Origin of the sequence: Granulicella sp. L56 (assembly GCF_009765835.1) — a bacterium.
In the GTDB taxonomy this organism is placed as follows: domain Bacteria; phylum Acidobacteriota; class Terriglobia; order Terriglobales; family Acidobacteriaceae; genus Edaphobacter.
Genome location: NZ_LMUS01000001.1, coordinates 1,317,358 through 1,432,700, shown reverse-complemented (window position 1 = coordinate 1,432,700; position 115,343 = coordinate 1,317,358). Strand labels below are relative to the sequence as shown.

General features: G+C 56.0%; 90 protein-coding genes, 2 tRNA genes and 1 pseudogene (2 of these 93 only partly in view). 64 read left to right on the top strand and 29 right to left on the bottom strand.

Annotation, left to right across the window (positions count from 1 at the left end; translation table 11 throughout):
- The 5 genes from GSQ81_RS05970 to GSQ81_RS05950 all read left to right on the top strand — a co-directional run.
- A protein-coding gene (locus GSQ81_RS05970) for a YraN family protein (protein ID WP_158909731.1) crosses the window boundary here: on the top strand, positions 1-106 show its end. It extends 362 nt beyond the left edge of the window; 106 of the gene's 468 nt are visible here — the last part of the coding sequence; its start codon lies off the left edge, out of view; its stop codon occupies positions 104-106.
- Positions 97-588: a DinB family protein gene (locus GSQ81_RS05965; RefSeq protein ID WP_158909730.1), complete on the top strand. Its 492-nt coding sequence runs from the start codon at positions 97-99 to the stop codon at positions 586-588. The genes GSQ81_RS05970 and GSQ81_RS05965 overlap by 10 nt, the downstream gene beginning before the upstream one ends.
- 69 nt (positions 589-657) lie before the next feature.
- The gene (locus GSQ81_RS05960) at positions 658-1,128 is read left to right on the top strand and encodes a hypothetical protein (RefSeq protein WP_158909729.1); all 471 of its coding nucleotides are present in this window, start codon (positions 658-660) and stop codon (positions 1,126-1,128) included.
- 152 nt (positions 1,129-1,280) lie between these two features.
- Positions 1,281-3,935, top strand: a complete 2,655-nt coding sequence (locus GSQ81_RS05955) for a sugar-binding domain-containing protein (RefSeq protein WP_254060023.1) — start codon at positions 1,281-1,283, stop codon at positions 3,933-3,935.
- 21 nt (positions 3,936-3,956) lie between these two features.
- Positions 3,957-5,249, top strand: a complete 1,293-nt coding sequence (locus tag GSQ81_RS05950) for an MFS transporter (RefSeq protein WP_254060022.1) — start codon at positions 3,957-3,959, stop codon at positions 5,247-5,249.
- A 339-nt stretch (positions 5,250-5,588) separates the two neighbouring features.
- On the opposite strand, the gene GSQ81_RS05945 is transcribed toward GSQ81_RS05950, so the two are convergent.
- Together GSQ81_RS05945 and GSQ81_RS05940 are read right to left on the bottom strand one after the other, a co-directional pair.
- Positions 5,589-6,548: an IS1595 family transposase gene (locus tag GSQ81_RS05945; protein WP_158909727.1), complete on the bottom strand. Its 960-nt coding sequence runs from the start codon at positions 6,546-6,548 to the stop codon at positions 5,589-5,591.
- Between the two features lie 58 nt (positions 6,549-6,606).
- Positions 6,607-6,798 (bottom strand): hypothetical protein, encoded by a 192-nt coding sequence (locus GSQ81_RS05940; RefSeq protein ID WP_158909726.1) that lies wholly within the window; start codon positions 6,796-6,798, stop codon positions 6,607-6,609.
- Positions 6,799-6,815: 17 nt separating this feature from the next.
- On the opposite strand from GSQ81_RS05940, the gene GSQ81_RS05935 reads away from it, so the two are divergent.
- From GSQ81_RS05935 to GSQ81_RS05855, 17 genes are all read left to right on the top strand, one after another.
- Entirely contained in the window at positions 6,816-7,271 is a 456-nt protein-coding gene (locus GSQ81_RS05935) for a hypothetical protein (RefSeq protein ID WP_158909725.1), read from the top strand.
- Positions 7,272-7,305: 34 nt separating this feature from the next.
- Positions 7,306-7,393 (top strand) — tRNA-Ala (locus GSQ81_RS05930).
- A 526-nt stretch (positions 7,394-7,919) separates the two neighbouring features.
- Positions 7,920-8,396, top strand: coding sequence for a MarR family winged helix-turn-helix transcriptional regulator (locus tag GSQ81_RS05925; RefSeq protein ID WP_158909724.1), 477 nt, complete (start codon positions 7,920-7,922; stop codon positions 8,394-8,396).
- 78 nt (positions 8,397-8,474) lie between these two features.
- Positions 8,475-10,286 carry a chloride channel protein gene (locus GSQ81_RS05920; RefSeq protein WP_158909723.1) on the top strand — a complete coding sequence of 604 codons (1,812 nt, stop codon included), beginning with the start codon at positions 8,475-8,477 and terminating at the stop codon, positions 10,284-10,286.
- A gap of 137 nt (positions 10,287-10,423) precedes the next feature.
- The gene (locus GSQ81_RS05915; RefSeq protein ID WP_158909722.1) at positions 10,424-12,238 is read left to right on the top strand and encodes a chloride channel protein; all 1,815 of its coding nucleotides are present in this window, start codon (positions 10,424-10,426) and stop codon (positions 12,236-12,238) included.
- 88 nt (positions 12,239-12,326) lie between these two features.
- Positions 12,327-13,292, top strand: a complete 966-nt coding sequence (locus GSQ81_RS05910) for an aldose epimerase (RefSeq protein WP_158909721.1) — start codon at positions 12,327-12,329, stop codon at positions 13,290-13,292.
- 395 nt (positions 13,293-13,687) lie between these two features.
- Positions 13,688-14,323: a response regulator transcription factor gene (locus GSQ81_RS05905; RefSeq protein WP_158909720.1), complete on the top strand. Its 636-nt coding sequence runs from the start codon at positions 13,688-13,690 to the stop codon at positions 14,321-14,323.
- Between the two features lie 83 nt (positions 14,324-14,406).
- A complete protein-coding gene (locus GSQ81_RS05900) occupies positions 14,407-15,366 on the top strand; it encodes a substrate-binding domain-containing protein (RefSeq protein WP_158909719.1) in 960 nt (319 codons plus the stop codon).
- Between the two features lie 77 nt (positions 15,367-15,443).
- Positions 15,444-16,100: a family 16 glycoside hydrolase gene (locus tag GSQ81_RS05895; RefSeq protein ID WP_158909718.1), complete on the top strand. Its 657-nt coding sequence runs from the start codon at positions 15,444-15,446 to the stop codon at positions 16,098-16,100.
- A gap of 25 nt (positions 16,101-16,125) precedes the next feature.
- On the top strand, positions 16,126-17,574 hold the full coding sequence (locus tag GSQ81_RS05890; RefSeq protein WP_158909717.1) for a sensor histidine kinase: 1,449 nt from the start codon (positions 16,126-16,128) through the stop codon (positions 17,572-17,574).
- A 327-nt stretch (positions 17,575-17,901) separates the two neighbouring features.
- Entirely contained in the window at positions 17,902-21,264 is a 3,363-nt protein-coding gene (locus tag GSQ81_RS05885; RefSeq protein WP_158909716.1) for a carboxypeptidase-like regulatory domain-containing protein, read from the top strand.
- Between the two features lie 188 nt (positions 21,265-21,452).
- Positions 21,453-22,430, top strand: a complete 978-nt coding sequence (locus GSQ81_RS05880; RefSeq protein WP_254060021.1) for a hypothetical protein — start codon at positions 21,453-21,455, stop codon at positions 22,428-22,430.
- A complete protein-coding gene (locus tag GSQ81_RS05875; RefSeq protein ID WP_158909714.1) occupies positions 22,430-24,031 on the top strand; it encodes a glycosyl hydrolase family 65 protein in 1,602 nt (533 codons plus the stop codon). Before GSQ81_RS05880 ends, GSQ81_RS05875 begins: the two co-directional genes overlap by 1 nt.
- Before the next feature lie 259 nt (positions 24,032-24,290).
- Positions 24,291-24,551, top strand: coding sequence for a TonB-dependent receptor (locus GSQ81_RS05870; RefSeq protein WP_158909713.1), 261 nt, complete (start codon positions 24,291-24,293; stop codon positions 24,549-24,551).
- A gap of 85 nt (positions 24,552-24,636) precedes the next feature.
- On the top strand, positions 24,637-25,182 hold the full coding sequence (locus GSQ81_RS05865) for a PepSY-associated TM helix domain-containing protein (RefSeq protein WP_158909712.1): 546 nt from the start codon (positions 24,637-24,639) through the stop codon (positions 25,180-25,182).
- 135 nt (positions 25,183-25,317) lie between these two features.
- Entirely contained in the window at positions 25,318-26,238 is a 921-nt protein-coding gene (locus GSQ81_RS05860; protein WP_254060052.1) for a substrate-binding domain-containing protein, read from the top strand.
- Positions 26,220-28,409 carry an ATP-binding protein gene (locus GSQ81_RS05855; RefSeq protein ID WP_158909710.1) on the top strand — a complete coding sequence of 730 codons (2,190 nt, stop codon included), beginning with the start codon at positions 26,220-26,222 and terminating at the stop codon, positions 28,407-28,409. The genes GSQ81_RS05860 and GSQ81_RS05855 overlap by 19 nt, the downstream gene beginning before the upstream one ends.
- 20 nt (positions 28,410-28,429) lie before the next feature.
- Here the strand turns inward: GSQ81_RS05855 and GSQ81_RS05850 are convergent, their stop codons facing one another.
- Entirely contained in the window at positions 28,430-29,068 is a 639-nt protein-coding gene (locus GSQ81_RS05850; protein ID WP_254060020.1) for a response regulator transcription factor, read from the bottom strand.
- 296 nt (positions 29,069-29,364) lie between these two features.
- Between GSQ81_RS05850 and GSQ81_RS05845 the strand changes: the two genes are divergently transcribed.
- Both GSQ81_RS05845 and GSQ81_RS05840 read left to right on the top strand, forming a co-directional pair.
- Positions 29,365-33,015, top strand: coding sequence for a carboxypeptidase regulatory-like domain-containing protein (locus GSQ81_RS05845; RefSeq protein WP_158909709.1), 3,651 nt, complete (start codon positions 29,365-29,367; stop codon positions 33,013-33,015).
- 185 nt (positions 33,016-33,200) lie between these two features.
- A complete protein-coding gene (locus tag GSQ81_RS05840; RefSeq protein ID WP_158909708.1) occupies positions 33,201-35,324 on the top strand; it encodes an alpha-N-arabinofuranosidase in 2,124 nt (707 codons plus the stop codon).
- Between the two features lie 275 nt (positions 35,325-35,599).
- Here the strand turns inward: GSQ81_RS05840 and GSQ81_RS05835 are convergent, their stop codons facing one another.
- On the bottom strand, positions 35,600-38,530 hold the full coding sequence (locus GSQ81_RS05835; protein WP_158909707.1) for a glycoside hydrolase family 2 protein: 2,931 nt from the start codon (positions 38,528-38,530) through the stop codon (positions 35,600-35,602).
- A gap of 514 nt (positions 38,531-39,044) precedes the next feature.
- On the opposite strand from GSQ81_RS05835, the pseudogene GSQ81_RS20335 reads away from it, so the two are divergent.
- Positions 39,045-39,410 (top strand): annotated as a pseudogene (locus GSQ81_RS20335) (carboxypeptidase-like regulatory domain-containing protein); the annotation flags it as partial.
- Positions 39,411-43,409: 3,999 nt separating this feature from the next.
- Positions 43,410-44,081 (top strand): hypothetical protein, encoded by a 672-nt coding sequence (locus tag GSQ81_RS05825; protein ID WP_158909705.1) that lies wholly within the window; start codon positions 43,410-43,412, stop codon positions 44,079-44,081.
- 407 nt (positions 44,082-44,488) lie between these two features.
- Here the strand turns inward: GSQ81_RS05825 and GSQ81_RS05820 are convergent.
- Positions 44,489-44,565 (bottom strand) — tRNA-Pro (locus tag GSQ81_RS05820).
- Positions 44,566-44,876: 311 nt separating this feature from the next.
- Between GSQ81_RS05820 and cysD the strand changes: the two genes are divergently transcribed.
- Genes cysD through GSQ81_RS05805 form a run of 3 tightly spaced genes read left to right on the top strand, consistent with a single transcriptional unit; the run spans position 44,877 to position 48,148 of the window.
- Positions 44,877-45,809 (top strand): sulfate adenylyltransferase subunit CysD, encoded by a 933-nt coding sequence (gene cysD / locus GSQ81_RS05815; RefSeq protein ID WP_158909704.1) that lies wholly within the window; start codon positions 44,877-44,879, stop codon positions 45,807-45,809.
- A complete protein-coding gene (gene cysN, locus GSQ81_RS05810; protein ID WP_158909703.1) occupies positions 45,810-47,456 on the top strand; it encodes a sulfate adenylyltransferase subunit CysN in 1,647 nt (548 codons plus the stop codon).
- Positions 47,453-48,148 carry a phosphoadenylyl-sulfate reductase gene (locus GSQ81_RS05805; protein ID WP_158909702.1) on the top strand — a complete coding sequence of 232 codons (696 nt, stop codon included), beginning with the start codon at positions 47,453-47,455 and terminating at the stop codon, positions 48,146-48,148. Before cysN ends, GSQ81_RS05805 begins: the two co-directional genes overlap by 4 nt.
- Positions 48,149-48,378: 230 nt before the next feature.
- Here GSQ81_RS05805 and GSQ81_RS05800 read toward each other — a convergent pair whose 3' ends face one another.
- Both GSQ81_RS05800 and GSQ81_RS05795 read right to left on the bottom strand, forming a co-directional pair.
- Positions 48,379-49,299, bottom strand: a complete 921-nt coding sequence (locus tag GSQ81_RS05800) for an OmpA family protein (RefSeq protein ID WP_254060018.1) — start codon at positions 49,297-49,299, stop codon at positions 48,379-48,381.
- A gap of 247 nt (positions 49,300-49,546) precedes the next feature.
- Positions 49,547-50,119: a DUF2393 family protein gene (locus GSQ81_RS05795; RefSeq protein ID WP_158909701.1), complete on the bottom strand. Its 573-nt coding sequence runs from the start codon at positions 50,117-50,119 to the stop codon at positions 49,547-49,549.
- Positions 50,120-50,278: 159 nt separating this feature from the next.
- Between GSQ81_RS05795 and GSQ81_RS05790 the strand changes: the two genes are divergently transcribed.
- Complete coding sequence (locus tag GSQ81_RS05790) at positions 50,279-50,449, top strand: hypothetical protein (RefSeq protein ID WP_158909700.1); 171 nt, start codon at positions 50,279-50,281, stop codon at positions 50,447-50,449.
- A gap of 94 nt (positions 50,450-50,543) precedes the next feature.
- Here GSQ81_RS05790 and pelA read toward each other — a convergent pair whose 3' ends face one another.
- Both pelA and GSQ81_RS05780 read right to left on the bottom strand, forming a co-directional pair.
- Positions 50,544-51,854: a pectate lyase gene (gene pelA, locus GSQ81_RS05785; RefSeq protein WP_158909699.1), complete on the bottom strand. Its 1,311-nt coding sequence runs from the start codon at positions 51,852-51,854 to the stop codon at positions 50,544-50,546.
- A 59-nt stretch (positions 51,855-51,913) separates the two neighbouring features.
- Entirely contained in the window at positions 51,914-53,299 is a 1,386-nt protein-coding gene (locus tag GSQ81_RS05780) for a CCA tRNA nucleotidyltransferase (RefSeq protein WP_158909698.1), read from the bottom strand.
- Between GSQ81_RS05780 and tsaD the strand changes: the two genes are divergently transcribed.
- Together tsaD and cysS are read left to right on the top strand one after the other, a co-directional pair.
- Complete coding sequence (tsaD, locus tag GSQ81_RS05775; protein WP_254060017.1) at positions 53,298-54,515, top strand: tRNA (adenosine(37)-N6)-threonylcarbamoyltransferase complex transferase subunit TsaD; 1,218 nt, start codon at positions 53,298-53,300, stop codon at positions 54,513-54,515. The genes GSQ81_RS05780 and tsaD overlap by 2 nt on opposite strands.
- A gap of 111 nt (positions 54,516-54,626) precedes the next feature.
- On the top strand, positions 54,627-56,108 hold the full coding sequence (gene cysS / locus GSQ81_RS05770; protein ID WP_158909697.1) for a cysteine--tRNA ligase: 1,482 nt from the start codon (positions 54,627-54,629) through the stop codon (positions 56,106-56,108).
- Positions 56,109-56,120: 12 nt separating this feature from the next.
- Here the strand turns inward: cysS and GSQ81_RS05765 are convergent, their stop codons facing one another.
- The 4 genes from GSQ81_RS05765 to GSQ81_RS05750 all read right to left on the bottom strand — a co-directional run bounded on the left by GSQ81_RS05765 (position 56,121) and on the right by GSQ81_RS05750 (position 60,551).
- Positions 56,121-56,804 (bottom strand): MarC family protein, encoded by a 684-nt coding sequence (locus GSQ81_RS05765; RefSeq protein WP_158909696.1) that lies wholly within the window; start codon positions 56,802-56,804, stop codon positions 56,121-56,123.
- An 80-nt stretch (positions 56,805-56,884) separates the two neighbouring features.
- Positions 56,885-57,406 (bottom strand): MerC domain-containing protein, encoded by a 522-nt coding sequence (locus GSQ81_RS05760; RefSeq protein ID WP_158909695.1) that lies wholly within the window; start codon positions 57,404-57,406, stop codon positions 56,885-56,887.
- A gap of 67 nt (positions 57,407-57,473) precedes the next feature.
- Positions 57,474-60,068 carry a TonB-dependent receptor gene (locus tag GSQ81_RS05755; protein WP_158909694.1) on the bottom strand — a complete coding sequence of 865 codons (2,595 nt, stop codon included), beginning with the start codon at positions 60,066-60,068 and terminating at the stop codon, positions 57,474-57,476.
- A 117-nt stretch (positions 60,069-60,185) separates the two neighbouring features.
- On the bottom strand, positions 60,186-60,551 hold the full coding sequence (locus tag GSQ81_RS05750; protein ID WP_158909693.1) for a DUF2946 family protein: 366 nt from the start codon (positions 60,549-60,551) through the stop codon (positions 60,186-60,188).
- 133 nt (positions 60,552-60,684) lie between these two features.
- On the opposite strand from GSQ81_RS05750, the gene GSQ81_RS05745 reads away from it, so the two are divergent.
- Together GSQ81_RS05745 and GSQ81_RS05740 are read left to right on the top strand one after the other, a co-directional pair.
- Positions 60,685-61,770 carry a hypothetical protein gene (locus GSQ81_RS05745; RefSeq protein ID WP_158909692.1) on the top strand — a complete coding sequence of 362 codons (1,086 nt, stop codon included), beginning with the start codon at positions 60,685-60,687 and terminating at the stop codon, positions 61,768-61,770.
- 135 nt (positions 61,771-61,905) lie between these two features.
- Positions 61,906-62,853: an IS1595 family transposase gene (locus GSQ81_RS05740; RefSeq protein WP_158909691.1), complete on the top strand. Its 948-nt coding sequence runs from the start codon at positions 61,906-61,908 to the stop codon at positions 62,851-62,853.
- On the opposite strand, the gene GSQ81_RS05735 is transcribed toward GSQ81_RS05740, so the two are convergent.
- Positions 62,850-63,038, bottom strand: coding sequence for a hypothetical protein (locus GSQ81_RS05735; RefSeq protein ID WP_158909690.1), 189 nt, complete (start codon positions 63,036-63,038; stop codon positions 62,850-62,852). The two genes, GSQ81_RS05740 and GSQ81_RS05735, sit on opposite strands and share 4 nt — an antisense overlap.
- Positions 63,039-63,075: 37 nt before the next feature.
- On the opposite strand from GSQ81_RS05735, the gene GSQ81_RS05730 reads away from it, so the two are divergent.
- Positions 63,076-63,951 carry a DUF3800 domain-containing protein gene (locus GSQ81_RS05730; RefSeq protein WP_158909689.1) on the top strand — a complete coding sequence of 292 codons (876 nt, stop codon included), beginning with the start codon at positions 63,076-63,078 and terminating at the stop codon, positions 63,949-63,951.
- An 88-nt stretch (positions 63,952-64,039) separates the two neighbouring features.
- On the opposite strand, the gene GSQ81_RS05725 is transcribed toward GSQ81_RS05730, so the two are convergent.
- Entirely contained in the window at positions 64,040-64,387 is a 348-nt protein-coding gene (locus GSQ81_RS05725) for a hypothetical protein (protein WP_158909688.1), read from the bottom strand.
- An 83-nt stretch (positions 64,388-64,470) separates the two neighbouring features.
- On the opposite strand from GSQ81_RS05725, the gene GSQ81_RS05720 reads away from it, so the two are divergent.
- Positions 64,471-64,761: a hypothetical protein gene (locus GSQ81_RS05720; protein WP_158909687.1), complete on the top strand. Its 291-nt coding sequence runs from the start codon at positions 64,471-64,473 to the stop codon at positions 64,759-64,761.
- Positions 64,762-65,223: 462 nt separating this feature from the next.
- Here the strand turns inward: GSQ81_RS05720 and GSQ81_RS05715 are convergent, their stop codons facing one another.
- From GSQ81_RS05715 to GSQ81_RS05685, 7 genes are all read right to left on the bottom strand, one after another.
- Positions 65,224-66,303 carry a sensor domain-containing diguanylate cyclase gene (locus GSQ81_RS05715; protein WP_158909686.1) on the bottom strand — a complete coding sequence of 360 codons (1,080 nt, stop codon included), beginning with the start codon at positions 66,301-66,303 and terminating at the stop codon, positions 65,224-65,226.
- 97 nt (positions 66,304-66,400) lie between these two features.
- Positions 66,401-67,423, bottom strand: coding sequence for a GTP 3',8-cyclase MoaA (gene moaA / locus GSQ81_RS05710; RefSeq protein WP_371715225.1), 1,023 nt, complete (start codon positions 67,421-67,423; stop codon positions 66,401-66,403).
- A 194-nt stretch (positions 67,424-67,617) separates the two neighbouring features.
- Positions 67,618-68,589, bottom strand: a complete 972-nt coding sequence (locus tag GSQ81_RS05705) for an electron transfer flavoprotein subunit alpha/FixB family protein (RefSeq protein WP_158909684.1) — start codon at positions 68,587-68,589, stop codon at positions 67,618-67,620.
- On the bottom strand, positions 68,586-69,350 hold the full coding sequence (locus GSQ81_RS05700; protein ID WP_158909683.1) for an electron transfer flavoprotein subunit beta/FixA family protein: 765 nt from the start codon (positions 69,348-69,350) through the stop codon (positions 68,586-68,588). The genes GSQ81_RS05705 and GSQ81_RS05700 overlap by 4 nt, the downstream gene beginning before the upstream one ends.
- 12 nt (positions 69,351-69,362) lie before the next feature.
- On the bottom strand, positions 69,363-71,345 hold the full coding sequence (locus GSQ81_RS05695; protein ID WP_254060015.1) for a (Fe-S)-binding protein: 1,983 nt from the start codon (positions 71,343-71,345) through the stop codon (positions 69,363-69,365).
- Positions 71,346-71,460: 115 nt separating this feature from the next.
- The gene (locus tag GSQ81_RS05690) at positions 71,461-71,811 is read right to left on the bottom strand and encodes a hypothetical protein (protein WP_254060014.1); all 351 of its coding nucleotides are present in this window, start codon (positions 71,809-71,811) and stop codon (positions 71,461-71,463) included.
- A 107-nt stretch (positions 71,812-71,918) separates the two neighbouring features.
- Positions 71,919-72,191, bottom strand: a complete 273-nt coding sequence (locus GSQ81_RS05685) for a hypothetical protein (RefSeq protein ID WP_158909682.1) — start codon at positions 72,189-72,191, stop codon at positions 71,919-71,921.
- A 135-nt stretch (positions 72,192-72,326) separates the two neighbouring features.
- Between GSQ81_RS05685 and GSQ81_RS05680 the strand changes: the two genes are divergently transcribed.
- The 8 genes from GSQ81_RS05680 (at position 72,327) to GSQ81_RS05645 (ending at position 77,637) form a co-directional block, all read left to right on the top strand.
- Positions 72,327-72,509, top strand: a complete 183-nt coding sequence (locus GSQ81_RS05680) for a hypothetical protein (RefSeq protein WP_158909681.1) — start codon at positions 72,327-72,329, stop codon at positions 72,507-72,509.
- Entirely contained in the window at positions 72,506-73,231 is a 726-nt protein-coding gene (locus tag GSQ81_RS05675) for an SIMPL domain-containing protein (protein WP_158909680.1), read from the top strand. The genes GSQ81_RS05680 and GSQ81_RS05675 overlap by 4 nt, the downstream gene beginning before the upstream one ends.
- A gap of 21 nt (positions 73,232-73,252) precedes the next feature.
- Positions 73,253-74,050: an acyltransferase gene (locus tag GSQ81_RS05670; protein WP_158909679.1), complete on the top strand. Its 798-nt coding sequence runs from the start codon at positions 73,253-73,255 to the stop codon at positions 74,048-74,050.
- Between the two features lie 39 nt (positions 74,051-74,089).
- On the top strand, positions 74,090-74,389 hold the full coding sequence (locus GSQ81_RS05665) for a BrnT family toxin (protein ID WP_158909678.1): 300 nt from the start codon (positions 74,090-74,092) through the stop codon (positions 74,387-74,389).
- Positions 74,373-74,669, top strand: a complete 297-nt coding sequence (locus tag GSQ81_RS05660) for a hypothetical protein (RefSeq protein ID WP_158909677.1) — start codon at positions 74,373-74,375, stop codon at positions 74,667-74,669. The genes GSQ81_RS05665 and GSQ81_RS05660 overlap by 17 nt, the downstream gene beginning before the upstream one ends.
- Before the next feature lie 37 nt (positions 74,670-74,706).
- Complete coding sequence (locus GSQ81_RS05655) at positions 74,707-75,408, top strand: site-2 protease family protein (RefSeq protein ID WP_158909676.1); 702 nt, start codon at positions 74,707-74,709, stop codon at positions 75,406-75,408.
- Between the two features lie 70 nt (positions 75,409-75,478).
- Positions 75,479-76,648: a tryptophan--tRNA ligase gene (gene trpS / locus GSQ81_RS05650; RefSeq protein WP_158909675.1), complete on the top strand. Its 1,170-nt coding sequence runs from the start codon at positions 75,479-75,481 to the stop codon at positions 76,646-76,648.
- Positions 76,649-76,650: 2 nt separating this feature from the next.
- The gene (locus GSQ81_RS05645) at positions 76,651-77,637 is read left to right on the top strand and encodes a ScpA family protein (protein ID WP_158909674.1); all 987 of its coding nucleotides are present in this window, start codon (positions 76,651-76,653) and stop codon (positions 77,635-77,637) included.
- A gap of 167 nt (positions 77,638-77,804) precedes the next feature.
- On the opposite strand, the gene GSQ81_RS05640 is transcribed toward GSQ81_RS05645, so the two are convergent.
- Entirely contained in the window at positions 77,805-78,719 is a 915-nt protein-coding gene (locus GSQ81_RS05640) for a DMT family transporter (RefSeq protein ID WP_158909673.1), read from the bottom strand.
- Positions 78,720-78,910: 191 nt separating this feature from the next.
- Here GSQ81_RS05640 and GSQ81_RS05635 point away from each other — a divergent pair, with 191 nt between their 5' ends.
- The 11 genes from GSQ81_RS05635 to GSQ81_RS05585 all read left to right on the top strand — a co-directional run bounded on the left by GSQ81_RS05635 (position 78,911) and on the right by GSQ81_RS05585 (position 95,703).
- On the top strand, positions 78,911-81,187 hold the full coding sequence (locus GSQ81_RS05635) for a TonB-dependent receptor (protein ID WP_254060051.1): 2,277 nt from the start codon (positions 78,911-78,913) through the stop codon (positions 81,185-81,187).
- A gap of 262 nt (positions 81,188-81,449) precedes the next feature.
- Positions 81,450-82,856 carry a multicopper oxidase family protein gene (locus tag GSQ81_RS05630; protein WP_158909671.1) on the top strand — a complete coding sequence of 469 codons (1,407 nt, stop codon included), beginning with the start codon at positions 81,450-81,452 and terminating at the stop codon, positions 82,854-82,856.
- A gap of 59 nt (positions 82,857-82,915) precedes the next feature.
- Entirely contained in the window at positions 82,916-84,001 is a 1,086-nt protein-coding gene (locus GSQ81_RS05625; RefSeq protein ID WP_158909670.1) for a cytochrome c, read from the top strand.
- Positions 84,002-84,050: 49 nt separating this feature from the next.
- Positions 84,051-85,610, top strand: a complete 1,560-nt coding sequence (locus GSQ81_RS05620) for an acido-empty-quinoprotein group A (RefSeq protein ID WP_158909669.1) — start codon at positions 84,051-84,053, stop codon at positions 85,608-85,610.
- A gap of 173 nt (positions 85,611-85,783) precedes the next feature.
- Positions 85,784-87,043 carry an efflux RND transporter periplasmic adaptor subunit gene (locus tag GSQ81_RS05615; RefSeq protein WP_158909668.1) on the top strand — a complete coding sequence of 420 codons (1,260 nt, stop codon included), beginning with the start codon at positions 85,784-85,786 and terminating at the stop codon, positions 87,041-87,043.
- A gap of 46 nt (positions 87,044-87,089) precedes the next feature.
- Positions 87,090-87,806, top strand: a complete 717-nt coding sequence (locus GSQ81_RS05610) for an ABC transporter ATP-binding protein (RefSeq protein WP_158909667.1) — start codon at positions 87,090-87,092, stop codon at positions 87,804-87,806.
- Between the two features lie 15 nt (positions 87,807-87,821).
- Positions 87,822-90,308, top strand: a complete 2,487-nt coding sequence (locus GSQ81_RS05605; RefSeq protein WP_158909666.1) for an ADOP family duplicated permease — start codon at positions 87,822-87,824, stop codon at positions 90,306-90,308.
- 7 nt (positions 90,309-90,315) lie between these two features.
- Positions 90,316-91,020, top strand: a complete 705-nt coding sequence (locus GSQ81_RS05600) for an ABC transporter ATP-binding protein (RefSeq protein WP_158909665.1) — start codon at positions 90,316-90,318, stop codon at positions 91,018-91,020.
- Complete coding sequence (locus GSQ81_RS05595) at positions 91,017-92,897, top strand: TolC family protein (protein WP_254060013.1); 1,881 nt, start codon at positions 91,017-91,019, stop codon at positions 92,895-92,897. The genes GSQ81_RS05600 and GSQ81_RS05595 overlap by 4 nt, the downstream gene beginning before the upstream one ends.
- A 15-nt stretch (positions 92,898-92,912) precedes the next feature.
- Positions 92,913-94,310: a sigma-54 dependent transcriptional regulator gene (locus GSQ81_RS05590; RefSeq protein ID WP_158909663.1), complete on the top strand. Its 1,398-nt coding sequence runs from the start codon at positions 92,913-92,915 to the stop codon at positions 94,308-94,310.
- Complete coding sequence (locus GSQ81_RS05585) at positions 94,234-95,703, top strand: PAS domain-containing sensor histidine kinase (protein WP_254060012.1); 1,470 nt, start codon at positions 94,234-94,236, stop codon at positions 95,701-95,703. The genes GSQ81_RS05590 and GSQ81_RS05585 overlap by 77 nt, the downstream gene beginning before the upstream one ends.
- A gap of 18 nt (positions 95,704-95,721) precedes the next feature.
- Here the strand turns inward: GSQ81_RS05585 and GSQ81_RS05580 are convergent, their stop codons facing one another.
- Complete coding sequence (locus GSQ81_RS05580; protein ID WP_158909662.1) at positions 95,722-96,657, bottom strand: hypothetical protein; 936 nt, start codon at positions 96,655-96,657, stop codon at positions 95,722-95,724.
- 194 nt (positions 96,658-96,851) lie between these two features.
- Here GSQ81_RS05580 and GSQ81_RS05575 point away from each other — a divergent pair, with 194 nt between their 5' ends.
- A complete protein-coding gene (locus tag GSQ81_RS05575) occupies positions 96,852-98,915 on the top strand; it encodes a C1 family peptidase (RefSeq protein WP_158909661.1) in 2,064 nt (687 codons plus the stop codon).
- Positions 98,916-98,982: 67 nt separating this feature from the next.
- Positions 98,983-99,297, top strand: coding sequence for a protease inhibitor I42 family protein (locus tag GSQ81_RS05570; protein WP_158909660.1), 315 nt, complete (start codon positions 98,983-98,985; stop codon positions 99,295-99,297).
- 128 nt (positions 99,298-99,425) lie between these two features.
- Here GSQ81_RS05570 and GSQ81_RS05565 read toward each other — a convergent pair whose 3' ends face one another.
- Positions 99,426-101,864, bottom strand: coding sequence for a GH92 family glycosyl hydrolase (locus GSQ81_RS05565; RefSeq protein WP_254060011.1), 2,439 nt, complete (start codon positions 101,862-101,864; stop codon positions 99,426-99,428).
- Between the two features lie 177 nt (positions 101,865-102,041).
- Between GSQ81_RS05565 and GSQ81_RS05560 the strand changes: the two genes are divergently transcribed.
- Positions 102,042-102,497 (top strand): hypothetical protein, encoded by a 456-nt coding sequence (locus GSQ81_RS05560; RefSeq protein WP_158909659.1) that lies wholly within the window; start codon positions 102,042-102,044, stop codon positions 102,495-102,497.
- Between the two features lie 70 nt (positions 102,498-102,567).
- The gene (locus GSQ81_RS05555; protein ID WP_158909658.1) at positions 102,568-103,110 is read left to right on the top strand and encodes a PEP-CTERM sorting domain-containing protein; all 543 of its coding nucleotides are present in this window, start codon (positions 102,568-102,570) and stop codon (positions 103,108-103,110) included.
- Positions 103,111-103,134: 24 nt separating this feature from the next.
- Here GSQ81_RS05555 and GSQ81_RS05550 read toward each other — a convergent pair whose 3' ends face one another.
- Positions 103,135-104,316: a glycoside hydrolase family 27 protein gene (locus GSQ81_RS05550; protein ID WP_158909657.1), complete on the bottom strand. Its 1,182-nt coding sequence runs from the start codon at positions 104,314-104,316 to the stop codon at positions 103,135-103,137.
- A 153-nt stretch (positions 104,317-104,469) separates the two neighbouring features.
- Here GSQ81_RS05550 and GSQ81_RS05545 point away from each other — a divergent pair, with 153 nt between their 5' ends.
- Positions 104,470-106,449 carry a glycoside hydrolase family 97 protein gene (locus GSQ81_RS05545; RefSeq protein WP_158909656.1) on the top strand — a complete coding sequence of 660 codons (1,980 nt, stop codon included), beginning with the start codon at positions 104,470-104,472 and terminating at the stop codon, positions 106,447-106,449.
- 96 nt (positions 106,450-106,545) lie between these two features.
- Here GSQ81_RS05545 and GSQ81_RS05540 read toward each other — a convergent pair whose 3' ends face one another.
- Positions 106,546-107,226: an adenine nucleotide alpha hydrolase gene (locus GSQ81_RS05540; protein WP_254060010.1), complete on the bottom strand. Its 681-nt coding sequence runs from the start codon at positions 107,224-107,226 to the stop codon at positions 106,546-106,548.
- A gap of 169 nt (positions 107,227-107,395) precedes the next feature.
- On the opposite strand from GSQ81_RS05540, the gene GSQ81_RS05535 reads away from it, so the two are divergent.
- The 4 genes from GSQ81_RS05535 to GSQ81_RS05520 all read left to right on the top strand — a co-directional run bounded on the left by GSQ81_RS05535 (position 107,396) and on the right by GSQ81_RS05520 (position 113,321).
- On the top strand, positions 107,396-107,599 hold the full coding sequence (locus tag GSQ81_RS05535) for a cold-shock protein (protein WP_020712649.1): 204 nt from the start codon (positions 107,396-107,398) through the stop codon (positions 107,597-107,599).
- Positions 107,600-108,015: 416 nt separating this feature from the next.
- Entirely contained in the window at positions 108,016-108,597 is a 582-nt protein-coding gene (locus GSQ81_RS05530) for an HAD family hydrolase (protein WP_158909655.1), read from the top strand.
- A 72-nt stretch (positions 108,598-108,669) separates the two neighbouring features.
- Positions 108,670-113,148, top strand: a complete 4,479-nt coding sequence (locus GSQ81_RS05525; protein WP_158909654.1) for a DEAD/DEAH box helicase — start codon at positions 108,670-108,672, stop codon at positions 113,146-113,148.
- A 2-nt stretch (positions 113,149-113,150) separates the two neighbouring features.
- The gene (locus GSQ81_RS05520) at positions 113,151-113,321 is read left to right on the top strand and encodes a DUF5522 domain-containing protein (RefSeq protein WP_158909653.1); all 171 of its coding nucleotides are present in this window, start codon (positions 113,151-113,153) and stop codon (positions 113,319-113,321) included.
- Here GSQ81_RS05520 and GSQ81_RS05515 read toward each other — a convergent pair.
- Both GSQ81_RS05515 and GSQ81_RS05510 read right to left on the bottom strand, forming a co-directional pair.
- Complete coding sequence (locus tag GSQ81_RS05515; RefSeq protein ID WP_158909652.1) at positions 113,318-114,232, bottom strand: tetratricopeptide repeat protein; 915 nt, start codon at positions 114,230-114,232, stop codon at positions 113,318-113,320. The two genes, GSQ81_RS05520 and GSQ81_RS05515, sit on opposite strands and share 4 nt — an antisense overlap.
- A gap of 64 nt (positions 114,233-114,296) precedes the next feature.
- Positions 114,297-115,343, bottom strand: partial view of a VWA domain-containing protein gene (locus GSQ81_RS05510; RefSeq protein ID WP_158909651.1) — the final stretch only. It continues 1,134 nt past the right edge of the window; the window shows 1,047 of its 2,181 coding nt (coding positions 1,135-2,181); its start codon lies beyond the right edge, outside the window; its stop codon occupies positions 114,297-114,299.

Below are 115,343 nucleotides of genomic sequence, written 5' to 3'. Positions count from 1 at the left end.
GAAGCTGCGACGTGAGGTTCCGGTGCGCTTCGATATCGTGTCGGTGTACTTGCAGCCAGCTACGGTCGAGTTCGACGTGTACAAAGGAGCATTCGGATGGGAGTGACTTACACGCACGGAACAAAGGTAGAGCTGCTCGATCCAGTTGAGCTAAGCAAGCAGTTGACAGCGGTAGTGCGGCAGGCGCTGCCTTGGCTGCAGGCTCTCACAGAGGCTTCGGCCAGCCGCCCGGAGAAGACCGGCAAGTGGTGTGCGAAAGAGGTGATGGGGCACCTGACCGATTCGGCGATTAACAATCATGCAAGAGTGATGCGATTGCAGCTTGAAGCCGGCCCGAACCTTTCCGGCTACGAGCAGATGGCGTGGGTGAGCCTGCAGCACTACGCGGATAGGGAATGGGGACGAGTGCTCGAGGTCTGGGCCACGCTCAACGAGTATTTTGCCTGGGCAGTCAGCCACATCGACAAGGCTCATCTGGCAAACATGGGAACCGTGGAGGGAGACGAGTTGACCCTCGGTTTTTTGATCGAAGACTACATTGCGCATATGGAGCACCATCTGCGGGCATTGAAAGCGTGGGCTATATAGCGAGGTAGCCCAACATCCATTTTCCCGGCGGCGGTGTCTAATATAGGTGGGTACCGAGGTGAAGAGACGATGACGCTCCTGAATGCTCCGCAATACAACGCCCCCCGCGAGTCGCGAAACCGCAATCTGCTGATAGGTGGCGGAGTTCTGATCGTGGTATTGGTACTGCTCTACCTGGGCGGCTATATGTTGGGGCACGGATGGTTCTTCTCGAACCTTCCGGTTGAGCACAAGATCAACAACTTTATGACCGACCTCCAAAACAAGGACTACAAAACGGCATATGGCATCTGGATGAACGATCCCAAATGGGAACAGCATCCGCAGAACTACGATTACAAGTTGCAGCGCTTCACTGAGGACTGGACGACCGCCAGCGACTGGGGCCCCATCGCATCGCATCACGTAGACATCTCCAAACGCGATGGGTCAGGCATCATCATCGCGGTGACCGTGAATAACAGCCCCAAGAAGTTGTTTCTCTGGTACGAGAGATCGAACGGGACACTGACGTATTCGCCGCGTGAACTGCAGTATTAGTGCGCCTCTGCCGCTCCTGTGTGCCATACGAAGCTGAGACCATGTAAAGTTCTCCTATCGCGCCTTTTTAAAGAAAAGTCGGGGAGATGAGTCAATTGCGTATACGATTTCAGCGGTCAGTCCTGTCTTGCATGGTTGCCGGAGTTTTAGCTTTGCTCAGCACTCTTCCCGCCTCGGCAAGTTCTACGCCACCTGCGCCCGTCGTGGTCTCGTCCGGCTGGCAGTTGCAGGATGCCGCTAAAGTCTCCCAATCCGGAGACGCCGTCTCTCTCCCCACTTTCACTCCGCAAAACTGGTACGCCGCCACCGTCCCCGGTACCGTACTCACCAGCCTCGTCAATGATGGTGTCTACCCAGAGCCGCTCTACGGCGAAAACAATCGCCCCGACAAGATTCCCGAAAGCCTGGCTCGCACGCCCTATTGGTATCGCACTGTTTTCACGGTTCCCAGGTCATACGTCCATCATCAGGCGTGGCTTAATTTCGACGGCATCAACTACGCTGCGGAGATCTGGCTGAACGGCAAACAGATCGGCACCACCAAAGGCGCTTTTATCCGCGGAACCTTTGACATCACCTCGGTCGTGAAGCCCGGCAAGCAAGCTGTACTCGCTGTACTCGTCTCGCCGCAGCCGAATCCCGGCGTACCGCACGAGCACACGATCCGCAATGGCATGGGCCTGAACGGAGGCATCACTGCCATCGATGGCCCGACGTTCCTCTCCACCATCGGCTGGGACTGGATCCCCGCCATCCGTGATCGCGACACCGGCATCTGGCGCAAGGTTTATCTCTCGGCCAGTGGTCCCGTCGTCATCAAAAATCCCCGCGTGGAGACAGACCTGCCGCTGCCCAAACTGGACTCGGCAGATGTCTCGATTCAGACCACTGTCGAGAACACAACCGACCAGCCCCAAAAAGGCTTTCTGAAAGGTAGCTTCAGCGGCGTCACCTTTCAGAAAGAGGTAGAGCTTGCGCCACACGCTTCAACGCTGGTCGCGCTCGATCCAAAGACCACCCCCACGCTGCATGTCGGCAATCCAAAGCTGTGGTGGCCGAACGGCTATGGGCCGCAAAACCTCTATGACCTTCATCTCAGTTTCGTGATTAAAAAGAAGGTCTCCGACACGAACGATGTTAGCTTCGGCATCCGCAAGATCACTTACACAGTGCCCGATTCTGAAAACCTCACCATCTCCGTCAACGGTGTCCGCATCTTCATTCGTGGCGGCGACTGGGGCCTCGACGAGGCGATGAAGCGCATCCCCCGCGAGCGCCTCGAAGCCGAGATTCGCATGCACAAGATGGCGAACGTCAACCTCATTCGCAACTGGGTCGGCCAAAGCACCAACGAAGACTTCTACGAGCTATGCGACAAGTACGGCATCCTCCTCTGGGACGAGTTTTTCCAGCCCAACCCAAGCGATGGCCCCAATCCCACTGATCTGCCGACGTACATGGCCAACGTCCGCGACAAGATTCTCCGATTCCGCAACCATCCCTCCATCGCCATCTGGTGCGCGCGCAACGAGGGCTATCCGCCCAAGGAGATCGACGACCTGCTGCGTCCCATGATGGTCGAGCTTGATCCCAACCGGCTCTATCAACCCAGCTCCACCGCAGGCCATGGCGTCTTTTCGAGTGGCCCCTACCACTGGCGCACGCCCCGCGAGTTCTACGATTTCAAGCACGCCTTCAAGACCGAAATTGGCAGCGTCTCCGTCCCCACCCTCGAGTCTATCCACGGCATGATGCCGCAGAAAGACTGGGAGATCATCAACGACGACTGGGCGGAGCATGACTTCGCTCGCGGCGCATCCGGCGGCGACACCTACCGCAATGTCATCGAGGCCCGTTACGGCAAGCTGGCCAACCTCGCCGACTTCGTTCGCAAGGCCCAGCTCGCCAACTACGAGGCCTTCCGCGCCATGTACGAGGGCCGCAGCGCCAAGCTCTTCAATCCCAGCACCGCCATCATTACCTGGATGAGCAATCCCGCACAGCCCAGCTTCGTCTGGCAGCTCTATCACCACGACCTCGAGCCCAACTCATCTCTCTTCGCCGTCGAGAAGGCAGGCGAACTGCAACACATCCAACTGAACGAGAGCAACGGCGATGTCCAGATCATCAACAATCTCCCCACTGCGTTGACCGGCGCTACCGCGCACATCGCCATCTATAACCTCGACGGCTCCATCGCCTACCAACACGACTTCAACGTCACCGCTCCGCCCAGTGTCGCCACCAGTCTGGGTGTAGTGCCGTGGCCCGCGAATCTGTCCGCCGTTCACTTCGTCAAGCTCGACCTGCACGACGCCTCCGGCAAGCTCCTCTCCAGCAACTTCTACTGGCGCGCCCTGCCCGAGCATCAGGACGACCTCACCGCTCTTAACCAGCTACCCACGGTCACGCTCGATGCCAAGGTCGAGCGCCACGACGCCGACGGGAAATGCCTGCTCACGGTCACGCTGCACAACCCCGGCTCCCAGGTAGCCCTGATGGCGCATCTGCAACTGCGCCGCCAGCACTCGGGCGAGCGCGTGTTGCCCGTCTTCTACAGCGACAACTACGTCTCGCTTGTTCCTAATGAGACACGAACCATCTCGATTGAAGCCAGCGCAGCCGATCTGAAAGGCGAGACGCCGTTGGTTGTCGTCGATGGCTGGAACGTCGCAGTGACCCCATCGTCATCGCCCACCGCCGCCATCGCACTCAACGTCGACGCCCAGGTCGATCACTGGCCCATCACCGGCATTCCCATGTACGTCCCGCCGCCGGTTGCCGCGACATCGGACAAGACAAACTAAAGTGGAGTGATGGTGCAGGCAGTGGAACCAGTCAACGGCAGGGAAGTCTACGCGAAGATCACGCTGCGGCTCATCCCGTATCTCTTCCTGCTCTATATTGTGGCGTACCTCGACCGCGTCAACGTCGGCTTCGCCGCCATGGACATGCAGCGCGAGCTGCACTACAGCAACACCGTCTACGGAACCGGTGCGGGCATCTTCTTCCTCGGGTCGGCGCTCTTCGATCTGCCCAGCAACCTGATGCTGGCCCGCGTCGGCGCAAAGATTTGGATCGCCCGCATCATGATCTCGTGGGGCATCATCTCCACCTGCATGATGTTTGTGCGCTCGCCCGAGTCCTTCTACATCCTTCGCTTCCTGCTGGGCGCGTGCGAGGCCGGGTTCTTCCCCGGCATGATCTTCTATCTCACCTACTGGTACCCCTCGCATGAGCGCGCCCGCGCCGTGGCCAAGTTCATGACCGCGACCTCGCTCGCGGGCGTAGTGGGCGGCCCGCTCTCCGGCGCCTTGTTGCGCCTCGACGGCTTCAAAGGCTTGGCAGGCTGGCAATGGCTCTTCCTCTCCGAAGGAATACCAACCATCCTGCTCGGCATCTCCGTGCTCTTCCTGCTAAAAAACAAACCCGAAGAAGTCCACTGGCTCAAGCCCGAGGAGAAGGCATGGCTCGCCGACGAGTTGCAGCGCGACCGCGTCCGATACGGCGCGGCAGAGCATCATGCGCTCCGCGATGCCATTCGCCTGCCCATGCTGTGGCTGCTGGCGGGAGCTTATTTCGTCAGCCAGGTCGGCGTCTACATCGTTAACCTCTGGATGCCGCTCATCCTCAACAGCTTCTCCGGCGGCGCGCATACCACCAGTGTCATCGCGCGCTATGCCACTCTGCCCTACCTTGCCGCAGCGATCTTTACCGTGATCGTCGGCTGGAACTCCGACCGCACCAACGAGCGCCGCTGGCACATCGCCGGTTGCCTGCTGCTGGCCGCAACCGGCTTCGCGTGGACGGCGGTGGCGCACAACATTGTGGTGGCCATCGTCGCCATGACTTTCGCCGCAATGGGCCTTTGGAGCATGATGGGCCCCTTCTGGACGCTGACCACTAGCGTCCTTGGAGACGCGGCAGCGGCGGCAGCCGTCGCCATCCTCACCACGATCGGCGGAGTAGGCGCCTTCCTTGGCCCCTACTCCATCGGCAGAATCCGCGACATCACTCACAGCTTTCAGGGCGGACTCTACGCCATGAGTGCGTTGGCAGTCTGCGCTGCGCTGCTAGCTCTGGCAGCAAGAGCAGGGAAGCAGTCCACGAACGCAAACTGATTCCTGCCCCTCAGCCACAGCAAGTCATTTCAACCGAATTGCGCGTCAACCACAAAGCACGTCATCTCGACCGAAGCGAAGCGGAGTGGAGAGACCCCTGTATTCCTGTCGTTGTTCCTGTCGTTGCCCGTTCCTGATCGAGCGAGCTATCAGCTTTTTGCAGGGTCTAAGGGAACCCTCTAAAACCCTCGTCCGCAGCGGAGATTATCGTCACCACATTTATTTTTTGCGTTTTCAGCCCAGAAATTCGATGTCAAGCCCCAAAATAGCTTAACTAGCTGAAACCAAAAGTGATAATCATTGCAAAAGAGTTCGGGACTAGGTATTTGTTGCAATCCGTTACCATATCGCCGCCTCATAGGGCGGAGCGTCTACGGACTCCCGATAGGTGAGCCGCTTTCCGTCCATCTTTTTGATCGCCGCCTGTACCCGCTCATCGTCGTTCACATAACGAGTGTTCCAACGGAATTGAAATTCGTTCAAGTAGTTCGGCAGATGTTTGCGCGTGACAGAGTGGAAGGTGCCCATCAGGCCGCGTTGGATAAGCGAGAACACGCCCTCAATTGTGTTGCTGTGAATGTCCGTGCCCGGCTTCACATACTCTTTCGCGCTGTGTTTGACATAGCCGTGGCCGCCCTCGAACTGACGCCCGATGGGGCGGTAGATATTCATTTCATCTGTGATGATCCGGCAGGAACGGTCTGCATTCTCTTGGATCACTCGATTCACGTTCCCCGCGGTGATTCGATTCATTGCACGGAACCGAACATCGCCGCCACGTTGCACCATCCCGAGAACTGGCATCTTGTCCGCTCCATGCCCACGCTTTGAAACCCCGCGATAGCGAGGGCGACCGCCAATGTATACCTCATCGATTTCAACGGTGCCCGTGAGCTTCGGCGGATTCACTTCGCCTAGTCCATGACGGATGCGGCGCAACACGAAGAGCGCGGACTTGTGCGTAATCTCCATCTCGCGTGATAGCTGCAACGCGCTGTAGCCCTTCTTTCCGCTTGCTGCTTTCCAGATCGCAAACACCCAAACCTTGAGCGGCAACCGCGTCTCCTCAAGCGGCGTACCGGTGCGGACGGTATACATCGCTTTGCAGCCACGGCACCGCCAGCGATAGTCCTTATTGCGCTCTTCGCCGGTCATCATCTGATATACGTTCATGTCTCCGCACCGTGGGCAGCATGGGGTATCCCCCCACCGCTCTTTTTCGAGGAATGCGACCGCCAAAGGTTCGCTGACCGCCGCCTGCCGTAACGCTTCGAGGACAACTGACTTGCTCTTTCGCATGTCAAGAGAATAGCAAGTGTTTCAATAAATATCAAGATAAATCGGTAGACATTTATCTTTAATCATTGATTTCAGGCCATGTTACCCCTAATTTCTTATTCTCTGTAAAGGTACGGATAGCGGATCTCAGGCGGATCACCTTCACCTCAGCATCGTGCAACTCCACTCTGGCGTCTTTTATGGCCTTATCCCATTGATTGACATGGCTTTCTGAGGCGATTTCTGAACGTGTTGACTTAATTATAGACATAGCATAATCTCCATTCCATGGAAGAATCTGAACTCAAGACTTATAAATTGGCTCTCAAGGACGCGAGGACGGCATTTGACCGCGCTACGGAGCGGTTGAATGAGATTCAACTTGAGCAGTACAAGCTGACGGATCAGATCAGTCGCCTCCGCAAGACGATCACAGCGCTTGCCGCGCTGTGCAGTGAAAAACCATTCACCGATACCCTTGGAATTACGGAGGCGTGCTTGGAGGTGATGACAGTGGAGAAGGGCAGCGTATCCACCCAAGCCGTGCTGCACAAACTGGAAAGCATCGGCTTTGATCTGCCCGGCCAAAAGAACGCAGCCGCGTCGGCACACTCGGTTCTTTCGCGGCTGGCCGAGAAGAAAAAGATCGACAAGATTGTTGATGGGGCTGGAAATGTAAGTTGGCGAGGGCCAAGCTACGATCCCAAGTCCGACGAGATCACGGATGACGATATTCCGTTTTAAAGAGTTAAGGGCACCCGCAAAGGTGCCCTTTTGTCCCCCAGTGCTGGAAATGGCAGACAGGCTCGGTTTGCAACCGAGTGCCCATTCCGGGCGTCCGGGTCCGATCCCCGGCTGGGGGACCACCTTCTCCCCAACCAAGTACCAAGTAGATGATAATACCCTATGCCCAAGACGAAGAAATCCCCCAAAGGTAAGCGCGGACCGAAGGAAGAACGCCTCGTCATTACTGACCCGCAGGTAGCTATCGACGCGCTCCTGAAGAAACCTGCTAAGAAGTAGGCCGCGTTTAGAAGTCGCTGGAATCATGCGACCTCCATTCCGCTGCCCCTTGCAACAAATACCTAGTCCCGAAAGAGTTTCACGCGATTGGCTAAACTATAGGTAGTAGATCAAAAAAGAAGAGCTTCAGCTCAACCGATGGGGCTTTCCCTTTTGAAATCAATATTTTAGCTGTAACTCTCATGGTTGCAATATTTTAGCGAATTAAATCTCGCTAACTCATTGCAACCATTTGACTTCTAGGCTAGATACCCGGGGGGTGTCCCCCTGCAAAAGAAACGAAGTGTCAGTTCCATTATGGGCGGCTGCTTCACCTTTAATACATCATGATGGGATGTATATTGAATCCCGTTGCGATATACTATCCCTATGACGCCGCAATCTTCCTACGAGGCGCTTCCAGCCGAAACGGCTCAGACTCAAGCCGATGATGCGATTCGGAATCTGGCATGGTTTCGCTATAACCTCCGCAAATTCCTGCGATTCAGCGAAAAGGCTGCGCGGCAGTGCGGTGTCACACCGCAACAGCATCAACTAATGCTCGGCGTGGCCGGATATACCGGGCGAGGAACAGCGACCGTTTCGGAGCTGGCCGAATTTCTGCAGGAGCGTCACAACTCCGTCGTAGGTCTGGTGGAGCGCGCCGCACAACGTGGTCTGGTCCGCAAGGAGCACGACACGCAAGATCGCAGATTTGTTCTGGTTTCGCTAACTCCACAGGGAGAGCAGATTCTTGCTCGGCTGACGGAGCTGCACAAAGAAGAGGTTAAGGCTGCCAGAGAAGCCCTGATGAAGGTGCCAAAGGTGCCTGCACAGGTGCTTGAAGTGAAGAAAAAAGCAGTGTGACGCGAAAGCCGCTCACGAGTTTTAGATTTCGAGAATATTCAACGCCGTTGGAACGGCAAAGGCAACGACAGTAGATCAATGGACCAGACGCAAACCATCAAGACGAGAAGAGATAACTGGGTGCTGAGGCATCCCCTGTTACGCAAGTACATGCCGTTGGTGCATGAAGACCTTACCGCGACATACTCGCGCGACCTGCATAAATGGCTGATCATCGCTCCCATCATCGGCGTGACCACGGGACTGGCCATTACTGCTATCGCCATCATTGTGCTGGGTAAGGTTTGGCCGGTGGTGCTGGCCTACTATCTGGGACATCATTGGGCAATCGTGCCGGGGCTGGTGGCCGCGTTCGCGGTTACGGGCCTGATCATGCAGTTTCTGACGCCGGACCCGGATGAGCATTCGACCGAAGAAGTCATTCGCTCGTACCACGAGCATCAGGGCGACATTAACATGCGGGCGTTTTTGCCCAAGCTGCTGGCGGCGATTACGACCGTAGCCTTTGGAGGCAGCACGGCGCTCGAAGGCCCGAGTATCTATGGTGGCGCGGCCATCGGCTCGTGGCTATGGGCAAAGCTGCGCTGGCTGCGTCTGGATACGCGGGACCGTCGCATCATGCTGATCTGCGGCGCGGCGGCGGGTATGTCGGCGGTCTTCCGCGCTCCTTTGACCGGTATCGTCTTCGCGTTGGAGATGCCTTATAAAGATGATCTGGCGCATGAAGCACTGGTGCCGTCGCTGATTGCTTCGGTGGTGTCATACATCACGCTGAGCTCGTTTCTCGGCGGAGCACCGCTGTTCGACTTTGCCAGCTCCACGTCGTTTACGGGGCGAGATCTTGTATGGAGCGCGCTGCTCGGATTGTTGATCGGCCTCATCGCGATGGCATTTGTGATCACGTTCCGCCGGCTGCGCGTGTTCTTCGTCAAGTCTTCTCTCCCGCATTGGGTGAAGATGGCGATCGGCGGATTTTTGACCGGAATATGCGGCCTGATCTTCCTGTACTTCTTTCACGGCACGCTGGTCCCGATCGGCCCCAACTATGAGGCTGTCGGGATGATCCTCGGCATGCACCACAGCACGCTGGAGTTGGTAATGTTTGGCGTGCTCAAACTCGCGGCCAGCGCATTTACCCTGGGCGTGGGTGGCGTGAGCGCATTGTTCGTCCCGTTATTTCTAACCGGCGGCAGCTTTGGCGTCGCCTTTGCGCAGGCCGTTGTTCACAGCTCTTCGGTCGAACTATATGCAGCCGTAGGTATGGCCGCATTTATCGCCGCAGGGTATAAGACACCGTTAGCGGCGGTCGTGTTCGTCGCTGAAGCTACGGGCGGACACGCGTTCATTATTCCGGCGCTGATCGGCTCGGCCGTAGCGTATGCGGTGTCGGGAGATGCGTCGGCTTCGGGCGATCAACGGCTGCACGAAGGCGTCAGGGTGCAGGAGCTGCGGCATGTGATTGTAGGCAGCGTGATGCAGCAGAAGGTGATATCGGTGCAGGCTGCGCTGACACTGCGCGAGTTTACGGAGTTGCTCTCTCCGCACTATCACCACTCCACGTTTCCGGTCTTCGAAGAGGACGAGTTGCTTGGGGTCGTCGATGTGTGGTCTGTTGCGAAGGTGCCTACCCAGAGGTGGGAGACAACGAGGGTTCGAGAGCTTACCAATCGACATGTTGCGAGAGTGTCTTCTGACTGCGATGTGATGGAAGCGCTGCGACTGCTGCTCAGTGAGCATCGACAGCACATGTTGCTGGTGACCTCCGCTGCAGGAAAGCTGGAAGGCATTGTGACGAAGACGGATATTTTGCAGGCGTTGAAGACGCGCAGGGACGCGCCGACACAGGCAAGTCTTGAAGCGGTATCGAAGGAGCACAGCCTGGTGTCATGAGCTGACATCGCGGCAGGATTCTGCAATCCTGCTGTCGAGAATTTGATTGGCCATCCGGGCTGGCTCTCTGCATTGCGTTTTGCCGGATCGATCTTTGATCGGTTCGGGATGCTGATAACGAAGAGCGGAGGTTTCCGATGGCCGATTATCCCTTCACTGCAGTGACGCCGCCAAACCCTGAAAGTAAACCCCAGAAGAAGAGTCAGTTTGGTGTGGCACTTGAGCCGGAGGTCATCAAGATCTGCGGTTACGCATTGCTTGTCGGACTCATCGGCGGTCTGGTGGCCGAAGGCCTGCTGGAGCTGATCTACCTTTTTACGAACCTGTTTTTCTATGGCAAGGTGTCGTTCGCGATTACGAACCCTGCCTATAACCATCTGGGTTTGTGGGTGATTCTGATTCCGCCGATTGGAGGACTGCTGGTCGGCATCATGGTGCACTACTGGGAGCCGACGCTGAAGGGACATGGGATTCCTGAGGCGATGGAGGCAGTCCTGTTTGGGCACAGCCGGATGCGGATTAGGGTGGCGTTGCTGAAGCCGCTGGCTACCGCGCTTGCAATCGGGACGGGCGGACCGTTCGGGGCGGAAGGGCCCATCATTCAGACGGGCGCGGCCTTCGGATCGCTCTTCGGACAGGCCGTAGGGCTGACGCCGTACTATCGACGTGTGCTGCTTGCATCGGGCGCGGCCGCTGGCATGGCTGCTACTTTTACCGCGCCGCTAGCGGGAATTCTGGTGGCCATTGAGTTGTTGCTGTTCGAACTGCGAGCGCGGTCGTTCATTCCTGTGGCGCTTGCGGCCGCGGTGGCTACTGGAGTGCGCATTCATTTCGTTGGATGGACTCCGCTATTTCCTACACCGGCTTTCAAGCTGACCAGCATGAATGAGCTTTGGCTGTTTGGACTCATGGGCATTCTGATGGGAATCGTCGGCCTGGCGATGATTCGCGCGCTGGCGTGGACAGAAGATTTCTTCGATGAGCTTCCGCTCAAACATGCCTTGATCTGGTCGCCTGCGATTGGCGCGCTAATTCTAGGAGTCATTGGATATTTTTATCCGCAGGTCTTTGGCACCGGATACGACACGATCCGCGATATGTTGAATGACCGGCTGACAATGAGCAAGCTGCTGGGGATCTCGGTAGCGAAGTTTTGGGCGCTGGTGATTTCCCTGGGATCGGGAACGACAGGCGGTGTATTTGCTCCGTCGCTGATTGTGGGCGGCGGTATAGGAGCGACGTTCGCGATTGGCTTTCAGCATATCTTTCCGCATCTGGTCAGCAACCCGGCGTTCTATGCGCTGGTGGCGATGGCGGCAGTGTTTGGGGGAATTGCACGCGCTCCATTTACGAGCATCGTATTTCTGTTTGAGCTAAGCCATAATCCGAATGCGCTGCTTCCGCTGATTGTCTGCGTGATGGTTTCAGATGGGTTCGTGCGGCTGTTCAGTCGCGATTCGATCATGACGGGGAAGCTGGTCAAGCGAGGGCTGATCATTTTGCAGGACTACTCAGTGCCGGTGCTAATGCGAGCGCGGATTGATCAGATCATGCAGAAGCAGTTCAACGTGATCGATGCGGACGAGGAGTTGCGGACCGTACTGACGGCGCTTGTTCCTGGGAACGGCATAGGACTCATGCCGGTAGTGGAAAAGGATGGGTCTCTGGTTGGGATCGTAGAGGCGCATGATCTATTGAAGATCGAGCCACCGGACCATCACTTCAAGATGCGCGAGCTGGCGCGGCAAGACTACGTGCTGGCCTATCCGGAGGAGGCCGTCGACCAGGTGAACCGCGATATGCTGCTAAAGAACATTGAGAATGTCGTTGTGGTGCAGTCGCATGGCTCACGCAAACCGATTGGAATTGCGCGAGCGAATGACATTCTGCAGCTTCGTCGCTGGCTGATGGAAGAAGAGACCCGAGAAGTGGTGGCCAAGAGTAAGGCTTGAGAGTGTCGGTAGTGTGTGACTTTTTGGAGGACTATTGCCATTTTCTGATATACCTTTCGCAACCCGGACGATAGGGAAGTCAATTCGAATGCAGAGCAAGGATCTTTGCGTGGACGTACTACCGGATAACGGCGGGCGGCTCGCATCCATTCGTTGCGTGCGAACTGGAACGGAGTTTCTGGTCGGTGGAAGCGACTATGGCGCGAAGGCACAGTTTGCGAGCGATGCGACGTTTGAAGAGTCGGACTGCGCAGGCATGGATGAATGTTTGCCTACCGTTTTGATGTCCGGCCCTGAGGTGGCGAGCGACAGCGCGCCGGATCACGGAGACCTGTGGAGACATCCGTGGCGCGTTGCACAGCAGGGCGCGAACGATGTGCTTCTGGCAACAGAATGCTTCAGCCGCCCACTCTCGTTTACCAGAAGGCTTCGCGTGCAGGCCGCAGAGGTCAAGTTGGACTACCGGATTGAGAACCTCGCGGAGATGCCGATTTCTTTTCTTTATGCGTGTCATCCGCTGTTCGCAGTGGAGGCCGGAGATCGGCTGATTCTGCCGCGAGAGATTGACAGGGTGCGGTTGCACTACTCTCGTGGAGATCGCGTAGACCATACTGAGGACTCGATAAGCTGGCCACTGGTTGCCAATGGCGACAGAAAAATTGCTCTGGATCGAGTTGGGGAGGCGTCCGACGGAACCGCCGAGATGTTGTATACAGACAGGCTTACGCGCGGCATCTGCGCTCTGTATCGCGCACGTCGACAGCAGGCGCTGGTGATGCATTTCGATACGAGCGTGTTGCCCTATCTCGGTCTATGGCTTTGCAACGGGGGATGGCCGGATAGGCCCATGAAACAGAAACAATATGCCGTTGCCATGGAGCCGACGGTCGCGCCATGCGGCTCCCTTGCCGTAGCCATAGCGGCGGGAACGGCGCCGGAACTGTCACCGCGCGGCGTCTTTGCATTTTCTCTACGCATGGAAGTTCTCGGTTGCGATAAATCGTGGTCTTACGATGAGGTAAAAACCTACATCGATGAAGCACCTGCGATGTAACCTCAGTTGGGGCACACGTGCCTCATGAATATGGGCCGCCAGCAGGGTTACGCGTTCGATAGATGGCATACGAAGAGCCGTTCGATTTCGCAGGCATAGAAAAATCTTTCAGGCTCCAGATTATCGTTGGATACCGGTCAATCGCGAGTGGGATGATGGTCTTATGTGGTCTAGGCAGGCAGCAGAAGACATTATCAAGGTGACTTCATCACCGAAGAAATGTTTGGAGACGAAATCAGGCCCTCCTTAAAGGAGGCCCCTAAGGATGGTGGTGCATATGCACCGTGCGGATCACCCTTTAAAGGCATTACAATGAGCAGGCTGCACAGAGCTTCATCGCCATTTTGGGATGACGAAGCTCCCATAGTTGACCAACCAGACCACAAGGAACCTTCATGGCGGAAGACAATACGATTCGGGTGCTCGTGGTGGACGACCATCTAGTGGTCCGTCTTGGACTGCGCAGCATGCTCGACGGCGAGGCGGGGATCAGCATCGTTGCGATGGCCTCCTCCGGCACAGAGGCCATCCGGCTGGTCGCCGAAGTGAACCCGGACGTGGTGCTGCTGGATTTGAGAATGCCTGGCCTGAGCGGAGTAGAGGTGATTGTCGCGCTCCGCCACGCGCATCCGGACATCCGGACCTTGGTTCTCACCAACTATCAGCTCGATGAGGATATCTTCAACGCCCTCGAAGCCGGCGCGTACGGGTACTTGTTGAAGAATACTTCGCAGGAAGAGGTGATCGACGCGATCCGCACCGTGAACCGGGGGAAGCGGCATATCCCCGCCGCCCTGGCCATACGTTTAGCGGAGCGTCTGGGCCGGTCGGCGCTTACCCGGAGGGAACAGGAAGTGCTGGAGCTGGTTGTTGAAGGATTGACCAATAAAGGCATTGCGGAAAAGCTGTACATCAGCGACATCACCGCAAGAAACCATGTGATCAGCCTGCTTGCAAAGCTTGGGGCAAAAGACCGGACCGAGGCGGCGACCATCTCGATTCGACGCAGACTGGTCAAGCTCAAAGACTGAATTGACTTTGCTTTTCGACCCTCGGATGATTGGTTCACTCGTGGCGTATAGAAACCGTCGCACCTTCCCTCAAAGAGATGACATTGCGTGTAAGAAACACAATCCGCGCAATTGCCATCGGCCTGCTGGGCGGTCTCTGCGGTTTTTCCGTGGCATTACTTCCTATGGTTCGAGTTGCACCCAACTCTCCCACCATTGCCTTTATCCCGCGCACCAGTGGAACGAACTTTACGGAGGCAATGCATCGGGGCGCGCAACAGGCGGCACGGGATGCCGGGTACCATCTCTATTGGAATGCTTCAACGCGGGAAGACGATGTCGATCGCCAAATCCTCCTCGCATCCACCGCCGTGGAGAAAGGAGCAAAGGCGATCATTCTTGGGCCGACGAATGACCTGGCTTTGATCACCACCATTAATCAGTTCGTCTCCCGCAAGATTCCGACTGTGATAGTCCAGGCTGACCTTCCCATGCCGAGCGGCCCATACTTAACATCGGTATCCCCGGATCAAATCGAATTCGGCAGGCTTGCGGCAAACCGAATCGCTGACAAAATCGGAGGGACCGGAGAAGTTGCGATTATTGGATTGGACCGTGGAGCTCCGGAGACTACCTCTCGTTCGCGCAGCTTTATCGAAGTAATGGCTGGCCATCCGAATGTGAAAGTAGTCATTCGCCAACGTGGATCTTCGCAAATCCAGGAAGCCGAACAGAACGCCAGGGAGATCCTCGACGCCTTTCCTCGGATCAAGGCCATCTTTGCCGTAAGCGCGAGCGCAACGGAAGGGACAATCCTTGCACTTCAACAACTCGGCGGCACGCGCGCGATAACGCTTGTCGGCTGCGACCGCGATCTATTTCTCGCGGACGATCTAAGTTTGGGAAGCATCGATTCTCTCGTTGTATCGGATGGCTATCAGATTGGATATCTCGCGGCGAAAGCGGCCATCGCGGGCGTAAAGGGAGAGCCGTTACCGCGGCCTCAACATGTCAAAGCAATGCTCCTCACCCGCAACAATATGCAGAACTATAATTTCCGTTGAAACTACGCATCACAGGATGCGGCCAGGGCAGACGCTTTGAGAAGGATCATCTTGATTTTAAATAGAAGGCTTTTCTTATGCGGCCAATAACACGCGATACCCTGCTCTTCGTTGCCGCAGCTATACTCTGCTACTCCTTGACTGTGCCAATTGGTCACTATCTCCGTTCCCCGGCGAGAGGATTGCCCTATCGCGATAGCTTCGCGGCCAGCGACAACTCTGAATGGTCCGCCTATGGAGGTAACTGGAAAGTTCAAGCCGGCGTCATGGTGAACGAGTCGAACGAGCGAGGGGCAAAGCTTGTTACCGGTTCGCAATATTGGAGAGACTACATTCTGGAGGCCGACATAGCGCTCAATAGCAGCGGTGACGCCGGCCTCATTTCTAGAGTGTCTGACCCGGAGCAGGGAGTAGATGCATACAGCGGCTTGTATGGTGGTCTGCGAGTGCGCGATCAGTCACTCGTCTTCGGCGTTGCCGATCATGGTTGGAATGAGATTGTCACCAAGGTCCTGCCGTATCCCATTATCCCGAACACCTGGTACCACCTGCGGATGGAGCTTAAAGGCTGTCATGTGAGCATATTCGCAAACCAGGATGGAAAGACTAACCTGGTTCGGCTCGATGAGTTTCTCGATCGGTGCCCTGAACAGGGGAAGATTGGATTGCGTTCCTATGATTCAGGGGGACAGTGGAAAAATATCAGGGCAACTAACCTGCAATCGTTACGTTGAGAATCGGGAAACGGCGGTGTAACAGATGAATGGCGCAGTTTTGCTCCTTGCCTTCGCTACCATTTTGAATAGCAAGGGCCCCGACAATTCTCAAACCGACAAGTCGTATACATCGATCGCGGCTCTGCACTCTCATATGCAAACCGAGGACTCCTCTGTAACGGTTCGAACCACTCTTACGCTTACTGGAAATCCCGCCTACATCCAGGATTCGACTGGAGGGGCAGAGATCGAAGGAGTTTCGTTACAGAACCTGAAGATAGGAGATCAACTTCTGGTAACTGGAAACGTGTACGACACTGAGAATGGAATCATCTTCCGAAATAGCCGGCTTCACATTCTTTGGTCCGGAACGCCGGTACCACCCCTGGCAGTGGCGGCCGATCAGGCAGCGTCCGGGAAATTCGCCGATCTATTGATTGAAGTACAGGGCAGGCTGCTTGACGATCAAAGAAAAGATAAGGAGACCTGGCTCAAACTTGAAAGCGGCCACCAGGTCTTTCTTGCACGCTTCAGCTCGGAAGGAAGCAGCTTCTTGTTGCCCCGGCTGGAACGTGGATCGCTGTTGCGTCTTCGTGGAATTTGCTCTTTGCAACCTTTGGATACGCGCTATAAAGGCGGCTTCGCCCTTTTACTGCGCTCCGCCGAAGATATAGACATCATTTCGGGCCCGCCATGGTGGAGTCCGAGACACCTTTTCGAACTGGGTCTGCTCATAGCAGGTCTGATTATCGCCGGTCAGCTAGCTTTGGTTCAGATGCTGAAGGCTCGATATCGAGCGATTATGGCTGAAAGAGCCAGGGTTGGACACGAGTTGCACGATACCCTGGCACAGGGCTTTGCAGGTCTGTCGTTTCAAATTCAGGCGGCCAGAAAAAAAGTTCCAGCAAATAGCGGTATTCTCGGCCGCCACCTAGACCTGGCCTTAGACATGGTGAGACACAGTCATTCAGAAGCTCACCGGAGCATCATGATGTTGCGCCCGCAGCCCTTGGCGGAGAGCACTACCATCCAAGCTGCAATCGAGGCATCGATTGAACAGATGACTATGGGGTGCGACCTCGATGTCCAATTCACAACAAGAGGATCGGTGGCCAGGCTTCCTCTAGTTGTCGAAGATGTTATTTACCGTGTTGCTCAAGAGGCGGTTGCCAACGCTCTGCGTCACGCTAATCCGACGAAGCTTGCAGTAACTCTCGACTACATGGTAACCAAGGTATGTTTGACGGTCGAAGATGATGGCATAGGATTTGATCCGTCGACACCGGGCAATCATGGATTTGGATTGCTCGGGATGAGAGAGCGGGTCCGCGCCTTACACGGTACTTTGAATGTAGTCAGCAGTAGAGAGACGGGAACTCAGGTCAGGACGGAGATACTTCTGCGGCGTAATCCGGCGGCCCGCCTCCTTGCGCTGGTGGATAGGTGTCGCAGCTATTACAAGGATCGGATGAATGCAGGCGTGCCTCGATAGAAGAGGCGCCTTTCTTCCATTTCCGCCATACGCCGTCGCTGTTGCCGGGCGAAGGTGTTGCATCAAGAATGCATAGCATAGTGCGAATGAACCATTGCATATTGATGCAATGGCATCATGACGGACCTCGTTGCAGACGAATAGAGTTATCACGTTTTCCATAACCAAACGAACATGCTTTGATGCCATGACGTCATCCTGGAATGGGTGAGGAGCTTTGGCAAATATGGGAAATCCTGGTTTCTAGATCTATTCTTTGGAGGCACGATGCTTTGCTTAGGACTATGCGGTAAGAAAAATAATTCAGGAAGTCGCACAACCGGAGTCATGATTGCTCCTCTGCTGGCCTTGGCATGTATAGCCTTCTTTATCTCCTCTTCCACCTCATTGTTTGCTCAGGTGGACATCTCGGCCTTGCTGGTTGGTTCAGTGACAGATCAGACTGGCGCCGTGATTCCAAATGCGATAGTGGTTGCACGCAACGTGGAGACAGGCGTGGAGGCGAAAGCCACAAGCAACGGCAGTGGCTATTACAGGTTCGTTTCGCTTCCGGTTGGAACATATACGGTGAACTGCTCTTTAGACGGATTCAAGATGTTCAGGGCATCAGACGTTATACTCCATGCGCGTGACACAGTTAATCTACCGGTTACTCTACAGATTGGGTCCGCAAACCAGATAGTGAATGTATCGGGTTCTTCGGCTCTGGTTGATACAGAGACCGCAAAAATTCAAACTACCTTTGACTCCAACCTTATTAAGGGAGTTCCTGTGGAGGGGCGTGATCCGCGTGAGTCTCTTGAACTGTTGATGCCTGGAGCCACTGCTGCGGGGACAGGCGCAAGCTATAACGTTCCGGTGACTAGTTTCAACGGAGTCTCCGGCCTAAGTAACAACTACAGCATTAATGGGAGCAGCGTTGTCGATTACGTTCATGGCTCCGCGACACCGTTTCCGCAGTCGGAGAATATAGCGGAATTCAGCGTTTCCACAAGTCTGCCGGATGCCTCGGTCGCGCGAGGCGCAGGCGGTCAAGTCGAAGCCGTCATGAAGAGCGGAACCAATGATCTTCACGGCCAGGGCTGGGCTTATTTTCAGAATAGCGCCTGGAATGCAAACTCATGGCAAAATAACTGGCAGGGTGTAGCCCGGCAGCCATTCTCTCAGCGATGGTATGGAGGCAATGTTGGCGGCCCTGTTCTACTTCCGAAGCTCTACAACGGAAAGAACAAGACCTTCTTCTTTACATCGTACGAACGCACCGGCACTTCAAAGCGATCCACTACTACGGGACAGACAATTACCGATGAAGAGCGTAATGGAAATTTTACAAACTCTCCGGATGGCATTCCTGTAATCAATGGTGTTCCAACGCCGATTATTCCAGTGTCGGATTTCTCGACACTGGGTCAACTCATACACTCCGGTACGAGTGTCCTGCCTGCCCCCACCAGCGGCCTCGATACGTTCACATGGAACCCAAATTATTCGGATATTACGCAGACTTTTACAGGAAGAATTGACGAGAACTTTAGTGACAAGCACCGCTTGTTAGGAAGCTTGTGGTGGTATAACGATAACCCGACCTTCGACGATATGTATGACGAGTTCAGTGAGGCTTCATGGGCCACGCATTATCCGAATCCGGATGCGACGTGGGGCGAGCCAAAGAAGATGCAAGCCTGGACTCTGAATGACACCTACGCGATCTCTCCAAAGATGTTGAACAACTTTATCGTGGGAGTGACGCGAATCAATATTTCGGTGACCAATACATGGACGCCGGGAAAGGAGTTGTTTGGAGCCGGAAATACCGGTATCGGCGCGGTCGGGGACGTCGAGGCTCCCGATGTTCAGCAGATCACCTTTCCACGGGCGATGGGCATGGGCCTGTATAACGGCTATGTCAATCCGCTAGCTCAAAATGTCGTTGATTTATCTGATAACTTCACCTTGACCGCAGGGCGGCACACACTAAAGGCCGGTGTCGAGATTCGTCAGTTCCACGAGGTCTTCGACCAGACGTGGGGTGCAGGCGGTGGCGTTTCCTTCAGTGATTCCAATATCAACGTCGGCGGGACCGGCAACGGCATCGCGGACATGTTACTTAAAGGAGGAGTAGGAAGCTTTGCGCAAAATAATACCCAGGCATTGGATATTCTCTATCCCGCCAGGGAAGCCTACGTCCAGGACACTATTAAATTAACTCCTCGGCTGACGGCCATGATCGGAGCGCGCTGGGAACCGCACTTTGGTATTCAACCCGTTCACGACAACTTCGTTACCTTTCACCCAGGCCAGGCTTCTACAGTTTTCCCAACCGCGCCCGTTGGCCTGGTGACGATCGGCGACCGAGGCGTGCCCAAGAATCTTTACGGCGTTCGATGGGGCGACGTAGGACCGCGCGTGTCTTTTGCCTGGGACATCCTGGGAAATGGTAAAGCTGCATTGAAGGGCGGCTATGGAATGTACTCGAATTACCAGGTTCTGCTTGGCTTCAATGGGTACACCAACACAGCCCCCTATGGAGTCAATTATTCGCCGAACATCCAGAAGTTGGACTTGGCAAACCCATATGTGCAATATGGCAGTGTTCCGTTTCCGTTCAAAGCCCCGGCAGCGGGCGCTCCGGGTAATAATACTCTCGTCTTCCCAAATCCGGTGAATACTCTGGCCATGGCTCAGAACTATAACTCCGGAAGAATTCATGAGTTCAATGTAACCTTTGAAATTGAGCCCGTAAATTCATATCTAGTTTCTGTCGCCTGGGTGGGAACAAGAGGTACGCACCTCGACGAAACCTATAACTATAACTGGCCCCGTTTCATTCCCGGGGAGAGCACGAATGAGGTGACGAATATCTATTCCCGTCAGCCGTATTTCGCTGATGGATTTAACTCTATCAATATGGATGCTTCCGACTACAACTCCATGTACAACGCTCTTCAGGTACGAGTGAACAAGCGGTATTCGTATGGCTTGACCTTTATGGGTAATTACACCTACAGCACCAATGCGACGCAAAATGGTTGTCGCTATCAAGCAGACTGCGGCCTGGACTACTATAGCCCTGGCGCAGCGCAAGCTATGGCGGTGGCATTCCGATATGCTCTACCTGGCCCCCACAACCAGTCATGGTGGATAAAGAGGATTCTAGGAGGCTGGTACGTCGGCGGGACGATCAATGGCAATACAGGCGCGTACGGCAGTATTGGCGATTACAACTGTAGCGAGTTCAACTTTGGATCGGCTGGCTGCAACGCCACTTACACTGGCGGTGGCGCGCTACTCAAGAGCCGCGGACAAGTCGCGCGCGATCCGTCGGGCACTATGATCGGCCTGACGTGGATCGATCCGAATAAATTTGTCCGCGCCGATCAGGTATCGATAAATGGGGTACCGACAACGCTGCCTAGTGTCGGACAGCGCCTGTTCCTTGGAAATGCAACAACCGGTATTTATAAAGGCCCGGCGGGGATCATGTTTAATTCAAGTCTGGATAAAGATTTCGATATTGTGAAGGAGTGCAAGCTGAATTTTCACATTGAAGCATTCAATACACTCAACCATACCGTACTAAATGCTCCTAACTACAACAACACTGTAGGTCCAAATATGCTTGGCTTCGGTGTTATCAACTCAGCACAGAGTCCGCGAAATATTCAATTGTCGGCGCACATTCTCTTCTGATCTCGGATGAGCACACATCTGCGAGGCCGTTCGCACATCGCGGCCTCGCAGCTTAACGCATCAAGGTATAAGCCTCCTGATAATTCCCACTCTGTACTCTAACTAATAAAAATTTGCTGTTGATACAAGGGCTAAGCTGGCCCCGTCAAGTATCTTCAGGAGCAATTCAACATGAAGGGCGGATGCGGATGATGACAAGAAGAGAGTTGTTGGTACTGATGGCTATGACGGGATTTGAATCATCGATCTCTCATGGCGAGGGATTACTTAAATCTGAGGCCCATAGCGGTTGGGATAAATATGCTGGTGATCCAGTGCTGGGAGGCAACTACGGGACTTGTTTCGACATTTGCGTGCTGTACGAAGAGGGCGTCTATAAGATGTGGATCTCGTGGCGTCCGAAAAAAAGTATTGCGCTGACCGAGAGCAAGGACGGTATTCACTGGAGCCCACCTCAGGTAGTTCTGGGTCCCAACCCGGATACGAGATGGGAAGACGACATCAATCGCCCCGTAGTCGTTCACCGGAAGGACGGCTACCACATGTGGTACACGGGCCAGGCAAATGGGAAATCCATGATCGGCTATGCAAAGAGCGCAGACGGGCGTACATGGTTGAGGCAGTCCTCGCGTCCTGTTCTGGAAGCTGTTCTTCCTTGGGAAGGTGTTGCGGTGATGTGCCCTCATGTCATGTGGGACAAGCAAAAGCTCCTGTGGAAATTATGGTATTCGGCAGGTCAACAATATGAACCCAATGCTATTGGGTATGCGACCAGCCTGGATGGGCTGCGTTGGGAGAAGTTTTCGGCTAATCCAGTCATTACTCCAGAACCTGGCATCGACTGGGAGAAGGAGAGAGTGACTGCCGCTCAAATCATTTACTGGAAGGGATGGTATTACAGCTTCTATGTAGGCTTCCGGGATATCGATCATGCCCAGATCGGCATGGCAAGGTCTAAAGATGGAATTGCGAATTGGGTCAGGCACTCGGGAAACCCAATCGTTCGACCGACACCCGGAGGATGGGACGCAGATGCCTGCTATAAGCCCTATGCGGTCTATGCTCGAGGCCGCTGGATGCTTTGGTACAACGGCAGGCACAAGTCGCTCGAACAGATCGGCTTGGTGGTGCATGCAGGCGAAGATCTTGGATTTGTGGCGGATTAATGCAAACTCGATTAGGTGTTTTTCACCGCATTATTCAATTTATTGCAATCCTCGGCGTGTTGTCGGCGGCGCATGGTATCGGTCTTTCTGAAGTAAAAAGACCGGCATCGAAGGCGGTCCTCGATCCAGCTAGTTTTCGGCATTATTTTGAGGGATTTTCCAAAGAGGAACAAGCTTTGCTTGGGACGGCCCCACCGCTTCCATGGGAGTGGTTCGAAAAAAATATTCCGTGGCTTGATGTCCCAGACAAGGAATTGGAGGAGGTTTATTACTTCCGTTGGTATTCTTTTCAGAAACACATCAAGCGGACATCGGGCGGATTTGTAATTGATGAATTCTTCCCCTATGTAGCTTGGGCGGGCAAGTTTAATACGATCGATGCCGCGGCGGAACACCACATAAAAGAGGCGCGATGGCTGCGTAACCCGGAATACGCCGAAGACTACACCAGGTTCTGGTTTGGTCCCGATGGAGATCCTCTCCGATATAGCTTTGCTGCCGCAGATTCTGTCTACCAGCTCTATCTATCGACCGGAGACAAACAATTTGCGATTCAACTCCTCCCCGATCTCGAAAAGAACTATGAGGCATGGGAGAAGACGCATCAGGATGCTAATGGTCTTTTCTGGCAGATCGACGATCGGGATGGGATGGAGCACAGCATCAGCGGGAATGGCTATCGCCCCACCATTAACAGCTATATGTACGGAGACGCGCTTGCCATCTCGCGCATTGCCGAATTGGCGGGTAAGACAACGTTGGCCGAGAAATATAATAAAAAGGCGAGCGATCTTCAAAACCTGATTGAAAATCGTCTTTGGAACCCGCATGATGAGTTTTTTGAAACTGTCGTGCGAACCGCGTCCTCCGGCTGGACAGGCGATCGAGAGCTGATCGGCTTTATTCCCTGGTACTTTGACATTCCCTCCTCGAAGTATGATGTCGCCTGGAAAGCGCTGTTTGCGAAGGATGGTTTTGCGGGACGTTATGGACCTACTACGGCGGAGCGTCGAAACCCGAGATACGATTTCAAGAACTCACATGAATGCCTGTGGAATGGGCCTTCCTGGCCATTTGCTACGACTCAGACGTTGGTTGCTCTCGCCAACCTGCTTAATGAGCCTAAGCAAAGCATCATGAATTCGGACGACTATCTGCGGTTGTTGAAGACCTATGCGCATTCGCATCAACTCCATCTAGGCAATGGAAAGACAATACCCTGGATCGATGAAGACCTTGATCCCGATACCGGAGAATGGCTCGCCCGGGATATTCTCATCGCCAAGCATCAGCCGCCGGCGAATCGAGGGCGCTACTACAACCATTCTGGCTTCGCAGACCTGATCATTACTGGACTGATTGGACTCAGGCCCAGCGGCCAGAATGAATTTATCGTTCATCCTCTCCTGCCGCCTCGTGCATGGAATTACTTTGCGATCGAAGGTCTTCCATACCATGGTCATCTTCTGACGATCTTATATGACCGCGATGGCAGCCGATATAACCGTGGAGTAGGGCTTCAAGTGATGTGTGATGGGCGCATGATCGCGCATTCGAATACACTGCAACTTCTGCATGTTAGTCTTCAACGACCTAAGTAACACCTCCTCAGTTGTAGCGAAGCAAGCGTTGCACGATGCGGACCTGATGGCATTCTGTGCACGAGGTGTGACTGTAGTTTCTCAGCTAATTTACCGGCAACTACCAACGGAACATCGAACAACTTCACGGCCAACCTCATCACGCCCCGGCGATTGAAAAAGCTCGATAAAAATTCGATTGGGACGCAACGAGCAAGCTGCGCGTAGTAGAGCGTTACAGCTATCATCCCTACAGCATTACGCTCCCGGATAACACCTTTTGCCAGTGCCCCGCCTCAAGTCGCTCTTCCTCGACGCTCGCGTGACAGGGTCATCAAGGCAATCCGTGGACACGGTAAACACGCAGAGCATCCCCGCATGGGCTCGCCTCGACATCGACGGTCGCTATGAGTTAAAAACGAGGGCACCCGTCTCGCTGCAGGTCAACATCGACAACGTCACCGTCAACAACTACTACAAGTCCAGCTCCTCGGTCTCGGCTATGCCGCACTGCGCACAGCGCGCTCCTCCATGGGCATAAGGTTCTAACCGAACAGACAGGGCAAAAAACGTGAGCTTCTTTTGCAACCTCATCCGCCACCCGCGCAGGTTATCCCTTGCACCGGGTGGCGTCTCAAGTTCACCTCTGGCTGAGCGTCCTGCTCTCGCTCTACCTCGTGCTCATCTCGTTGTCGGGCGCGCTCATGGTCTACCACGACACGCTTACCTGCACCACACTTCCATCCGGTCTCTCGCCCTACGACCCGACGCATACCGCATCCGTCCCCAGCGTGATGACTTCAGCCAAGTCCATCTTTCCAGGCGCGACCATCACTTACTTGCATCTGCCCTCCGAACGGCTTCCCATCTTCCAACTCCAAGTGAGCGATCAGATGAAGAAGCAGTTCCAGGCCGTCGCCGATCCGCAGACCGGCAAGGTCCTCCCGCTGCCGCGCACCTGGGTCGACCTCATCTATGACTTCCACACCGAACTGCTGCTCCCCGCATCGCATGGCGTGCAGTGGAACGGCGCGGGCGCGGCTGGCCTGCTGATCCTCGCACTCCCCGGCATCCTTCTTTGGTGGCGCGGAATCAAGGCCTGGTGGCGCGGTATGGGCTTCCCTTTTCTGAAGAAGCGAATATCTACTATTTACGAGGAAATGTCTGAGTAAGGCGCAAACATTCGCTTCCTTATGTGGTCTGAATACCGCAGTTCCGTGTATCGTGTCGATTGAGTGTTCGCAGCAACGCAAATTCGATGCGCTTTCAGTCTGATCTTGCTCACCGCAGGATTAGGCAGCTTGTCGGTGCTCGACGGATGCTCACGATCGTCATCGAAGACGATCGTTGTCATTCCAGAGACGACGGCACAGGAGATATGGGAGACGGAGCATGCAGGTGTGGAAGCGGCAGTCCTTGGAACCCGGTGGAAGATCTACTGGAACGGTCCCGCAAGTGAAGACGAAGTTGACAAGCAAATCGACTTAGTTCAGAAGGCCACGAACGAGCGTGCCGGTGGGATCGTTTTATCACCAGACCATGCTGTTGCTCTCACGTCTGTGATACGACGAGCCCTATCGAGTCATGTTCCGGTGGTCATTACCGGGTCGCCGTTGCCTATTCTTCACGAAGCAGGCCTTCATCAGATATTGAATGATAATGAGGAATCCGGTCGACTGGCTGCTGAGAGACTTGCAACTCTCTTTGATGGAAAAGGGACTGTGGCGATCCTGGGCTTCAATCCCGATATCGTCAGTACCGTTCAGGTTACAAATGCACTGTCCTATGAAATTCAACAAAACTATCCTAATATTCAAATTGTGGCTCGTCCCAAAGGATCATTCCGTCTTGGGGAAATGGAAGCGCAGGCCGAAGAGATACTACGGGCTTCGCCACAGCTTAGCGCTATCGTAACCATCGGAATTACCTCTACTCGCGGGGCCTACATTGCACTCAAAAACACAGATCGATACAAAACAGTAAAACTAATTGGCTGCGATCAGGATCTTGATTTGATGTACTACCTGCGCCGCGGCGAGATAGATTCGATTGTTGTTCAGAATACCTATGAGATGGGCTACGACGCGATTAAAAGTATTCAATCGCAGCATGAAGGCCGCACGTTTCCTGAAGTAACTCGAGTTAAACCAGTCCTCGTTACCAGAGAAAATATTGATAGCGATGCAATCCAGAGGTTACTGACGATGGATTGGAGACCGGTGCGATGATGAGATTCAGCCCTCGTCGCGGGCGTTATTTCTGGCTTGTCATGTTCTTGATCGTGGGAACCATTCTGGCAGTTGGCGCGGACTATCTTCTCAGTTCGACTTATGGGTTGCCTTATTCGGATTCGTTTGCCGTCAATAAAGGAGGCGGATGGCAAGCATTTGGGGGGATTTGGGACATCAAAGATCGAAGTATGCGCAATGAGTCGGACGAAAGAGGCGCAAGGCTCATTACCGGGAATACTCGCTGGAAAGACTACAGGATTGACGCAGATGTAAGGTTCTTAGGATCGGGTGGAGATATAGGGGTTGTGGTTCGGTCGAGCGATGGAGAACTTGGGGTCGATGCATATGATGGGTACTATGTCGGCCTCAGGAGAGGCGATGATTCGCTCATTATTGGCAGAGCCAGCCATGGATGGATGGAAGGAACGCCGGTGCATCTGCCAGGAGGGATCAACGCGCAGGAATGGTTCCATCTAAGTGTTATCGTAGTGGGATGCGATATTGCAGCCTCGGCCACCAATCTTAAAACAGGGGAGAAAGCCTATTCCGGCTTTAGAGAAGATCCTTGTGTGGTCAGTGGAAAAATAGGTCTGCGGTCGCTGGCAACGGGAGGAGAATGGCGTAATGTACATGTCTCAGCCGCAGGGCCGCCGGAGCTGTCCGACCTCAAGGCACATATTAAGGAGATGAGTGGCCCGTTGTTTCCTCGCACTGAGGCTGCCTATAACGCAACGCATTCCTTTCCTACCTTTGACCCTCCGCAAGGTCATACTCGCCGAGCCAGCAAAATTGATATTAATAAACTTGCATTTGTCAGCAGCCTCGCTTCTCTCAAAGAGGACAAGCCTGGGCGTGTTTCCATCCGGGGAATCGTGGTCCTCACATCGCCCAAGCTCTATATTCAGGACACTACAGGTGGGGTTGCTGTCGTAGCGCATCATTCGCCCTCGCTCAACCTGGGAGATGAAGTCGCGGTTACCGGTCTTTTAGAGCCGCATGACTATTCTGCCGTTATTCGCGATGCCTCGGTCCATCTCCTGTGGGACCGTGCGCCCCTGCCACCCTTGTCGGTAACAGCCGCACAGGCAGCGACGGGTGCGGTGGACGCCATGCTCGTGGAAGTCCCTGGACACCTTGAATGGGTCTCACGCGATAACAAGACTACCGTGCTCTACATGAATGATGGTGCGCAGTCTTTCCGCGCCGTCGTGAATAGCGGCGATACAGATTCGTTCTATCGCCGGCTTGCTCCCCACAGTTTTCTCAGGCTAAGGGGAATCTGCGTCTTAGATCCAAATGCAACCCAACGACTCACGCCGTTTGTGCTGTGGCTGCGTTCGACGAACGATGTCGATATTGTCGAAGGCCCTCCATGGTGGTCGATTCGTCATCTCATGCAAGTTGCATTTGGTTTTCTTCTGCTGGCCCTTCTGGCCCAAATCGTATATGACCGGATAGAGCGCTGGCGGTTTCGCGCTATTACACAGGAGCGTGTTCGGCTGGCGCATGAACTGCACGATACCTTCGCGCAAAGCTTTGCCGGTCTTGGATTCCAACTGCAGGGCATCCGGAAGGGGCTGCGAGCCTCGTCTCCGAAGTTAGACATCGTAAACCAGCAATTGGACGTGGCCTGCGATATCGTTCGCAGTACTCATGAGGAGGCCAGCTTGAGCATCATCCTCCTGCGCGAAGACTCTCCTCATGTAAGCGACCTTTTCAAAGCTCTTGAAGCATGTGCCTCTCAGATTGTCTTTGGAGGAAACGTATCCATCAGCATCGATAGCACCGGTCAACAGGGAACATTGCCGATGCGCGTGACGGATGCGCTCTTTCACATAGGACGCGAAGCGATCGTCAATGCTGTGAAACATAGTCAGCCTTCCTGGATCAAGATTGGCATCGACTATGGAGCAAATAGGGTAACGCTTGTGGTGGAAGATGATGGAATGGGCTTCGATAAAAACAATGAAAGCCGAGGACTGGGTTTGAGAGGGATGGAAAGGCGTTGTACCGCAGTCGGCGGGCAACTGGAGATCTTGAGCGCTCCCGGGAAGGGATGCCGCGTCGAGGTGATGGCTCCGCTGTTGGACCAAAAGAGCTATACCGAATATGTTTCTGTTGTCTGGCTTGAGGTAAAAAGGATTAGCAGGATGGTTGTTGGCAGATAAAGGAGGCTTCGAATTTATCTTCAAGATTTATCAAGTTTGATAAGTCCCCGATGAATCGCCACAGCAGTTGCTTCCGTCCGGTCTTTCACGGAAAGCTTATCCAGGCAACTAATGACATGGTTTCGAACGGTTTTGTCGCTGATATGAAGCAGGTAGCCGATCTCGCGGTTGGTCAGCCCACATGCAACCAATTTGAGCACCTCTTGTTCGCGGACGCTAATCTGGGGCCGGCTCACGCACTTTGCGAGTTGCATAGCGATATTAGAAGGAATTTGCAGTTCACCTGAGTGAACCGTTCGGATTGCACTCAAGACCTCCTCCACAGAAGAGCTCTTGAGAAGATAGCCCATTGCTCCTGCCTGAACAGCGTGCAAGACCTCTTCATCAGAATGATAGTTTGTCAATACAACTACCTTGATCGTTGAGTCAACCGACCGCAAGGCAGTTATGGTCTGAATACCATCCATTCCGGGCATTCGAAGATCCATGAGTACGACATCGGGTTTGCATGGGTGTATGTTCTCGATCGCTTCGTGTCCTGACGATGCCAGTCCAACGACAGAGATGCCCGGTTCGCTCTCCAGCATAGTACGCAGGCCCAGGCGTACTACCGGATGATCCTCCACTACAAAAACTCGGATATGAGGCAAGTCATTCATACAAGACATCCTCAATATAGATGCTTTTCTCTTAAGAAAAACGGAAAGAATACCGATGGTTGCGCAATACACCTCGTCACCGGATAAAGCCGATGGGCCCTGAGAGATAAATTTTTAATTTCAAATTAATTGAATAGTCCATATGCACTATTAGGAATCAGTGCGATTGGCCAGTTGTCTACTTTTATTGATCAAAGATATGGTTCATTGTGATTAAAACCAGCAAATCAGCTTGTGCGAATGTAACCGGTTGCAAATATCGGCAAGCAAAAAGCAGAACACTTATGGAGGTTGTGATGTCAAAGGGATTCATCAACGTTATCTGGAGTAAATCACTGCAGTTATGTGAGATGACAGCTTTTGTGCTGCTGCTGGTTTTCGGCATATTTGCCGGAACGATGCAGGCGCAGGATTACCGCGCAAAGCTGACCGTGACCGTGGTTGATGGCTCAGGAGCGATAGTGCCGAACGCTGCTCTCGAACTCGAACGAGGCAGTACAAAGACAGTCACACCAGCGAAGACCGATGCTGGCGGAAACTTCACCTTTTTATTCCTGGAGCCGGATACATACACGGTCAAGGCCAGCGCCCCTTCTTTTAGCACGGCAGAAGTGACCAACATTATTCTGCAATCCTATGCGGCGACTAACGTTTCATTGACACTTCGGGTAGCCACGGCATCATCGCAAGTGACGGTGACATCTAGCGGCGCGCTACTCCAGACGGAGACAGCGAGCCGGGCATGGAATATCGATCACCAGTCCATTGAACTGCTGCCGATCCCGAATGGAAACCCAGTGATGCTCGGAGCCGACCTTCCAGGCGTATACATGCGGCCATTGGGCATTTATACCGATCCGTGGACTGTGACTTCGCAATATCTCATTAATGGCGGCCTCATGTACCTGAACGAGTTTCAGATCGACGGCAGCCCCAACGACGCTGAGCTTGGCTCAAACACGTACGCCTACACTCCGCCAGCCTATGCTGTGGGAGAATTTACCGTCAATGCGAACACCTATGACGCTCAGTACGGTCACACCAGCGGTGGCGTTATCAATATGACGACGATGTCCGGGACCAGTAAGATTCACGGGATGGGCTGGATGTCATTACGGCGCACCGGATGGAACGCGAACCTGAGCCAGAACAAGTATCAAAACTCCATCAACAACACCAATGTTAATAAGCGGCCATTCAACTCGCAGACCCAGCTTGGCGGAGAAGTGGACGGCCCACTAGTGATTCCCTGGCTAGTAAGCAGAACTAGTCAGATCAAGCCCTTCTATTTTGTCGCATTTGACCATTACACGGAATTGCTCCCGCGCGGACTCCTGCTCTCTTATCCGACGGCCAAGATGCGGACTGGCGATTTCTCTGAGTTGCTCAATGACCCCACGGGCTTTCAATCCATTACGATTAATGATCCCACGACGACCCATCTTGACCCTGTCTCTGGTCACTATGTGCGCGACCCCTTTCCCGGCAACATCATTCCTCAAAGTCGAATCAACCCGATCGCGGCGGCCGTTGCAAAAGTATTTCCAACGGTTGGCAACAGCCCGGCAGGTCAACGTATCGGCGCGAATGATCTTTCCATTCCCAACAATTACTACAACTGGCACTTCCGCAACTGGCTCGGGCGTTTGGACGTAAATGTCGGCGACAAGTACAAATTTTTCATTCGGCCCGATTATGCGGATTTCACAGAGGTAAGCAATGCGGGCGGTATTGTTGGCCCGGGAGAGAACGGCGGACAGTTTTCCCGCGCCAGCAAGGGTTTTTTGATTGACTTTGTCGACGCCATCAACCCGACGACAGTCCTGAATGTGCGGTACGGATATCAATTTTTCCGCGTTCTCTGGACCAGTCCTGCGAATACTGGATTTGATTTGACCTCATTGGGTCTACCGTCAAGCTTTACGCAGCAATTGCAGCAGCCCGCACTCTTCGGTAACTACGGCTTCCAGGGTTACAGTCCTGCGGGCTGGTTCGCAAACGTTGAAGATACAGGCACCAGGTCTCTTGAAGGAAGTATCACCAAGTCTGCGGGAAAGCACAACATACATCTCGGATGGGATACCCGTCTAACCCATTTCACCTTTATCAATCCGGGCGCTTACACTTTTACCTCGAACAATGACCTTACGAGTGCAGACTGGACTGACACCAGCTCGCAGTCTACTAGTGGCGATGGCTTTGCTACGTTCCTGCTGGGGACGCCGTCCACAGGCAATACAAGCATCAACGCATCGGAATTAATCTCCACTTACTACATCGCACCCTGGGTCCAGGATGATTGGAAGGTAACTAGCAGGCTGACCCTGAATCTTGGCTTCCGCTGGGATGTTTTGACGGCGCCGACGGACCACAATAATGCGCTTAATGTAGGATTCGATCCGAATATTCCTAATGCCATCCAATCGCAAATCTCCCCTGGCGTCATCAGCCAGTTGCCTCAAGCCTCCAACCTCACCGGTGGCCTTCTTTTCGCGGGCGTAAATGGCAACTCACGTTCACCGTTCGCGACGGTCTATCATAACTTCCAACCTCGTTTTGGCATGTCCTGGTCACCCATCAATCGGTTAGTACTTCGCGGAGGTTATGGCCTCTTTTATACAAATTTCGAGACGAATGGGATGATTCAGCAATTAGGATTTTCAACCAATACAAATCTGACAACATCCAACGATGGGGGTAAAACAACAATCCCCAACGTCCTTGACAACCCTTACCCAAATGGCCTGCAACAACCGCACGGTTCGGCACTCGGTACGCTGACTGGCATCGGGCAGACGATTACTACCTACAATCGAAATTACAAGATCCCGAGTGCCAATGAATTCTCGTTTGGGCTCCAGTTTCAGGTCACCCACAGCAGCGTTCTTGACGCAGCCTATGTTGGAAACCGGGTCAACGGCTACGGTATGACCTACGACGCAAATCTTCCCAATTGGAATTTTCAACAAACGTGCGATGAGGTCTATGCAAATGGCAAGAACAGTAATTGCACGAATCAACTGACCAATCCATTCCAGGGCATAGCTGCATTCAATGGATCGCCATATTACACAGCTTCAACCTACGACGCATATAACCTGAACCGTCCTCATCCTGAATTTCAGGCTGTAAACACGAGTGGTCTGAATGAGGGCCATAACTTCTACAATGGACTGCAAGTGGATTACAGCCAGCGACTCTGGCATGGCCTGACACTGAATACAAGCTATGTCTGGTCCAAGCAGATTGAGCAATGGGGATGGCTCAATCAGGCGCTCAACCTTCGCCAAAGAAGCCCTTACTATCTAGGACTGCCGCATGTCTTTAAAGTTCGTGGAACCTATGTACTCCCCATCGGACGCGGCAGACTTATCAATTTCAACCAAAATCGTATTGCCGATTCTCTCTTAGGAGGATGGAGCATATCTCCGGACTTTACTGTGCAAAACGGGGAGCCGGCATCGCTTCCGGCCAATGCATATCCGTTGCCTCATAATAAGTTTTTCAAGAATCTTGATTGGCACAAAAATCAGGTGCAGGCGTGGGGTAACTGCGTTCTCAGTAAACAGGACGGTGTTATCTCTATACCTGGCGGCCCTACCGGAGCTACGGCTAGCCGGTGCGGTACCGATCTCTCCAATTACGACTGGGTTGAAGTTCCCTTGCTCGAGAATGAACAGGCGCAGCCCTCTAATTCGAGCATCATTCGTATGAAACCATCGATTGAATCCGATCTTGCTGTCGAAAAGAATTTCAAAATTGAACGTGTGAACGTAATCTTCCGTGCCCAGGCAACGAACGCTCTCAACCATTTCAATATTTTGACCGCCCGCTTTGATACCAATCCAAACGACGGCGCTAACTTCGGCACCATCTATCCTGGGCAGACGTCAACAGCCGACAGCCCTCCTCGCAATATCAACCTTAGTTTGAAAGCCTCGTTCTAATTGTTCCGCTTTTTCTGTGTGGACAGATACTTGTCCACACAGAGAACGCGGATTAATGGCGCTAAAAATAAGCACTTATCTTGAGGCCCAAATTATTTTGAAAACGCCCCATAGTCGAAACCAATCAGATCTTACTTTACCGGCGTGACGACCAATCATCTGACCAGGACAGAAGGAGAGAGAACATGCCGATGACCCGGCGGGAGTTTGTGGCATCGTCTGTGGCAGGTGCCGCGTTGATGCAGCAGAAGATGATGGCGCTGGCACCAACAGGAGACTTGCGGGTTACGGTCGATGCGACCAAGATCGGCGAGCCGGTCAATCCGCTCGTTTTCGGTGGGTACATGGAGCCGGCAACCACACGCGTATGGGCTGAGATGCTCATCGACAGAAAGTTTGCCCGCTCCGTTACCGACACTGCGCCACCACGGCCGGGTTTCAACACGGGCCGCGTCCAGTTGCACTATTGGAAACCCCTTGGGTCGGCGGCAGCCGTGGAGATGGACACAATCAATCCGTTCGTCGGCGAGCACAGCCCCCGCATCAAGCTGGATGGGACTGAAGCGCACGGCATCCAGCAGGAAGGGCTGCGGCTTGGCAAGGACAAGTCCTATGTAGGCCGAATTTATCTTGCGGGCGATCCTGGAGCAAAGATCGTGGTCCGGCTGGTGTGGGGACCCGGCGCAAGCGATTCGAAAGCTATACCGGTCTCTTCCCTTACGCATGAGTACCGCAAGGTCCCATTGAACTTCACATCGCCGGTGGATACACAGGATGCACGGTTGGAGATTGTGGGAACAGGCAGTGGTAGCTTCCACATTGGCACTGTTTCCTTGATGCCCTCCGATAACGTGCAGGGCTTCCATGCCGGAATGGTCAAGCTCTATAAGGATGCAGGATATGCCATGGCCAAGTGGCCAGGAGGGAACTTCGTTTCGCAGTACGACTGGCGCGATGGTCTGGGTGATCGTGACAAGCGGCCACCCCGCTCCAGGGAATCAAACGATGTCGGCATCCACGAATTTATGGCGTTCTGCAAGCTGCTTGGAGCCGAACCATATCTCGCAATCGACAGTGGTTACGGCGACGACTTCTCTGCCGCTCAGGAAGTCGAGTACGTGAACGGCCCTGCTGCCACGCCGATGGGCAAACTGCGCGCGGCCAATGGGCATCCCGAGCCGTTCAAGGTTCGCCTGTGGTGCATCGGCAACGAGATGTATGGATTCTGGCAGGCTGGCCACATGTCTCTGAACCAGTACTGCGAGAAGCACAACAGGATCGTCAAAGCGATGAAGAAGGTGGATCCGACCATCAAGGTGACGTCCGCCGGCGCAACGCCCGCTGAGATCTCCATGATGACCCAGGAGAACAAGCAATTCATCCCGAACATGTGGTGGCCTCCCTTTCCCAACGATTTGCCGTACAAGTTCGAAGGCACCAATGATTGGGATTATTGGATGCTCAAGAACGGCGCGGATTACATCGATCACATCTCGGAACACACGTACGCCTATCCTGAACTGTCGTTCGATGCAAAAAAGCAGCTCTTCGTCGATCTCCACGATCCGTTGCAAACGCAGGCTCGGCGCATGACGAATCGTATGGGGCAGGCCTTTGAGTCGTGGGACTACTATCTGGAAAAGATGCCGTCACTCAAGTCGAAAAATATCAAGTTCATTTTCGATGAGTGGGGCACTCGCTTCCCCAACGCGGCGGGAACTGGAATGTCGCGGCGAACCGGGATGGTGATGCCAATGAGTTTCGCGCTATTTCTGCACGAAATGTTCCGTCACTCGGATATGATCGCGGCCAGTACTCCAACATCGGCATTCTCGCTGATCGTCACCGATCAAACGGGCGATGCTGTGGGCTGGACTGCCGCAGGACTGGTGATCAAGCTCATGCGGGCTCACTTCGCCGGTGCACTTCCTGTACAACTTGGCGGCAACTCACCTCAGCCGCTAATCAGCGGGACAGCATTCCTGGATAGGGGAACCAAACCCACGGGGAGCCCCACTTATCCATTGGACGTTGTCGCAGCTTTCTCGGGAGACCGGAAGAAGTTCATTCTTTCGGTAGTCAATCCCACGGTAAATGCACAAGAATTCGCGCCTCAAATCAGTGGGGTGAAATTGCACGGGATGGGCAAGTTGTGGCAACTGGCAGCGCCCAGCGTGGATGCGGAGAATGAGCCGGGCAAAGATCCTGTCGTCAAAATCGTTGAGAGCGCGCAGACCGCACTTCCAAGCAAGGTGCAGGTTCCACCCATCAGTGTTAATGTCTACGAATTCGACGTCGAGAATGGGTGAATGGGGTGAGTAGACGCTTCGAGCCCGGATGCAGTATGTGGAGTTTACCAACGTAAAATTTTCGGTAGGCCGCGCATAACCAAGCGCAAAAGGAGCTCTTTGGACAGATACCGTCGTCGATAGGAGAGTTCCCCGTGCAATTGGAGATGCGTACGCTCCGGCAACACCTTCGCGGCTGAGTAGAGCGCCCCTATTCTTAGAACAATGTCCTTTCTCAGTGTGACTAGAGATTCACCGGAGAGTGGTGGGGAGCACAAAAATCGCAGTACGCCGGTTTACCGTGCCGGCAACTTTCCAAAGTACAGACTGATGTGGCCCTTGTACTCCCCTTTGGCAATCGCCGGCTGCCCCATGGGGCCACTGGACTTCGGACTCCCGAACTTGCTGCCGATCGCTGGAATGGCATAGAGGAAGGAGACTCCGGCATGCGGGAACGGCACGGCGGTCTGTCCTACCAGGTTCGGGGGAGGGGTCTTCGGAGTAAAGACCTGCACGTAGATTGGTGAGTCATGATGCTGGTTCACCATCGCAGTGATCGGGCCTTCCGATGTATTGAGTTGCAGCCAGCGCACGCCTGAGTAGAACCCCTTGAAGAGCGGGTAGTTGAAGTGCTCTCCGGGCTTGAGGTCGTCCGGATCTCCGTCCATGGTGTTGTTATAGGGCCTATTCCAGACGTCGAGAGTGCCGCCAGCGAGGCGATTTTTATAGACGGGGGCAGGTCCTTCGCCGAGGAACCGCATGCTTTTTACGTTGGCTTCGGGATAGTCGAAGCCGATGCCGAAGTATTCCTGTGGGCCGCTGATGGAGTAGACGTAGTCGATCGACAGCCAGCCGCTGGGCTTGAGACGGTAGGTTAGCGATTTCATCGGGCCGTCGAAGGCTGCGATGATGACGAGATCGTTGCCGTCGGTTGCGTGGGTCAACGAGGTGAGCTTGGAGTCCGGCGCGACGGCAGGGGGCGGGAGTGGGGGAGGAGGAGGCGGATCCGACGGCTTTTGCCTGCGCGGAGGATCGAGCCGGGGTCCCATCGCTACTACGCGGGGGCCGTTGGCGAGCGAGAAGGACTTGCCCTGCCGAGAGACAGAGACCAGCAGGCCGTTGGTTTTGCTGATCCGCAACGACAAGTCGCCGGCAGTCGCAGTGAGTATGTCACTGGATTCGGTTGTGGCGGGCTTTGCGCCAGTGACGGACTGCTCCGCCTGGTCTAGTCGGCTCTTGAGAGCTTCGGTGGGCCAGACGTAGGTCTGAATCACGCGGCCCGTGCCATCCCTAATAATGAGTCGCGTAGCATCGGGACTCTTCGTTGCTCTGCGAGTCGTGGTAGCAGGCGGTCCCCACCCATCCCACGTTGCCGACATGCCCGGCGCGAGGGATCGGCCGTGATCGGTCCGCGATGCCAGCACCACAGAACCGGAAGCTGCCTCACTAGGTTGGCGAAAGGCGATCGTCTGCCATTCGTAGGTGCATTGGTCGGCGTTGAGGAAAGAGTAGCGGTTGGTTACGGTGAAGGAATGCGAGTTGGCGTCAAGCGGCCTCACGATGATCGGCGACCAGAGCTGTTTGGCGGTATAGAAGCTGGCCTCGCGCTCGCGATACGGGCCGAGGATGCCATCGGGGGCCATGTTTCCCTGGGAGTCGAGAATGCCGCCCTTGTCCGTGCGCTTCACATCTTCATCCACAAACGACCAGATGAATCCGCCAGCGCCAGCCTTGCTCTTGAGAATGGCGTCCCAATAGTCCTGTAGTCCTGCGCCGGCGCCGCCATCATAGAGGCCGTGCAGCATCTCGGTGGGAAAGAAGACGGGATCGGCGGCGAGCTTCTGCTGCAACAGCTCATAGCTCGGATAGTGCTTCGTGTCGGCGATACCCGCAGGATAGGCCGCCCACGGGTGCAGCACAATGCGCTTCTCGGGGTCGTACTTTGCGAAGTCGCCGTCGAGATCGAAGTTGAAGCCGCCTTCGTTGCCGTTATCCCAGAAGAGGATGGATGGGTGGTTGACGTCGTGCTCGACCAACTCCTTTACCAGCTTGTGGCCGATGCCGGTGTCGTAGTGCGCCTGCCAGCCGGTGAGCTCGTCGAGGACGTAGAGGCCGAGTTCGTCGCAAGCATCGAGGAAGTGGTCGTCGGGGGGATAGTGGCTGGAACGGACTGCGTTGCCGTTCATTTCCTTGATGAGGTTGATGTCTTCACGGGAGATCTGCACGGAGGTGGTGCGGCCGGAATCGGGCCAGAAGGAGTGGCGGGCAAATCCCTTGAGGAAGACACGGTTGCCGTTGACGAACATGCCTTGCCCGGGGCGGAGCTCGATGGTGCGGAATCCGAACTTCTGATGTACGGTATGCACCACGGCATCGCCTAACTTCAGCCGCACTTCAAGTTCGTAGAGGTTCGGTGTCTCGGCTGTCCAGAGCCGCGGGTTGGGGACTGTTTCGGAGAGATGGGCGGTTGCATTGAGGGCCACGTTCTTCAGGGTGACCGGATCGCCAACAGGCTTGCCGTTCAAATCGAGTACCTGCATCTCGACAGAGGCTGCGGGGCCGTCTGGGGCTATTGTCGGTCGCGTATCGGAGAGCCTGACATCGACACCCAGAGCGCCCACCGCGGTTGCGTTGATGACAAGGTGATCGACAAACGTCTTGGGGACAGCCTCGAGAAAGACGGGGCGGAAGATGCCACCGTAGTTCCAGAAATCGCCGCGACGCTCGGCGCGATTGACGGAAGCATCCGCGGACTCGTCGTCGACATCCACCTGGATCTCATTCTTCTGACCGGCGGGTTTGAGGAGACTCGTGATGTCGTATTTAAAGGCATAGTAGCCGCCCTGATGCATGGGACCGGCGGATTGACCGTTGATCGTGACCTGGGTATCGGTCATAACGCCTTCGAAGTCGATGAAGACGGTTTTGTCTCGCCAGTTCGCAGGCGTCGCAAAGGTGCGCTTGTAGATGCCATGAACGCGAGGGAACCCGTCCGCCGGTTTCACCCGACCGTAGGTGTAGATGCCGAAGCCCTGCAGCTCCCAGTTGGAGGGGACACCGATGGTGGACCATTTGCCGGCATTTTGGCCCTTGTCGGCCTTGAACTCCCACTGGATGGGGTCGTCCTTGCCATGGCCGGAGAGATACTGAGTTTCAGTCTTCGCGGCGCGTGCTGCTGAAGCCAGAAGAAGGACCAATAAAGCAGCATAGCGAACTGACGAACACATCAGAAACCCCCAAATACACGATAGTCTCGAAGCCATCAATTATGGCATAGTGCATTGCGATGGAGTGGAGTCATACCACTTATGTGGTATGACCAAATAACGAAAATATAAGAAAAATTACAGAAATTGCAGGCGCCAGTATACCAGCGCCAGGCATGTCAAGCATGACCGAGATTCGGCGGTGCGTGCCAGTCATTCGACATCGACGGGCAACTCTGAGCAAGCACAACTGGATCTCGTCTGCACCACGGCTCGCCCGCAACAGACCTTTAAAACTCATGCAAATTCGATTTGGTTGAGTAGTCCATGCGCACTATTTTTAATCAGTGCTATTGGCCCGTTGTGCATTTTTATCAAGGAAAGATATGGTTCGTTGTAATTAAAACCGACAAATCAGCGTGCCCGAATGTAACCGATTGCAAGAAAGACATCGATATCGTCGGCAGGTGTGTGCTTGCGTGATCGTAGCTGAGTCGGCATTCGAAGAGCAGAAGTGTGAACACTGGAGAAACTCATGCAGAAGGCGTCAATAGTTCCATTAATCCCTACTCTGAAACGATATTCGAGGTCTTACCTCTTTAGCATATTTGCGTCTCTGACCATCTGCGGAATGTTGGTTTGCCAGCCAGCAGCGGCCCAGTCGGGCCAAGGATTCGTAGGCCATATAGAAGATATTTCTCGGGCGTCCATCGCAGGTGCGACCGTGACCGTCCACAACGAGGGGACAGCCGAAGATACGGTCGTCAAGACGACCGGCACTGGCGACTATACGGTTCCTTATTTGAAGACCGGAACGTACACGATCACGGCGCTGGCGACCGCCTTTAAGGCGGTCAGTAAGACTCACCTCAAGCTGAACACCGACCAGAACTCAAAGATCGACTTTACACTGCCTGTCGGCAGCGTGAACGAGACGGTAACAGTCAACAGCGCAGGCTCGCAGATCGAGCTGTCCAAAGCTGATCGCGGCGAGATCATCGACGCAGAACGAGTGCAGGAGATGCCGACTGACGGTCGCAACGTCCTTGAGTTGTTCGAGCTGAGCCCGGGTACGATTAACAACCATAATTCCCAGTTTACGCGGCCCCAGGATAATGTCTCCGCCGACCTCTACGCGAACGGAAACGCCGTGGCCAGCGCGCCGGTACAGCAAAATCTCGACGGCGCTACCAACGACAATGCCTCTGGCTTTCTTGGTTATCCACCCCCGCTGGATTCGGTTGCCGAATTCAAGGTGGTTCTAAATCCGTATGACGCCTCCTATGGACGCGCTGGCGGCGGCGCGATCGACATCTCCTTGAAGTCCGGGGCAAACAAGCTTCACGGCAACATGTATGACTACATTCGGCGCCCATTCCTGGATGCTCAGAGTTATCAATACGATTACAACGTTAGCCAGGGCGCCACTGGACAAATTCCGACCCGTCACAAGCGCGACCAGTTCGGGTTGGAGCTTGACGGTCCGGTATACATCCCTCACGTTTACAACGGGAAAGATAAGACTTTCTTTTTGATTCAATGGGAGCAGGCCTACGAGGCCCTCCCGTCTACCTCTGCCACCATCAGTTCGATTCCCGATCCGAAGTGGCTTACGGGAGATTTCAGCACCGCGCAGTTTTTATACACTCCCCCCGCCAACGCCAAGGTGAATTTGTGCGGAGCTGGCGTAGTCAGGTGTCTTCAGCCGTTGAAGATCTATGATCCGAACTCGCCCGTAACGACGGTTGTCGATCCTCTTGACGGTAAGACGAAGCGGGCGCACAGCGCGTTTGCGGGCAACATCATTCCCATGAACCGACTGAATGGAACCGGCCTGGCAATTGCGCAGTTCTATTCCCAGATCAAGCCGAACTACAACCCTGGGCCGGGCAATGCTCCCTTCCAGAACAACTATTATTATTTGCCGATCGAGTACGACATTGCCCGAAATGGATTGATCAAGATCGACCACAACTTCGGGCCCAAAGACCGGGGCACCATTCGCTGGGAAGGATTCGAGCGCTATGACACGAATCTCAACAATGGCATTCCCAGCTCCAATCTGGCGAACCAGGGACAATTTGAGGTCCAGCCAAAAGACAACAATTTTTCCATCGACGAGATTCATACTTTTTCACCCAACCTCATCCTCGACAACAAGTTGACCTTGTTGAATGAGAAGCAGGGGAAGTATCTTGGAAGCAGAGATTCCAATATTCTGCCGACGTTGGCCCTCTCGCAGCACTACATCGACAACGCAGCTTTCACCAATGTCTTTCCGAACATATCGGTGAGCAACCCTTTCGGTTTGATTGGGCTCGGTGGGACCCCTCCCATCTATTCAATCGTTCATAACCTTGCGTATCAACCCAGCATCACGCTGAGCCACGGCCGGCATACCATCCGGGCTGGTTACGACATGCGCCTGTCTCAGTTCGCAAACCCCGGCAGCGGCGCCCAAAACCAATCGTTTTCGTTTGCCAATAATTTCACGCAGCACTTTACTCCAGCGTCCGGAGATGCCTCCGGCTATACCACCGGCAGTGGGCTAGCGGCCATGCTTCTCGGCGACCCCAATGGCGCCGGCATCAAATATTCGATTTCGCCCTTCTACTCGCAGCACTACTTCGCCTTCTGGGGGCAGGACGACTGGAAGGTTACACCCAAGCTGACTCTCAATTTGGGCATTCGCTACGACATCCTGATGGCGCGCACCGAGCGCCACAATAAGCTCAACTATGCCTTCGATTTCAATGATGCAAGTCCCATCCAGGTACCGGGCCTTCCGCTCAAGGGGGGCATCCGGTTCGCCGGGGTAAACGGTGCTCCTCGCGGTGCCTATGCAACCAATTGGCTCAACATCCAACCTCGTGTCGGGATCGCCTATGCTTTCAGCAGCAGGACGTCCCTGCGCGCCGGCTTCGGGGAGATGTTCATCAACGATGAGGGGAACGACTCCAGCAACGGCTTTAGCTCGTCGGCAACAGGCTATACAAATTCGGTGATCGATCCACGGACGGACAACACGACCCCATACGGCAATCTCAGTGATCCTTTCCCGGCTTACGTCCAGCCGACCGGTGCGAGCCTCGGACTCGCCACCACTCCCGGCTCCTCGGTCAATTTCAAAGCTCCGCATTACCAGGTTCCCTCGTTGTGGGAATACAGCGTCTCGGTCGAACAGCTTCTTACCCCACGAGACGTGCTTGACATCAGCTACTCCGGGACCCGGGCCTACAATCTTGTCGACAGTGTCGATTTCAATCACGTATCCGCGGCATGGAATGCGCGGTGCGACGTCGAACGGACTGGAATCGCCGGGTCACGTCAGAATTGCGACGCCACGACCATTGGTCCCGCTCAGGTCGCCAATCCGTTCAAGGGCATTGCAGCATTTTCAGGCACCAGCTACTTCACCAGCGGAACGCTCTCCACGGGGGCACTAACGCGGCCCTATCCGCAGTTCACCAGTGTCACCCAGGACAGCACGAATCTGGTCCATTCCTGGTATAACTCGTTGCAGGTATCCGCTTCTCACAACGTGTCCAAGAGCCTCTCTGTCCATGCGGCCTATACGTGGTCCAAGACCATGAAAGCCGGCCAGGTCATCGACATCATCAATGGTGTGTTTGGGCGTAGCGTCTCCGCCAACGATACTCCGAACGTCGTTACCTTCTCCAGCGTCTTCTACCTGCCAGTGGGACGCGGAAAGTCGCTCCTGGGGAATACGAATCGACTGGTGGATGCCGTTGTCGGCGGCTGGGAGATCAGCCCCCTGTATGTCTATACCGCGGGAAAGCCCTGGAGTCCTGGCAACAACTGGGAGACGACAACCAGCAATATCGGGATCAAGGCGCACGACCTTCCAGCCGATGGGACGCACTCCTATAAACGCCTGCAGGGAGTCACTCCCTGTGTTGCGTATAAAGATAATGACACGGGCGAAACGATTCCTGGTCCGTCGTACGTGGCAGCCGGCTGTAGCACCGCCGCGTTGGTTCGGACGAACACGTATGCGATTCCCCACAATATTGTGTATTGGGGAGTGCGTACGGGGGCAGTCCACGAGTTCGACGCCAGTCTGTCGAAGAGGTTCGCCTGGAACGATAAGCTAACCCTGCAGACACGTCTCGACGCGTTCAACGTACTCAACCATCCCAACTGGACCAATGGCTTCAATAGCGATCCAACCAGCATCGACTGGGGCACGGTCTCGAAGGGGCCTTCCGGTCCAGGAACTCCTGTACGCGATCTGCAGATCTCAGGAAAGCTCATCTGGTAAAGGACGAGGAAAGCCTGAGGACTAGGTTCTATATCTAACGCCTCATCCTAGCAACGGAAACCGTGTTTCTTGATATCAGGAGAGTAGGTTATGCCTCAAGAGCTGTCTGTAGGTCGATATATATCGACGTCTAAGTTCTATTTTTGTAGTTCACTGCTGTCCCTCTTATTGATCGTAGCTAGCTGTAGCGCCTCTGCCGCTACAGGGGAATATTTACCGGAGAGCACTGTTTATCCAAGACTCGTTCGTTTGTCTCACGGCCCTGCTTCGTCGAATGGAAGAATCATCGCGAGTACGACGGGACGAATATTCGAGAGCAAAGATGATGGAAGGAGTTTCACTCTACTCGCGGATATACCAGTACGCGATGGGAGCAAGCTAAGATGCTGTGAGACATTATTTGAGCTGCCACAGACCGTTGGAAGCCTCCACGCGGGGACATTGCTCTACGCAGCCTCCTATCTGACGGGCGCGGACCCTTCGATTGAGGTTTATACAAGCACCGATGAGGGGAGCCATTGGGCATATCACTCTACCCCTGTCATTCGAGGGAGTGACACAAGTCACGGGGGACTGTGGGAGCCTCAGTTCACTGTAACGGAAGATGGCGCTCTCGCCATGTTCTGGTCAGATGAAACCTATAGTTGCTGTAGCCAAAAGCTGGTGCAGATCAGAACCGAAGATGGCGTGCACTGGAAGGACAAGACAGACACGATTGCAAGCACCGTGATGGCTGATCGTCCAGGGATGATCATTGTCAATAAACTGCCCACGGGATCTTATTTCATGACCTACGAAATTTGCGGAGATCCTGTCACTGGTCATAAATGTGCTGCCTTCTACCGGACGTCGAGAGATGGATGGGACTATGGGCCTCCTGCCGATCTTGGGACCCGGATCGAAACTGCAAAGGGGCAGTTTTTTGAACACGCGCCGGCAAATATCTGGAGCCCCTCTCCGCTGGCTCCTAATGGCGTGCTTATCGTGGTCGGGCAAGTATTGCACAACTCCGATAATTCGGTAGCAACTCAAAACGGTAAGGTTCTCTTCGTCAATCCGTTGCTTGATGGATCTGGGCCATGGTCGATCATCGAGGCTCCCGTAGAGGTGCCAATTTCCTATGACAATTATTGCCCGAACTATTCTTCAGCTCTTCTCCCGGTACAAGGTGATACAGCGCTTCTGGAATTTGCATCCGATTATCGTGCCGTCAACGTGTGCGGAATCTACTTTGCCACAAAATCATGGAAGGCTATTGCCGCAGCCGGAACAACCCCTCGTCAACCATAGGGCACGAACGCAGGAAGTAGGAATCAGGTATTTGGGGGGGCGAACGGGATGACTTCCGCTATGCCGACTTCGCAGGACTTATCGACTGTAAATGATTGCCAACTGAAGCGAGCAGATCTCATCTACGAGTGTCCTGTCTCTGAAGTTCAGGCAATGGGTGTTCCTGGTGATCTAGTGAAGGAGTGGGTAGGACATTCCAATCTGCAAACGACTTCTCGTACATCCACTTCCAGGACGATTTCAGACGGCAGGTTGCGTCTTAAGTCGCTCTGTTTCCGCAAGCAAATGTCGTTGGAAATTGAGCGATGGTCCCAATGGTCCCAGATTTCCACAATTCGCCATTTCAGCATGAACGGTCTTTGAAGCTGTCATGAGTTGATTGAGAAGGACTAATCAGTGGCCTTAAATGGTCGGGGCGAGAGGATTCGAACCTCCGACCCCCTGGTCCCGAACCAGGTGCGCTACCAGACTGCGCTACGCCCCGAAATGTGCTGCGGTGAGATGTCGATTGAAAGGGACGTTCCATTTGCTCAAGCGCTTGGGTGGGCTTGCTGAACCGCCGTACCGACTGACTTAGTCTAGCAGATATTTGTGAGCGGTTGCGGCTACGATGGACGCCATTTATAGTTATAGATATGGCGTCTTCTATCATCCGCGCTTGTTGTTGTAGCCGGATGGGATTTGTGCGCTGTCAACGTTAGCGACCCATACCCCTTTCCACAATCCAAACCATCGCTCAAAAGCCCTCGGTTTGCCGCCTTCGAGATTAAGCTTTTTGGGAGACAGATAACTCTAATGATTGTTACAGATATAGAAACGGTACACCAGCCGGCCCAGTTGAACCATCTGCAGGCGCTTGAGGCGGAGAGCATTGCGATTATGCGAGAGGCGGTGGCGGAGTTTGCCCGTCCGGTCATGCTCTATTCCATTGGCAAGGACTCGTCAGTGATGCTGCGGCTGGCGCAGAAGGCCTTCTATCCCGGCAAAATTCCGTTTCCTCTGCTGCATGTCGACACCAGCTATAAGTTTCCCGAGATGATCGCGTTTCGCGACGAGTACACCAAGGAGATCGGCGCTGACCTGATCGTGCATCGCAACGAGGAGGCGATTGCTGCAGGCGCCAATCCCTATACGCTCGGAACGCAGGCGTGCTGCGGATTTCTGAAGACGAGGAGCCTGCTCGATGCCCTCGAAGAGGGCGGCTTCGATGCCGCGTTTGGCGGCGCGCGCCGCGATGAAGAGAAGAGCCGTGCCAAGGAGCGCGTCTACAGCTTTCGCGATACGGCTGGGCAGTGGGATCCGAAGAACCAGCGGCCGGAGCTGTGGAGTCTCTATAACTCGCGCCTCCGCAAGAACGAGAGCATCCGCGTATTTCCTCTGTCGAACTGGACGGAGCTGGACATCTGGCTCTACCTCTATGCCGAAAAGATTCCCATTGTGCCGCTCTACTTTGCCAAGGAGCGACAGTTGATCAAGCGGGGCGGGGCGTTGACGCTGTACCGCGAAGGCATGAAGCTGTTGCCGGGCGAGAAGGTCGAGACGATCAAGGTGCGGATGCGCAGCCTGGGTTGCGCTCCATGCACTGGCGCCATGCCCAGCGACGCCGATACGCTGCCGAAGATTATCGAAGAGTTGATGACGTTCCGACGGAGCGAACGGGAGAACCGGGCGATTGACCATGATGAAGAAGGCTCGATGGAAACAAAGAAACGTGAGGGCTACTTCTAAATGGGAACGCATACCTTGATACCTGAGTCGCCGGTAAAGTTTGAAGAGTTCCTCGACGCCCATCTTGAGCAGGAGATGCTGCGCTTTACCACCGCCGGCAGTGTGGACGATGGCAAGAGCACGCTGATCGGGCGGCTGCTGCACGACACCAAAAGCGTCTATGAAGACCAGCTTGCTGCCGTGGCGAAGAGCCGTGTCAATCGTGCTTCGGGCGGACATGTAGATTTTTCGTTGTTGACCGACGGCCTCAAAGCCGAGCGTGAGCAGGGCATCACCATCGACGTGGCCTATCGGTATTTTTCGACATCGAAGCGCAAGTTCATCATCGCGGACACGCCGGGTCATGAGCAGTACACGCGCAACATGGCGACCGGTGCCTCGACGGCGGATGTCGCCATCGTCCTGATCGACGCCAAGGCTTACCTGAAGCAGGGAAGCCTACTTCCGCAGTCGCGCCGTCACACCTACATCGCCTCGCTGCTGGGGATTCCGCATGTGGTCGCTGCGGTTAACAAGATGGACCTTGTCGGCTACTCTGAAGAGACCTTTACGGCAATTCGCAACGAGTTTCAGGAGCTGGCACGGCGACTTGGACTCAAAAACGTCGAGGCAATCCCGGTAAGCGCGCTCGAGGGTGACAACGTCGTCACTTCCAGCGCGGCGACGCCCTGGTACTCCGGTCCAACGCTGCTCGAATATCTGGAGACGGTGCCTCTGGGCGTTGGCGAGGTCAATGGACCGGTGCGGTTCCCAGTGCAGCTTGTCTTGCGGCCTGATGCCAACTTTCGCGGCTTTGCCGGACAGGTCGCGCGAGGAACGCTGCGGGCTGGCGAGCGAGTGATTGCGCTGCCTTCGCGGCGCGAGACAACGGTCAAGCGCATTGTGACCTACGATGGCGATCTCGCTGCCGCGGCCTATCCGCAGAGCGTGACCGTGGAGCTTGAAGATGAGATCGACCTAAGCCGTGGAGAAATGCTGGTTTCGGCGTCGGAAGCCGAGGACGCTCTGCCGCAGGTCAGCAGGCACTTCCGCGCCATGGTGGTGTGGATGCACGAGGACCCCCTGGTCGTCGGACGCACCTATGTTGCCAAGCACACCACGCGCACAGTACGGGCTACAGTACGCGCCATCCGGCATCGAATCGATGTCGGCACGCTGGAGGAGGTCAATGCCAGCCAGCTCGATATGAATGAGATCGCCGAGGTTGAGTTCGAGACCAGCCTGCCGCTCTTCTTTGACTCGTATGCCGAAAACCGGGGAACCGGTGCGTTGATCCTGATCGATGGTGTGACGAACGCCACGGTTGGCGCGGGAATGATCGTTGCGGCGATGGAGACTTCGGCTGATGCTGCGACACGCACCGTGCTGGTATGGGTTCCGGAGCAGAAGCCGCTGGCCGCTCGCGTCGTCGAGGCCCTGCAGCTTCGCGGCGAGCGTGCAGTGCTGGTCGATGACGTGCTGATCCCGGACGCCGCTCTGGCCGGTGCCGTGCGAGCGTTGCAACTGGCTGGCGTCATTGCGGTCACGGCGCGTTCGTTGGATGTCGATGCGCTGGCCCGTATCGAGGGCTTCGCCGAGGACGGGGTTTTGCTAGGCGAAGGCCGCGATGCGGACGAGATTCTGCGGTTGGCAGGAGTGAGCGAATGAGCGTGCTTGAAGCTGGTATTGATTACGAGGCATTGACGGCTGAAGAGCTAGTGGCGCAGATCCTGCGCGATTCGGCTGGAAAGAATGTCTGCCTCACCAGCAGCTTTCAGACCGAGGACATGGTCGTCCTGCATCTGCTTCGGAAGCACCTGCGCGACGTTCCGGTCATCTTTCTGGAGACGGGCTATCACTTCAAGGAGCTGATCGCCTACCGTGACCGGATGGTCGCGGAGTGGGGATTGAACCTTATCAACGCAATGCCTGTGACCACGCTTGAAGAGCACGAGGCAAAGTATGGGCTATTGCATATTGTTCAACCGACCCAGTGCTGCCAGATTCGTAAGGTCGAGCCGCTGATGCGGTCGCTGGAGCCGTTTGACTGGTGGTTTACCGGGCTACGGCGCGAGCAATCTCCGACCCGGGCCGGTCTGAAGAAGGTCGAAGACCACAAACTGCCGACCGGCCGGCACCTGAAGAAGGTGAGCGTTCTCGCTGACTGGGTCTGGGATGACGTCACCCGGTATGCCGAAGAGCATGGCATTCCCGAGTTGGAACTCTACGCGCGCGGTTACACCAGCATTGGCTGCGAACCCTGCACGGCGATTCCCGAGGCAGGCGCAGACGCGCGCAGCGGCCGTTGGGGCGGCAAGAAGCTGGAATGCGGCATCCATACTTTTTCTGAAAAGAGCTGAAGGTTCTTTTCAATCTACTGACAGGGAGGCCTTCGGGCCTCCTTTTTCTTCTCGTACCGGGCCAAATAATCGAGATCTGAAGCAAAAAAACGGCCCCTCGTTAGAGGGGCCAATCTGCCTTGGTTCTCTCTGGTTAGGAGAGGTTTTTGCGAGGGCGATCTATGTCGCTGACTCGGCAAACTTGCGGGTGGCATGGGTAAGTCCCTTACATGCCACCCTTAGGGGGAGGGCTACTGCTCCGACGGTGCACTCACACCCGACGTCGCCGAGGCGGCGGGGGAGCTTGGCGCAACGTTGCTTGCTGAGTTGGAGTTCATCGAGGCCAGGCTGTTATGCATCAGCGCGACCTTCACTCCGTTCACGATTGCTCCATCATCCGATGTCTTGGCAGTGTTTCTGCCCAAACCGGTGCGATAGATGCGATAGATCGGAACCTGATGCTCTTCAACGAGATAACGGACAACCGAGTCTGCCATCGCCTGCGAAGACTGCACTCCGCCACGGCTATAGCCCTGAACTTCAACGATGTAGCCCTTCTGACCGGCCAACTTCGTAGCCAGATCATCCAGGTCGGCCTTGCCCTTCGGTCCCAGTGCTGTACGGCCATGGGCGAAAGGAATTGACGCCGAAGTCACCTCGGAATATTGATCAAGATTGCCGACAGTGGTGTTCAAAGCATCGGTGCGTGTGCTCGCCGTGCCTGCAAGAGTCTGAGCGGAGTTTGCCGTGGTGGCTGCAGCATGCGCATGCTCATCGGCTGTATTGGCCGCATCCATAGCGCGGTGAATACCAGCCTGTGCACGACCATCTACGTCGTGGATGTCATTGGCATTCTTAGCCTGAAGCTGATCCAACTCGTTATCGCGGTCTTTGATCGGATCCAGCTGCCTCTTTACCCACTTTTTCCGGGCAAGAGGATTCACATGACCCCAGAAGCCTTCCTTGGACTGCATCTGCAGCGGCTTGCCTGTGGCATAGCTGCTGCTGTCCGACGGGTTCATATTCGCGTTAGCTGTGGTTGCGCTAGCCGCCGTATTGTCCGTGGAGGTCTGAATGGTTGGCGTATTCGACTGCGCGAGTGCAGCCACGCCCATCGCGCCACCTAAGATGAGAACTGAGAGGCCAAAAGTACTGCCAGATTTCATCATCATCGTTTTGCTCCTTGTGTACAGTCCTGCGTCTGTTTGGTCAAACGTCGACGCTATGACTAGAGCAAACACCATGCCAAACTGGAATAGCTTGTTAAGTTGTTCATAATAATTAGCTTAATGGGTCTAGACCGTCTCATCCCATCCGGACAAATTAGAGCTCACTCAAGCAAAATCTTCCGGCTGGCAGGTAACTATTGCTGACACCGCACCTCACCGCCAATCGGAAGATTTTCTGCGTAGCCTGGTTTTATTTTGTCTCTACCCCAACCACGCGCACCTCGGGCATCTCCATATTCCAGTTCTGCGGGATGGATTCGAAGATCAGCCGGAAGTCGTGCTCGTCACCCTGTTTCAGCGGTGAGGAACCCACCGACTGCGTATCGATATATGGCTGTCTCGTACGGATCAACGTGAGCGGCAGGGTATCAATCGTCGGCGACGAACCCTCCGCGTTGCCGAACAACACCTGGACAGTAATCCCCGTCACCGTCGCACTGCCGGTATTTTTGATATGTCCATCCACAAAGGTGGATTTCCCCCCCGCAATGCTCGACGATTGGCTCATGGCAAGCTGCGAGAGAGGAAGATTTCCGGCATAGGCTGCCAGTGGCTGAACGCTATTGGTTGGAGTTGCCTTGCCCTTGCCATGGCTGGCCATGATCATTCCAACCACCACCAGCGCCACCACCAGCGCCGCGATCACCCATGCAGCCATCGGTATCCCGCCGCTCGCGGGAGGTTTGGTTCCAAAGATCGCCGGTTCACCCGCGCTGCGCCCCGCATTTGGCGGTGTATTTTCCGTTTGATTAAGATCGCTCATAAGCCGAGATTTTATACTTTTGCCGGGAAATGTTCCCCCCAGCCGGAACCATTTCTGGATCCCAACTTCATTCTTGGTGTAATTTTCATCAACGGAACGGAACTTATTGGTGCATCATCGCGTTAGAAACAGCATCTACTTCTTCATCAGGAGAAGCACATGGACTCCCCGAATGAAAGATTGCCATTCTCCGTGCCAGTGATTGTGTCAGGACCGCAAGCAATCGATTCCTCTGCTTTGGAAGAATCTGTACTGCCGGTTCCCACTGATCGTCTGTATCAAATTGCAGCCTTGGCCGCCGGAATTATCCTACTTGTAACAGCTTTCTAAAGCTGTGGCCGCCCTGAGAGCTACAGGGTTGGTGCCATCTCCCGTGCGTGTCTTTCCGTCGAGTTTGTCATTTCCCCCTACAATTTGCTGAGAATCAGTGCGCCGCCACGGAAAGGTGCGCGCTCCAAATGGCATACGCATCGATCGCCTGTTGAGGTCCCGAGCCATACCATGCGTACCCATTGCGGCGTTCCAACGATAGGTCGCTTACGGCGTCATGAATCGTCTTGTCGCGGTCGCCGAAGATGGGTTTCCCGGTGGTGATGCTGTAATAGCGAGCCCAGATAGGGTTAGCTCTGACCTGTGGTTCAAGATGGCGTCCGCCCGGCGTGTTGCGGCCCCCGATCCAGGCCTGATCGTGAATTGCGACCGTTTTGAGCCATGCAATACCAGACTGAACGGACGCAATGACAGCGGGGGAAGGATGTGGAAGCTCCATAAGGTAAAGCAGGATGTCTGAGCTCTCGCCCGTAGCCAGCGCCACCGGCTCGAAATTACGAGCAGATACCGGAGCAAGGGTAAGCGCGTCGTGCTGCTGCGCCCAGATAGTGCGCGTGCCGTTCACGATGATCTGCGTGGCCAGAATGCAGTCGAGCGCATGGTTAGCGGCGATACCTGCCTTGTGGCGAAGGTCTGCGGAGACGAAAGCGTAGCCACTTCCACCCTCGGCGACGGCTGTCAGCACCTGAGCCGACTCTGTCACGGCGTTGTCATTGTAGGTGATGGCGTCGTGATAGCCGCCTTCAAGTGGCCAGACCTGCGGCCAGCCTCCGTTGGGAAATTGTGCGGCAAGCAGGTAGCGGATGCCTTTGAGAAAGCTGGTGCGATAAGGCTCGCCGCGTTTGCCGGGAGTTGCGGCGGAGACCAGCGCGAGGAAATGAAGCTCGGTGTTGGTGGCATCGTTGTCCAGCGTGCCGACGTAGTTCCAGTGCGGATCTTTGGGAGCGTCGAAGTCGTCCGGCCCAAGGTGTTTGGAGAGGTTGTCGGTGGTGTAGCTCTGACCGCGCAGACGAGCAGGGCCGCTCATATCGAGGTTCTTGCTCCATCCTCCGGCGGACGTCTGGAAGCTGACGATGACATCGGCAATGTGCCGCGCCTCCTGCGTTCCGTACCAGGCAGCATCGCGGTGCAGTGCCATACTGCGCGCACTGAAACTCTCTTTTGGTAGCGGAGGCTCGGGCGCACCCGGCGTGCGTTCGGCAGCGAGGGTGGCGCGATCGATGCGCATCTGCTTCTGCGAGCGGTCGAAATAGGCGGTCCACGCGGCGCGGTCCTTCGCGGGGAGACGCTCGATACGGGCCGCGGTGATGGACTCCGCCGGTTTGCTGGTGCCGATTACTGCCGCATGGAGCGGAGTAAACGCAAGAAGGCTGGTAAGGAGAATGGGAACGCTCGTTCTATACATTATTGGTCTGACCTTTAGAGTTTAGACGGCCCATATCTCTTTCTGGACGCAGAAGGGGATTAGCTCGCAGGTCCGCCGAATTGCTCCTTCACGATGGCCAGCGCTTCTGCCTGCGTGGTGGCGTGCCCTTCAAGTTGAGCGTCCTCGGCGGCTTCGAGCATCGCCTTGAAGTGTGGGCCGGGGCGGTAGCCTGCCGCGATAAGATCACGGCCTGTGACAAGCAGCTTCGGCTGGATATGTTCTGCGGGTGCGGTCTCGTACTGCTGCCGGGCGAAGTTGTAGAGCGTGAGATCGCCGTGGCAAGAGGTGCAGTCGAGCCAGTGCAGGGCGAGATGCTCGTCGAAGCGAGGCAGGCGCAGGAAGCGCTTCAGTGTCGATTGCCGCATCTGGAGAACGTCGCCGAAGCGCATGTGATTTTTGACTAGGGCGACGATCTGCGCGGTGTCTTCGTTGGAGAAGCGCATGCGGCCAAGGACCTTTTCGGCGATGCGGACACCGACCTCCACATGGCCATTGAAGCGGATGCGGTCAGTGGGATCGTTTGGATTTGGCGCACGGTAGGTCGCAGGTTTGCCGATGTCATGGAGCAGCGCTCCCCATGCCAGCGTCGCGGATGCGCCAGGCTGAAGCTTTTCGAGCAGCAGCATGGTGTGCGTCCAGACGTCGCCCTCGGGATGAAATTGTGGCGGCTGCTGCACTCCGTGCAGTCGCGTGGCTTCGGGTAGAACCTGCTGCAACAGGCCGGTGGTGTCGAGCAATTCAAAGGCACGGCGCGCGTGGCCCTCGGTCAGCATCAGGGTCAGTTCATCGCGAATGCGCTCGCTGCTGACCTGGCCAATCTGTGCGGCGGCGTTGCGAATCGCGGCCATGGTGCGTGGCTCGATCTCGAGGGTGAGTCGCGCGGCAAAACGTATAGCCCGCAGCATTCGCAGCTTGTCCTCGGCGAATCGCAGCGACGGTTCTCCGATGGCGCGCAGGATGCCTGCAGCGAGATCGGCGCGGCCACCAACGTAGTCGAGCGTGGCTGCTGCGGCATCGCCGGTCTCTTCAAAGACAACCGGATCGAGCAGCATTCCATTGATGGTGAAGTCGCGTCGCAGGACATCTTCGCGGGCATCGGTCGAGAAACGAACCGCGTCCGGTCTGCGGCCATCGCTGTAGGCTCCGTCGTGGCGAAAGGTTGCGACCTCGGTCGTGATGCCGTCTTCCGCGCACACGAGAATGACGCCGAAGTGTGCGCCGACCGCAAGGGTCCTGGGGAAGATCTTCTGCACAATGTCCGGGGTTGCACTGGTGGCTACGTCAAAGTCTTTTGGATCAAGGCGGAGAAGAAGGTCGCGCACGCAGCCACCTGCGAAGAAAGCCTGATGGCCTTCGGCGCGCAGGGCAAGCACGATGTTGCGGGCTGCGAGGTAGCTCGGGTTCGTGCTGATGAAGATGGGCATGGCTCTCCCCTATGATAAAGAGATGCGCCATAACAGCAGAACGGCCCTGATTCTTGGCATCGAAAGCTCGTGCGATGAGACGGCGGCGGCAGTGGTTCGTGCAGGCAGCGAGGCGCTGTCGAATGTGGTGGCTTCGCAGATGTCGCTTCATGCCAACTACGGTGGTGTCGTGCCTGAGTTGGCCTCCCGTGAGCATCTTCGCAACGTCGTCCCGGTGGTACGCGAGGCGATGGCGCAGGCGGCTGTGAGTTTTGACGATCTTGCTGCTATCGCGGTGACGGAAGGCCCCGGTCTGGCCGGTGCGCTCCTGGTTGGAATTACTTATGCCAAGGCGCTTGCGTTTGGGCTGGGCAAGCCGCTGATCGGGGTGAACCATCTTGAAGGGCACATCCACGCGGTGTTGATGGAGGCGCGGCAGCGCTCCGAGACGCCGATGGAGCTGCCGCTGCTGGCGCTGGTCGTCTCGGGCGGCCACACGCATCTTTATCTGGTGCAGCAGAGTGAACAGGGCGCGTGGAGCTATCGCAATGTTGGCCGCACTGTGGATGACGCAGCGGGCGAGGCTTATGACAAGGTTGCGAAGTTGCTCGGGCTTGGATATCCCGGCGGGCCTTGGATCGATGCTCTTGCCCTGCATGGAAATCCCCGGGCAGTCACCTTCAATTTTGCCCAGATCAAGCCCAGGCCGCATCGCGAGGGCGTGTCGATGCCTAACAAGAAGGCACCGCTCTCTACAGGCGGTCCCAGCTTCGATTTCTCTTTTAGCGGGATCAAAACTGCCGTCCTGCGCTATGTGGAGATGCACGACATGCGGCAAGGTGTCGAAGCCCGGCGCACGGCGATTGCCACCATGGGCGATGCAAAGCCGGATATCGGTGCCGTCGCCGACCTTTGCGATGCGCAGACGCTCGATCTGATCGCGTCGTTTCAATATGCAGTGGTCGGTAATCTTCTTCGCCAGACCTTCGCCGCGGCAGAGTCATTCGGAGCGCGCGGAATCGTCGTATCCGGTGGTGTGGCGGCAAACAGCGAGCTACGCCGCCGTCTTCAGACAGAGGCCGATCGTCGCGGCCTTCCCATCGCTTTCCCGTCGCTGGCGCTATCGACCGACAACGCTGCCATGATCGCTGCCGCCGCGTGGCCGAAGTTTTTAGCCGAAGATTTCGCACCGGAGGACCTCGCGGCGACTCCGCAATTGCGGCTGGGCCAGTCATAAAGGCCGCTGCCGCCCGAAAGTACCCGTCCATCAGCTAGAATCGACAGGGATTCCAAGGAGAGCAGTCTGCACCGCGCTACGTGCTCGGCTGCGGCAGGGTAGAGCGTTACTGTGGCAACGATAGAACTCTTTAATACTTTGAGCGGAAAAGTTGAAGCACTGGCACCAGTGGGTGCCCCCGCACTGCGAATGTATTGCTGTGGCCCCACCGTCTACGACTACGGTCACATCGGCAACTTCCGCACCTTCCTTCACGTCGATGTGCTACGCCGCTTCGTTCGTCAGCAGGGAATCGACACCAAGCACGTCATGAACGTCACCGACGTCGATGACAAGATCATCCGCAACGCTGCCGCTGCGGGTGTGTCGATTGCTGAATACACGGCCAAGTTTGAGCGCGCATTTTTTGAAGACCTCGACGCCCTCGGCATTCAGATGTCGGAGCACGTCGCCCACGCTACCAGTTGCATTCCCGATATGGTCGGCCTCATCGAAAAGCTTGCTGCTAAAGACATCGCCTACCAGACCGAAGATGGGAGCTGGTACTTCCGCATCGCTCGCTTTCCGGAGTACGGCAAACTTTCGAAGAAAGATTTCGACGGCATCGAAGACGGCGCTCGTGTCGATGTAGACGAATACGAGAAGGACGCCGCGCGTGACTTTGCCTTGTGGAAGGCAGCCAAGCCGGGTGAGCAGCACTGGGAGACACCGTTAGGCTCCGGCCGTCCGGGCTGGCATATCGAGTGTTCGGCGATGGCGACGAAGTTTTTGGGCGATTCTTTTGACCTCCATGCCGGTGGCGAAGATCTGATGTTTCCGCACCATGAGAATGAGATCGCTCAGTCTGAATCGGCCAGCGGAAAGACCTTTGCTCGTCATTGGATGCACGTTCGCTTTCTGTTAGTCGAAGGCAAGAAGATGTCGAAGTCGGAGGGGAATTTTTATACCCTTCGCGATCTTCTGCTAAAGGGGTATCGTGCCTCTGCTATCCGTTTCCTGCTCATCTCCGTGCCTTACCGGCACCAGATGAACTTCACCTTCGAGAGTCTTGCTGAGTCGACCAATGCGATTGAGCGCCTGAGAACGTTTCATCAGCGCATGTTGAAGGGCGGCTTCGCGGACGGTCTGGATGCCGACATCGCCGCAGCGACTGCAAAGGCGGAGCAGGGGTACACCTCATCGCTGGCAAATGATTTGAATACTGCTGAGGCGCGTGCCGCGATCTTCGACCTCGTCCGCGCAGCCAACTCCGCCGCCGATGCAGGCACACTTCGCACCGGCAACGTCGCCGAGATTCTTCGTGTACTCGATCTCTTCGATGGCGTATTTGCAGTGCTCGAAGATCGTGACGCGGCCCTGACCCGCGACGCGCTTGCCTGGGCCGAGGCTGAAGGTCGTCTTGATGAAGTCGCTCCGGAGCTTCTCAACAATTTATCGCTCGGCGATGTGGAGATTGATGCGCTTGTTGCTGAACGCACTCAGGCCAAGAAGACCCGCAACTTCGCTCGGGCCGATGCTATTCGTAACGATCTGCTAGCCAAGGGCATCGTCATCGAGGACTCCAAAGACGGTGTTCGTTGGAAGCGCAAATAAGAGGCTTGCCGCTTATCGATGTTGAAGAACGGTCGCGAGCAGGGTAGCCGCGCCATTCCAGGCGATCTGAACGCCGATGCAGAGCAGGATGAAGGCCACGACTCTCAGAATGCCGTGAGCTGTTGAAGGCGATATCTTGCGAGTGATCTGCGGCGCATAGGCGTAGCACAGATAGATCAGCGCGCTCAGTACAATCACCGCGAGCAATAGGCCAACATGCGCCAGCACATTATCGCTGATCGTTTTCGTCGAGGCATGAGCGCCCAGCGTCAGCATCACGACGATGCAGCCGGGGCCAGCCGTTACCGGGAAGGTAAGCGGATAAAAGGTCCCCTCTTCCAGCGTGTTCTTTCTTCTTTGCACAGCGCTCGGTACCTCTGCATTGGTCTCTTCTACCGTTGGTTGCGGATCTTTTTGATTCAGCAGCGACCATCCCATCGCGGCAAGTACCAGCCCTCCGGACACCTGCACAATCGGCAGGGAGATGCCGAAGAAGTGCAGAATGGTCGACCCGATCAGCTCAATGACGGCGAAGAAGAGGACCGTATTGATTGCGATTCGGCGGGCAAGCGAGCGATAGACCTCAGCCGGAACAACGCCCACCAGCCCCAGAAATACCAGTGCCGAGCCGAGTGGATTAACCACCGGCAGCAAGGCGCTAAACCCTAAGGCAAAGTACTTCCAAACCAGAGCCATAACCCTCGCTCCACGCCCACGACCACAGGAATTGATCTTCTCTTGGTCGATAGTCTATAGGTTCGCAAGCACTTTGACGATTAGCAGCGTGGTTGCATCTGCTCAACCTCAGTGGTTTGGCAGTTCTTCGGCTCTTCCTTGCAGATACGACATTGGCGGCAGAAGCTTCGGTTCAGTAGATGCGCCATCACCAGCAACATCGAACCTCCGATGCTAAGGACGAGTTCCATTGCGAGGTGAAGACTTTCGCCTTTCCATGCGACGAACAGGATGAGACTCATCCCTGTCCCAATCAGCGCAAGCAGCGGCTTGCGGCGATGCACCATGTAGCCGGGAACGAAGCCGGCAAATCCGAACATAACGATGCCGATGGCGAGCCACCGATGGAAGGACGCGTCTCCCGGAAGGTAGGGAATGATGTCGGGAAAAAGGCTGATGACGACAGGAGTAAGCAGGCAGTGGACATGCAGACCGCCGACGCAGTGGCTCCGGCGATATCTGCGTGGCGATGAAAACGAGAAAGAGATAGAGATGAAAGTGCGATGACAAGCTCCTTGGTTCGATAGGTTCAGGATGAGTGATTGAGTCAGGTGGAAGCTCAAAGAGTCACAGATGCGCGAGGCGCCTGGCTATGAACAAGCCCAGCCGCCTCGCGAACTTTGTGCTCTCTTAAAAGCTGAGCGTCACCTGCCCATTCACCGTCCTTGGCGAAACGAAGTGCGTTCCGCTGAACGTCGAAAGGAAGTTGTACAGCGCATATTTATTGGTGACATTCACTGCCGTCACGCTCAGGTTGGTCTTGAACCGCTCGCGGCGCAGGATGTTGTCCCATCCGGCAGCCATATCAAACATCGTGCGCGGAGCGACGCGCGGCGGATTGCGGTCATCGTTCTCCGTTCCCGGCTTCGGCAGCGACAGCAGCGGCGACGAAAGCTCCCCGGTTGGGCAGCTTGTCAACGGCGCTGTGCGCGTGGCCTGCACATCGCCGCAGCGCAGGAGGATCTGCGACTGCTGATCTGCTGTCAGATAAGTCAGATCGGTAGGAGTCTGGCCATTGTCGATCGGTGCATTGCCCGCCACCAGACCGCTCTCATACCGCCACGTAATTCCATACCATGGTCCTCGTGGCTTCGGCTGGTACTGCATATGTGTCGATTGCTGAAATGCCTGATCGTGATCGATTCGGAACGGTACGCCCGCAGGCACAGGAGAATCGTTGAACAGAATGCCGCCAACCTCCGGCCCAAAGAAGCGCGACCGCGTATGTCCCAGCACCGAGTAGGCCGACACGCCATGCGTCGTCGGCATCGTGACCTTGATGCCGAAGCCGTCGATCTTCGATTTCTGCCACTGGATAGGAAACGCCAGCGGAGTGTTCAGCAAAACATCGAAGTCATAATCGCGGTTGGTGTACTTCCAGAAATACTCTCCATTCACGACGAGATGTTTGCCGAAGCCTTGCTCAAATCCTGCATCGTACTGATTGCGCGCCGCAGGCTTCAGCGCAACTGCAGCGCCTGCGCCTTCCAACCCGCCAATGCCGGTAGAACTTGAGACGATCAGGTTCTCGTTATAAGGAGTCAGGAAGAGCTTGCCATAGCCGAGCCGCAACACGGTGTTTGTAGATCTCACCGTGTAGGTGCCACCGAGGCGAGGCTCCACCATCGATCGGCTGCTGAGGCCGTTGTAGTTGTCTACGCGGCCGCCCAGCAGAAAGGTCCAGTTCTTCCACACGATGTTGTCCTGCAGATAGACTGCTTCCTGCTTAATGTCCGTGTGGCCTTTGAAGTGGTAAAGCGATCCGCCACGGGTCAGGTCGTAGGCTCCGGTACCGGTGATGTAGCTTGGATTCGATGTATCCCCAACCGGGCAATTGTTCGGGTCGTTCGCATCCGCATTGGTATCCGGAGCACCATTGGCATCGAGGCACGGTGCATTGAACGCAGGATCGGTAATCCCGAGCGAGAAGCTTTCATCGAGGAAGGTGTGATAGAACATCGCTCCCACCTTGAAGCTATGGATCCCGCGCGAGTAGCTGTAATCCACCTTCAGACCCGCATTCTGCAGCCGCCGCGACTGCGCCAGCGTTGCAGGCGTATCGCTGAAGGGATCCTTGCTCGGGTAGTAGTGAAAGTCGTCCTGCCGCAGGTAAGGGTTGATGTCGATCAGGCTGTTCGGGTTGATGATGTGCGTCCACGAGGGCGCGATGTTGTAGCTGAAGATCTCTCCTCGCTGGTCCTGCCCAAGCGCCTGCTGGTCGTACTGATTCGGGTTCTGAAACCAGCTCCGCGATGCACTCAGGTTCAGTTGCAGAGAGTCTGCCTGCGTGGGGTGATAGTCGATGCGGTCGAAGAAGTTCTCATTGTTGCCATGCGCGTGCAGCGGCTGCTGTTCCGGCGTGTCGAGATACCGTCCGCTATCTACCGCGTCGAAGCTGCTGAAATTTCCCAGGCGCTGATTTCCAAATCCCAGTGCTGCGCTTCCGTTCGATGTCCCGAACGAGCCATAGTTAAACGAAAGCGAGCCCGTCGGATGCGGCAGCCCAAGTCCCGAGCGCGTCGTGGTCTGCACCACCAGCGAAGCTTTATCGCCATACTCCGGCGGCGCAATTCCATCGATCACGTTGATCGACTGAATCGCGTTCAGCGAAAGCTGGTTGCCGAAGACGCGGCTCTGCTGGTCGCTTACTGGCTGGCCGTCGATCGAGTAGGTCGTGTCTGCGTGCTCGCCCATGGGGTGAAACAAGCCGTTTGAATCCGAAGCGATTCCCGGCGTGCTCAGCGTTACCAGCGAACTTAGTGGAGCGCTTGTGCTCTCCGTCGGCAGCCGCGCAAACAAGGAGCGGTCTACCTGAGTCGCCGACGTCGGATCGTTGTTCACCATGTCCGATGCCTCTGCATCCACGGTGACGCTCTGCGAACTGGAAGCGACTGATAGTTGAAAGTTGACGACGGTGTTCGATGCAGATCGCAGCATCGTGTCGTTCGTCGTTGACTGAAAGCCTTCAACCACCACCGACATGTGATAACGGTTGAAGGGAAGATTGTCGAAGTGATACTGCCCGTTCGCATCGGTCTGCGTCGTCTGCTTGTAGCCGCTGATGGGATTCTGAATGGTAACTACGGCGCTGGAGATCACCGCGCCGGTGGTGTCGGTTACGCTTCCTGTGATGTTGCCGCTTGTTCCCTGCGCCAGTGCGCCGGTGACCAGCAATAAGAAGGAAAGTGCTATTAGAGAGAGTAGAGATGGAATGCTTCTGTGCATAAAGATAGGCCGATTCCTGATGCCTCGAAGGACATCATTTTAAAAAGCGCGAGGACGCGCGAGGGCGTGGTTTGCGGACAGAAGATTTAAATGAAGGTAAACTTCTCTGTCGCTGCCTTAAATGAAGGAGGGATTGCCATGGCCGGCAGGCGGGCCGCGACTTGCCATCTCGAAACGCCAGCTAAAAGAACGCAGCGTATCGGTGGCAACCGCGCTCAGAGGCTCTATCTCGATGGTTGGTGCTGGAGCCAGGTGCAGCGTTGCCGGTAATGCGGAGTGCATCGCCATGCAAACCGGGCAATGATCTTCCGGCGGCGGCTGATTGTGATGCGAGCTTTGCTTGAGCGAAGAGGTCTCAGCATGGGTGTGGCAGGCCTGCGCCGCACTCATGAAGGTGATCATCAGGATGCAGAGCGCAGCGATCATCCGCATCCATACCACTGGCTGCTGACTGTTCTTTCCGCGTTGGAGATAGCTCTGCATTGATATTCTGGCGCTTCTATCTGTTTAGCACATCGAAGGGATGCAGGCCAAACTGCGGTGATCGTAATTTCCGCGATATCGCGAGGTTGAGCGCGTCTAAAACGGTGGTACTACACTGTCGAAACTGACCTTTATGACTAAGACGAAGGTACTGCCCATAACGTTTTTCCCCGCGTGGCTTTTTCTTGTGGCCGGGCTGGCCGTCCTCGCTGCGCGGCCCAGCTACGCGGCCCCGCCTTCGCAGAAGACTCTGCCTGCGGGCGACTCGGCCAACGTTCCTCATCGCACTCGCCTTTATCTTAAAGACGGCAGCTACCAGATCGTGATGAGCTACCGCGTCTCCGGCAGCCTCGTGCATTACGTCAGTGCCGAACGTGATGGCGCAGCAGAAGAGATTCCGCTGTCGCTCGTAGATCTCGACGCGACGCACCGGTGGGAGAAGGAGCACTCTCCGGCACAGACGGGTGACAACTCCACCAGCGGCGAGCCTCCCGCGATCGACCCTGAGCTGCTCAAGGAAGAGGCCGACCGCGCCTCGCTGACTCCCGAGGTCGCGAAAGACCTTAGCCTCCCCGAGCAGAACAGCGTTCTTGCCCTCGATACCTTTCACGGAACGCCCGAACTTGTTCCGCTCTCTCAGAACGACAGCGACCTCAATCGCAACACCGGCCACAACATCCTGCGCGCCGTTATTAATCCGCTCTCCAGCCCGCACCAGGTCGCGCAGATCAAGGGAGAACGCAGCTACGTGCAACTCCATGTTGCCTCGCCGGTCTTCTATATCCGCGTCGGTGATGATACCGTCGCGCCCACTGGCGGCACACCGCTTACGGTCGATACCCACGGTGCCTCGAACGCCATCAAGCCTGATGCGGCGAGCGGCTCGACCAGCGACCGCTACGTCATCGTTCGAGCGGACGTCCGCACCGGTGTCCGCGACATCGCGAGCTTTCGCATCGGCCTGCTCGGCAACGGTCAGCCGCAGGAGGATGTCGTCGAAACTACCTCGGAGGTTCTTCCCGGCGGCCACTGGATGAAGCTGACGCCGCAACAGCCGCTCGACTTTGGAGAGTACGCCTTGATGGAGGTCATCTCAGACAAGGTGGTGAACCTCAGTGTCTGGGACTTCGGCGTTCACCCGGTCGCACCCGAAAATCGTGACGTCATCAAGCCCGAGCCCAAGCGCCCGCTCACTCTTGAACACCGCCGCCCCGAGTAAAAGGACCGCTGAAGTTGATCGTTGCCTTGGGCCACCCCCCGGGGGGTACTTTGCCTATAAAGTCTATTGATTCAAGCATTTACGCTGGTAATAACATACTTGACTGAGTAGGATTATCTTGCTATGCTTTGATTCATGGAAGTCCCTAAGACATTACTCGAAGCCATTCAATACTTTAGCGATGCTGAGAACTGCCGTCAGTTCATGATAGCCGTTCGCTGGTCTGATGGTATCGTGAAATGCCCTCATTGCGGCTCTGAAAAGGTCACTTATCTCGAAAAGGCCAAGGTATACCAGTGCTACGGAAAGCACGCCAAGAGCAAGTTCTCGCTCAAGGTTGGCACTGTATTCGAGGACTCACCTATCGGCTTAGAGAAATGGCTTCCCGCTTCGTGGCTGCTGTCCAATTCCAAGAATGGCATCAGTTCCTATGAGCTTTCCAAGTCCATCGGAGTAACGCAGAAGTCAGCTTGGTTCATGCTGCATCGCATCCGTACAGCCATGAAAGAAGATCATGGGAATATGACTATGGGCGGAAACTGGAGCAATCCCGTCGAAGTGGATGAGACCTTCATCGGCGGCAAGGCCGTCAATAAGCATCTTGGAAATCGCAAGCAGGTAGACCGTAAGACTATCGTGATGGGAATGTTGAACCGTCAGACACGCCAGATTCGCGCTAAGGTCATTCCGAATGTGAAGCGCGAGACCTTACAGGCTGAGATTCTTGAGCACGTCGGCTTCAATGCTTATGTCTTCACTGATGGCCATGTGGGATACGACAAACTGAGCGAGTACAAGAACTTCACTCACAAGACCGTGAACCACATCAACGAGTACGTGAATGGACGCGTCCACACTCAGGGCATAGAGAACTTCTGGAGCTTGCTCAAGCGTGGCCTGAATGGCACCTATGTTGCCGTAGAGCCGTTCCACATGGATTCGTATGTTGATGAGCAGGTATTCCGCTATAACACGCGCAAACAGAGCGACGGACAGCGGTTTAAGAAAGTAGTATCGCAATTAGCAGGTAAGCGTTTGACGTATGCTGAACTGACTGGGAAGGAGGAAGGGGCGACCTGCTAAACGGCAGGGTCGGGGGAAGCGGAAATCCGCTTCTTCTTAGATCGCTTCTCTTCTTCTAGTCTCGCTTTGATCTTTGAATGAGGAACTGCAACTAGCTTCTTCATAAAATCCGTGAACTGAGCAAAGTCACCCTGTACGTCCTTGCCGGGAGAGTTTGGGGCATTCGCTTTGGGTTCGGTCTTCATCCGCTAGCTGCATTGTATCAGCAGCGGAAAGGAATAGATGCGCTTGTCGCACGTCGAATTATTATCTGAGTTGTGGGGAACCCTAACGGGTCACCTGTCGTTCGAGGAGAGCAATTTCGTGGTTCTATCTGGGTATTTTGACGAGAGCGAAGATAGCGAATGGTTCACACTAGGCTGCATCTTTAGCACCGGGATGAATTGGACTTGGCTAAGAACTGACTGGATGAACTGTTTGGAAAAAAAGAACAAGCAGCTAACCGACGAGGGAAGACCTACAATTTCTCGTTTTCATGCCTCCGATTGCTGGCAGGGAAGTAAAGAATTCCAAGGGTGGGAACCACTAGAGAGGGAAGCCTTTAGATCCGAACTCAAAGCCATAATTGACGCGAGCGATGGATTTCATATTGTCTCGCATAGCGTAAAGGTCAGCGAGCTGGCTGAAGTTTTCAATATCAAAACCCACAAAAAAATGAAGCGGGCTTGCTACAGGCTTCTGGTGCAATACCTCATGATGCAGATAGGAAACGATGTGGAAAGCCGGGGTCGCGGCTATGAGCATGTTCGTATATCCCTCATACATGACCGAACGACCGGTATGGATAACACGATCCTGGACGCTTTCAACCAGCTAAAGAACGATGAGACATTTCAAAGTCGTCACCGCTTTATTACGATTGCCCCTATGGGATGGGAAAATTGCATCCCATTGCAACCAGCCGACATGATCGCATATGAATCTCGTAAGCAGGTCTATCGGCACAAGAATGGAGATGGTTTGGGCGGAGAACTGAAGGAACTTCTTGACCTTCCATCATTTGGAGGCTCCGGGCATTTTTTCCGAAGGGATAATCTTGAGGAGCTAAAAAAGCTTTTGGGGCGACTTTGGCTAGGAGAAGAGAGTTTATCCAACTAATGACTTCTACGGATTTCGCATGAATTCATGCCCTATTGACTCGTTACCATCATTCCTCGAATGGTGATCACAACAGGCTATTAGCCCATCATCGCGACGAAACGAATTTGCATACGTCCTTGACCATATTTCCTAGATTTTTAGCTGGCGAGACGTAAAGAATATTGCCTTTAGGATCGGCCAACGTTGACCCTCCGGGCTGAGTCTGCAATATGAAATCTGCCCCCGATTGATCTTCGGTAAACGAAATAGCAGGACATTTCTTGGCAAATTCAGCCATCACCACAGGCGCGGAATGATGTTCTTGTTGAACCAATTGCCCCTGAGTGCCGAGAGCTTTATTCGATGCTGTGGATACTTGCGTCACCTTATCGATTACAAAAACCTTGTGGTGAGAGGGAGCCTGCCAGAAAGCAGCAAGAAGAAAATAGGCCAATCGCATTCGTTCTCCAGGGTTACATAAAAATCGTTACAAATCAGCATATAGCCAGAACGCAAATTAATGAGAGTATGGGCGGCATGGAAAATAATGAACGCCAATTACGGAACGCTATTCTTGAATTGGTTCTTGCCCGAAAGATTGCTCAATCGAAGAATTGGTCTGTTTTTGACGCAATCGAAAAATTGATTCCACATCTCCCAGAAGCCACCGGGAGTCATGTTCGCGAATTGCTAGAACGCGAGATAAAACAGAATATTTTATCGACGACAGCGGCGGCAGATTTTTTATCCCACCCTCTCGAACAAGCTTTATTAGGCGATCAACCGTTTCTTGATCTTCTTGAGACATATGCTCAGGTGGGTAGATAGAGTCCTGAGCAAAAGGCTGCCCTGTCACGGTATTCATAAGTTATTCCTCCCCTTACACTCAGTCAAGTATATTATTACCTTTACGCTGTTTATTGTCCGCAAAATATTCATTTTATTGGGGTTACGGGTAAAATATTGATTCTAAAAAGGATATCCTCCAGATGTAGTTTGGTGATTCGAGCAAAACGCAGATTCCCTTCGGGAATGACAAACAAGGGAAATGCAGATTCCGTTTGGGAATGACAAACAAAGGAAGCTACACCTGAGAGGAAATAGCGGAAACAGGTAAGCCCAGCAGCGCTGCTGGGCTTAACTTATTTTTATGCTGTTTCCAGTTTAACGAATTGGATCTAACTGTTTTGCAGTTTTCTGGAGTTTATTTTCTACGAGGTAAGTTGCTTACACTAAGCGATTTGCTGGACTTAGGCGGGTAATTTTCGACGGCGTTGAGGCTTGACAGAATTAGCGCTCGTCGCGCACGCCTGCGAGTGCGACACGATCCATCAGAAGCCCCTTGCCAACCACGGCGATGTTGTTGCGTGTCGATTTAGCCTCGTACATCATGGTGTCGGCGGAACGCAGGATGGTAGGCACCGTGTTCCCGTCTTCGGGATAGGTCGCCAGCCCAAAGCTGCCCGTAAGGCGCAGCGAAAGGCCAGCGCCCTCAAGAAAGCGCGCGGATTGCAGATCCTGATAGATCGTCATCGTGGCTGCCGTTGCCGCAAACTTGGTCAAGCCCGGGAACAGCACCACAAACTCGTCTCCGCCATAGCGGAAGGCTGCATTGTCCGGTCCGATGGAACGTTTCAGCAGGCCACCCGCTTCGGCCAGCAGACGGCTTCCGACCAGATGGCCGTGCGTATCGTTCACCGACTTGAAGCGGTCGAGGTCCATGAACATCAGGCTGAAGACTTTGCCTTTCGCTACCTCGTCATCGAGCAGCGTGTACAGATGCCGCGCATTGAACAGGCCGGTGACGTCGTCGGTAATGGTGAGTTCCTGGATCAGCGTCACCGACTTCGCATTCTGAATGGCGATTGCCGCATAGTCACACAGGATGCGCAGAAACGAGATCGAATACTCCGACATCAGGTCGAGTTTGCTGTTCAGCAACTGGATGACGCCCAGGGTCTTGTCGGCGGCGCGCACGGGGATGCAGGCGATCGACTGAATTCCCAATTCGGGATGCGCCGCTGCAAACTTGGACCACTGAGGATCGAGAACGACGTCGGGCACGATCAGAGGATTGCCGGTCGCGGCCACCCATCCGGCGACGCCCTCGCCCATCGGTATGCGTAGCCCCTTCAGGCTCGCCGCATCCTGGCCTACTGCAATGGCGTAATAAAGCTCGTTCGACGTTTCGTCAACCATCATCATCGACCATCGTTCCGGCCCGAAGAACTGTGCCATCTTCTCCATGATGGCACCCAGGATCTCTTCGAGTTCCAGGCTTGTCGTCAGCGAACGAGCAACATCATGAAACACCCGAAGGTGATCGAGTTGCCGGCTTTCAATCACTTCAAACTTCCGCTTGTCTCTCACTCACTGCACCTCAAGAGAGCGCACCATTGATTCAGAAGTAAATCTGTCAGTAAAAAGTTTAAGAAGGCTTGAGCACTTCATCGTATCGAGAATTCCGTCATCCGCCAATGTGAACCATATTTCTTGAGGGTTTCTCAAAATCAGGTTCGCCAATGTGATGACGCTCTTCTTTCCGCATCACTACCTTGCGAATATACGCATCGAGTTCCTCATCGGTTCCACCTCGTACCATTTCTCCATAAAGGTCATGATCGCTCTGCGAAAACAGGCAGGTTCGTATCTTTCCGTCTGACGTAAGCCGAACTCGGCTACAGTGGCCGCAGAATGGCCGCGACACCGGTGCGATGATTCCAATCTCACCCAGCCCATCGTCGAACGTAAACCGTTTTGCAGTCTCACTTGCGGCGTTCGGAGCAAGCTCCACCAGCGGGCGGTACGCATTCAGCCGTGCCACCACCTCGTCCATGGGAACCACCGTCTCCGGCTTCCAGCTACGGTCTTCCTCAAGCGGCATGAACTCGATAAACCGCACGATGACGCCTTCGCGGCGGGAGAACTCAGCGAACTGCTCGATCTGGTTGTCGTTGAATCCACGCAACAGAACACAGTTCACCTTCACGGGCCCCAGGCCGATAGCCTTCGCCTGTCGTATCCCCGCCATCACGCGGTCGAAGCTGCGAGGAACGCGGGTGATGGCAGCAAATGTTTCGGCATCCACGGCATCCATGCTGACGGTGATGCGATTGAGTCCGGCATCTTTCAGAGGCTTGGCCAGGCCTTCGAGCAGGTGTCCATTTGTGGTCAGCGCGATATCGAGTGGATGGCCGACAGCGGTATGCGTTCCATCTGGCATATAGGCCGTGCGCATCTGTGCCAGCTCGCTGACCATCTCTACCAGGCCATGCCGCAGAAGCGGCTCTCCACCGGTCAGACGAATCTTCTCCACACCAAGAGCGACGAAGCGGCGCACCATGCGCAGGTAATCCGCAATGGCAAGTTCAGTGTATTGCGCGCCTTCGTTGCCGGTGCGGCAGTAGACGCATTTGTAGTTGCAGCGATCGGTTACAGAGACACGAAGATCAGTGATGGCGCGGCCGAACTTGTCCCGCAGTCTGCCCATGGCCTGCTGAGCATCCTTGTCCCGGTCATCACCTGTCCGCTCCAAAACTGAGGTAGCGGCATCGCCAATCGTTCTATAGGACATGTCAGCCATCGACTTCGTTGCAACATCTGTTCGATGCATTCACTTGGGGAGGGAAGCAGACAACCAGATATTTCCCAGTATAGTCATGGGCGGTGAGTGCATTGCAAATGCTATTTTTTTGCCGCTAGCACCGCTTTGGTAAGAGCTGGAACGATTTCGAAGAGGTCGCCGACAACGCCGTAGTCCGCAACCTCGAAGATGGGTGCGTTCTCGTCCTTGTTGATGGCAATCACTGTCTTTGAGCCCTTCATCCCGACGAGGTGCTGAATCGCACCCGAGATGCCGATCGCAAGATACAGCTTGGGCGAGACGGTTTGCCCGGAGCTGCCGACCTGCCGCTCCATTGGTAGCCAGCCGTTGTCGCAGATGGGACGCGACGCGGCCAGTTCTGCTCCTAGTGCGGTTGCTAACTCTTCGACGATGCTGATGTTCTCCTGCTCGCCGATGCCGCGTCCGACGGAGACGATCAGTGGTGCGGCGCTGAGATCGACTGTCTGTGCAGCCTCGCGGAAGGGCTCGCCGGGTTTGTTGCGAATCTGGCTGGCTTCGAGTTGGGGAGTGAAGTCTTCGACGGTCGCGGTGCCTGCTGCGACGGCTTCGGCACGGAATGTTCCGGCCTGCACCGAAATGAAGCATGGTCCTGTGCCGGAGTGCTTGTAGTCTGCGTTTAACTTGCCCTGTAGTAACTGGCGCACGAAGACCGGGCCGTCATGAACGGCGATGACGTCGCTGATGAGCACCTGTTTGAACCGCGTTGCCAGTGCCGGGGCAAAGTCGCGCACCTGATAGGTGTGTGGCAGCAGGACGTAAGCCGGGTCTGTCTGCTTCACCAATTGCTCCAGTGCAGCGACATATCCATCGGAGGTGTAGGTCTGCAAAAGCGCATGTTGCACGGTAAAGATCTTTGCCAGTTTTTTACCGGCCAGCTCAGGGGCAAGCGTATCGGCGGCGTCGCCAATGACGGCGGCGGAGCATTCCGCTCCCAGCTTTGCTGCAAGTTGCTGACCCGCTGCGAGCGCTTCGAAGCTCATGCGGTTCCACTTCCCGCCATGCTGTTCCATCAGCACGAGAACACCGTTCATATCGCCCTCACTTCAAACTTCAACTTCTCCACCAGTTTGGCTGCGACTTCGGCGGGTGTGCCGGTCAGCATCTCGGTCTTCTTCTGCTTCTCGGGGAGATAGACGCGTTCGAGAGTAATTGCCTGTGCGGTTGCGGCGGGCGCTGCTTGTAAGGTCTTCGTCTCTTTCGTCTTTGCCTTCTTGATGCCCATCAGCGTGGCATAGCGCAGCTTGTTGCCGCCGGACTGGATGGTGAGCAGCGCAGGCAACGGCATCTCGACGTGTTGGAACCAGCCGTCTTCAAGCTCGCGTTTTACCTTCAGGCCTGCGCCAGTGACCTCTACCTGCATGATGATGGTTGCGTGGGGGATGCTTAGCAGTTCGGCGAGGACTACGCCTGTCTGGCCGAGACCGAGGTCGTCAGATTGTAACCCTGTCAGTATCAGATCGGGCGACTCAGCCTTGGCTGCATCCGCGAGCAACTGTGCGATGCCGAGCGTGTCGCGCTCGCCGAGGTCGTCGGCTTCGATGTGGATGGCGCGGTCTGCACCTTTGGCAAGGGCTTCGCGGAGAGTACTGGCGACGCGCTCCGGCCCGGCGCACAGCACAACGACTTCGCCGCCATTTTTTTCTTTCAACTGCAATGCCTCTTCGAGGGCATAAGCATCTGGCTCGTTGATGGTGTAGCTCAAATCGCTCTCATCGATCCACTTGCTGTCAGCCGCGATGCTGATCTGCGCGTCGCGCTCCGGCACCTGCTTGATTGCCACCAATATTTTCATTGCTCTCCTGTCCTAGTGTGTGATGCCGGGTAAGGCCCTCGCGGTCAATTGCGCGATGTCCAGCAACTGTGGCGGCGCTTCGCCCATAGTCGAAAGGGCATCACGGAACATGGTGTTACAGAACGGACAGGCCGTACCCACAATCTGCGCGCCGGTGCCGGCAAGCTCCGCAGCGCGAACATGGCTTACACGCTCGCCACTCTCTTCGCCAAGAAAGGCCAGCCCTCCACCAGCGCCGCAGCAGAAGCTGCGCTCGTGCGAACGTGGAGCTTCCACCAACTTACCTGCCATGGACACTATCTCGCGCGGTTCTTCGTACACATCGCGGTAGCGGCCAAGATAGCAGGGGTCGTGATAGACGATGCTCTCGCCGGAATTCTGTTGCGGCAAACGATCTTTGTGCCGTGCCATGAATTCGCTGTGGTGCTCGATCTCGGGAGCGATGCCATACTCGCGCCAGTCATTCGAGATCGTCCTCACGCAATGTGGACAGATGGCGACGATCTTTTGAACCTTTGCTGTATCCAGAGCTTTCAATCCGAACTCCGCCATAGTTTGAAAGACGAGGTCGTTGCCTAATCGCCGTGCGGGATCTCCGGTGCATTTTTCTTTTTTCAGCACGCCGAAGGTTGTTCCGAGATGCTGCATCACACGCGCGAAGTCGGCGATAATCTCTCGTCCCTTGGGATCGTATCCGCCCATGCATCCGAGCCAGAGGCAATACTCCTGCGTCCCGTCGAAGATAGGAAATCCTTGCTTCTGGATGAATTTGTCGCGCTCCATTGCGCTCAGTCCCAGAGCGTTCCCTTGCTTTTCCAGCGCAAGAAAAAGTTTTGTGCCGTGAGTGTCTTCCCATGCGCCGGTGTTGGTCGCGCCTCGCCGCAAGCCAATGATGATGGGCAGATGCTGAATGCCGACGGGACACTGATACTCGCAGCTTCCGCAGGTTGTGCACTCAAACGCCGCTTCCATGCTCATGTATTTTGCAGTGGAATCGCCGGAAGGAACTTCACGCATGTCGGTGAGCAGGGAAGTCTCGGAGGCTGGGCCAAATTCGTTCAGATACGAGCGCGTTCCAAGGATGATCTCTTTCGGGTTCAGGACTTTTCCGGTGTTGGACGCAGGGCAGTGTTCGGTGCAGCGCCCGCACTCGACGCAGCTATAGACCTGCAGCGAGATCAACTGGGTTACATCTTTGCCCGCAGCCAGTCCGAAGTCTTCATCGCCGCTGAGCGGAGGGATCTTTGAGAAGCCATCGCGTTTCAGGAAGACCGTAAATGGACTGATCACCAGATGCAGATGCTTGGTGTGCGGAATCAGCGGAAGGAAGATCAGCAGCGTCAGGGTGTGCGTCCACCAGAGGACCTTCACTGTTGTTCCGCTGGCGTCGACAAAGAATGCGCCGAGATAGCTCACCATCAGCAGGAAGATGAGGAACGCAATCACTCCTGATTCATACGAGACCTTTTCCCCCAGCCATATTGGCCGTACGAAAAATCGTCGCACAAACAAAGCGGCAATCGAAACTGCTACCAGCACCGCCCAGATTGCAGCAAAGAGGAAATAAAAATTACCTATATAGCTTGCTGGCTTGAGGAAACCCAGCCCCACGGCGTTGGCGATGTGGTTGAGGCTGACGAGTGCAAAAGCCAGAAATCCCCAAAAGACGAAGGCGTGTGCCAGCCCCGGTAGTGGCCGCTGACGGATGACCTTGCCCTGGCAGAGCACCTCCCAGACGAAGTCCCACACTCTTCGTCCGAGGGGATAAAGAGAAAAATCCGTATCTTTTTTTGAGTGAAAAATAGTCCGGAGGATTGGCTCGAACCGCCAGAAGAAAAGAGCGAGTGATATCGCAATGCCGATGAGCAGCAACGCAACTTCAAGTGCGGAGAAGTGCGCTGGTTCAGCCAGGGTTGCAGAGAGATGTATCCCGGAAATGAAGGCTGCGTCCATCGAGCGGGCACCCACCATCGCTACGCGCGCTACAGCAACCATCGAACCCATCCGCGAGCTACGCCTTCACTCAACACGGCCCGCATCGTTACAGCTTCTGCAGGTGGCTCCAGCGTATCCGTCAGGTATTGAAATCCGAAGACTTCAACATTACTAACTAATAGCTGATGAACTCCGTGCTGCCGCGGCGCAGACGAATACCGGCGACGCCGAAGAAGATCGCCGCGGCGAACATGATCGCATCCCAATACACCATCGGGTGCATCCACCCAGGAGACACTGTCCAGTCCTGCCCGGCCCATAGCGTTACCAGGCAGGCAATGATGGTGCACTGCAGGCAGAGGGTCAGAAAAAGCTGGCCGCGACGGCGGCGCCTGTCCAGTTGTTCCACCTGATCGGGTGTCAGATTCCGCTCTTCGAGAGGCAGCAAGGTGTTGGCCATCAGCGTATTCGTCTCCTGCGTGTGTTCCAGTTCAAAGGTCGTGTTACCCGCCGGGCAACAACCCATCCATTAAATCACAGCAATCGGCTGTAGAAGCTGGGTGTGGAAAGAAACCCGCCCAACCCACAGCCGAAGCATAGCTGAATATCCATTCAGTCGTAAAGGCGACGGCTTTAGATAAACGCGACCGACTGGATCCCAGCCACGTCGAAACGCTTTCGGCAGCGGACATTTTTGCAGCCCACCATGTCGTCTCGTCGGACCATGTAGCTCTGGGCCTTGGCAAAGCGCGCACGGTCGCGGTCGTCCGCCCCGCGCGGCAACTGGGCCTTTTTACGTCGCACCAGCCAGCTCAGTTGATACTCCTCCTGCTGTCCGCAGTGGGGACAGGTCATCATATGCGTACGTTGTTCCGGTCGCTCATCGAAAAAATCTCGCTCTTCCATTCGGGCACCTCGTCTGGGTCGGGACGGTTACTTCGCTGCAATTGTCCGCCATGCTGCCCTTGCGAACAGAGTATTGCATAATCGGTGTGGGCTTTGCAGCCCGCAGGTGTCCAGCTTGAGCAGGGGATGAGCAAGATGAGCAAGCCGAAGAAGCAGGTTTTTTCGAAGATCAAGGCCGTCAAGGCAAATGCCCGAGCTCGCCTGGGCACGCCACCGTCCGAGCGCGTCATCCCCGATCCGAAACAGAAGCTCGCAGCCAAGCCGAAATACAAGCCCACCATGGCCGATCTCATCGGCTCTAAAGGAGAGGAAGAATGAAGATCCTTCGCGTCACCGCTATCGCACTCTGCACCGCTGCCATCGCTGCCTCCGCGCAGACGATTCAGGTCAACAAGGAAAACCGCACCATCTCCGTCACGGCCACCGATAAGGTAACCGCCATAGCGGATATCGCTACCGTCCATGTCGGATTTATCGTCTATGGCCCGGACAGCGATGCCGCCTATGCCAACGGATCGCGTACCTCGAATGCCATCATGAAGGCGCTGACCTCTGCCAGAATTCCATCGGACTCTATCGAGAGCGAAAACCAGTCCGTTACCCCGGTGCAGAACTATCAGGTGGAAAAGCTGACGGATGCCGAGAAGGCCAAGCGCCAGTTCCAGGTGACGCAGAGCTGGACCGTCCGCACGAATGCCAACGATGCGGCGAAGGTGCTTGACCTTGCGGTGAAGGCAGGGGCCAACCAAAGCGGACAGATCGATTGGAGCTTCAAGGATGAGAACGCCCCCGAGGCCCAGGCTGCTGCGAAAGCCTTGCAACGCGCCCGCTCTCAGGCAGAGCAGATGGCACAAAGTCTCAATGCCAAGCTTGGCGGACTACTCTATGCGAGCAACGAGGTCCAGGCAAGCCCCATTCGACCCATGATGATGCGCGCTATGGCCGCCTCACCAGCGATGGATAAAGTTGAGCCACTGGCCATCAATCCTCGACAGATTGAAAAGTCGGCCACCGTCACCGCCATTTTTGCCATCGAATAGCTTTGAAGAGGGAGTGACTCAATGACCGTCCAGGCCTACCGCGAACTCAAACCAACCCCTGAGGCAGAGGCGACCTTCCTCAAGTGGCTCTCACAACTCAACGAGGACTTCACCCGCTCTCAGTCGGTCGATCGCCGTTCCGAGATCGTGCGCGATGAGCTTTACCAGATTTATCTTGGGAGAATTCATGGCGCTCACAAGCAATCGACGCTTACCATCGAGCTTGCCTCGAGCGTCCTTGCCGAGTCATTTGACCCGCGCAACATCACGCTGGAGCCGGAGTACTACGGCGACGTCAACGCTGAGCAATACGCTATACGCAAGCCGCTGATCTGGTTCTGGCAAATGTTCGATCGCTCTCCGCTGGGGCTGAACCACTGGCTTGGCTTTCGCTTTCGCTGCATGTTAGGCCGGCATATTTTCAAGCATCTCGGCAAACATGTGCGGATCTTCCATAACGTCGAATTTACCTATGGCTACAACCTGACCATCGAAGACAATTGCACGATCCACAAGAACGTGATGCTCGACGACCGGGGCGGCCTCATTCTGCGCGAAGGCACCAGCGTTTCGGATTACGCCAATATCTACAGCCATACTCACGACATCAACAAGCAGGCGGACGTCACCACCAAGCCCACGGAGCTGGGGCCGCGAGCACGCGTTACCTACCATGGAACGGTTCTTGCCGGAGCCAATGTCGGCGAAGATGCCATGCTGGGCGCAATGGCTCTGGCTACGCGCGACGTTCCGGCGCAGAGTGTTTCCGTCGGGATTCCGGCGCGGGTAAAGCGCGAGAAAGCCAAGCCCTCAGCATAATATCTTGATTTTTATATATACAACGTATATACACATTTCATGGATGTAATTTACCTTCATCGCAGGCTTCGCTTTGTCTGGAATGCCGAAAAAGCCCGGACAAATAATGTGAAGCACGCAGTGACCTTCGAAGAGTCATGCGAAGTATTTTTTGATCCCTTGTACGTGTCCGTTGACGCTACCGAGGACGATGAAGTACTAGAGGCTGCAGTCGGAGTCACGACGGCGAGACGTCTATTGGTCGTAGTTCATCTGGTCATTGAGGGAAATTCCATTCGAATCATTTCGGCGCGGGCTGCCACGACGCAGGAAAGGAGACAGTATGAAGACGACATCTGAACGTATTCTCGAACGCATGACGAAAGGCCGTCCTATGACGACCATCAGTATTCGAATGCCTGAAAGCGTTATTGAAGATATGAAGGAGATCGCTCCGACGCTGGGATTTTCAGGATACCAGCCGCTCATGCGCGCTTATATCGGTGAGGGGCTGCGCAAGGACCTTGAACGGCTCGATCATTCTCAGGCACAGGCGTTAACGGAAAGCCTTCGCAAACACGGAGTAGACGATCAGGTCATCGCCGAGGTGCTTACCGAGACACGGCTGCGCACCGCTTGATGCAACGTGGCACCGCTGTCTCCGATAAGCTAGGGATATGAATCAGGAAGTTGTACTCATTCTTTTTCAAGTAGTTGTTCTTGTGCTTGCCTTCAGCGTGCATGAGTGTGCCCATGCCTGGGTGGCGTGGAAGCTGGGCGATCCTACGGCCAAGATGCTGGGGCGGGTGACACTGAACCCGCTGAAACACCTGGACCCCTTGGGTTCTGTGTTTATGCCGCTGCTGGCGCTGGTCTACCACTGGCCGCTGATCGGCTGGGCCAAGCCGACGCCGGTGACGGCCCGTAACTTCAAGAACTACAAGAGGGACGACATCCTGGTGACGCTGGCCGGTCCAGCCAGCAACCTGGCCATGGCTACGGTGGCGCTGGTGTTGCTGATTATCCTCAAACATGCGATCGCAGGTGGCCTGGCGGCAGTGGCGACAGCGGTGGCGCTGGCCTCGAATATCAAAGGAATCTCTACGGCGAATCTCCCAGCTTTGTTTCCCGTGGCTTTGTTCCTTTATTTTGTGATACTTATCAATCTTCTGCTGTTCATCTTCAACCTGATCCCGATTCCTCCTTTGGACGGAAGCCATATTTTGCGGCACTTTCTTCCCTATAAGGCGGTGCAACTGTACGACCGCATGGGCATGATCGGGTTGATTGTGCTGTTCCTGATCGGTGGGAGCTTCATCTTTACCATCTTCTTTAACCCGCTTTTGGGAACGTTCAATCACCTGCTCTTTGCGCTCTAAGCAAGAGATTGTGCTGTAGAGTCTTCCAGCCTCAGCGCTGCCTCATCATGTAACCTTGGGTCTGATCGCAATGACTGAAAATACATCGAACACGCCGCGCCGCCGTGTCCTCAGCGGGATGCGTCCCACGGGCCGGTTGCATCTCGGCAACTACATGGGCGCGCTCTACAACTGGGTAAAACTCCAGCACGAATACGAGTGCTACTTCTTCATCGCGGACTATCACGCGCTGACGACGGACTATGCGGATACAAGCAATCTGAAGCAGAATATCCGCGATGTGGCCCTCGATTTCCTTTCTGCGGGGCTTGATCCGAAACTTTGCACAATCTTTGTTCAAAGCAAGGTCCCCGCGCATTTCGAACTTAACGATCTGTTGGGGATGATCACGCCTTTGAGTTGGCTTGAGCGCGTCCCCAGCTATAAGGACCAGCAAGAGCAGCTAAAAGAGAAGGATCTTGCCACCTTCGGTTTCCTCGGCTACCCGCTGTTACAGTCCGCCGACATTCTCCTTTATCAGCCCAAGTATGTGCCCGTTGGCAAAGACCAAGAGGCTCACGTTGAGATTACCCGTGAGGTCGCGCGTCGCTTCAACTCCCTTTATCCCGGCCGCTTTTATCTTGACTCCAATGCGGCTCCCTGGGAGTTGGAGGCTGTCAAGACGAAGGCACGGAAGATTGCGAAACAGCCTGACAAAGAAGACTTCAATACACACGAACTGGTTCAGGCAGCACATCAAACAAAGCTCAAATCGATCTACTCTGTTGGGACTATTCTTCCCGAACCTGAAGTGCTGCTGACGCCGTCCCCCAAGCTGCCCGGCACCGACGGGCGCAAGATGTCGAAGAGTTATAAGAACACCATTCTGCTTTCTGACCCAGAGCCGGAAATCCGGTCCAAGCTGAAGACGATGGTCACCGATCCCGCCCGCATTCGCCGTGAAGATCGCGGCAATCCGGATGTGTGCCCGGTCTTCGACCTGCATAAAGTGTTCTCGAGCGAAGAGACGCAGCAGAAGGCGCGTGAAGGCTGCACCACTGCCGGTATAGGCTGTATCGAGTGCAAGAGCTGGCTGGCTGACGGCGTGGTCGAGGCGCTGGCGCCCATACAGGAGCGTCGCCGTCACTTTGAGGCCAACCCCGACGAAGTTGACGCCATCCTTCAGGACGGCGCTGCAAAGGCTGCGGCTCGTGCCGCCATTACGATGCAGCAGGTACGCTCTGCTGTGGGTCTGGAATAGCGATGGCTGACGAAATTCTCCAACCCGAAGGCGCACCCGAGTTGCCTGAAGTGACGACGGAGCCAACCGCTGCGGCGGCCTCTTCCGCGCCGGACGAAAAAACAGCCGAGAGTGCAACGCCTGAAGCCCATGAGCCTTTTGAGCTGCAGCCGAAGCCGGTTCCACCGCGGCCGCCCGAGCCGAAGCGGCCTTCCGCCGCCAAGGAAGAGGCTTCACAGTCGCCGTTCTCGGTGACGGTTGGGGCTGTCTACGATGGGCCGCTCGACCTTCTGCTGGACCTGATTCGCAAGCAGAATATCGACATCTACGACATCCCCATTGCGCGCATTACCAGCCAGTTTCTGGACTACACCCACCAGTTGAAGCAGACCGATGTGGACGCGGCGGGCGAGTTCATCTACATGGCCTCGCTGCTGATTCACATCAAGTCGAAGACGCTGCTGCCGCGCGATCCCAACGATATTCTCAGCGGCGATCCTGAAGACCCGCGGCGCGAGCTGGTGGAGCGACTGCTGGAGCATGAGCGCTTCAAGGCCGCGGCGCAGATGTTGATGCAGAAGCAGCAGATCGAAGAGGCGACCTGGTCGAATCCGGGGATTCGCGAGTTCAAAGAGGCTGCCAACGCCGAGCGCGAGATCGCCGCCGACACCGTTGACCTGGTGCGAGTATTTCAGGATATTTTGAACCGTCTGCGCGAACGCCCCGTCTTGAATGTGGATGAGGAATCGGTCACGGTGGCGCAGATGATCGACTATGTGAAGCGGCGGCTGATGATGGAAGACAAGCCGGTAAGCCTACGGCGGCTGCTGCACAATACGCATACGGAGCGGGCGCTGATCTGCATGTTTCTGGCGATGCTCGAGCTGGTTCGTTTGCAGGCAGTATTGCTGCACCAGCCAGTCATACAGGGAGATATCCTCATCAAGAAGACGGACAACTTCGATGCGGTCTTTGCCGATCAGAATCAGGCGCGGGACGATTGGCGGTAGAGGCAGTTCTCAGAATCTGTTTTAAACTCCCTAATTACGCCACAACTGCACGTCATCTCGACCGGAGCGAAGCGCAGTGGAGAGACCCCTGTATTTTTGCTCTTGTCTTTGTTGCCGGCTCTGAACTTAGAGGCATTCTTCTGGCCGTTTGGCAGCCACGCTAGCGCTTATATGGGAAGCTGTTCGCGCACAAGGGTTCGCGAGCGGGTTGTCAGCAGGATCGCTGCGCCGAGGATAAGTACGCCGCCCGCCCAGGCATCGGGGCCGAGATGCTCGCCCAGCACAATCACGCCGAGTAGACTGCCGATCAGCGGCTCCATGTTGAGCAGAACTCCCGCCTGCGATGCGGGAACTTGAGTAAGACCCCAATTCCAAAGCAGCGTTGTGGTGGCCGTGCAGAGCAGGCCGCTGGCCGCCAGCGCCAGCCATACTTTCAGCGAGATGTGCGCCACCGGGGGCAGGCCATACTGCAAGGGCACCCACACCATCAGCATCGCCGTGCCCAGCGCCAACCCGTAGGTGGTGATGACGATGTGGGAGTGGCGCTCCATGAGCTGCTTGTTGAAGAGAATCCAGAAGAGTGCGATGAAGAGGGAAGCGACGATGAGCAGATCGCCCGTCAGCGATGAGCCTCCAGCGCTTGAATGGTGGCCGCCGAGAGCGATCAAGGCGGCCCCGCAGGTAGAGGCGGCCATGGCGATCCAGCCGGTGCGGTCCATGCGCTCGTGCGCGAAGAGGGTGGCGCCTACAGCCAGAATGACAGGCATTGTCCCAACCATCAGCGCGGCGTGGCTGACCGTGGTCATGGAGAGGCCGTAGAACTGGAGCAGAAACTGGAGCGGCACCCCGAGGAACGAAGCGGCGAGCAGGACTCCCCACTCCCTGCAGTTGAGGTGCGGGCGGTGGGTGATGAGCAGGGGAGCGAGCGGCACCATGCCGAAAAGAAATCGGTACAGCACCATGTGGGCGAAGTTCATCTCGGCGAGGGCGATTTTGCCGAAGAAGAAGCCGCAGCCCCACAAAGAGCTTGCCAGGGCGCAGGCTGCGAAGCCCAACGCTCGTCTCTGGGTGGTATGGGGCATATTCCACTTTCGCATAGAACGGGCGGGGGAGAACGTTCTTCTCCCTGCGCGGGGGCAAAGAGGAGGGCCTTTCGGATAAACTTTTGCGATGGAAATGTATGACTTTTAATCGTAGAACCCACAACCGTTTTGGCGTAACTCTCTTTTCGAGGGCGCTGAGAATTTTCTGGGGAGTTCTGCTTTTGAGTGTCGTGCCCGCGTGGGGGCAGGTGAACTACGGAGAGGTGCGCGTGAAGGTGAGCGATCCTTCCGGCATTGCGGTTAAAGCTACGGTTCAGTTGGCCTCCGCTGGCAATGACTATGACAAATCTTTCGTCACCGATGGCTCAGGCGCGCTTGTTGTCGAGCAGGTTCCTTATGGCGTCTATCGGGTGCAAGTGCAGAAGGCAGGCTTTGCCAAATTTTCGAGCACACTGCAGGTGCACTCCGCGCTGCCGCTTGAAGAGGCCGTTCGGCTCAGCATTCCATTGGTGGTCACAAAGGTCACGGTGACCGATGCGGACACCATGATCGATCCGTATCAGCCTGATTCGGTGATGCAGATTGGCGCAAAGCAGATCGACGAGCGGCTGTCGTCGTTGCCGGGACGCTCGGTGCAGGACCTGGTCAATTCGCAGCCGGGATGGCTCTACGAAGGCAACGCAGTCCTGCACCCACGCGGCTCGGAGTATCAGACTCAGTTTGTGGTCGATGGGATTCCGCTGACAGACAATCGCTCTCCCAGCTTTGGGCCAGAGGTGGAAGCCGACGATCTCGACTCTATCCGAATCTATACGGCAGGCTATCCCGCGGAGTATGGCAGAAAGATGGGCGGCGTCGTGGAGCTGAACACGCATCGGCAGACCGCTTCTGGACTGCATGGACAGCTTGCACTTTCCGGCGGCAGCTACGACACCGCTACTTCATATGGCCAGTTGCAGAATGTGTGGGGCAAGAACACCGTTGACGTGAGCGCGGCCGGAAGCATGACCAGCCACTATCTGAATCCGGTGGTTCCGGAGAACTACACGAACAAGGGGACGATCGGGGATTTCTCGACGAGGTATGAGCGCGATGCCACCGACAACGATCGCCTGATCTTCAGCGTGCGCCACGAATTTTCGCGTTTTCTCATTCCCAACGAACTCATTCAGCAGCAGGCCGGTCAGATTCAGAACGGGGACAACTTCGAGACGATCGGCACGGTGAACTATCAGCACATCTTCTCGCCGGACAGCCTGGGCACGTTGTCCGGAATGGTGCGGGACAACGCGAATAATCTCTACTCGAACGCCGATTCCACGCCGGTCATCGCCTTTCAGCACAATAATTTTCGCGAAGGATATTTCAAAGGGACTTTTTCGCTTCATCATGGCCGGCACGAGTTCAAGGCCGGGGTGGAATCGGACAACACCTTTCTGCACGAGAAGTTCAACTACTTCATCACCGACCCTGATCAGTTCGACGACGACACGCCGCAGACGTTGAACTTCGTGGACCAGCGTCCCGACCTTGAGCAGTCGGCGTTCGTGGAAGACCTCATCCGGCTGGGCAACTGGACGGTCAGCGCGGGGCTGCGATGGGACCACTACCAGCTGCTGCTGAACCAGAATGCGTTCAGCCCCCGGCTTACGGTGGGGCACTATCTGCCATCGCTCAAAATGGTCCTGCACGCCTCGTACGACCGTATCTTTCAGACACCGTCGTTTGAGAACATCCTTATCTCCAGCTCGCCTCAGATCGACGCGCTCAGCGACCAGTTTCTGCGGCTGCCGGTGAAGCCATCGGTGGGCAACTACTACGAGGGCGGCATCACCCAGGCGCTCTCCGACCGGATGCGCGTCGACGTCAACTTCTATCGCCGCGATGTGAGGAACTATGCGGACGACGACCAGCTTCTCAATACCGGCGTCAGCTATCCCATCGCATTCGACAAGTCGGTCATCTATGGGGCCGAGGGAAAACTTGAGCTGGTTCGGCTGCAGAAGCTTACCGGCTTCGTCAGCTACTCCTATATGGTGGGCAACGTCTGGTTCCCGGTTACCGGGGGACTTTTTCTCGGCGACGACGTAAGCGATGCGCTCTCTCAACTGACCGGCCACTTTCCCGACTCGCAGGACCAGCGCAACACGCTCAGAACGCGATTTAAATATCAGCTTGTGCCGCGCGTCGATTTTGCTGCCGGGGCTTCGTATGGCTCGGGCCTGCCGTTTGAATACACCGGCGACGAGGCCGACGCACTGGCTCAATATGGTCCAGAGGTCATCAGCCGCATCAACTTCGCACGCGGCCGCATCCTTCCTCTGCTTGCGGTGAATGCCTCGCTGGGCGCTGATGTCTATCGCAGCGAGAGAGTCAAGATGCGCTTTCAGGTCGATGGAGACAATCTCAACAATCGTCTCAATGTCATCGATTTCGGCGGCCTCTTCTCCGGCAACGCCATTGGTCCGGCACGGAGTTTTGCTGTCCGCATGAACGCAAGCTTTTAGTGCCGTATCTCCTTTTGGCTTCAACGAAATTGAGGGGGTCAAGCGTTTGTCGGGGTGCAAAGGCATCCTTCTGTGGTTTAGAGTGGTAGCGTCACTTGGATGGAGTTGCAGCATCACGCCAGGGAAGTCCACATCCTGAATGAAGGGTTTCATCAGGACAAGCTTCAGCCCCCGCAGAGGGACTGGAACGGACTCGTGCTCCTGCTCAAGTGGAGATTGTAGATCGTTAAAATGCTCCTACAAATGACAGGGCTAAAAATCAATGAATCGTAGAAGCTTTATCTCGTCGGCCGGCGCGTTGCTGGCGAGCAAATCACTTTATGCTGCACTTCCTCTGCAGGCGAAGCAAGGTAAGGCTCCATTAGCGGGAAAGGCAGATCATGCCATCCGCATCGAGCCATACACGCTGGAGATCAGCCCCGGCGTCAACATCAAGACACTGGCTTACAACGGGCAGGTTCCGGGACCGTTGCTGCGAATGCGCGAAGGCGTCCCGGTCAGCATCGATGTGACCAACGCTACCCAGAACGCGGACCTCGTCCACTGGCATGGCCTCGCCATCGATTCGCTGAATGACGGCGCGATGGAAGAAGGGTCGCCGATGATCGCGGCGGGCGAGACACACCGCTACACGTTCACGCCCAGGCCCTCAGGCACTCGCTGGTATCACACCCACGCTGCTGCCTATGACAATCTTGCGGTGGGCACCTATACCGGACAGTTCGGCTTCCTTCTGATCGAAGGCCGTGAGCAGCCTGTACGCTACGACAAGGAGATCAATCTCGCCATCCACCACTGGGAGCCCTCGTTTGTGCCCATGGTGCAGACGATGCGCGAGCAGTCCTCCAACATGCCGCTGACCACCGGATCGGATGTCGGGTACAAATACGCAACCATCAACTCGCACCGGCTGGGTGCGGGCGAACCTATCCGCGTCAAGCAGGGTGAGCGTGTGCTGATGCGATTGCTGAATGCGAGTGGGACCGAGAACGTCGTGCTTTCGCTGCCGGGACATAAGTTCACCATCATGGCGATGGACGGCAATCCCGTACCAAATCCAAAGTCAGTGGAAGTGCTCTCGCTGGCAGTGGCAGAGCGCGTGGACGCAATCGTCGAGATGAACTCGCCCGGGGTCTGGGTGCTCGGTTCGACGCTCGCGAAGGAACGCGAGATGGGCCTTGGCGTTGTGATTGAGTATGCGGGAAAGACGGGCACGCCGGTGTGGAACGATCCAGCGCCCCAGGAATGGGACTACGCACAGTTCGCCAATGCGGTAGCGTCGCCCAACACGCCGGACGAAATATTCGAGCTTACCTTCCGTGATTTCGGCCCGAAACCGGGCTCGAAGTTCGATACCTGGACGATCAACAAGAGGTCGTGGCCTGACATCGATCCTCTGATGGTGCAGCAGGGCAAGCGGTACAGGCTGGTCTTTCGCAATGGCAGCGGCGACCAGCATCCGATGCACCTGCACCGGCACACCTTTGAAGTAACTCGCATCGGCAAGACGCAAATCAGCGGGTTGATGAAGGATGTCATCAATGTCATGCCGCTCGATACCGTGGAAGTAGAATTCGTTGCCAATAATCCCGGTGACACGTTGATGCACTGCCATCAACAGCTCCATATGGATTATGGTTTCATGCAGTTGATCAAGTATTCGGTCTAGGCGTTATCGTCGCCGCGTTCGAGTACGAGCTACCTCAGTTGGATGAGAGTTAACTATCTATGCAGAGATTTCGGTATGCACTACTTTTAGCAGCAGGAGCCGGGTTCTTTCTGTTTCAGTCCAGACCCATTTCTGTCTATGCGGCTTCGAGCGCTCAGGCGGCGCAGGATGGCACTGTTTCAGGCAAGCCCGGAGCCAATGCCTATGAGGGCCACTGCGCCATCTGTCATGGCGAGCAGCGCGAAGGCATCCTGCCCGCCTTTCCGCCGCTGGTAGGCATTCAACACCAGAAGACGGACCAGCAGATCATAGACCTCATTCACACCGGCAAGGGACGCATGCCCGGGTTCCCGAAGCTGCAGGGTGGTGAACTGACGGCGCTGGTGCACTACCTGAGCACACCCGCCTTGTCGGCCTCCGATTCGGCCTCCGATGGAAACGATAACTCGTCCTCAGTTCATTCTTCGGGTATGGTCGACGCGGGCAAATCACTGTTCCAACAGAACTGTGCCTTCTGCCATGGCCGCGATGCAATGGGCGGAGAGACTGGCCCTGACCTGACTCGTTCCAAGCTGGTGCTTGCGGACGTTAAGGGCGACAAGATCTCGGAGGTAGTGCGCGACGGCCGTCCGGAGAAGAAGATGCCTGCGTTCAATTTCTCCAGCCAGGAAGTGCTCAGCCTCGCATCCTACATTCACTCGCAGGAGACCAAGGCCGCATCGATGAAGGGCGGTCGCCGTGGCGTTGACGTTGCCGATCTGCAGACCGGTAATGCGGCGATGGGCAAGACGTACTTCAATGGTGCAGGTACTTGCGCGAAGTGCCATTCTGCGACCGGAGATCTCGCGGGAATCGCCAAGCGTTTCGAAGGCCTTCAGTTGGAGATGCGGATGCTCTATCCCCGTGAGGCTAAGAGCCATGTGGACGTCACCCTTCCTTCGGGCGCAAAGCTGGCGGGAACGCTGGTGTACCAGGATGAGTTCGTCATCGGCATGCGGGACGAGAGCGGCATCTATCACTCCTGGAAGACCAGGAATGTAAAGTTCCATGTGGACTCGCCGGTAGACGCGCACGTCGATCTCTTCAGCAAGTACACCGACGACGACATCCATAACCTGATGGCTTATCTGCAAACGCTGCGTTGATTTTGCCCACGCTGCATGGCGTAGTGAACAGAGGAGATTACCTGCCGATATGAAGTTTCTGAAGAATGCATTTGTCGTGGTGATAGGCGTATTGACGTTGGGCGCTTTTCCTTGCTCACTCGTGGCCCAGAATGTCGATGCGTCCATGCTGCTCCATCCACCGGCTGACAGTTGGCCGAGCTATCACGGCGACTACACGGGCAAACGCCATAGCAAGTTGACGCAGATCACGCCGCAGAACGTGAATCAACTCACCCTGGCATGGGCCTTTCAGACGGAGCGCAGCGGCACCATCAAATCTTCGCCGCTGATGGTCAATGGGGTGTTGTACTTCACCATTCCTGACAATATCTGGGCGGTGGATGCACGGTCGGGCCAGCAGCTCTGGCACTACACCTATCCGCCGAATAAAGGCGATCACATCGGCCAGCGCGGCGTAGCGATCTACAAGGACTGGATTTACTTTGCTACTCCCGATGCACACCTTGTCTCTCTGAACGCCAAAGACGGAACGGTGCGCTGGATCATACAGGTTGCCGATGTCGAGAAGGGATACTGGTCGACCGAAGCACCGCAGATCGTGGGCAACCATGTGATCGTCGGTGTAGGCGGCGACATGGACAATCTTCAGACCTTCATCCGTGCAATCGATCCTGAGACGGGCAAGACGCAATGGGAATTTGATGTAACGGCTCCTGCAGGCACACCGAACACTGCAACGGGAGGCACCACATGGATGGCCGGAAGTTATGATCCGGACCTGAATCTCATCTATTGGGGAACAGGCAATCCGACACCTGTGCTTACCGGCTCCACGCGGCCTGGAGACAATCTCTACACCTGCAGCATCGTCGCTCTCAATCCCGACACCGGCAAGCTGGTGTGGGCCTTCCAGCCCTCGCCGCACGATACTCACGACTGGGATGCGATCGAAGTTCCTGTGATGGTGGACGGCCTCTTTCATGGCCAGAAGAGAAAGATGCTGATGCAGGCCTCCCGCAACGGCTACTTCTTCGTGCTGGATCGGACCAACGGAAAGAACCTGCTGACGGCGCCCTTCGGGCCAGTGAACTGGGCGTCGAAGATAGACGAGACCGGCCGTCCCATTCCTAATCCCAAAAAGGAGCCCTCTCCGGATGGCGTTCTGATTGCGCCGGATGAAGGTGGATTGACGAACTTCCGCTCGCCCAGCTTCGATCCGAAGACCGGCTTGTTTATCGTTGACGCACACCCGAGCTGGAGCCTTTATTTCGCCAAGCCTGCGGACGGCACCTATGGATGGGCAGGCGCGGATTACGGCTTGTGGGGTAAAGGTGTCCTCGAAGCGATTGACTACCAGACCGGAAAAATTCGCTGGAGCCATGAACTTGGCCCAGGCGGAGCAGGTTCGGGAGTCCTAACGACCGACTCCGGACTCACCTTTACCGGCGATGCACATGGAAACTTCCTGGCGTTGGATACAGCCAATGGCAAGACTCTGTGGCATGCGGGAGCGGGATCTTATATCGCCAGCTCTCCCATCACCTACAAGCTCGACGGCGAACAATACGTTGTGACCAGCGCTGGTGGTGTGCTCTTCTCCTGGAAGCTGCCAAGCACAAACCGCTAAGAGGGAGACGTGACGTGCGGCCCAAATGCGCGCCACGCGGTACCTCTGAGCCAAGGGTGTCCATAAACGGACAACTATTTCTGGTTGTGGACAGTTCTGCATGGAAGGCCCGTCTCAAGTGATTGAAAACGTTTGAGATGGATTGGTCTTCCGTGTGCAATTAGATCTGCGTGATGGATATCTCCAGACCTGATATCAAACGGAAAAAGTTGCGCCGGCATGTGATTGTTGCCGGATGTGCGGTGTTGGTGGTGGGTGCTGCGGCGCTCTTTGTGACGCGGTTGAAGCCAGCCGCTCCCGAGGTAGAGCGGGCGACCGTCTGGACGGACACGGTGAAGCGCGGGCCATTGCTGCGGCAAGTTCGTGGCCCCGGCACGCTGGTCCCTCGCGAAGACAGAATTCGCTTGATCCCCTCCGAGACCGAAGCCACCGTGGTGCGGATTCGCGTGCTCCCCGGAGCGAAGGTGCAGCCGGACACCGTGCTGATGGACCTCGTTGATCCGACCCTCCAGCAGGAACTGCTCGATGCGCAGTTGCAGTTGAAGGGCGCAGAGGCGGATTACATCAATACGCGGGCAAAGGTAGAGAGCGACCTGATGGACCAGAAGGCCGCGGGAGCTACCGTGAATGCGGACTATAGCCAGGCGCAGTTGCAGGCGAAGACCGACAAGTCTCTGTACGACCTGGGTGTGATCAGCGGCTTAACGTATAGCGCGTCGAAGGGCAAGGCGGACGAACTGGTGACGCGGAACGATCTCGAAAGGCAGCGCTTGACGCTGAATGAGAAAGCGATCGAGACGCAGCTCTCCGTGCAGCAGACGAAGGTGGATCAAGCAAAAGCACTATTGGGCCTGAAACAAAAGCAGCTTGACGCGCTGAGCGTGCGCGCCGGAATTAGCGGCGTGCTCGTCGAGCTCGATCATCAGGTGGGTGAGCATGTGACGGCGGGAACGACGCTGGCAAAGGTGGTACAGCCCGACCAGCTCAAGGCGAGTCTGAAGATCGCCGAGACCCAGGCGCGCGACATTCAAATCGGGCAGCCAGCGGAGATCGACACGCACAATGGCGTGATCGACGGCAAGGTGATGCGAATCGATCCGGCGGTATTGAACGGAACAGTGACGGTAGACGTAGAACTGGCTGGTGCGTTGCCACAGGGAGCGAGGCCAGACCTGAGTGTGGATGGAACGATCGATTTGGAGAGAATGCAGGATGTGCTCTATGTCGGCCGTCCGGCGTTCGGAAACGAGAACAGCACGATCAGCCTCTTCAAGCTGAGCGCGGATGGAAAGACGGCGGTGCGGGTTCCGGTCAAAGTAGGTCGCGCATCGGTGAACAGCATTCAGGTCATCGAGGGGTTGCAGGCCGGAGATACGGTCATCCTTTCAGACATGAGCCGATGGGATAGCACCGATCGGATTCGGTTGGACTGATTTTGGGCATGGCAATAGAAATGACAGACGCACAAGGAGAGAGGGAATGGCCGAAAACATTATCGAGATCGAGGATTTGACGAAGGTTTTCTACACCGATGAGATCGAGACGCATGCGCTCTCCGGTGTACACCTGAACATCAACCGCGGAGAGTATGTTGCGATGTCGGGGCCGTCGGGATGTGGGAAGTCCACACTGCTTTCGATCATCGGATTGCTGGATACGCCGACAAGCGGGCAATACACGCTGAATGGCAAGGAAGTGGCGAATTTAAACTTTGCCGACCGCTCGCGCATTCGCAATCAGGAGATCGGGTTCATCTTTCAGAGCTTCAATCTGATCGGCGATCTGACGGTTGCGGAGAATGTTGAGCTGCCGCTGACCTATCGCGCGGGGATGCCCTCGGCGGAACGAAAGCGGCGGGTGCAGGAGTCGCTGGAGCGCGTCCATATGGCGCATCGGATGCGGCACTATCCAGCGCAACTCTCCGGCGGCCAGCAGCAAAGAGTCGCTGTAGCCCGCGCATTGGCTGGCTCCCCTTCGATCCTGTTGGCCGACGAGCCAACAGGAAATCTCGACTCGAAGAATGGCGAGGCAGTAATGAAGCTGCTGCAGGAGCTGCACGAGGAAGGCGCGACGATCTGCATGGTAACGCACGATCCTCGGTTCGCTGCCCATGCAGAGCGGCAGATTCATCTGTTCGACGGCAAGGTCGTGGCCGAGGGCGAACTGAATCGGCTTCTGGCAGAGATACAGGCGTAATCGCGGGAGGACGAAATGAGCCAATGGATGCAGGACATGCGCTATGTACTGCGGCAGTTGCGCAAGTCATTGGGGTTTACGCTAACAGCGATATTGACGCTGACGCTCGGAATTGGGGCAACAACAGCGATGTATCGAGTGGTAGAGGGTGTATTGCTCGCGCCGTTGCCCTATCCTGCGCAAGATCGGCTGGTCGGAGTCGCGTTTACCTTTCCTCAAGAGAAGCCAAACGCGGAGGAGGCAGGGACCACTGCCGATTTCATCAAGCAGCATAGCCGCAGCTTTGCATCGGTAGGGATCGCAAAAGATGGAACATCGGGTGTGAATCTTGCGGTAGGTACTGGACGAGCATCTCAGATTGCATCTTTAAAGGTGGATCGAGACTACTTTCCAACCCTTGGCGTGCAGCCAATTCTGGGACGAAACTTCTCCGCGGAAGAAGATCTTCCTAATGGGCCAAAGACTGTGATGTTGAGCTATCTGCTTTGGAAGCGGAAGTTCAATGGCGATCCCGGCATATTGAATCGAACCGTTCGTATCAACGAAGAGTCTTACACTGTCGCGGGAGTGATGCCTGCATCCCTTGATGCAGCGAGCGAGTCCGCACCCGGTGTTGCGTCGACAGTCGATATCTGGCAGCCGCTACAGATGAGCACGGACGATCCAGGCTACGGAGGCTCCAACTACCAGATGGTGGCGCGACTGCGCGACGGCGTGAACACTGTGCAGGCGCAGCAGGAGTTGAGCACTCTGAATCGGCCATTCTACAAACAGTTTCCAAACTATATGGTTTGGACGAATCAGGCTAAGGCACTGCATGAGTTTCGGTTGTGGCCGTTACAGCAGGTAGTGGTCAGCGGTGTTCGAACAAGCCTGCTGACAATGCTGGCCGCTGTTTTGGCGGTGCTATTGGTGGCATGTTTGAATCTGGCCGTCCTGATGACGGCGCGAACATGGCGCAGGGCGCGAGAGATGGCGGTACGCTCGGCACTGGGAGCGAGCCGCGCAAACCTATTGCGGTTAATGATGTGTGAAAGCCTTGTGCTGGCTTTGGTGGGCGGTGGCTTGGGATTATGGTTATCGCGTCTAGCGGTGCCAATGCTATTGAGAACAGCGCCGATAGCCATTCCTCCGATACAGAAAGGCACATGGTTGTCCGCGGGATTCGCGCTGCTGATCGCCTGTGTGACCACCCTCATCTTTGGATTGCTGCCGGGTTGGAATGCGCTGCGGCGAAACGCGGGTTCAGCGTTGCAGGGAGGCAATCAGGTAGGCACTTCCGCGCATCAGGCTAAATTAGGCAACGGATTGATGATTGGGCAGGTAGCGGTGGCGATGGTGCTGCTCTCTGCATCGTTCCTGTTATTGGGAAGCTTCTTGAAGCTACGTTCTGTGGGTTCTGGCGTGGAAGCAAAAAATCTAACCGTGGCGCAGGTAACTCTCAAAGGCGATGCGTATGCCACCACGCTGCATACGACACAATTCATCGACAAAGTGGTCGAAGAGTTGGCGCATTATCCGGGCGTATCGCGAGTTGCGGCGGTTAACGGCCTGCCGTTGGATCGTGGTTTGAACGATGAAGGGAAACCCGCGAATCGTCCAGGTCCACAGGAAAATGCGGAATATCGTGCGGTAACACCTGGCTACTTCCGTACTTTGGGTATTCCATTATTAGGCGGGCGCGATGTCACAGCGGACGATGGCGCAAATACTGTTCCTATTGCATTGGTGAGCGAAACGGCTGCCAGGAGATGGTGGCCAGACAGATCGGCAATCGGCGAAATGATAGATACAGGCGGGGGTGAGTTGCGACGCGTTGTGGGCGTTGTGGGCGACACACATGGCCGCTCGCTGGCAGAGGCACCCAGAGTCACTATCTATGAGCCATTTACGCAATTGTCAGATCAGACGACGAAGGTCATTAATGGATGGTTCCCGACCACGTTTGCTATGCGCTTGTCAGGCAATATGGACATTGCTGCCGCTGTACAACGGGCCGTATCCAATGCCGACCCTGAGATCCCGGTAGCGAAGCTGACGACGATGCAGACGGTGATCGACCACACTGTCGCTGCGCCACGCTTCTTCAGTTATCTGGCTGGCGGCTTTGCGGGATTCGCGCTACTGCTCACCATGATCGGACTATTTGGCCTGATGAGTTATCAGGTAACACAGCGAACCCGTGAGATCGGAGTTCGCTTGGCAGTCGGCGCAACGCGGGGACAGATTCTTCTGCTGGTGTTACGCCGCAGTCTTGTGCTCGCGATCGTAGGGCTGCTCATCGGAGCGATTTCGAGTCTCGCTGTTCCGCAACTGGTGGGCAGTGTTCTGGGAGACTATATCTTTACAGGCGGAGAAGATATCTCGAGGCTCCTTTCGAGTAACACGACCGTTCTAATCATGGCGGCGATAGCAATGCTTGCCGCAACCCTCGCGGCCAGCTATCCACCAGCCCAGCGTGCCGCATCCATAGAACCTACACAGGCTCTTCGAACAGAGTAGAGGAACAATGATCAACCTGAATAATTTAGAGCGCAGCTATAAAACGGGGCATACCGAGACGTGGGTCTTGCGGCGGATCAAGCTGTCGATACGCGAGGGAGAATTTGTAACCATCATGGGGCCATCGGGGGCAGGGAAGTCATCGTTGCTGAACGTGCTCGCCATGTTGGACGACCAGTGGCGCGGCGAATTCATCTTTGACGGAGTTGCGGTTCAGACGATGAACCGCAAGCAGCGGGCAGAACTGGCCCGGCAAAAGATTGGGATGGTCTTTCAGAGTTATCACCTGCTGGACGATCTTACTGTGGCGGAGAACATCGACCTTCCCTTGTCGTACAAGAATATTCCCAAGTCGGAACGTCAGGCATTGGTTGCCGATACGCTCGATCGTTTCAACATCGTCGGCAAGAAAGACCTGTACCCAAGTCAGCTCTCCGGTGGGCAGCAGCAGTTGGTAGGCATCGCGCGCGCAGTCATCCATCGGCCGTCGCTGCTGTTGGCCGATGAGCCGACAGGCAACCTGCAATCGGCGCAGGCAAAAGAGATTATGGAGCTGTTTCGGCAGTTGAACGACGACGGCGCGACCATTGTGCAGGTAACGCACTCCGACGTGAACGCACTGTATGGAACGCGAACGATTGAGCTGCGCGATGGATGGGTCTCCTCCGACAGCGCAGAGGTTGGCGCAGGCAGGGAAGAGGTGCAGTCGTGAAGATATCTGCTTCCTTCCTCGGATATGCCTGCGTAGCGATATTTGCGGCCGCTGCGCTGCAAGCGCAGGACGCTCCCGTACCTGCTTTACGATTGGACATTCCACACTCCGATAATCCGTTCAACGTCTATCGTGCAACCTTGGCGCCGCCGCCGAACATTGCAAACTCAGCGAGGCTCGATACCCTCATCCACAATGGTGTGCTGGATTTAAGTTTGAAAGATGCGATTGAGTTAGCACTTGAGAACAACCTCGACCTTGCGATTGCAAGATACAACATTCCGATTGCTGAGGCGGACATCCTGCGTACGCGAGCAGGAGGCTCATTTCGCGGAGTCAATACAGGCGTTGTGCAGAACACGCCGGGCGGCGGCATTGGAGGCTTTGGCTCTGGATCGAGTGGTGCGGGCGCGGGCGGAACGTCAGGTGGCGCAGGCGGTGCGGGATCGGGAGCATCAGGCTTGGTGCAGTCAACACTCGGCACCGGCACAAACGTCTCGTCGTACGATCCGATGCTCTCAGGGTCCTTCAATAACGAGCACTACACGCAGCCGCTATCCAACACCGCCATTTACGGCACGCAAACCTTGCAAGAGAACACAACCAACGGGAATATCGTCTACTCACAGGCATTCCCTACCGGCACAAGCTTGTCCGCAGTCTTCGACAACAGCCGCGGTGCAACCAACAGTCCCAATAGCTTTCTGAACCCGACACTGAACTCTTACTATCATGTTGCGCTGCAACAGCAACTACTGGCTGGATTTGGTTTTGGGCCGAACCTCCGCTATCTGCGAATCGCAAAGAACAATCAGAAGATTTCGGACGCGGCGTTCAAGTTGCAAGTGGTGACAACGGTCACACAGATTGAAAATATGTACTGGGACCTCGTTGCCGCGTATGAAGACGAACAGGTAAAGACACAGTCATTGGAATTCGCGCAGCGGACGCTGGACATTGGCCGCAAGCAACTCGCGCTCCAGGCAATTCCTGCAATGGAAGTGATGAAAGATGAGGGCGAAGTCGCCAACTGCGAGCAGGACCTGACCATTGCGAAATCGACCCTCCAGTTTCAGGAACTGTTGATCAAAAATGCGCTCACGAAGAATCTAGATGACCCGACTCTGGAGGCGATGCCAGTGCATCCGGCCGACTCGAGTACGGTGCAGACCGATGCGACGACCGGCTCGACCGAAGACAGCATCGCACTGGCGCTGCGTGACCGGATCGAATTGAAAGAGTCGGACATCGATCTTCAAAATAGAAATATCAGCCGGGATGCAGCCCGTAATGCTCTGCTGCCGACAGTTGCGCTGACGGCATTTTATGGTGGCACCGGCCTGGCCGGCCCTTCTAACCCGGCGGCCGACATTACCTCCACGGCTGAGACAAGCTGGGCAGGAGCGGTGCGGCACGCGTTCAACAACACGGCTCCCGACTACTATGTGGGCGTTTCGGTAGATATTCCGATACGCAATCGCGTGGCGAAGTCGGATCAGTATCGCGCCGAGCTTGAGATGGGACAGGCTCAACTGCGGTTACAACAATTGAAGAAGCAGATCCGCATCGAGGTGCGCAACGCGCAGTATGCGCTGGAGCAGAGTAAGGCACGCGTGGAATTTGCTACGAAGTCACGCGATCTGGCGAAGAATACCTTCGACATCACAGCGAAGGAACAGGAGCTCGGTGCGGGGTCGAGCTATCAGACGCTGACGGCCCGGCACGATCTGGCCGAGGCGCAGTCCACGCTGGTGGCAGCGATGACGGCATATCAGAAAGCGAAGATCGAATTGGGCCGCTCTACTGGTTCGACGTTGGACGAGAGCCAGATTTCGATAGAATCAGCGAGGACGGGCGTAGTCCCGGGCGAGCAGTAACGGGAGAGCGCTGGTATGGTATCGGAACATAGAGCGAGCGATGCACCATTGAAGCAGGAGACGGCGTGCAGACTGCTGATCGCCGATGACCAGCCCCACATCCTCGAAGCACTGCGCCTATTACTCAAGCCGGAAGGCTATCAGTTGGAGATGGTGCGGACACCGGCGCTTGCGCTCGAAGCGTTGGCGCATGAGAGCTTCGACGGTGTCCTGGTCGACCTGAACTACACGCGCGACACAACCTCAGGGCTTGAAGGACTGGAACTGGTGACGCGCGTGAAGGAATTGGACGCGCAGCTACCGGTGGTCGTGATGACGGCATGGGGCAACATCGATCTTGCCGTAGAGGCCATGCGCCGAGGTGCCGGAGACTTCATTCAAAAGCCCTGGGAGAATGCTCGCCTGCTCAATATCCTGCGAACGCAGATGGAGTTGCATCGCAGCCAGAAGCGCGCCCAATGGCTCGAAGCAGAAAACCGTATCCTGCGTGCCCCCGGAGTTCCGGACTTTATCGCATCGGCTGCATCGATGCGGCCTGTGGTCGAGATGATGGCGCGTATAGGGCCGTCCGATGCAAATGTGCTGATTACCGGCGAGCATGGCACAGGCAAAGAGATTGTTGCTCAAACGCTTCATCGTCTGTCATCGCGTGCGGATCGCACGTTGGTTGCGGTCAATACCGGCGCTCTGCCGGAGGGGACCTTCGAGAGTGAACTCTTCGGCCATGTGAAAGGAGCATTCACCGATGCGCGCACAGACCGCATTGGACGTTTCGAGCTGGCGAGCGGTGGAACTCTCTTCCTCGACGAGATAGCAAACATCCCGGTGCGTCAGCAAGCTAAACTTCTGCGCGTACTCGAGACTGGCGAAATGGAGCGCGTAGGCTCCTCGAAGACACAGACCGTAAATGTGCGCATGATCTCCGCGACCAATGCTGACCTGCGAGCGGAGTGCGCCGCGGGGCGCTTCCGAGAAGATCTGCTCTTCCGCTTGAACACGGTTGAGATCAACCTGCCGCCACTACGGGATCGCCGAGAAGATATTCCAACCCTGGCGGCATACTTTCTGGCTCGGTATGCTGCGCGCTATCGAAGAGCAATCGTGGGACTGGAGCCGGCGGCTTTGCAGACGATGATGCGCTATAGCTGGCCGGGCAACGTGCGCGAACTGGACCATACCCTTGAGCGCGCGGTTCTAATGGCTAGGGGCGATCGCATTGAAGCCCCAGACCTGGGACTGCAGGCGCAACCGGTATCTGCACAGAGCCTTGACGATATGAGCCTTGAAACGGTGGAGGCAATATTAATCCGCAAAGCGCTGGCACGAGCAGATGGCAATGTCAGCCACGCAGCAGATGCATTGGGCCTCAGCAGGGGAGCGCTCTATCGGCGCATGGAAAAATATGGCCTCTGAAGAGAAGCCGAGCGGCACGGCCCGGCGCAAGCGGTTGTCGCTTGGCGCTTCGCGACATCGCCTCAGTTTCGAACGAAGATTACGAATCTGGCTTTATCTTCTTGGTCTTCCAGCGCTGGTACTCTGTTGGGCCCTGCTGTGGCTGCGTTCCGTTGAGGCTTCGGTTCAGTGCCTGCTTTTGCTGGTATTCGCAGCCGTTTGGGCACTCACAGTCTCCTTCTTAACTGAGCAGATTATTCGTCCCTTGCAGACATTGTCGAATGTTGTAGCTGCACTGCGCGAGGACGACTACTCCTTTCGCGCTCGCGGGGGGCGAAGGAACGATGCTCTTGGTGATCTGGCGCTGGAAATCAATGCGCTGGCAGCGATGTTGCAGGGCCAACGCGCTGGCTCGCTGGAGGCAATGGCCCTTGTGGAACGAGTGATGAGTTCCATGCAGTCTCCTGTGCTTGCCTTTGATCCCGAAGGAAAGCTGAAGCTACTGAACACAGCGGGAGAACGCGCGTTCGGTTTGCGCGGCCCCACAGCGCTGGGTAGCTCTGCCGAGAGGCTCAAGCTAACGCATCTCCTGGACGCGAGCGATGACGATCTGCTCTCTCTTGATGGCGCGCAGCAGACGGCGCGTTGGGTCGTCAAGCGGTCGAGCTTTCGATTGCGTGGTGTGCCCCATACGCTGCTCGTGCTTTCCGATGTCAGTGCGGCGCTGCATGAAGAAGAACGCACTGCATGGAAGAGGCTGATCCGTGTGCTCGGCCACGAGATCAACAATTCCCTCACGCCGATCAAATCGATTGCAGGCAGCTTACGGGGAAGGTTCGCGTCTTTGCAGATAACCAGCATAGACCGCAGTGATTTTGAAGGCGGTCTTGAAGTGATTGAGAACCGCGCCGAATCATTGAACCGCTTTCTGCAAGCCTATCGACAACTGATGGGCCTGCCTATCCCCAGGCTCGCGCCGGTATCACTGGCAATATTGGTGGAGTGTGTGGTGCGACTGGAGACGCGGCTCGACGTTGCCGTTGTGAGCATGCCCGACATGACGTTGATCGTGGATGCAGACCAGGTCCAGCAAGCCCTCATCAACCTGACGCGGAACGCTGTCGAGGCAGCGTTGAGTGTTGACAGGATGACGGACAAGAAACCCAGGGTAGAGACTGGATGGGAGAACACCGAACGCGAAATTGTTATCTTCATCGTCGACAATGGGCCGGGGTTGATGAACGCCGAAAATCTATTCGTGCCGTTCTACACCACCAAGCCTAGCGGCACAGGCATCGGATTAGTGCTCGCCCAGCAGATCGCTCAAGCTCACAAAGGCTCAGTGCGCCTTGCAAATCGCCTCGATGGAGAAAGCGGTTGCAGGGCAGAGTTGAGGCTGCCGCATTCAGCGTAGAGCAGTGCGTGGCGAAACTCACAGGTTCTTGAAGGAATACCATCGAAAGGGGCGTATCTCCTGAGGATGGGACCGCACATAGGCCAGAATATGATGCCGCTTTTGCGGGCCGCGGTATGCGTTCCAATTTTGTTCGTGGCATCCCGGCAGCAGCGCCGGTTGCGTCTCTGCCACTCTTTGAAACAAGGAGAGCCAGCGTTTTTTTACCGAGGCCAGCGAGAGGTTCATTCGCAACGCCAACTCGCTATCTGTTCCTCCGCGAAGGGCCTCGGCGAGCAGATGCTTGTCAGTCTCGTGCAGGTGAAGGATAGGCTCCTGGTATTGGAACAGTGCGCCCGCGATTGAGCCGGATACCGCCAACGCATCTTTCCGCGTCATGATGGAAAGGCCGCGATCTTCCTGCCCGAATATCTCGACCGCACGCCAAACCCCGGAGGAGTGATGAAACTGACGTTGCGTTTCGCCGGTCCACTCGATGAGGATTCGATTGAGGCGATATCCAAGATGCGCCTCCATAAAGGTGAATGGCAACAACATGTGGACTTCATCGAGCTCATCCTCGCTAAGAGAATCATTCAAGTAGTCGCCGTTCAAAACGACGAGATCCACCGGGCAATGAGTGCTCTCGCCATTCAAAACTGATTCAGCCAACATGACAGATTTTTTCGATGCAATGCTGGCAATGATCCGGCTATTGAGATATGGCCTTGGTCGCTCCAACTCCTGCGTCGCGAAATCAGGAGTGACAAACACGCTCGACCCACAGGCAACGATCCTGCCCGTGCGCTTGGGTGTGGCGGATTCGATCGCGACGGAGTTGAAGCATCGGCTCCGAACCAGGGCCTTCCATATCTTTAATGCAGACTCTCGTCCAACGATCTCCGCACCCAGATGCCGTGGTTCGATATTAAAACACTCGGCAAGGTCGGTTTCGCACATCTCGCGCCAGGTCATAACATCCCCCCTGATCTACTTGGCCCGATGAGTACAGAAGTAGCCTTTTAGGATATTGCAACTCTTTGCGAAATTGTCTAACTTTTTGCAGGCTCGATAGCTGACAAGCTGTCGAACAAATCTATTCCCTATCGTCTTACCGGGCTCGCGCTCTTGCTGCGTTACAGCGGCCATCCTTTTATCGAGGTAAGAACATGGCTCCTCCTTTAGCTACAATTCAAAAGCAAATCTCCACCTTAGGGCTGCCCTGGCGTGCCGCAGTTACCGTCAACTCAAACCATACGCCGGAGCAAGCCAAAAACCGCACAGGATATGTCCCTGGACCCGGCAAACCCTCCTTGGAGGAACGAGAACAGATTTCGCTGAAGAGCCTGACAGTTGTGGCACAACCGGTGGCACCGCCCGCAGCGGCCACAGCCACTGCGGTGAAGCCCAACCTTCAGAAACTGCCGATTGAGCCGATCCGGCCTATTCCGATTCACCCTATTCCGATCCACCCGATCATCCTTGTGCCTTCGGCGTTTGACTGGCGCAGCCACAACGGCGGAGATTACGTTACGCCCATCACGGATCAAGGTGGCTGCGGCTCATGCGTGGCCTTCGGCAGCATTTCGGCACTCGAATCGTGGATACGCATCGCGTACCAGAACCCTGCTTTGGCGGTGGATAAGTCAGAGGCGCACCTGTGGTTCTGTTATGGACCGGCAGCGGGTGCAGGTGCTTGTCCCGGTGGCGGCTGGTGGCCCGACCCGGCTTACACCGCAATGCAGCAGGGCATAACGGATGCCTCCTGCTTTGAATACACCGCTGCCAACCAGCCGTGCAATCTGTGTGCCTCCTGGCAGGAGACACTGACGCACACCTCAGGCTGGCACACGATCAGCAGTGGCGTGCAGGACATCAAAGCCTACATCGCAGAGCATGGTCCGGTGACAACATGCTTCACCGTATACGAGGACTTCTACTATTACTACTCCGGCGGCGTTTATACCTATAACGCTCAAACTGCTGGATCTGTCGTAGGCGGCCACTGTGTCTGTATCGTCGGCTACGATGACGCACAAAGCTGTTGGATACTCAAGAACTCATGGGGCACCGGATGGGGCGAGAGCGGCTTCTTCCAGATGAGTTATGGAAGCTGCGGCATCGACGCCGAGGTGTGGGCGATTGAGGGAATCATCATCCCTGCAGCAGTCGGCCAGGGCAGCCGTATCGACGGCTATCAGACCTCATTCAACAAGCAGCAGCATGTGAACTTTATTGGCACCGATGGCCACGTCCACGAGCTGTATTACACCAACCAATGGGCACACAACGATCTGACTGCTGCGGCAGGCGCTCCCAATGCCGCGGCGAGCAGCCCGCTCGATGGATACGAGACCGCATATAGCAGCCAACAGCATGTGAACTACCTCGGTACTGATGGCCACGTTCACGAGCTGTACTACGCCAACAGTTGGGCGCACAATGATCTCACCGCCGCTGCCAATGCTCCTGCGGCTGCGGCGTGGAGCTCGCTCGATGGATATGCAACAACGTTCAACAACCAGCAGCATGTCAACTTCATCGGCGCAAACTGCCACGTCTACGAGCTGGTCTACACCGATCATTGGGCGTGCAACGATCTCACTCAGATCACCAACGCCACGAACACCGTTGTAGGCAGCCCGTTGGATGGCTACCAAACAACATTCAACAACCAGCAGCACGTCAATTACATTGGCGAAGACGGCCACGTGCACGAGCTCGTCTACACCGATCACTGGGCGCACAACGATCTCACCAATGCCTCCGGTGCTCCGGCTGTCATGGCAGGCAGCGGGTTGGATGGATATCAAACCTCGTTCAACAATCAGCAGCATGTCAACTTCATTGGCCCGGAGTGTCATGTCTATGAACTCGTCTACACCGATCACTGGGCACACAACGATCTCACCCAGATAACCGGCGCACCCGTCACCGCGCAGGAGAGTGCGCTCGATGGCTACCAGACGACGTTCAACAACCAGCAGCATGTGAACTACCTCGGCACCGACAGCCATATTCACGAGCTCGTCTACACCGACCACTGGTCACACAATGATCTGACCCAGGACGCCGGTGCGCCGAATGCCCTGGCACGAAGTCCGCTCGACGGTTATCAGACCACCTTCAACAACCAGCAGCATGTGAACTATATTGGCGCAGACGGGCAGATTCACGAACTCGTCTACACCAACAACTGGTCGCATAACGATCTGTCCGAGGTTTACCATTAGTGTCTCCGCAGGTCCGTCGATACGGGCCTGCGAGAACACACTTTCGTCACGTCGCTGGAGCGAATGTATGTCCGAAACACAACTGCCGGATCATCTCGATCTGCAAGTGAATCAGGAAACCTCCATCGTCTTGCCGAGTGCAGGTCTTTCAGGTTATGTGTGGCAGTTGCAGCAGAGCGTTAGTTCCAGCGTAGCGGAGGCCGCTCTGCGGCGGGAGTCCGTTGATGCCTCAGGCGCTGGCATAGGCCGCGCCGCACCGGAGAAGCTCGTCATCCACGCTACAGCTCCGGGCAAGCTGACGCTGAATCTCGCGCTGCGACGGCCCTGGGAACGCGATGCAGCTCCCCTGCAAATTCACACGCTTGAAGTAAACGTCACTTAAAATTTATAGAGCTATTTACTCTTAGGGGTAGCTTCCTTTGTTTGTCATTCCCGAAGGGAATCTGCGTCTTGCTCGAATCACCAAAACTACATCTGGAGGAGAGCCGCTATAGCGAGTAATCCGTTCTCTTACTGAGCTCCAAAGGATGGGGGCTCATCCCCGCGATTCACGCCCCAGTTCTTGTCCGGCGTATCGCTCAAATCGAACTCAAGCGTTCCGCCTTTCGTCGCGAAGCTCTCCGGCAACCATGTCTTCGAGCTTGTCTTGCCATTCACGCGAACTCCGCGAACATAAAAATTATCGGCAGCCGCAGACTTCGCCACGATACGAACATCTCCCTCAGCACGATGAATCGTCACCTTCGAGAAGATCGGACTCCCAAGCACAAACTCTGCTCTGCCCGGAATCTCGGGGTAGATTCCCATCGAAGCGAATACAGCCCACGAAGACATCTCGCCGAGGTCGTCATTGCCCGGAATGCCGTCCGGCGCATTCTTCCATATCGTGTTCAACACCTGCCGCACCAGTTGCTGTGTCTTCCACGGCTGTCCGGCAAAATCGTAGAGCCACGGCGTCTCAATCGACGGCTCATTGTTCAACTCTGCATGCAGTGGGCCGGCATTGGTCACCGCTGGAGCTCCCTTGTCGTCATAGAAAAATCGATCGAGCCGCGCGACCGCCTTCTCGCGTCCGCCCATCTGTTCAAACAGCCCGGCAACATTGAACGGCACCATCCACACATACTGCGCGGCACTTCCTTCGACAAAACCAGCGCCTGTCGCAGGAGTAAACCCATGTGGCTTCTGATCGTTGTCATCGTCATCGTCACTCTGCATAACAGGCCAGCTTCCATCCGCATTGCGGTTCATGAAGTATCCGCCATCCGGCGCCGCATTCGGATTCCAGATATTCTTCCAGTACTGTGCCCTCACCGCGAACCTCTGGCGCACGTTTTCGTCGCCTAGATGCCCTGCAAGCGCCGAGATGCCGAACTCCGCCGACACATCCTCCAGCGTGTCTGCCGCCGGTCCCCATGCAGGAGCGCCCACAGGAATGTAGTGCAGCTTCAGCCATTGGTCGAGTCCTGGCCGCTGCCCCACGCACTCCACCGGACATCCATCATGGCTCAGGTCTTCCTTGGTCGGAACATCCGCCGCCCGCACCAAAGAAGCCAGCGCTCCCTTCGCGTCAAACTCCCGTCCTCCAAACGCCCATACATCTGCAACCGCTGCCGCCGCCGGATCGCCATTCATCACATGCGTTGCTCCACCCAGATGGGTCCATCGGTCCCATCGGCCGCCATCCTGTTGCGACTGGTTGTACAGGCTCTGCGCAATATCGCTTCCTTGCTTCGCATCCAGCCACGTCAGCAATTGAAACTGTGACCGGTACACATCCCATCCCGAGAAGTTCGCGTACTGCACGCTCTGCGGCGCAGCTATCCGATGAACCTTCTCATCCATGCCCATGTACTCGCCGTTCGCGTCGCTATAGGCCGTAGGCGTCATCAACGCGTGATAAAGAGCCGTCGTAAAGACGATCTTTTGCTCCTCTGTGCCGCCTTCGGTCTCAATCTGGTTCAGCCGCTTGTTCCATGCTGCCCGAGCGCGCGCAGCCACCTGCTCATACGTCGCTCCATCGCGGCTCTCTGCTTCCAGATTCGCCTCAGCATTCTCGTCACTGACATACGAGATCCCGATCCGCACTCGTACCCCGCCGCCCGTCCCAAAACCCAACCACACACCCGAGCCATGACCTGCCTCGGGAAATCCCTTTGGCCCAAATCCCGTGCCGCCTTCTGCTGTCGTTGCTCCCGGAGTCACCTTGTCGTCGATCCACGCGCCAGTCTCTGTCACCGGCCTATCGAACCGCGCCACGAAGTGAAGCGTGTAGTAGGGCCGTCGGTCTTCCGTGCCGATATATCCGCAGAAGTTGCCACTCCTCACCGAGCCTGTAACCGTTCCCGTCGCTGCATCGATCCGAGTCTGTGCCGCAGTAGATCCTACCTCCGAATCCGACGTCCGCACCAGCACCCGAGCCGGCTTGCCTTCAGGGAATTTGAAGGTCGCAATGCCCATCCGTGTCGCTGCCGCCAGTTCCACCTCCACGCCGTTGCCCAGCTTCACCCGATAAGATCCCGGCTCCGCCTTCTCGTCCGCATGGCTGAATGCGGCAGAGTAAGCGTGGCGAAAGTCAGCCGACGGCGAGCCCTCAACCGCGTCCGTGATCGGCATCAGCGGCACATCGCCCGAGCCGCCAGCGCATCCCCAACCCTCGACATTAGTCAGACTGAAGCCGCGTAGTCTGTTCGCGCGATACTCATAACCTCCGGGCGCCGCAATCATCCGCTTCAGGTTGACTGGCGTAGCCTCAGGGCTGAACTGCACCATCCCAAACGGCATCGTCGCGCCCGGAAAGACATTGCCGCCATTCGCCGTCCCCACCAGCGGATTGACGAGCGAGGCGCGATCGGCCACACCAGCAGCGCTCAACAACGACGTAGCCGCGACCGTCATTAAGGCAGCAGCAAATAATTTCGAAAGCACAGCTCCACGCATCAGGTTCATGACAGTAGCGTAATGGATAAAGCGCCTCGCCGTTATCCGAAAGTCAATTTACGAAGCCAAACAAACAGCTTGCCAGTTGCCCTATCGAAATAGCATCATCATCACGCGCACACTCTCCCCAATCCAGGCGCACGGGCCCATCTTCGGATGCAGATCACTAACGTGGAGAGCAGCATAATGCGAATCGCTAACGGACCTAAACTCTTCGTCGCCGTTCTTCTGTACGGCACACTGGCCTTCGCCGCCACGCGCACCTGGCACAGCGGCAAACTACTCGACACCGAGCAGCAGAAGGTCACTGACGGCAGCACCACCCACTACAACACGGACTCCCAGAAGAAAACCAATAGTAACGGCAAGACGAATTACTCGCAGAACACCACCGCAACGACCACCGATAACACCGACACCTACGAGGTCTACACCATCGAAGGCCCGGAGAAGACCTACATCGCCCGCGAAAAGCTGCTCTTCCCCTGGTCGAAGCCAGCGAATGTAACCGTAGGCGCCGTGCTGAAATATGTCATCGATGGCCGCAAGCTCATCATCCTCGACGAAGACCAGAAGGAGCACAAAGCCTCCATCGTAAAAACCAGCCTCAACCACGCAAATGGAACCCAAACCTCGCAGTAGTGTTGCAGAACGTGGACTTGACGACGCCCTCGCGCGGTAGCATCCTCGTATCAACTAGGGAGATTCCGCCATGCGTAAACTGCTCCTGCCCCTCGCCCTCCTTGCAGCAACCCTTCCTCTCGCCGCCCGCGCCGACACTATCGACGACTTCGTCTACACCGGGGCTGATAGCACCATCAGCTTCTCGCTTCCCGCTTCGCCGACCAATGCCGTTCCTCAGCTAGGTGCGGAAATGTCTGATGCCGGATTTAGCGTTCCCGCGGTCATCACTGTCGACGGTGTGACCTACACGAATGGCATACAATTTCTCACAAATGAATCAGGGCCCGGTGCAGGCGCCGCACTCTACCTCACCAATAACGACAGCATCACCCTGCTCAGCAATATCCTCTACACGGGCACATCGGCTGCCCCCACCTTCAAGACCGGGACCTTCACCGCGTATAGCTTCGATGCCCCCGACTTCTACTACACGCTCACCATCACGCCGGAATCCACCCCGCCATCAGCCGTGCCCGAACCCGGCACCCTGGTCCTTTTATGCACAGGTTTCGTCGGCCTGTTCGCCCTTGCCATACGGCGCAAACCGCTCGCGCCGATGGCACAGGCTTAACATAGCTTCAAAGCATTTGTCCGCTTATTTACTGACGATCAGCAGCGCCGCTCCATGTTTAGGCAGCCGTCTGGCAACATTTCCCGACTGATGCCCCAGATCTTTCTTCTCCCAGACATCGCGCACGTTGCCGCCACTGCGAAACCCAATCTCAGCAAGATTCACCGAGACATCACGCACGCTCCAGCTACGATTGAACAACCCAACCGCAACACGTCCCCCGCTCAGCGGCTTGGTCCACACATCGAAATCGCCGCTCTCGTACAGGCGGTCGCCCTGCTTGCCCAACGAATCCTGATCGATGGCAATCGCTTCCTTGTTCATCAACAGGCTCTTGTCCGCATCTGTCATCTTGCTCAAATCGTTCCCCGCAAGCAGAGGCGCAGCAAGAATCACCCACAGGCTCATATGGGTCTTGTACTCATCAAAGGTCATCTTGCCGTTGCCGATCTCCAGCATGTCCGGATCGTTCCAATGTCCCGGCCCCGCATACTTCGACAGCCCCGCCTGACTGAACCCGATTGCGATCATCCGCCCGTAGGAATCATCGATATCGTCGGTAGTCCGCCACATATTCGCGCCCAGTCCCGGCCCCCACTTCCACGGCTGGTCCACACCATACTGGCAGAGGCTATAAAGAATCGGCCGCCCCGTAGCCTTCAGCGCAGCGCCCATCTTGCGATAGGCCGCAATCATCAACTGATTCGCAGCATCCGGATCGTTCGGATGCTCGGCCTCCACCTTGTGCATATTGTCCTGAAACGAGCAGAGATCGTACTTCAGAAAATCGACGCCCCACGCTGCATACATCTTCGCATCCTGAGCCTCATGGCCAAGGCTGCCCGCATACCCGCCGCAGGTCTTATCTCCCGGCCCGGAGTAGATCCCAAACTTCAACCCCTTGGAGTGGATGTAATCGCCCAGCGCCTTCATATCCGGGAAGCGATCGTTCGTATGCAGAACGCCCTGCGCATCGCGCTCGCCCTGCCATGTGTCATCCACATTAACGTAGACATAGCCTGCATCGCGCATTCCCGTGCTCACCAGCTCATCCGCCGCCGAGCGAACATCGGCATCGGTCACATGGTTGGCGAAATGGTTCCAGCTATTCCACCCCATCGGCGGCGTAGCGGCGAGCTGCGTCTGGCTAAAAGCGGGAGCAGCAGAGACGAGAAGGGTACAGAGAAGGCTGGCGAAAAGACGCATTTAAGAAGGCTCCTGAAATCGGTTACAAAGCGCGAAATAAGCATACATCTCCAAACATTTTTCTGCCCACCTTCATCTCTGGCCGTGAATCCGAATGGATCTCTTGTACCCTAGCTGAGTATCCTCACGTTGGAGCGTCTTACAGGAGAAACCATGCCTTATTTGCGCACGCTTGTCTTGTGCCTGATCGCAGTTTGTGTCGGTAAAGTTGCAATTGCGCAGAGTGGAAATGCAGATCCTGTGCGGGTAACATCTCCCAACGGTCAGATAGCTTTTATTTTTTCCGACACCGATGAGCTGCGATACGCCGTCGAGTTTCGCGGAGCGAAGCTCATCTCTGAGTCGCAACTCGGCCTGGAAATTGTCGGCCAGCCAGCCCTCGGGCCCGGGATGCGGCAAGTGAGTTTAAAAACGGACAAGGTGGATGAAAGCTATACCATTCCCGTTGGCAAAACGGCCACGGTTCGCAATCACTACAACTCCATTCGCGTCGAATTTCAGGATTCCAACGAGCGCAAGCTGATTCTTGAGGTGCGTGTATTCGACGATGGCGCGGCCTTTCGCTACATCGTGCCGGATCAATCATCGTTGCAGCAGATACAGATTGCGCACGAACTCACAGAGTTTTCCTATGCAAAAGATGCAACGACCTATCCGCTGATTCTCGATGGCTTTCAATCCTCATATGAAGACCAGTATCAACAGCGACAGGTAAGCGGATTACATCCCGGCTGGCTGATCGGCCTGCCGCTCTTAGCCGAAGAGCCGGGGATTGGCTGGGTCGCGATTACTGAAGCAAATATTGATCACTATTCCGGGATGTACCTGCAAAAGAGCAAGGGCCCTCTCAGCTTGCATGCAGAACTGGCGCCTCATCGAAATGACCCGGCAATTGCAGTCGATAGCGCGACCCCCGTAACAACTCCCTGGCGAGTATTGATGATCGGCGACGAGCCCGGTCGATTGATCGAATCCAACATCATCTTGAATCTGAATCCAGCTTCGAAGATTCAAGATACATCGTGGATTCGCGCAGGAAAATCAGCGTGGGACTGGTGGTCAGGCGATGCCGCGCCCGGTGTCTCCTTCAAGCCCGGAATGAACACCGCGACCATGAAGCACTACATCGATTTTGCTTCTGCGTCTGGATTTCCCTACATGATGATCGATGCCGGCTGGTCAGGTCCGGAAGACCAGACGCGGCTCTCCGATATCACCCGCGTCAATCCAAACATCGATATGCCTGAGCTGCTGCGCTATGCAAAGCAGAAAAATGTCCGCATCTGGCTTTGGTCGCATTGGAGGTCCGTCGACAAATATATGGATCAGGCATTTCCGCTGTTCGAGCAGTGGGGCATTGCGGGCGTCAAGATCGATTTTATGAATAGCGACGATCAGACGATGATAGGTTTCTACCATCGCGTGGCAGAAACCGCGGCGGCGCACCATCTGATGATCGACTATCACGGTGCGTATAAGCCGGATGGCCTCCGTCGAACCTATCCCAATGTCATCACGCGGGAAGCCGTCATGGGCAAAGAATACTCCAAGTGGACTGCCATGGTGACGCCGGTACACAACACGACGTTGCCGTTTACGCGGATGCTCGCGGGCCCCATGGACTACACCCCCGGAGCCTTCGACAACAGCACTCGTGAAAATTTTGTAGCGCGCCGCGTGATGCCGATGTCGCTGGGAACCCGCGCCCACGAATTGGCGCTCTACGTCGTCTTTGAAAGTCCCCTGCAGATGGTGTCGGATTATCCCGAGCACTATCAAGGGCAGAGAGATTTCGACTTTATCAAAAAGGTGCCAACCACCTGGGACGAGGTGCGTGTCATCAGCGGCCGGCCCATGGAAAGTATCGTCTTGGCCCGCCGTAGCGGTAAAGACTGGTATGTAGGCTCACTGACAAATTGGGACACGAGAGATGTAAAGATCCCGCTGAACTTTCTTGGCAGTGGCAGCTACACCGCCGAAATCTATGCCGACGCTCCCGATGCCGCGCTGCAACCAACTCATACGACCTTCTCGAAGAAGCCTGTCTCTCAGAAGAGCATCCTCAATGTGCATATGGTGTCAGGCGGCGGAAACGCTATCTGGATTCACCCCATCGCATCGGGCGGCCAATAGACTCTGTTGGGGGCATCCGAATCTTTGGATGCCCGCGCGTTGTTTCATGGCGTCGAAGGTTGGGACATTTAAGCGAGGTCCGAACCCTTGCAGAACTCACCCTACTAACTCCGCATAAACAAACCCATCCCGCTCCACCCGCTCTCCAGCCTCCACCGGAATCTCTCCTGAAAACATAGGCCCCGCCCAGCAGAAGGTGTGGAATTCCCCGTTCTCCCCGCACGGATCTACCCCATCCCGCAACTCGGCCAGCAGGGAAGCATCCCACTCCCGCCCCGCAAACTCCGCCGGAACCTTCCTCGGGTTCACGCACGTCAAACGCGCCCGCAGCCCACCCGCCATCATCTGCTCTGCCAGCATGTCCGTCGGAATCCCCCAAACCGGAAACACCGGCTCCAGCCCCGTCCCCGCCAGCTTGGCCACACGGTAAGCCCGAATCTCCTCCAAAAACAAATCCCCAAAAGCCACTCCTACAAATCCCTCGCGCACGGCGCGCTCGCACGTCACCGCCATCCGAGCCTCATACTCCTCGTTGGAGCAGGGAAACGGCAGGTCTACCTTCCACAGCGGCAGACCGACCATCTCCGCCTGCCGCTCCAGCAGCTCCTCGCGAAACCCATGGATCGCCACTCGCCGAAACCGCTCATTCACGGTAGTCAGCAAACCGCCCACCTCTAACTCTCCCGCCTGCCGCAAAAGGTGCAGTGCCCAGGCCGAATCCTTGCCCCCACTCCAGCTCAAAAGAATCTTCTTCATCCCCCCTATCAAACCACGCATAGCAATCTCCGTGCCGCTCAATCTCGCCCGGCCAGCTATCGCCACACTCCCTTCTGGGTCGAAGATCGCTGGCTCCCTCCTAACATTATTTGAATTTTCCACTTAACTGTCCGTGTACCTGCTACCATCAGGGTGTCGGCGAAATATCGCCTGCAATCAGGAGCATCAAATGGCAAACGGAACAGTAAAATGGTTTAACGACGCAAAAGGCTTTGGCTTCATCACCCCGGAAGACGGTGGCGAGGACCTCTTCGCGCATTACTCGGCAATCAACTCCAGCGGCTTCAAGTCCCTGCAGGAAGGCCAGCGCGTCACCTTCGACATCACGACCGGCCCCAAGGGCAAGCAGGCTGCTAACATCCAGCCCGCCTAACTACGGCACTTACCAGCAACAAAAGATTGAAAATAAAGGCTGCAAGCGGCGCGAAGGTGTCGTTTGCAGCCTTTATTCGTATGGATCTTGCAGATAAAATGTGACTGGTCTTAGCAAGTGCGCATATAATTGCATCCGTTATGCAGACCAGATCAGAGATTTGCTGCAAGGAATGTCATTCCGCCAATACCACCCGCTCGACCCGCAAGACATTTTTTGAGCGCACGATTTTCCGACGGCTCGGCTTCCATCCGTGGAAATGCCTCACCTGCAAACACCGGTTCTTTACCCGGGATCGCGGCCCGAAAAAGCAGAGCAGCGAAGGCACCCATCCGACGACTGGGGCACCATTGCCGGGATGAAGCAAGAGTTTTCCTCTCCCTTTTTCCGCAGGTTCTGCAAGGTATCATCGTTAGATGACTGCTGAAGACCGCGCAAAAAATATCAAAGTCCTCATCTTCGATGTCGATGGCGTCCTCACCGACGGCCAGATCTTCGTCATTCCCGGCTCTGACGGCCACGCAATTGAAGCCAAAGGCTTTGCCGCCCACGACGGCCTCGGCATCTCGCTCGCTCGCCTCGGTGGCCTCCGCATCGGCATCATCACCAAGCGCCAGTCGCAGACCGTGGCCATCCGCGCCAACGACCTGAAGCTGGAGTTCATCTATCAGGGCCAGTCCCACAAGATGAACGCGATCAACAAAATTCTTGCCAAGGCCAACATCACCATCGATCAGTTGGCCTATGTCGGCGACGACATTATCGACCTTCCCGTCATGCGTGCCTGCGGCCTTGCTATCGCCACCGCCAACGCGCGCGAACAGGTCAAAGCCGTGGCTCACTTCATCACGCTCAACCCAGGCGGAAGCGGAGCGGGACGCGATGCAATTGACTTCATCCTCACTGCTCAGGGTTCTCTCGACAAGGTCATCGAAGAGTACCTCGACGAGAGCAACGCCGCCACTGCCGCCGCCGATGTAGGCACCGGTAACATGTAGATAAGCAAGGGACGTACGGCGGGCGGCCGAAGGGCGAACAAAGATCGAACGGATTCGCGCTACAATCTCCCCATGCTGTCCGCCGAAATCCCTGCCTCTCTCGCCTGGGCGCATCCCGTCACGGCAGAGTGGTTCGTCAGTAAATTCGGCACTCCAACCGAGCCGCAGGAGGAGGGCTGGCCCAGCATCCTCGCAGGCGATACCACCCTCATCTCCGCACCCACCGGCAGCGGAAAAACTCTCGCTGCCTTCCTCGTCTGCATCGACCGTCTTCTTCGTCAAGCCATCGCAGGAACGCTCGCGCCCTGCACACAAATTGTCTACATCAGCCCGCTCAAGGCACTCTCGAATGACGTCCAGAAAAACCTGGACGCACCTCTGCGTGAGATTCAACAACTCGCCCTTGAACGAGGCTATCTTTCCACCGAGATCCGCACCGCAGTCCGCACCGGCGACACGCTGCCAAAAGAGCGCGCTGCCATGCTCCGCAACCCGCCGCACATCCTCGTCACCACGCCCGAGTCGCTCTACATTCTGCTGACGGCAGGCAAATCGCGCGAGCATCTTCGCCGCGTCAACACCGTCATCGTCGACGAAATCCACGCCGTAGCCGACGACAAACGCGGATCGCATTTAGCGTTGTCGCTCGAACGCCTCGAAGCCTTGGTCTGCGGAGAAAACAAGCTCTCGCCCGGAGCATTTCTCACCGGCCTCTCCACGCCGCCGCTAAGGATCGGCCTCTCCGCAACGCAAAACCCGATCGATCTCGTAGCCAGCTTTCTCAGCGGCGTTCACGCCACGCGCAAGCCTGCAACCATCGTTCAGGTTGGCCAGCGCCGCCAGCTCGATCTCGCCATCGAAGTCCCCAGCGACGAACTCGGCTCCGTCACCAATACTGCCATGTGGAAAGAGATCTTCGACAAGCTCGCAGCCCATGCGCAGAACCACCGCTCTACGCTGGTCTTCGTCAACACACGCCGCCTCGTAGAAAAAATAGCCTTCGCCGTTGCCGAGCGTCTCGGCAACGAAAACGTGGCCGCGCATCACGGCAGCCTCTCGAGAAATCTCCGCCTCGATGCAGAACAACGCCTCAAGAGCGGCGAGATCAAGATACTCGTCGCCACAGCATCGCTCGAACTCGGCATCGATATCGGCGACATCGACCTCGTCTGCCAGATCAGCACCACCCGCGCCGTCGCCGTGGCCATGCAGCGCGTAGGCCGCGCCGGTCACTGGCGCGGAGCCATCCCCAAAGGCCGCTTCTTCGCCACCACGCGCGACGATCTGCTCGAACAAGCAGCCCTCATTCGCAAGATGCGTGCCGGAGAGCTCGACCAGCTTGAGATTCCGCCGCAACCCATCGACGTTCTCATGCAGCAAATCGTCGCCTGCTGCGGAGCCGAATCATGGGAAGAAGACGCCCTCTACAACGTGCTGCATCGCGCCTATCCCTACCGCGATCTCAGCCGCGAACGCTTCGACGAACTGATCACATTGCTCCACGAAGGCATCGAATCCAGCCGCGGGCGCTACGGAGCTTATCTGCTCCGCGACGGCATCCAGCGGCAGCTTCATCCCCGTCGCGGAGCGCGCATGATCGCCATCTCCAACGGCGGCAGCATTCCCGACGCGGCGCTCTTCAACGTCATCCTTCAGCCCGAAGGCGTACAGATCGCCACCCTCGACGAGCACTTCGCCGTCGACTCCAGCCCGGGGGATGTTGTCCTCCTCGGCAACACAAGCTGGCGCATCCAACGCATCGAAGCCGCAGGCCGCGTCCTCGTCGAAGACGCCCACGGCGCCTCGCCGACGCTGCCATTCTGGTTCGGCGAAGCACCGCAACGCACCGCCGTTCTATGCGATGGCGTGGGCGAACTCCGCGAACAGATCTCCGCTCGCACTCCTAATGTTCCACGCGGCTACATCTCACCTGCCCAACCAGAAGTAGCAGCCACGTCAACATGGCTCATGCAAGAGTGCGGAGTCTGTGCCAGCGGAGCCCAGCAACTCATCGCCTACATTGTTATCGGGCGCGCCGTGCTCGGCGCCGTCCCCAGCAAGACCACCATCATCGCCGAGCGTTTCTTCGACGAGGGCGGCGGCATGCAGCTCATCCTCCATGCACCCTTTGGAGGCCGCATCAACAAGGCCTGGGGCCTTGCCCTGCGCAAGCGCTTCTGCCGCGGCTTCAACTTCGAACTACAGGCTGCCGCTACCGATAACGGGATCAACATCTCGCTCGCCGAGCAGCACAGCTTTCCGCTCGCCGACGTCTTCCAGTTCCTCACTGAACAAACCGTAAAGGAACTTCTCGAACAAGCCGCCATTGCCTCGCCCATCTTCAAAACCCGCTGGCGCTGGGCCGCCGGACGCAGTCTGCAACTGCTTCGTTTCTCCAAAGGCAAACGCATCGCTCCGCAAATTCAGCGCACCCGCTCCGAAGATTTGCTCGCGAACGTATTTCCGCAAGCCGCTGCCTGCTTTGAAACTATCGTTGGCGACATCCAGATTCCGAATCACCCTCTCGTCGATGAAGTAATGCAGGACGTTCTTCAGGAGGCGATGGACCTCGAAGGCCTCATCGAAGTTCTACGCGGAATTAAAGCTGGAACCATTCGCTGTCTCGCCGTCGACACACCGGTCCCCTCGCAGTTCGCGCACGAACTCATCAATGCCAATCCCTACGCCTTTCTCGATGACGCGGGGCTGGAAGAACGCCGCGCCCGCGCCGTATCGCTGCGAAGGTCACTCCCCGAGAGCGTCCTCGAAGAAGCTGGCAAGCTCGATCAAAACGCCATCGACGAGGTGCGCCGCGAGTGCTGGCCCGACATCCGCGACGAACACGAACTCCATGATCTGCTGCACTCGGTCATCGCGCTGCCACTTTCTATCCTCGATACAACCGAAGCTCGCCACTGGCCTACGTTCTACGAGCGCCTCGCAAAGTCCGGACGCGCCCAGACCATGGATTGCAATGGAATCCCTTGCTGGGTAGCCACAGAACGAATCCTTCACAGCGAAGCGCTCTTTCTGCAATCCCAATGCACGTCATCTCGACCGGAGCCGCAGGCGGAGTGGAGAGACCCCTGTATTTTGCGGGGAGTGCCAGAGAATCCTGAGGTCACAGAAAAAGAAACGAACTCAGTTACAAAAGAAGCAGCGCTGAAACAATGTGTTCAGGGATGGTTACAAATTCTCGGTCCTGTCACCTCCAACGCTTTTGCCCAACATCTCTCGTTACATCCTACTGAAGTCTTTCAGGCCTTCCTCGCCATGGAGATGCAGGGCCTCCTCATGCGCGGAACCTTCGAGCATCCCAGGCCATCGACAGACCACGAGATCGAGTGGTGCGAGCGCCGTATCCTGCAGCGCATCCATCGCCGTACCCTGAGCACGCTCCGCAAACAGATCGAAGCCGTCACCCCAGCCGCCTACATGCGCTGGCTTCTCGGCTGGCAGCATCTCGCGCCGCAGACGCAGCTCGCCGGTGAAGAAGGAGTTCTCGAAGCGCTCCATCAACTCGAAGGCTTCGAAGCTCCCGCCATCGAGTGGGAGCGCACCCTCCTCCCAGCTCGCGTGGCCAACTACGATCCTCGCTGGCTCGATGGATTGTGCTTATCAGGCGCAGTAGGCTGGGGCCGAATCTCTCCTCATCCTGCGTGGGCTATGGGAGACGGGACCGCGCCCCGCCGTGTCATCCCCACCAACGCCGCTCCTATTACCTTCTACGTCCGCGAATCCGCAGACTGGTTGCCCCACGCACTTGCGCAGCAGTGTGTCGAAGAGCCCAAACTCCAGCAAGCTCTCAGTCCTGAGGCGCTTCAAGTCCGCACACTCCTCCAGCAGCGAGGAGCCTGCTTCTCCAACGACATCCAACGCATCCTCAATCTCACGCGGCCACAGACGCAACATGCGCTCTGGGAGTTGGCAACCGCCGGTCTCGCCGCCGCCGACGGCTTCGACCAGCTCCGCGCCATGATGGACCCTCGCAGAAAATCCACGACCACCGATACTCCCGGCAAGCGCAGCGTCCGCAGTTCCGCCGGACGCTGGTCGCTCCTCTCTGAAGAGCTTCACGCCGCGCCAACCCCAATCGAACAGGCCCGCCGCACCGACGCTGCTCTTGAATCTGCCGCCCGCATGTTGCTCTCCCGTTACGGCATCCTCTTCCGCGACCTCCTCACACGCGAGTCCAACGCTCCTAAATGGCGCGACCTCCTCGGCATCCTCCGCAGTCTCGAAGCGCGCGGCGAAGTTCGCGGAGGCCGCTTCGTCTCCGGTTTTGGCGGCGAGCAATTTGCCCTTCCCGCAGCCGTCGATTCGCTGCGCGCAGCTCGCAACCGCGACTGCCTGATCCCCATTGCCGTTGCCGCTGCCGACCCTGCCAACCTTGCAGGCATCATCATCCCTGGGGAGCGCATCCCCGCTGTTCCGGGCAAGCAAGTCATCTATCGCAACGGCAGCCTGCACATTGAAAGCAACGAAGAAGACATGCCCGTCCCTCTTCTACCCATTCCCGCGCCCACACAGCCCGTTCTAACATTGTTTTAGCGATGTCTGAGCCACTCAAGCCCGACGAGTCAGAGTCTCCTGAAGATCCCACGCCACCGCTCGCTCCAGAAGATTTTTATTACGAGGGCCCTTACCTCGTCTTCACCGCAACGTATCTTCTCAAGCGAGGCTATTGCTGTAACTCCAACTGCCGTCACTGCCCTTATCGTTAGTGGGCCACCGACGGCAAAGGCGGCAGCAAGCCCGTCGTGCTGGCAGTGAGAGGCATATGGCCGCTGCGGATCGCCTCTGCATTATGCACCAGCAGCAGGACCCGAGGATCCTTGCGATACTGCTCCAGCAGATCATCATGTCTCATCGCCTCTAAGACGTCGAATCCGCCCTCGCTCGCCGTCGTCAGGTAGTGCAGCATATTGGCCACATCTCCATGCTGTGCATAGAGCCGCGCAAGCTCATAGCAGAACCGCGCATGGTCCGCCGGTGACAGCATCCGCATCGTAATGCCGCCCGGTCCTCCGCGATGCACCATCAGGTCCGGATCGATCTTCAACGCGACGTCAAACTCTTTTCGAGCACGCTCGAAGTCTTTCGTTTGGAAGTATGCCGTCCCAAGGTTGGAGTGAAATGGCGCAGATTTCTTATCCAACTTGATTGCTTTTTTGTAGTCGGAGATGGCGCTTCCATTCTGACCTTCCAGATACTCGACCGCGCCAAGATTGTTCCACCCGTCGGGGTTCTTCCGTTTCACATGTACAACCCGCTGGAAGAATGCGCGCGCAATCTCATGATTTCCGACTTCCAACTCCGTCACTCCCATCTTGTTCAAGATCTCTACTTCGTCGGCACCGCGCTTCAGCGCGTCGGCGTAATAGTCGAGAGCATCCTCGGGAAAGCGTCTCGCACGCAGCACATCCGCAGCGATCTCCAGCTTCTCTCCAGAAGCGGTCGCAGGATCAGGCAGGTGGACTTGTATCAATGGCCATTGTGGATCTTCATGTTCCAACTCCACAGCCAGCGCATGGCTGCGGACGTCTTTTTGCGCAGACACTCCCGCGCCAGCTACAAACACAGTGAAGAGGAAGAGAAGGGAAGAGAGACGGAAGAGGCGGACTGGATAGCCCATGGCATACCCCCGCGAGGTACGTCAGAATCATCCGCTTCTCTTAAACTCCTGTCAATAGGCAGAATTATGGCGTTGGCGATACGTCTGTCGGAGTCTTTGTCAGCGCAGCCGTGGCCGCCGTTGCAGGTGCCGCTGCCTGCACTCGCAAAGCTAGCCGTGGGAAGCTGAAGCTCCCGCCAGCGTCGTCGATGACGTTGATCTGGCAGACGTAGGTGCCCGGTTTCAATTGAGTTAGCGGCACATCAAACTGAAAGCCTACCGCATCCCTCTCCGGAATGTTGATCGCATCGGCCACCACCAGCGGCGTCTCGTACACCTTCACGCCATTGCTCATGAACTCAATGCTCGTCAGCACCCGCACCGGCTTGCTCTCACGCCGCTTCAATCCCGGAGCGTCTGTCGTTGCCGCACCGCCCTGCTTCGCCGGGTCATACACCTCATACAAGAAGTAGAGATGCTGGTCCTGTCGAAACACATGCGGAATATTCGGGATCCACTCCACGCCGTCCCGCACCAGCGGGCTTGCCGCCTTCTTCGTCGTATTCGGCGTGCGCTGGCTCGACAGCACAATCGAACTCAGCTTCATCGGACTCTTGCGCATATCCGGAACCTGGATGTCCGTCTCAAAACTTCCCATCCGCCCCGTCTCATTCTCCCGCACTACAAACTTCAGGTGATACCGTCCCGGAGCCAGGGTGAATCCAGTGGAGTATTGAATGTTCTTTCTCTGTACCTGCTGTGACGAATCGAGCGCGAGCTTCACCGTGTCGCGCACATTGCCCACGATGATTCCCTGGGCGTCCTTCACCTGTCCCATGATGTCGATGTTCGCCTTGTCGCGATCGCCATTCTTGATAAAAGGAATCTGCGATCCCGGCACAAGCAGCGATATGGGTACAAAAAATTTGTTGTCCTCCAGCCGGAAATAAAGTGCCTGCAGATACACCGCAACATCGGTCGCAGGCAGGTCACTGCGCATCTGCTCTGTCAGGGCCTGTTCGCGGTCTTCCGTCTTCTGGTGTTTGAAGTCCGCCGGGGCATAGTACCCCGGACGGTAGTCGAGCTTCACATCGCCACGGTTCAGCTTCACCGTCAGGTGCCGGTAGCTTCC

Bases quoted from the DNA above. Each gene is read 5' to 3' on its own strand.
- GSQ81_RS05965 (WP_158909730.1), top strand. From the start codon at position 97: ATGGGAGTGACTTACACGCACGGAACAAAGGTAGAGCTGCTCGATCCA.
- GSQ81_RS05960 (WP_158909729.1), top strand. From the start codon at position 658: ATGACGCTCCTGAATGCTCCGCAATACAACGCCCCCCGCGAGTCGCGA.
- GSQ81_RS05945 (WP_158909727.1), bottom strand. From the start codon at position 6,548: ATGCGAAAGAGCAAGTCAGTTGTCCTCGAAGCGTTACGGCAGGCGGCG.
- GSQ81_RS05940 (WP_158909726.1), bottom strand. From the start codon at position 6,798: ATGTCTATAATTAAGTCAACACGTTCAGAAATCGCCTCAGAAAGCCAT.
- GSQ81_RS05935 (WP_158909725.1), top strand. From the start codon at position 6,816: ATGGAAGAATCTGAACTCAAGACTTATAAATTGGCTCTCAAGGACGCG.
- GSQ81_RS05925 (WP_158909724.1), top strand. From the start codon at position 7,920: ATGACGCCGCAATCTTCCTACGAGGCGCTTCCAGCCGAAACGGCTCAG.
- GSQ81_RS05920 (WP_158909723.1), top strand. From the start codon at position 8,475: ATGGACCAGACGCAAACCATCAAGACGAGAAGAGATAACTGGGTGCTG.
- GSQ81_RS05915 (WP_158909722.1), top strand. From the start codon at position 10,424: ATGGCCGATTATCCCTTCACTGCAGTGACGCCGCCAAACCCTGAAAGT.
- GSQ81_RS05910 (WP_158909721.1), top strand. From the start codon at position 12,327: ATGCAGAGCAAGGATCTTTGCGTGGACGTACTACCGGATAACGGCGGG.
- GSQ81_RS05905 (WP_158909720.1), top strand. From the start codon at position 13,688: ATGGCGGAAGACAATACGATTCGGGTGCTCGTGGTGGACGACCATCTA.
- GSQ81_RS05895 (WP_158909718.1), top strand. From the start codon at position 15,444: ATGCGGCCAATAACACGCGATACCCTGCTCTTCGTTGCCGCAGCTATA.
- GSQ81_RS05890 (WP_158909717.1), top strand. From the start codon at position 16,126: ATGAATGGCGCAGTTTTGCTCCTTGCCTTCGCTACCATTTTGAATAGC.
- GSQ81_RS05885 (WP_158909716.1), top strand. From the start codon at position 17,902: ATGATTGCTCCTCTGCTGGCCTTGGCATGTATAGCCTTCTTTATCTCC.
- GSQ81_RS05880 (WP_254060021.1), top strand. From the start codon at position 21,453: ATGATGACAAGAAGAGAGTTGTTGGTACTGATGGCTATGACGGGATTT.
- GSQ81_RS05875 (WP_158909714.1), top strand. From the start codon at position 22,430: ATGCAAACTCGATTAGGTGTTTTTCACCGCATTATTCAATTTATTGCA.
- GSQ81_RS05850 (WP_254060020.1), bottom strand. From the start codon at position 29,068: ATGAATGACTTGCCTCATATCCGAGTTTTTGTAGTGGAGGATCATCCG.
- GSQ81_RS05845 (WP_158909709.1), top strand. From the start codon at position 29,365: ATGTCAAAGGGATTCATCAACGTTATCTGGAGTAAATCACTGCAGTTA.
- GSQ81_RS05840 (WP_158909708.1), top strand. From the start codon at position 33,201: ATGCCGATGACCCGGCGGGAGTTTGTGGCATCGTCTGTGGCAGGTGCC.
- GSQ81_RS05835 (WP_158909707.1), bottom strand. From the start codon at position 38,530: ATGTGTTCGTCAGTTCGCTATGCTGCTTTATTGGTCCTTCTTCTGGCT.
- GSQ81_RS05825 (WP_158909705.1), top strand. From the start codon at position 43,410: ATGTTCTGGTCAGATGAAACCTATAGTTGCTGTAGCCAAAAGCTGGTG.
- cysD (WP_158909704.1), top strand. From the start codon at position 44,877: ATGATTGTTACAGATATAGAAACGGTACACCAGCCGGCCCAGTTGAAC.
- cysN (WP_158909703.1), top strand. From the start codon at position 45,810: ATGGGAACGCATACCTTGATACCTGAGTCGCCGGTAAAGTTTGAAGAG.
- GSQ81_RS05805 (WP_158909702.1), top strand. From the start codon at position 47,453: ATGAGCGTGCTTGAAGCTGGTATTGATTACGAGGCATTGACGGCTGAA.
- GSQ81_RS05800 (WP_254060018.1), bottom strand. From the start codon at position 49,299: ATGATGATGAAATCTGGCAGTACTTTTGGCCTCTCAGTTCTCATCTTA.
- GSQ81_RS05795 (WP_158909701.1), bottom strand. From the start codon at position 50,119: ATGAGCGATCTTAATCAAACGGAAAATACACCGCCAAATGCGGGGCGC.
- GSQ81_RS05790 (WP_158909700.1), top strand. From the start codon at position 50,279: ATGGACTCCCCGAATGAAAGATTGCCATTCTCCGTGCCAGTGATTGTG.
- pelA (WP_158909699.1), bottom strand. From the start codon at position 51,854: ATGTATAGAACGAGCGTTCCCATTCTCCTTACCAGCCTTCTTGCGTTT.
- tsaD (WP_254060017.1), top strand. From the start codon at position 53,298: ATGGCTCTCCCCTATGATAAAGAGATGCGCCATAACAGCAGAACGGCC.
- GSQ81_RS05780 (WP_158909698.1), bottom strand. From the start codon at position 53,299: ATGCCCATCTTCATCAGCACGAACCCGAGCTACCTCGCAGCCCGCAAC.
- GSQ81_RS05765 (WP_158909696.1), bottom strand. From the start codon at position 56,804: ATGGCTCTGGTTTGGAAGTACTTTGCCTTAGGGTTTAGCGCCTTGCTG.
- GSQ81_RS05755 (WP_158909694.1), bottom strand. From the start codon at position 60,068: ATGCACAGAAGCATTCCATCTCTACTCTCTCTAATAGCACTTTCCTTC.
- GSQ81_RS05750 (WP_158909693.1), bottom strand. From the start codon at position 60,551: ATGCAGAGCTATCTCCAACGCGGAAAGAACAGTCAGCAGCCAGTGGTA.
- GSQ81_RS05745 (WP_158909692.1), top strand. From the start codon at position 60,685: ATGACTAAGACGAAGGTACTGCCCATAACGTTTTTCCCCGCGTGGCTT.
- GSQ81_RS05740 (WP_158909691.1), top strand. From the start codon at position 61,906: ATGGAAGTCCCTAAGACATTACTCGAAGCCATTCAATACTTTAGCGAT.
- GSQ81_RS05735 (WP_158909690.1), bottom strand. From the start codon at position 63,038: ATGAAGACCGAACCCAAAGCGAATGCCCCAAACTCTCCCGGCAAGGAC.
- GSQ81_RS05730 (WP_158909689.1), top strand. From the start codon at position 63,076: ATGCGCTTGTCGCACGTCGAATTATTATCTGAGTTGTGGGGAACCCTA.
- GSQ81_RS05720 (WP_158909687.1), top strand. From the start codon at position 64,471: ATGGAAAATAATGAACGCCAATTACGGAACGCTATTCTTGAATTGGTT.
- moaA (WP_371715225.1), bottom strand. From the start codon at position 67,423: ATGGGCAGACTGCGGGACAAGTTCGGCCGCGCCATCACTGATCTTCGT.
- GSQ81_RS05705 (WP_158909684.1), bottom strand. From the start codon at position 68,589: ATGAACGGTGTTCTCGTGCTGATGGAACAGCATGGCGGGAAGTGGAAC.
- GSQ81_RS05700 (WP_158909683.1), bottom strand. From the start codon at position 69,350: ATGAAAATATTGGTGGCAATCAAGCAGGTGCCGGAGCGCGACGCGCAG.
- GSQ81_RS05695 (WP_254060015.1), bottom strand. From the start codon at position 71,345: ATGGTTGCTGTAGCGCGCGTAGCGATGGTGGGTGCCCGCTCGATGGAC.
- GSQ81_RS05690 (WP_254060014.1), bottom strand. From the start codon at position 71,811: ATGGGTTGTTGCCCGGCGGGTAACACGACCTTTGAACTGGAACACACG.
- GSQ81_RS05685 (WP_158909682.1), bottom strand. From the start codon at position 72,191: ATGGAAGAGCGAGATTTTTTCGATGAGCGACCGGAACAACGTACGCAT.
- GSQ81_RS05680 (WP_158909681.1), top strand. From the start codon at position 72,327: ATGAGCAAGCCGAAGAAGCAGGTTTTTTCGAAGATCAAGGCCGTCAAG.
- GSQ81_RS05675 (WP_158909680.1), top strand. From the start codon at position 72,506: ATGAAGATCCTTCGCGTCACCGCTATCGCACTCTGCACCGCTGCCATC.
- GSQ81_RS05670 (WP_158909679.1), top strand. From the start codon at position 73,253: ATGACCGTCCAGGCCTACCGCGAACTCAAACCAACCCCTGAGGCAGAG.
- GSQ81_RS05665 (WP_158909678.1), top strand. From the start codon at position 74,090: ATGGATGTAATTTACCTTCATCGCAGGCTTCGCTTTGTCTGGAATGCC.
- GSQ81_RS05660 (WP_158909677.1), top strand. From the start codon at position 74,373: ATGAAGACGACATCTGAACGTATTCTCGAACGCATGACGAAAGGCCGT.
- GSQ81_RS05655 (WP_158909676.1), top strand. From the start codon at position 74,707: ATGAATCAGGAAGTTGTACTCATTCTTTTTCAAGTAGTTGTTCTTGTG.
- trpS (WP_158909675.1), top strand. From the start codon at position 75,479: ATGACTGAAAATACATCGAACACGCCGCGCCGCCGTGTCCTCAGCGGG.
- GSQ81_RS05645 (WP_158909674.1), top strand. From the start codon at position 76,651: ATGGCTGACGAAATTCTCCAACCCGAAGGCGCACCCGAGTTGCCTGAA.
- GSQ81_RS05640 (WP_158909673.1), bottom strand. From the start codon at position 78,719: ATGCCCCATACCACCCAGAGACGAGCGTTGGGCTTCGCAGCCTGCGCC.
- GSQ81_RS05630 (WP_158909671.1), top strand. From the start codon at position 81,450: ATGAATCGTAGAAGCTTTATCTCGTCGGCCGGCGCGTTGCTGGCGAGC.
- GSQ81_RS05625 (WP_158909670.1), top strand. From the start codon at position 82,916: ATGCAGAGATTTCGGTATGCACTACTTTTAGCAGCAGGAGCCGGGTTC.
- GSQ81_RS05620 (WP_158909669.1), top strand. From the start codon at position 84,051: ATGAAGTTTCTGAAGAATGCATTTGTCGTGGTGATAGGCGTATTGACG.
- GSQ81_RS05615 (WP_158909668.1), top strand. From the start codon at position 85,784: ATGGATATCTCCAGACCTGATATCAAACGGAAAAAGTTGCGCCGGCAT.
- GSQ81_RS05610 (WP_158909667.1), top strand. From the start codon at position 87,090: ATGGCCGAAAACATTATCGAGATCGAGGATTTGACGAAGGTTTTCTAC.
- GSQ81_RS05605 (WP_158909666.1), top strand. From the start codon at position 87,822: ATGAGCCAATGGATGCAGGACATGCGCTATGTACTGCGGCAGTTGCGC.
- GSQ81_RS05600 (WP_158909665.1), top strand. From the start codon at position 90,316: ATGATCAACCTGAATAATTTAGAGCGCAGCTATAAAACGGGGCATACC.
- GSQ81_RS05590 (WP_158909663.1), top strand. From the start codon at position 92,913: ATGGTATCGGAACATAGAGCGAGCGATGCACCATTGAAGCAGGAGACG.
- GSQ81_RS05585 (WP_254060012.1), top strand. From the start codon at position 94,234: ATGTCAGCCACGCAGCAGATGCATTGGGCCTCAGCAGGGGAGCGCTCT.
- GSQ81_RS05580 (WP_158909662.1), bottom strand. From the start codon at position 96,657: ATGACCTGGCGCGAGATGTGCGAAACCGACCTTGCCGAGTGTTTTAAT.
- GSQ81_RS05575 (WP_158909661.1), top strand. From the start codon at position 96,852: ATGGCTCCTCCTTTAGCTACAATTCAAAAGCAAATCTCCACCTTAGGG.
- GSQ81_RS05570 (WP_158909660.1), top strand. From the start codon at position 98,983: ATGTCCGAAACACAACTGCCGGATCATCTCGATCTGCAAGTGAATCAG.
- GSQ81_RS05565 (WP_254060011.1), bottom strand. From the start codon at position 101,864: ATGAACCTGATGCGTGGAGCTGTGCTTTCGAAATTATTTGCTGCTGCC.
- GSQ81_RS05560 (WP_158909659.1), top strand. From the start codon at position 102,042: ATGCGAATCGCTAACGGACCTAAACTCTTCGTCGCCGTTCTTCTGTAC.
- GSQ81_RS05555 (WP_158909658.1), top strand. From the start codon at position 102,568: ATGCGTAAACTGCTCCTGCCCCTCGCCCTCCTTGCAGCAACCCTTCCT.
- GSQ81_RS05550 (WP_158909657.1), bottom strand. From the start codon at position 104,316: ATGCGTCTTTTCGCCAGCCTTCTCTGTACCCTTCTCGTCTCTGCTGCT.
- GSQ81_RS05545 (WP_158909656.1), top strand. From the start codon at position 104,470: ATGCCTTATTTGCGCACGCTTGTCTTGTGCCTGATCGCAGTTTGTGTC.
- GSQ81_RS05540 (WP_254060010.1), bottom strand. From the start codon at position 107,226: ATGCGTGGTTTGATAGGGGGGATGAAGAAGATTCTTTTGAGCTGGAGT.
- GSQ81_RS05535 (WP_020712649.1), top strand. From the start codon at position 107,396: ATGGCAAACGGAACAGTAAAATGGTTTAACGACGCAAAAGGCTTTGGC.
- GSQ81_RS05530 (WP_158909655.1), top strand. From the start codon at position 108,016: ATGACTGCTGAAGACCGCGCAAAAAATATCAAAGTCCTCATCTTCGAT.
- GSQ81_RS05525 (WP_158909654.1), top strand. From the start codon at position 108,670: ATGCTGTCCGCCGAAATCCCTGCCTCTCTCGCCTGGGCGCATCCCGTC.
- GSQ81_RS05520 (WP_158909653.1), top strand. From the start codon at position 113,151: ATGTCTGAGCCACTCAAGCCCGACGAGTCAGAGTCTCCTGAAGATCCC.
- GSQ81_RS05515 (WP_158909652.1), bottom strand. From the start codon at position 114,232: ATGGGCTATCCAGTCCGCCTCTTCCGTCTCTCTTCCCTTCTCTTCCTC.